The 115,343-nt window shown below is 69.7% G+C and carries 93 protein-coding genes (2 of these 93 only partly in view); 46 read left to right on the forward strand and 47 right to left on the reverse strand.

Annotated features, from left to right (window positions below; genetic code table 11):
• A protein-coding gene (locus bpln_RS31595; protein WP_055141015.1) for a hydrolase crosses the window boundary here: on the forward strand, positions 1-266 show its final stretch. It extends 421 nt beyond the left edge of the window; only the last 266 of its 687 coding nucleotides appear in the window; the start codon falls outside the window, past its left edge; it ends in the stop codon at positions 264-266.
• A gap of 52 nt (positions 267-318) precedes the next feature.
• Here bpln_RS31595 and bpln_RS31600 read toward each other — a convergent pair whose 3' ends face one another.
• Positions 319-1,242: a LysR family transcriptional regulator gene (locus tag bpln_RS31600; RefSeq protein ID WP_042629021.1), complete on the reverse strand. Its 924-nt coding sequence runs from the start codon at positions 1,240-1,242 to the stop codon at positions 319-321.
• A 142-nt stretch (positions 1,243-1,384) separates the two neighbouring features.
• Between bpln_RS31600 and bpln_RS31605 the strand changes: the two genes are divergently transcribed.
• Positions 1,385-1,552: a DUF1427 family protein gene (locus bpln_RS31605; protein ID WP_042629022.1), complete on the forward strand. Its 168-nt coding sequence runs from the start codon at positions 1,385-1,387 to the stop codon at positions 1,550-1,552.
• A 135-nt stretch (positions 1,553-1,687) separates the two neighbouring features.
• Here bpln_RS31605 and argJ read toward each other — a convergent pair whose 3' ends face one another.
• The 7 genes from argJ to bpln_RS31640 all read right to left on the reverse strand — a co-directional run bounded on the left by argJ (position 1,688) and on the right by bpln_RS31640 (position 8,768).
• A complete protein-coding gene (argJ, locus tag bpln_RS31610) occupies positions 1,688-2,854 on the reverse strand; it encodes a bifunctional glutamate N-acetyltransferase/amino-acid acetyltransferase ArgJ (protein ID WP_055141016.1) in 1,167 nt (388 codons plus the stop codon).
• A gap of 68 nt (positions 2,855-2,922) precedes the next feature.
• Positions 2,923-3,846, reverse strand: a complete 924-nt coding sequence (locus bpln_RS31615; protein WP_158336138.1) for a DMT family transporter — start codon at positions 3,844-3,846, stop codon at positions 2,923-2,925.
• 64 nt (positions 3,847-3,910) lie between these two features.
• Positions 3,911-4,780, reverse strand: coding sequence for a TauD/TfdA dioxygenase family protein (locus tag bpln_RS31620; protein WP_042629025.1), 870 nt, complete (start codon positions 4,778-4,780; stop codon positions 3,911-3,913).
• A gap of 91 nt (positions 4,781-4,871) precedes the next feature.
• Positions 4,872-5,660 carry an enoyl-CoA hydratase/isomerase family protein gene (locus tag bpln_RS31625; RefSeq protein WP_055141017.1) on the reverse strand — a complete coding sequence of 263 codons (789 nt, stop codon included), beginning with the start codon at positions 5,658-5,660 and terminating at the stop codon, positions 4,872-4,874.
• A complete protein-coding gene (locus bpln_RS31630; protein WP_055141018.1) occupies positions 5,657-7,147 on the reverse strand; it encodes an asparagine synthase family protein in 1,491 nt (496 codons plus the stop codon). Before bpln_RS31630 ends, bpln_RS31625 begins: the two co-directional genes overlap by 4 nt.
• Positions 7,144-7,980 carry an amino acid kinase family protein gene (locus bpln_RS31635; RefSeq protein ID WP_055141019.1) on the reverse strand — a complete coding sequence of 279 codons (837 nt, stop codon included), beginning with the start codon at positions 7,978-7,980 and terminating at the stop codon, positions 7,144-7,146. Before bpln_RS31635 ends, bpln_RS31630 begins: the two co-directional genes overlap by 4 nt.
• A gap of 26 nt (positions 7,981-8,006) precedes the next feature.
• Positions 8,007-8,768: a LuxR family transcriptional regulator gene (locus bpln_RS31640; protein ID WP_209444935.1), complete on the reverse strand. Its 762-nt coding sequence runs from the start codon at positions 8,766-8,768 to the stop codon at positions 8,007-8,009.
• A 145-nt stretch (positions 8,769-8,913) separates the two neighbouring features.
• Here bpln_RS31640 and bpln_RS37535 point away from each other — a divergent pair, with 145 nt between their 5' ends.
• On the forward strand, positions 8,914-9,096 hold the full coding sequence (locus bpln_RS37535; RefSeq protein ID WP_148654247.1) for a hypothetical protein: 183 nt from the start codon (positions 8,914-8,916) through the stop codon (positions 9,094-9,096).
• 351 nt (positions 9,097-9,447) lie between these two features.
• Here bpln_RS37535 and bpln_RS31645 read toward each other — a convergent pair whose 3' ends face one another.
• The 3 genes from bpln_RS31645 to bpln_RS31655 all read right to left on the reverse strand — a co-directional run bounded on the left by bpln_RS31645 (position 9,448) and on the right by bpln_RS31655 (position 11,795).
• Positions 9,448-9,762: a hypothetical protein gene (locus bpln_RS31645; protein ID WP_042629030.1), complete on the reverse strand. Its 315-nt coding sequence runs from the start codon at positions 9,760-9,762 to the stop codon at positions 9,448-9,450.
• A 79-nt stretch (positions 9,763-9,841) separates the two neighbouring features.
• On the reverse strand, positions 9,842-11,053 hold the full coding sequence (locus bpln_RS31650) for a cytochrome P450 (RefSeq protein WP_055141020.1): 1,212 nt from the start codon (positions 11,051-11,053) through the stop codon (positions 9,842-9,844).
• 166 nt (positions 11,054-11,219) lie between these two features.
• Positions 11,220-11,795: a TetR/AcrR family transcriptional regulator gene (locus bpln_RS31655; protein ID WP_055141021.1), complete on the reverse strand. Its 576-nt coding sequence runs from the start codon at positions 11,793-11,795 to the stop codon at positions 11,220-11,222.
• A 220-nt stretch (positions 11,796-12,015) separates the two neighbouring features.
• Here bpln_RS31655 and bpln_RS31660 point away from each other — a divergent pair, with 220 nt between their 5' ends.
• Entirely contained in the window at positions 12,016-13,104 is a 1,089-nt protein-coding gene (locus bpln_RS31660) for a catalase family peroxidase (protein ID WP_055141022.1), read from the forward strand.
• Positions 13,105-13,134: 30 nt separating this feature from the next.
• Here bpln_RS31660 and dld read toward each other — a convergent pair whose 3' ends face one another.
• On the reverse strand, positions 13,135-14,892 hold the full coding sequence (gene dld / locus bpln_RS31665) for a D-lactate dehydrogenase (RefSeq protein ID WP_055141023.1): 1,758 nt from the start codon (positions 14,890-14,892) through the stop codon (positions 13,135-13,137).
• A 161-nt stretch (positions 14,893-15,053) separates the two neighbouring features.
• On the opposite strand from dld, the gene bpln_RS31670 reads away from it, so the two are divergent.
• On the forward strand, positions 15,054-15,962 hold the full coding sequence (locus bpln_RS31670) for a LysR family transcriptional regulator (protein WP_055141024.1): 909 nt from the start codon (positions 15,054-15,056) through the stop codon (positions 15,960-15,962).
• A 2-nt stretch (positions 15,963-15,964) separates the two neighbouring features.
• Here the strand turns inward: bpln_RS31670 and bpln_RS31675 are convergent, their stop codons facing one another.
• Both bpln_RS31675 and bpln_RS31680 read right to left on the reverse strand, forming a co-directional pair.
• Positions 15,965-16,474 (reverse strand): aconitase X swivel domain-containing protein, encoded by a 510-nt coding sequence (locus bpln_RS31675; protein ID WP_055141025.1) that lies wholly within the window; start codon positions 16,472-16,474, stop codon positions 15,965-15,967.
• Positions 16,467-17,714, reverse strand: a complete 1,248-nt coding sequence (locus bpln_RS31680; RefSeq protein ID WP_055141026.1) for an aconitase X — start codon at positions 17,712-17,714, stop codon at positions 16,467-16,469. The genes bpln_RS31675 and bpln_RS31680 overlap by 8 nt, the downstream gene beginning before the upstream one ends.
• Before the next feature lie 227 nt (positions 17,715-17,941).
• Here bpln_RS31680 and bpln_RS38230 point away from each other — a divergent pair, with 227 nt between their 5' ends.
• Positions 17,942-18,076, forward strand: coding sequence for a hypothetical protein (locus bpln_RS38230; RefSeq protein ID WP_275472438.1), 135 nt, complete (start codon positions 17,942-17,944; stop codon positions 18,074-18,076).
• A 7-nt stretch (positions 18,077-18,083) separates the two neighbouring features.
• On the opposite strand, the gene bpln_RS31685 is transcribed toward bpln_RS38230, so the two are convergent.
• A complete protein-coding gene (locus bpln_RS31685; protein ID WP_055141027.1) occupies positions 18,084-19,001 on the reverse strand; it encodes a DMT family transporter in 918 nt (305 codons plus the stop codon).
• A gap of 98 nt (positions 19,002-19,099) precedes the next feature.
• Between bpln_RS31685 and bpln_RS31690 the strand changes: the two genes are divergently transcribed.
• The gene (locus bpln_RS31690) at positions 19,100-19,891 is read left to right on the forward strand and encodes an AraC family transcriptional regulator (RefSeq protein ID WP_063891352.1); all 792 of its coding nucleotides are present in this window, start codon (positions 19,100-19,102) and stop codon (positions 19,889-19,891) included.
• Between the two features lie 22 nt (positions 19,892-19,913).
• Here the strand turns inward: bpln_RS31690 and bpln_RS31695 are convergent, their stop codons facing one another.
• Positions 19,914-20,726: an EAL domain-containing protein gene (locus bpln_RS31695; protein WP_055141028.1), complete on the reverse strand. Its 813-nt coding sequence runs from the start codon at positions 20,724-20,726 to the stop codon at positions 19,914-19,916.
• Between the two features lie 350 nt (positions 20,727-21,076).
• Between bpln_RS31695 and bpln_RS37540 the strand changes: the two genes are divergently transcribed.
• The 3 genes from bpln_RS37540 to bpln_RS31710 all read left to right on the forward strand — a co-directional run bounded on the left by bpln_RS37540 (position 21,077) and on the right by bpln_RS31710 (position 26,591).
• On the forward strand, positions 21,077-21,652 hold the full coding sequence (locus bpln_RS37540; protein ID WP_175937956.1) for a c-type cytochrome: 576 nt from the start codon (positions 21,077-21,079) through the stop codon (positions 21,650-21,652).
• 426 nt (positions 21,653-22,078) lie between these two features.
• Complete coding sequence (locus bpln_RS31705; RefSeq protein ID WP_055141030.1) at positions 22,079-23,701, forward strand: methyl-accepting chemotaxis protein; 1,623 nt, start codon at positions 22,079-22,081, stop codon at positions 23,699-23,701.
• A 235-nt stretch (positions 23,702-23,936) separates the two neighbouring features.
• Complete coding sequence (locus bpln_RS31710) at positions 23,937-26,591, forward strand: 2-oxoglutarate dehydrogenase E1 component (protein ID WP_042629040.1); 2,655 nt, start codon at positions 23,937-23,939, stop codon at positions 26,589-26,591.
• Between the two features lie 88 nt (positions 26,592-26,679).
• On the opposite strand, the gene bpln_RS31715 is transcribed toward bpln_RS31710, so the two are convergent.
• Positions 26,680-27,474 (reverse strand): SDR family oxidoreductase, encoded by a 795-nt coding sequence (locus tag bpln_RS31715; protein ID WP_055141031.1) that lies wholly within the window; start codon positions 27,472-27,474, stop codon positions 26,680-26,682.
• A gap of 44 nt (positions 27,475-27,518) precedes the next feature.
• On the opposite strand from bpln_RS31715, the gene bpln_RS31720 reads away from it, so the two are divergent.
• Positions 27,519-28,259 carry an AraC family transcriptional regulator gene (locus bpln_RS31720; protein ID WP_055141032.1) on the forward strand — a complete coding sequence of 247 codons (741 nt, stop codon included), beginning with the start codon at positions 27,519-27,521 and terminating at the stop codon, positions 28,257-28,259.
• A 39-nt stretch (positions 28,260-28,298) separates the two neighbouring features.
• On the opposite strand, the gene bpln_RS31725 is transcribed toward bpln_RS31720, so the two are convergent.
• Complete coding sequence (locus bpln_RS31725; RefSeq protein WP_042629652.1) at positions 28,299-29,252, reverse strand: chemotaxis protein; 954 nt, start codon at positions 29,250-29,252, stop codon at positions 28,299-28,301.
• 406 nt (positions 29,253-29,658) lie between these two features.
• On the opposite strand from bpln_RS31725, the gene bpln_RS31730 reads away from it, so the two are divergent.
• On the forward strand, positions 29,659-30,327 hold the full coding sequence (locus tag bpln_RS31730; protein WP_055141033.1) for a flavin reductase family protein: 669 nt from the start codon (positions 29,659-29,661) through the stop codon (positions 30,325-30,327).
• A 107-nt stretch (positions 30,328-30,434) separates the two neighbouring features.
• Entirely contained in the window at positions 30,435-30,701 is a 267-nt protein-coding gene (locus tag bpln_RS31735; RefSeq protein WP_055141292.1) for a DUF4148 domain-containing protein, read from the forward strand.
• A gap of 98 nt (positions 30,702-30,799) precedes the next feature.
• Here the strand turns inward: bpln_RS31735 and bpln_RS31740 are convergent, their stop codons facing one another.
• Positions 30,800-32,353 carry a methyl-accepting chemotaxis protein gene (locus tag bpln_RS31740; RefSeq protein WP_055141034.1) on the reverse strand — a complete coding sequence of 518 codons (1,554 nt, stop codon included), beginning with the start codon at positions 32,351-32,353 and terminating at the stop codon, positions 30,800-30,802.
• 49 nt (positions 32,354-32,402) lie between these two features.
• Positions 32,403-33,509 (reverse strand): porin, encoded by a 1,107-nt coding sequence (locus bpln_RS31745; protein ID WP_055141035.1) that lies wholly within the window; start codon positions 33,507-33,509, stop codon positions 32,403-32,405.
• Positions 33,510-34,216: 707 nt separating this feature from the next.
• Here bpln_RS31745 and bpln_RS31750 point away from each other — a divergent pair.
• From bpln_RS31750 to bpln_RS31760, 3 genes are read left to right on the forward strand one after another with little or no spacing between them, the layout of a single operon-like run.
• Entirely contained in the window at positions 34,217-35,449 is a 1,233-nt protein-coding gene (locus bpln_RS31750) for a DUF6361 family protein (RefSeq protein ID WP_055141036.1), read from the forward strand.
• A complete protein-coding gene (locus bpln_RS31755; RefSeq protein WP_055141037.1) occupies positions 35,446-37,308 on the forward strand; it encodes a phospholipase D family protein in 1,863 nt (620 codons plus the stop codon). Before bpln_RS31750 ends, bpln_RS31755 begins: the two co-directional genes overlap by 4 nt.
• Positions 37,305-40,562 carry a C-terminal helicase domain-containing protein gene (locus bpln_RS31760; RefSeq protein WP_055141038.1) on the forward strand — a complete coding sequence of 1,086 codons (3,258 nt, stop codon included), beginning with the start codon at positions 37,305-37,307 and terminating at the stop codon, positions 40,560-40,562. The genes bpln_RS31755 and bpln_RS31760 overlap by 4 nt, the downstream gene beginning before the upstream one ends.
• 91 nt (positions 40,563-40,653) lie before the next feature.
• On the opposite strand, the gene bpln_RS31765 is transcribed toward bpln_RS31760, so the two are convergent.
• The 4 genes from bpln_RS31765 to bpln_RS31780 all read right to left on the reverse strand — a co-directional run bounded on the left by bpln_RS31765 (position 40,654) and on the right by bpln_RS31780 (position 47,298).
• A complete protein-coding gene (locus bpln_RS31765; protein ID WP_055141039.1) occupies positions 40,654-41,586 on the reverse strand; it encodes a LysR family transcriptional regulator in 933 nt (310 codons plus the stop codon).
• Between the two features lie 85 nt (positions 41,587-41,671).
• Positions 41,672-42,622, reverse strand: a complete 951-nt coding sequence (locus bpln_RS31770; protein ID WP_055141040.1) for a DUF979 domain-containing protein — start codon at positions 42,620-42,622, stop codon at positions 41,672-41,674.
• Positions 42,619-43,380 (reverse strand): DUF969 domain-containing protein, encoded by a 762-nt coding sequence (locus tag bpln_RS31775; RefSeq protein WP_042629049.1) that lies wholly within the window; start codon positions 43,378-43,380, stop codon positions 42,619-42,621. Before bpln_RS31775 ends, bpln_RS31770 begins: the two co-directional genes overlap by 4 nt.
• Positions 43,381-43,614: 234 nt before the next feature.
• Positions 43,615-47,298: a hydantoinase B/oxoprolinase family protein gene (locus bpln_RS31780; protein ID WP_055141041.1), complete on the reverse strand. Its 3,684-nt coding sequence runs from the start codon at positions 47,296-47,298 to the stop codon at positions 43,615-43,617.
• Positions 47,299-48,438: 1,140 nt separating this feature from the next.
• Between bpln_RS31780 and bcsD the strand changes: the two genes are divergently transcribed.
• The 7 genes from bcsD (at position 48,439) to bpln_RS31815 (ending at position 61,804) form a co-directional block, all read left to right on the forward strand.
• Positions 48,439-48,894 carry a cellulose biosynthesis protein BcsD gene (bcsD, locus tag bpln_RS31785; protein ID WP_042629051.1) on the forward strand — a complete coding sequence of 152 codons (456 nt, stop codon included), beginning with the start codon at positions 48,439-48,441 and terminating at the stop codon, positions 48,892-48,894.
• 65 nt (positions 48,895-48,959) lie between these two features.
• Entirely contained in the window at positions 48,960-50,045 is a 1,086-nt protein-coding gene (gene bcsP, locus bpln_RS31790; RefSeq protein ID WP_244132016.1) for a cellulose biosynthesis protein BcsP, read from the forward strand.
• Positions 50,042-50,833, forward strand: a complete 792-nt coding sequence (bcsQ, locus tag bpln_RS31795; RefSeq protein WP_055141043.1) for a cellulose biosynthesis protein BcsQ — start codon at positions 50,042-50,044, stop codon at positions 50,831-50,833. Before bcsP ends, bcsQ begins: the two co-directional genes overlap by 4 nt.
• Complete coding sequence (gene bcsA / locus bpln_RS31800) at positions 50,830-53,037, forward strand: UDP-forming cellulose synthase catalytic subunit (protein ID WP_055141044.1); 2,208 nt, start codon at positions 50,830-50,832, stop codon at positions 53,035-53,037. Before bcsQ ends, bcsA begins: the two co-directional genes overlap by 4 nt.
• Positions 53,038-53,062: 25 nt before the next feature.
• Positions 53,063-55,708: a cellulose biosynthesis cyclic di-GMP-binding regulatory protein BcsB gene (bcsB, locus tag bpln_RS31805; protein ID WP_244132015.1), complete on the forward strand. Its 2,646-nt coding sequence runs from the start codon at positions 53,063-53,065 to the stop codon at positions 55,706-55,708.
• 4 nt (positions 55,709-55,712) lie between these two features.
• Positions 55,713-56,960 carry a cellulose synthase complex periplasmic endoglucanase BcsZ gene (gene bcsZ, locus bpln_RS31810; RefSeq protein WP_080937523.1) on the forward strand — a complete coding sequence of 416 codons (1,248 nt, stop codon included), beginning with the start codon at positions 55,713-55,715 and terminating at the stop codon, positions 56,958-56,960.
• A complete protein-coding gene (locus bpln_RS31815; protein ID WP_055141045.1) occupies positions 56,951-61,804 on the forward strand; it encodes a cellulose synthase subunit BcsC-related outer membrane protein in 4,854 nt (1,617 codons plus the stop codon). The genes bcsZ and bpln_RS31815 overlap by 10 nt, the downstream gene beginning before the upstream one ends.
• A gap of 249 nt (positions 61,805-62,053) precedes the next feature.
• Here bpln_RS31815 and bpln_RS31820 read toward each other — a convergent pair whose 3' ends face one another.
• The gene (locus bpln_RS31820; protein ID WP_055141046.1) at positions 62,054-63,004 is read right to left on the reverse strand and encodes a LysR family transcriptional regulator; all 951 of its coding nucleotides are present in this window, start codon (positions 63,002-63,004) and stop codon (positions 62,054-62,056) included.
• 228 nt (positions 63,005-63,232) lie between these two features.
• Here bpln_RS31820 and bpln_RS31825 point away from each other — a divergent pair, with 228 nt between their 5' ends.
• From bpln_RS31825 to bpln_RS31835, 3 genes are all read left to right on the forward strand, one after another.
• Positions 63,233-64,429 carry an L-dopachrome tautomerase-related protein gene (locus bpln_RS31825; protein ID WP_063891380.1) on the forward strand — a complete coding sequence of 399 codons (1,197 nt, stop codon included), beginning with the start codon at positions 63,233-63,235 and terminating at the stop codon, positions 64,427-64,429.
• A 282-nt stretch (positions 64,430-64,711) separates the two neighbouring features.
• Positions 64,712-65,752: an aldo/keto reductase gene (locus bpln_RS31830; protein ID WP_055141047.1), complete on the forward strand. Its 1,041-nt coding sequence runs from the start codon at positions 64,712-64,714 to the stop codon at positions 65,750-65,752.
• Between the two features lie 207 nt (positions 65,753-65,959).
• Positions 65,960-66,511, forward strand: a complete 552-nt coding sequence (locus bpln_RS31835; RefSeq protein ID WP_055141048.1) for an ureidoglycolate lyase — start codon at positions 65,960-65,962, stop codon at positions 66,509-66,511.
• Between the two features lie 115 nt (positions 66,512-66,626).
• Here bpln_RS31835 and bpln_RS31840 read toward each other — a convergent pair whose 3' ends face one another.
• Complete coding sequence (locus bpln_RS31840) at positions 66,627-67,079, reverse strand: hypothetical protein (RefSeq protein WP_042629062.1); 453 nt, start codon at positions 67,077-67,079, stop codon at positions 66,627-66,629.
• A 68-nt stretch (positions 67,080-67,147) separates the two neighbouring features.
• Complete coding sequence (locus bpln_RS31845) at positions 67,148-68,167, reverse strand: aldo/keto reductase (RefSeq protein ID WP_055141049.1); 1,020 nt, start codon at positions 68,165-68,167, stop codon at positions 67,148-67,150.
• Between the two features lie 459 nt (positions 68,168-68,626).
• On the opposite strand from bpln_RS31845, the gene bpln_RS31850 reads away from it, so the two are divergent.
• Positions 68,627-69,544 (forward strand): LysR family transcriptional regulator, encoded by a 918-nt coding sequence (locus bpln_RS31850; protein ID WP_052498526.1) that lies wholly within the window; start codon positions 68,627-68,629, stop codon positions 69,542-69,544.
• 96 nt (positions 69,545-69,640) lie between these two features.
• Here the strand turns inward: bpln_RS31850 and bpln_RS31855 are convergent, their stop codons facing one another.
• Positions 69,641-70,615 (reverse strand): LysR family transcriptional regulator, encoded by a 975-nt coding sequence (locus tag bpln_RS31855; RefSeq protein WP_055141050.1) that lies wholly within the window; start codon positions 70,613-70,615, stop codon positions 69,641-69,643.
• A gap of 99 nt (positions 70,616-70,714) precedes the next feature.
• Here bpln_RS31855 and bpln_RS31860 point away from each other — a divergent pair, with 99 nt between their 5' ends.
• A complete protein-coding gene (locus bpln_RS31860) occupies positions 70,715-71,923 on the forward strand; it encodes an MFS transporter (RefSeq protein WP_055141051.1) in 1,209 nt (402 codons plus the stop codon).
• Between the two features lie 48 nt (positions 71,924-71,971).
• Here bpln_RS31860 and bpln_RS31865 read toward each other — a convergent pair whose 3' ends face one another.
• Positions 71,972-73,624: an NRAMP family divalent metal transporter gene (locus bpln_RS31865; RefSeq protein ID WP_055141052.1), complete on the reverse strand. Its 1,653-nt coding sequence runs from the start codon at positions 73,622-73,624 to the stop codon at positions 71,972-71,974.
• A 1,105-nt stretch (positions 73,625-74,729) separates the two neighbouring features.
• On the opposite strand from bpln_RS31865, the gene bpln_RS36445 reads away from it, so the two are divergent.
• Together bpln_RS36445 and bpln_RS31870 are read left to right on the forward strand one after the other, a co-directional pair.
• The gene (locus tag bpln_RS36445) at positions 74,730-74,954 is read left to right on the forward strand and encodes a hypothetical protein (protein ID WP_148654248.1); all 225 of its coding nucleotides are present in this window, start codon (positions 74,730-74,732) and stop codon (positions 74,952-74,954) included.
• Positions 74,955-75,063: 109 nt separating this feature from the next.
• Positions 75,064-76,542, forward strand: coding sequence for a carbohydrate porin (locus tag bpln_RS31870; protein ID WP_055141053.1), 1,479 nt, complete (start codon positions 75,064-75,066; stop codon positions 76,540-76,542).
• A gap of 21 nt (positions 76,543-76,563) precedes the next feature.
• Here the strand turns inward: bpln_RS31870 and bpln_RS31875 are convergent, their stop codons facing one another.
• Entirely contained in the window at positions 76,564-77,760 is a 1,197-nt protein-coding gene (locus tag bpln_RS31875; RefSeq protein ID WP_055141054.1) for a GDSL-type esterase/lipase family protein, read from the reverse strand.
• A 107-nt stretch (positions 77,761-77,867) separates the two neighbouring features.
• The gene (katG, locus tag bpln_RS31880) at positions 77,868-80,051 is read right to left on the reverse strand and encodes a catalase/peroxidase HPI (RefSeq protein WP_055141055.1); all 2,184 of its coding nucleotides are present in this window, start codon (positions 80,049-80,051) and stop codon (positions 77,868-77,870) included.
• Positions 80,052-80,528: 477 nt separating this feature from the next.
• On the opposite strand from katG, the gene bpln_RS31885 reads away from it, so the two are divergent.
• A complete protein-coding gene (locus bpln_RS31885) occupies positions 80,529-81,452 on the forward strand; it encodes a LysR family transcriptional regulator (protein ID WP_055141056.1) in 924 nt (307 codons plus the stop codon).
• A gap of 235 nt (positions 81,453-81,687) precedes the next feature.
• On the forward strand, positions 81,688-83,148 hold the full coding sequence (locus tag bpln_RS31890; RefSeq protein ID WP_055141057.1) for an ATP-binding protein: 1,461 nt from the start codon (positions 81,688-81,690) through the stop codon (positions 83,146-83,148).
• Between the two features lie 77 nt (positions 83,149-83,225).
• Here bpln_RS31890 and bpln_RS36450 read toward each other — a convergent pair whose 3' ends face one another.
• Positions 83,226-83,471 carry a hypothetical protein gene (locus tag bpln_RS36450; RefSeq protein WP_148654249.1) on the reverse strand — a complete coding sequence of 82 codons (246 nt, stop codon included), beginning with the start codon at positions 83,469-83,471 and terminating at the stop codon, positions 83,226-83,228.
• 329 nt (positions 83,472-83,800) lie between these two features.
• Here bpln_RS36450 and bpln_RS31895 point away from each other — a divergent pair, with 329 nt between their 5' ends.
• On the forward strand, positions 83,801-84,583 hold the full coding sequence (locus bpln_RS31895) for an ABC transporter substrate-binding protein (protein WP_042629072.1): 783 nt from the start codon (positions 83,801-83,803) through the stop codon (positions 84,581-84,583).
• Between the two features lie 240 nt (positions 84,584-84,823).
• Positions 84,824-85,939, forward strand: coding sequence for a succinylglutamate desuccinylase/aspartoacylase family protein (locus bpln_RS31900; protein ID WP_042629073.1), 1,116 nt, complete (start codon positions 84,824-84,826; stop codon positions 85,937-85,939).
• Positions 85,940-86,056: 117 nt separating this feature from the next.
• Here the strand turns inward: bpln_RS31900 and bpln_RS31905 are convergent, their stop codons facing one another.
• The gene (locus bpln_RS31905; protein WP_055141058.1) at positions 86,057-86,884 is read right to left on the reverse strand and encodes a MetQ/NlpA family ABC transporter substrate-binding protein; all 828 of its coding nucleotides are present in this window, start codon (positions 86,882-86,884) and stop codon (positions 86,057-86,059) included.
• Between the two features lie 292 nt (positions 86,885-87,176).
• On the opposite strand from bpln_RS31905, the gene bpln_RS31910 reads away from it, so the two are divergent.
• From bpln_RS31910 to bpln_RS31935, 5 genes are all read left to right on the forward strand, one after another.
• Complete coding sequence (locus tag bpln_RS31910; protein WP_055141059.1) at positions 87,177-88,334, forward strand: porin; 1,158 nt, start codon at positions 87,177-87,179, stop codon at positions 88,332-88,334.
• A 202-nt stretch (positions 88,335-88,536) separates the two neighbouring features.
• Complete coding sequence (locus bpln_RS31915) at positions 88,537-88,797, forward strand: DUF2866 domain-containing protein (protein WP_042629076.1); 261 nt, start codon at positions 88,537-88,539, stop codon at positions 88,795-88,797.
• Between the two features lie 134 nt (positions 88,798-88,931).
• Positions 88,932-89,348 carry a DUF6232 family protein gene (locus tag bpln_RS31920; RefSeq protein ID WP_055141060.1) on the forward strand — a complete coding sequence of 139 codons (417 nt, stop codon included), beginning with the start codon at positions 88,932-88,934 and terminating at the stop codon, positions 89,346-89,348.
• Positions 89,349-89,967: 619 nt separating this feature from the next.
• A complete protein-coding gene (locus bpln_RS31930; protein ID WP_148654250.1) occupies positions 89,968-91,074 on the forward strand; it encodes a FecCD family ABC transporter permease in 1,107 nt (368 codons plus the stop codon).
• Between the two features lie 22 nt (positions 91,075-91,096).
• Positions 91,097-91,924, forward strand: coding sequence for a heme ABC transporter ATP-binding protein (locus bpln_RS31935; RefSeq protein WP_055141062.1), 828 nt, complete (start codon positions 91,097-91,099; stop codon positions 91,922-91,924).
• 242 nt (positions 91,925-92,166) lie between these two features.
• Here bpln_RS31935 and ltaE read toward each other — a convergent pair whose 3' ends face one another.
• The 4 genes from ltaE to bpln_RS31955 form a co-directional block, all read right to left on the reverse strand.
• On the reverse strand, positions 92,167-93,186 hold the full coding sequence (gene ltaE, locus bpln_RS31940) for a low-specificity L-threonine aldolase (RefSeq protein ID WP_055141063.1): 1,020 nt from the start codon (positions 93,184-93,186) through the stop codon (positions 92,167-92,169).
• A 176-nt stretch (positions 93,187-93,362) separates the two neighbouring features.
• Positions 93,363-93,821: a MarR family winged helix-turn-helix transcriptional regulator gene (locus bpln_RS31945; RefSeq protein WP_226993728.1), complete on the reverse strand. Its 459-nt coding sequence runs from the start codon at positions 93,819-93,821 to the stop codon at positions 93,363-93,365.
• 840 nt (positions 93,822-94,661) lie between these two features.
• Entirely contained in the window at positions 94,662-95,261 is a 600-nt protein-coding gene (locus bpln_RS31950) for a YMGG-like glycine zipper-containing protein (RefSeq protein WP_055141064.1), read from the reverse strand.
• 17 nt (positions 95,262-95,278) lie between these two features.
• Positions 95,279-95,635, reverse strand: a complete 357-nt coding sequence (locus tag bpln_RS31955; RefSeq protein WP_042629083.1) for a hypothetical protein — start codon at positions 95,633-95,635, stop codon at positions 95,279-95,281.
• Between the two features lie 626 nt (positions 95,636-96,261).
• On the opposite strand from bpln_RS31955, the gene bpln_RS31960 reads away from it, so the two are divergent.
• Genes bpln_RS31960 through bpln_RS31970 form a run of 3 tightly spaced genes read left to right on the forward strand, consistent with a single transcriptional unit; the run spans position 96,262 to position 98,908 of the window.
• On the forward strand, positions 96,262-97,692 hold the full coding sequence (locus bpln_RS31960) for a cytochrome ubiquinol oxidase subunit I (RefSeq protein ID WP_055141065.1): 1,431 nt from the start codon (positions 96,262-96,264) through the stop codon (positions 97,690-97,692).
• Between the two features lie 45 nt (positions 97,693-97,737).
• Positions 97,738-98,745, forward strand: a complete 1,008-nt coding sequence (gene cydB / locus bpln_RS31965) for a cytochrome d ubiquinol oxidase subunit II (RefSeq protein ID WP_042629085.1) — start codon at positions 97,738-97,740, stop codon at positions 98,743-98,745.
• Positions 98,717-98,908, forward strand: coding sequence for a hypothetical protein (locus tag bpln_RS31970; RefSeq protein ID WP_042629086.1), 192 nt, complete (start codon positions 98,717-98,719; stop codon positions 98,906-98,908). Before cydB ends, bpln_RS31970 begins: the two co-directional genes overlap by 29 nt.
• A 34-nt stretch (positions 98,909-98,942) precedes the next feature.
• Here the strand turns inward: bpln_RS31970 and bpln_RS31975 are convergent, their stop codons facing one another.
• From bpln_RS31975 to bpln_RS31995, 5 genes are all read right to left on the reverse strand, one after another.
• On the reverse strand, positions 98,943-99,866 hold the full coding sequence (locus bpln_RS31975) for a LysR family transcriptional regulator (protein WP_055141066.1): 924 nt from the start codon (positions 99,864-99,866) through the stop codon (positions 98,943-98,945).
• A 219-nt stretch (positions 99,867-100,085) separates the two neighbouring features.
• Complete coding sequence (locus bpln_RS31980) at positions 100,086-100,673, reverse strand: ester cyclase (RefSeq protein WP_420807374.1); 588 nt, start codon at positions 100,671-100,673, stop codon at positions 100,086-100,088.
• A gap of 42 nt (positions 100,674-100,715) precedes the next feature.
• Entirely contained in the window at positions 100,716-101,840 is a 1,125-nt protein-coding gene (locus tag bpln_RS31985; protein ID WP_055141297.1) for an alkene reductase, read from the reverse strand.
• Positions 101,841-101,909: 69 nt separating this feature from the next.
• Positions 101,910-102,296: a VOC family protein gene (locus bpln_RS31990; RefSeq protein WP_042629088.1), complete on the reverse strand. Its 387-nt coding sequence runs from the start codon at positions 102,294-102,296 to the stop codon at positions 101,910-101,912.
• A 261-nt stretch (positions 102,297-102,557) separates the two neighbouring features.
• Positions 102,558-103,628, reverse strand: a complete 1,071-nt coding sequence (locus tag bpln_RS31995) for a phytoene/squalene synthase family protein (protein ID WP_055141067.1) — start codon at positions 103,626-103,628, stop codon at positions 102,558-102,560.
• 221 nt (positions 103,629-103,849) lie between these two features.
• Here bpln_RS31995 and bpln_RS32000 point away from each other — a divergent pair, with 221 nt between their 5' ends.
• Positions 103,850-104,137: a hypothetical protein gene (locus bpln_RS32000; protein ID WP_042629090.1), complete on the forward strand. Its 288-nt coding sequence runs from the start codon at positions 103,850-103,852 to the stop codon at positions 104,135-104,137.
• A 113-nt stretch (positions 104,138-104,250) separates the two neighbouring features.
• On the opposite strand, the gene bpln_RS32005 is transcribed toward bpln_RS32000, so the two are convergent.
• The 3 genes from bpln_RS32005 to bpln_RS32015 all read right to left on the reverse strand — a co-directional run bounded on the left by bpln_RS32005 (position 104,251) and on the right by bpln_RS32015 (position 106,853).
• Positions 104,251-104,787 carry a carboxymuconolactone decarboxylase family protein gene (locus bpln_RS32005; protein ID WP_055141298.1) on the reverse strand — a complete coding sequence of 179 codons (537 nt, stop codon included), beginning with the start codon at positions 104,785-104,787 and terminating at the stop codon, positions 104,251-104,253.
• A gap of 374 nt (positions 104,788-105,161) precedes the next feature.
• Positions 105,162-105,716 (reverse strand): carboxymuconolactone decarboxylase family protein, encoded by a 555-nt coding sequence (locus bpln_RS32010; protein WP_055141068.1) that lies wholly within the window; start codon positions 105,714-105,716, stop codon positions 105,162-105,164.
• A gap of 207 nt (positions 105,717-105,923) precedes the next feature.
• Positions 105,924-106,853, reverse strand: coding sequence for a LysR substrate-binding domain-containing protein (locus tag bpln_RS32015; RefSeq protein WP_055141299.1), 930 nt, complete (start codon positions 106,851-106,853; stop codon positions 105,924-105,926).
• Between the two features lie 197 nt (positions 106,854-107,050).
• On the opposite strand from bpln_RS32015, the gene bpln_RS32020 reads away from it, so the two are divergent.
• The 3 genes from bpln_RS32020 to bpln_RS32030 all read left to right on the forward strand — a co-directional run bounded on the left by bpln_RS32020 (position 107,051) and on the right by bpln_RS32030 (position 110,029).
• Positions 107,051-108,277 (forward strand): YbfB/YjiJ family MFS transporter, encoded by a 1,227-nt coding sequence (locus tag bpln_RS32020; protein WP_055141069.1) that lies wholly within the window; start codon positions 107,051-107,053, stop codon positions 108,275-108,277.
• A gap of 59 nt (positions 108,278-108,336) precedes the next feature.
• A complete protein-coding gene (locus tag bpln_RS32025) occupies positions 108,337-109,641 on the forward strand; it encodes an MFS transporter (RefSeq protein ID WP_082465506.1) in 1,305 nt (434 codons plus the stop codon).
• Between the two features lie 157 nt (positions 109,642-109,798).
• Positions 109,799-110,029, forward strand: coding sequence for a hypothetical protein (locus tag bpln_RS32030; RefSeq protein ID WP_042629094.1), 231 nt, complete (start codon positions 109,799-109,801; stop codon positions 110,027-110,029).
• A gap of 275 nt (positions 110,030-110,304) precedes the next feature.
• On the opposite strand, the gene bpln_RS32035 is transcribed toward bpln_RS32030, so the two are convergent.
• Together bpln_RS32035 and bpln_RS32040 are read right to left on the reverse strand one after the other, a co-directional pair.
• On the reverse strand, positions 110,305-114,219 hold the full coding sequence (locus bpln_RS32035; protein ID WP_055141070.1) for a DUF748 domain-containing protein: 3,915 nt from the start codon (positions 114,217-114,219) through the stop codon (positions 110,305-110,307).
• A gap of 394 nt (positions 114,220-114,613) precedes the next feature.
• Positions 114,614-115,343: the 3' portion of a DUF1254 domain-containing protein gene (locus tag bpln_RS32040; RefSeq protein ID WP_055141071.1), read on the reverse strand. Its footprint extends 686 nt past the window's final position; only the last 730 of its 1,416 coding nucleotides appear in the window; its start codon lies off the right edge, out of view; the stop codon is at positions 114,614-114,616.

The following is a 115,343-nucleotide window of genomic DNA, read 5'->3' on the forward strand; positions in this document are numbered from 1 at the left end:
CGGGCGGCACCTCGCAGGCCGCGCACGACTACGCGATGCAGCGCATGATCCAGGCCGGCGTGATCCCCGTGACCTGGCAGCAGGTGATGCTGGAATGGCAGCGCGACTGGGCGCGCCGCGAGACCTACGATGCCGTGATGGCGATCGCGAAGGAGCACTCGGGCGCCTACGGGCTCGGCATCGACTACGCCTACACGATGGTCCACAAGGCGCCGCAGCGCACCGCCGCGCCGCACGAGATGCTGGCGCCGGTGCCGGCGCGGTAGGCGCGACGAACCCGGCGGGCGAACGCCGCCGGCGCGGCCGCCGGGTTCACGCTCACTCGCCGCCCAGCGCCCACGGCGCGTGCGCGAGATGCTCCACGAGGAAGTCGAGCAGCACGGTCACGCGCGCGGCGCGCAGCATGCCGGGCGGCGTCACCAGGTTCACGTTGATGTCGGCGATGCGCCAGTCGCACATCACGCGTTCGAGCGCGCCGCTCTTCAGCGCATCCCAGACCAGGAACTCCGGTTGCAGCGCGAGGCCCTGGCCCGACAGCAGCGCCGGCAGCAGCACGTCGGCGTTGTTGGCGCGCATCCGCCCGCGCACCGGCACGGCGAATTCCTCGTCGAGCGTGGCATGGCGAAAGCGCCAGTAGTCGGGCGACGGCAGGTTCGTGTAGATCATGCTCACGTGCCGTTCCAGCTCGCGCGGATGGCTCGGCCGGCCGTGCCGCTCGAGATACGCGGGCGAGGCCACCAGCGGACGGCGCACCACGCAGAGCCGTCGCGCGCGCAGCGACGAATCGCCGAGGTCGGCGATCCGGATCGCCACGTCGAAGCCGCCCGAGACGATGTCGACGAGATGATCGGTCAGCACCAGATCGACGTCGACGCCCGGATAGCGTTCGAGGAAGGCCGGCAGCAGCGGCGCGAGATGGCGCTGGCCGAACGACATCGGCGCATTGAGGCGCACGATGCCGTGCGGCTCCAGCGCCTGCGCGGACGCTTCGCTCTCGATCGTCTCGGCGTCGGCGAGCAGGCGGATCGCGCGATCGCGCAGCAGCTCGCCGGTGGGCGTGAGCGAGAGCTTGCGCGAGGTGCGGTACAGCAGCATCGTGCCGAGCCGCTGCTCCAGGCGCGCGATCGCCTTCGAGACGGTGGGCTGCGAGATGCCGAGCAGGCTGGCGGTTTTCGCGAACGAGCCGGTCTCCACGACGCGCGCGAAGATGGCCCAGGCTTCAAGGTCGGGAAGCGATTGCATGGGGCAGACAGGCCGATGAAGGTCCGCGCGCCGGAGTCGACGTTCAGGACAGTTGAATGATGTTTCGCGCAACACACATCGGCAACGGCACCGGCGGCGCACGCGGTGCCATGGATTCTAAATGGATCGGGAGGCGCCACGCATGAAATCTTATTGGATATCGCTGGCCGCCGGCGCGCTGATCGGCGTGATCTACAGCGTGCCGAAAGTGCGCTCGCCCGCGCCGCCGCTCGTCGCGCTGGCGGGCCTGCCCGGCAGGCTGATCGGCGCGTGGCCGGTTCCCGCGCTCGGGCCGTTGACGGGGCGTTGATTCAGCGCGGATGGCACCGCCGACGCGCCGCCGCTGGCGTGCGGATCGTGAGGGGAAGGGGATGCGGGCCGCCCGCGCGGCGGCCGTCATGCGCCACCCCGGGGCCGCCCCCGGGGCGTCGCGGCCGACGACGGATCAGGTCGAGTAGTCGGCGTTGATGCTGACGTATTCGGCCGACAGATCGCAGCCCCATACGGTCGCCCGGCCCGCGCCGCAGCCGAGCTCGACGGCCACCCGCACCTGCTCGGCGCGCATCACGGCCGAGAGCCGATCGAGGTCGGCGGCATCGAGCCGCCGCGGATAGACCTCGATGTCGCCGAACGCGATGCGCACGCGCTCGGGCACGATCGAGGTGTCCTGCTCGCACTTGCCGATCGCCATCGCCACGCGCCCCCAGTTCGGGTCCGCGCCGTGGATCGCCGTCTTGACGAGCGGCGAGTTGACGATGGCCTTGGCCACGCGCTTGGCCTGCGCGTCGTCGAGCCCGCCCGCCACGTCCACCTCGAGCAGCTTGGTCGCGCCCTCGCCGTCGCGCGCGATCTTCTTGACGAGCCCGAGCGCCAGCTCGTGCAGGCGCGCCTCGAATTCGGCCTCGTCGACGGCGCCGGCCAGGCCGTTCGCGAAGATCACGGCGGTATCGCTGGTCGAGGTGTCGGTGTCGATGCTCAGGCAGTTGAAGGTGGCGTTCACGACCTTGCGGAAGATCCGGTCCAGCGTGGCCTGCGGCACGGCCGCGTCGGTGAAGAAGAAGGTCAGCATGGTCGCCATGTTCGGCTCGATCATGCCCACGCCCTTCGCGACGCCGACCAGCGTGGCCTCGCCGATCCTGGCATGCACGTACTTCGACACGGTGTCGGTGGTCATCATCGCGCCGGCGATCCCGGCGAAGTCGCAGCCCGCCGCGGCCGGCTCCAGCGCCTCGACGAAGCCGCGCACCTTCTCCATCGGATAGGCGCGCCCGATGATGCCGGTCGACGCGACCAGCACGTCACGCGCACCGAGTTCGAGCCTGGCGGCCACGCGCTCGGTCAACTCGACGGCATTGGCCATGCCCTGCTCGCCGGTGGCCACGTTGGCGTTCTTCGACACCACCACCACCGCGCGCGGCCGGCCCTCGGCCAGGTAGCGCCGGCTCAGCTTGACGCTCGGCCCCGCGAACAGGTTCTGGCTGAACATGCCCGACACCGTGCAGGGCGCGCTCGAGAACACGCAGGCGAAATCGTTCGTCGCGTCCTTGATGCCGATGTTGCCGACCAGCGTCTTGAATCCCGCCGGCTGCGGGACACCGCTTTCTGATTCCATCGTGGGAGCTCCCAGGTTCCGTTTTTTTGGAGCGCAACGATAGCACAGCCGAACCGCCGTGCCGGCGGTCAGCCGCCGGCACGGCGCGCCTCGCGCGCCTTCCCCAGCAGCACCACGTTGAGCCCGACCACCACCGCGGCCAGCCCGGCCAGTTGCCGGCCCGTGAGCGGCTCGCCGAGACACAGCGCGGCCAGCGCGCTCGCGAACGCGGGGATCAGGCAGTTGAACTGGGCGCCGACCACGCGGCCCATCCGCTCGATGCCGTGGTCGTAGAGCAGGTAGGCCGCGACCGATGCCGGGATCCCCAGGTACAGCAGCTGCAGGCCGAGCCGCAGGTCCGGCACGCGCATGCCGTGCGCGGCGACGTCGTAGGCGAAGCCGGGCAGCAGCATCAGCGTGGAGACGAGCGACATGACGAACAGCGTGGTGACCGTCGCCATGCCCTCGCAGCGCGTCACGCGCATCGAGTACCACGACCAGCACAGCATCGCCAGCGCGGCGCAGCCGAGGCCGGCCCACGACGCGGCGCCGGCCGCCGCGACGCGGCAGACCAGCGCGACGCCGGCCAGCCCGAGCGCGATGCCGAGCATGATGGCCGGCGCGGGCCACGCGCGCCGCCGCCACGCCTCCATCACGGTGACCGTCAGCGGTGTCATGCCGATGATCACCGACACCTCGCTCGCCGGCAGCATCGCCAGCGCGTAGTACTGCAGCAGGTGATAACCGGCCATCCCGCAGGCGCCGCCGACCCACAGCCGGCCCAGGTTGGGCCGCACCCGCGGCCACTCCAGCCGGATCAGCCGGTGGCCGGCCAGGTAGAAGCCGAGCGTCGCCACGCTCCAGCGGAAGAAGGTGAGCTGGAGCGGGTCGTAGGCGTCGCGCAGGCCGCGGCCCACCACGGCGTTGCCGGCCCACGCGAGCGTCGCGAGCACGAGCCCGGCGCAGGGCAGCAGCCAGTGGATCGGCGCCGGCGTGAACGCGGCGGAAGTCATGCGCTGGTCGGACATGGCGGACCCGGTGAGAGCGGAAAGGGAGGGGGCGGCGGGCGCGGCGCGCTCAGCCGAGCATGCGTTCGTCGTCGGCGAAGATCACCGGCGACTCCGAGGTCTGGCCGCGCCACAGCACGCGTCGCGACGCTTCCTCGCGGAACGGCTCGCGCTCGTGCAGCGTGCGGCGGTTGTCGCTGATCAGCAGGTCGCCGGTGCTCCAGTAGTGCGCGTAGGTATAGGTGTCGCGCCGCAGGAACTTGCCCAGCTCGTCGAAGAACTTGCGCGTCTCGAACGCGCTGAAGCCGGTGATGCGCGTTTCCCAGCTCGGCGCGTCGCCGTTGTCGAACGGAAAGTAGATCATCAGCGCGCGGACCCAGCCGTAGTCGCGGAACGTGTCCACCTTGAACCAGCCCTCGGGCGAGGCGCCCGAGTAGTAGCCGGCCTCGGCCGCGCGCACCTCGAAGGTGTCGTGCTCGAGCACGGCACGCAGGTGGCGCGGCATGTCCCGCAGCGCCGCCACGTGGTCGGTCACGAGCGTGGCGCCGCTGAAGCGCAGGTTCTCGATCTCGGCGCCGTACAGGAAGATCTGGTCGACGTTGCTGCGCAGGATGCCGCCATCGGTATGGAACGGCAGCCGGCCGCGCCCGGTGACGATCTTGTCGCGATCGCCGTTGAGCTCGAGCATGTCGCCGTAGCCGTAGCCGACCTTGGCGCGCTGGCCGCTGTACTCGACCGGGTGGCCGTAGCGGCGATAGAGTTCGGCGAACTCGGGCTTGCCGAGCCGCAGGCCGCGCACCACGGCGAAGCCCTCGACCTTGAGCAGGTCGCGCAGGACCTGCGGTTCCATGGCGAGGAATTCACCGGCCTGCAACGCGATGCCGATGCCCGATGGTGTGAGCCGGCCGGACGGGAGCGACGGGAATGCGGATTGATTCATGATGGGTCTCGGTAAAGGTTCCGGCGCCGACGCGCGGCGCGCGGAACGCGAACGGAAAATCGCGGCGGCGGGCGCGGCCCGCCGCGCGCGCTCATTGCGCGGCGGCCGCGCCCTGGTACTTCGCCCCGAGCACGCGGGCGAAATGCTGTTGCGCGCTGCGGTCGGTGAACGCCACGCGATGCACCGCCTTCGAGCGGTCGGCCGTCTCGTGGAGCAGGTCGAGCAGCCCCTGTCCCACCGCGACCTTGGTGGCGCGCCACGAGGCGCGCGGATAGCCGGCCAGCTGGCGCGCCACCGCCTTCGCGCGCGCCAGCAGCAGCGGCGGCTCCACCAGCTCGTTGACGAAGCCGAAGTCCCTGGCGCGCGCGGCCGGGATGCCGTCGCACTCGTAGATGATCTTCTGCATCGTGCTGAAGCCCACCACGTAGTTGAGGATCGTGCCGCCCATCGAGCAGCCGATGCCGTGGCGCAGCTCCGGCATGCGGAATTCGGCGCGCGTGGCGACCACGCGCCAGTCGAACATCAGCGCGAACTGGAAGCCCATGCCGATCGCGTAGTGATCCACGGCGGCCACGGTCGGCTTCGAGACGCGCAGCACCGCCGCGTAGAGTTCGGTCACGCGGTCGATCCAGCGGTCCACGTCGTCGCCGCCCGTCAGGTTCTTGACCTCGTTGAAGTCGCCACCCGCGCTGAACGAGCGGCCCTCGCCGCCCGTCACGACGATCGCGCCCACCGTGTCGTCCTGGTCCGCCTCGCGCAGCGCGCGGCGGATGCTGTCCTCCATGGCCGCGCTGAACGGGTTGTTGCGGCTCTCGTGATCGAGCGTGATGACGCGAATGCCGTCCTCGTCCGCGATCTTCACCAGCGTGGTCTCGCTCATTTCGGGTCGCCTCCCGGTTCGCCTTCGCCGTTCAGGTAGCGCATGTACTTCTCGTAGCTGTAGCGCGTCTTCTGTTTGTAATCCTTAATTTCCGAGCCAATATGATCGGCGAAGATGGCGTTGACCGACGAACCCTCGTGGATGCCGATCTTCTTGCGCCAGACGATGCTGGCCGGCAGCAGCTCGCATTCCTCGGCGCATTCGCGCAGCGCGATCTTGACGTCGCGCGGCGAGAGCTTCAGCTCGGGCGCGAGGCTCGCGGCGAAGCCGATCACCTCGGGCCGCCAGAACGGATGCTGGACGTCGAGCCCGTAGGCGGCCGCGCCGAACGGCGAGAACTCGCCGGTCCAGCGGGTCCGGTAGATCTGCGCCCAGAGCCGGCCGTTGATGCCGTCGAGCGCGTCGTCATGGCCCAGCACGCCGCCGAACAGCAGGTCCGAGCCGTAGCCCGTCACCACGCGCGCGCGCGGCGTACCCACGCTGCGGTAGAAGCACATCAGCGTCGCCTGGATCTCGGCGGACAGGCCGTCGAAGATCTCGTTGTGATAGATCGCCTGGTCGATGCCGTCGAGGATGTCCTGCGTCGAGAAATCGATCTCGCGATGCCGTGTGCCGAGATGGTCGGCCACGATGCGCGCGAACGGAAATTCGTTGCTGCGTCCGGTGCCGAGCGCGAAGGTCTCGATGTCGCCGCGCCGGCGCGAGGCCAGCGAGGTCACCATGCTCGAATCGAGCCCGCCCGACAGCGGCACGAAAATCCGGCTGTCGGTATCGACCGCGCCCTGCACCGTGCGCGTCAGCAGTTCGGCCATCCAGCGCTTCGCGGCGGGCGCGGCCAGTTGCTGCGCGCCGGCCAGGCGCGGCACGTGATAGCTGGCGAGGTCCGCGCTCGCGTGGCCGGCGCCGTCCACGAACAGGCGCATGCACGAGCCCGGCTTCAGGCGCCGCGCGTTGTCGATCGGCAGGTAGTCGTCCGGGCGCTCGTCGGTGGCGACCACCGCCCCGGCCGGATGGAAACGGAACACGCCGGGCTCCAGGCGGCCGACCTGCTTGAGCTCCGAGCTGAGCCAGACGCGCCGGCCATGCACCACGTGCAGCGGCTGCATGCCGAGCGCGTCGTTGGCCGCGAACACGGCGTCCTCGGTGAACTCGAGGTAATTGAACGGACCGTCGACGAGCGCGAACGCGGACCTGCCGAGCGCCGTGTGCAGGATCCGGAACACGTGCGCGACCGACGCCGTGACCGCGTTGCCGTCGTACACGGCCGCGATCGAGCGCAGCGCCGCGAGATTGGTGGGCGAGCCGAGCACGATGCACACGCGCCGGTCGATCGTCTCGATGCGTCCTTCGGACGACGCACCAGGCAGGCTGCGCACGACAATGTCCCAGCCGCGGGCATCGACGGCCTGCCAGGTGCCGGGCTCGAATCGCTCGAGCGCGCTCGCATGGCCGGCCGCCTGCCGGCATGCAATCAGTGAGTAGGTCATGGTCGAGATTCCTCTTCAAGTTCGACGTTGGGGTTCGAGGGGATGAAACGGTGCGGCGGGGGCGGCACGATCCAGGTACCGAGACGTTCGCCGGCGACGATGCGGCCGAGCGCGCCGGGCTCGTAGCGCGTGATGACGGTGGTCGCGCCGCCGTTCGCGGCCGCGCGCGCGGCGTCGATCTTCGATTTCATGCCGCCGGTGCCGGTGGCCGTCGGCGCCGGCGAGGCCGCCGCGTGCAGCCGCGCGTCGTCGGCCGCCACCGTGCCGAACAGCGGCGCGTCGGGGTTCACGCGCGGGTCGGCGTGATAGACGCCGGGCCGGTCCGTGAAGATGATCAGCTTCGACGCGCGCAGCAGCCCGGCCAGCGCCGCGCTCAGTTCGTCGTTGCTCGGGAAGCCGGCCACCGCGGCGGTCGCGTCGTTCTCGTTGACGAGCACGATCGCGTCGCTCGCCGACAGCGCGCCGATCGCCTCGGCCAGGTGCGTGCGGGTCGGCCCGCAGCGCAGGTCGTCGGCCTTCAGCAGCATCTGCGCGGCCCGGTGGCCGTGCGGCGCGAGGCATTGCGCGAACGCGGCCATCAGGTGGAGTTGGCCGATCGCGGCCAGTCCGGCGCGCGGCAGCGCCGCCTCGCCCGGCGCCCCGCCGCCGCGCGCCACGCCCAGTTGCACGGCCCCGGACGTCGTCACCACCGGACGCAGCCCGCGCGCGCGCAGCGAGCGCAATTCCGCGCACAACGCGGCGATCAGGCCGAGGTTGGGCCGGTTCGCCTGCGTGAGCGTGCTGGTCCCGAGTTTGATGACGACGCTCGACGCGTCATGGTCTGTCTGCTTCATTTGGCGGCCCCGTTTCGCTCGGCTGGCTAGCACTGGATGATGCCGATGGCATTGGCGCGCGCAATCGCATGCGCGCGGGTCTTGACCTTCAATTTGCGCAGGACGTTCTCGATGTGGAAATTGACGGTGCGCTCCGTCACCATGAGCGTGCGGGCGATTTCCACCGAGGTCTGCCCCTCGCTGGCCTGGATCAGCACCTGCCGTTCGCGGCTGGTCAGCTTGGCGGTGGAACACAGCGGCGCGGCCAGCGCGATCTGCGCGACGAAGGCGTCGTGCGCCACCGCCAGAATCGGAAACAGCGTCATGGCGAGCGTAATCACCTCGCCGTCGCTGATCGAACCGCGCCGCCGCGCCACCGAAAACAGGCTGAGCGTGCCATTCGGCCCGCGAAACGGAAAGGTGATGCCGTGGCACAGTCCGGCGCGGAATGCGGCGCGATACAAGACCCGGCGTTTTCGATAATGCAGACGCGACCATTTAACCGGCATGCAGGCGTGAATGGCTTCGCGAAAAATCGGATCGGCATTATTTTCTATCGAATCGAGATAATCACGGATCCAGGTGTTTGAAAAGGTATCGAGCGCGGTGGTGCGCCACTCTCCGTCCGCCGATTTGCCGCGCACCCAGTAGCTGCAGAAATCGAAATCGAGCTGGCCGATGCTGGCCGCGAGAATATCGAATATCGCCGGCATGCTTTTCGCCTGTCGCAATCCGACAAAATTGCCCAGCAGCGAAGATAAAGAAGGCGCCGGCGCATTCCCGCGTGCATATTCGCTAAAATTAGACATTTTATGAGATCGCTTCTGGTTGGCCGCTCGTTTTTCTTGCCGCGAATAGTGGCATAGGCAAAGCCGTTTCATACCTGTCAAAATTCACAGGTCAATTAAAAGCAAAATCGTTGTATTGGCCTCGATGATTAAAAGAGTTAGAAAAATGAAAATCGGCGACACATCACGTCGCGCTGTCGCGGCTGGCCCGCGCGCCACCCCCGAGGCGGGCTGGACGCGCCGCGGCGAAGTGCGCGGGGCCGGTGACGGCGCAACGGAATGGAAGCTCGGCGACCTCGAATCGACTCATTCGAATCGATTCGAAAATCACAAAATCGGGAAGAGATAATGCGTGGCGCGTGGCGCGGATATCCAATCGCGCAGCCATAGTCTCAATCTCGCGACACTGGATGGCATCGATGCCGGAAATTCGCGGAACGCGGGCCGGGAGCGTGGAGGTGGGGCGTGGAGGTGGAGAGGTGCCGGGGCGCGGATCGGGGCCGCGCCGCGATCAGGCATGCGAAACGATCGGCGGGGGTGCCGGGTACGCCCGAGCGCGGGAACACGGCAGCGGGCGCGCAACCGCGTGGCGGCGGCCCCGGCCGCCGGCATGCGGGGCTTCGATCGCGGCTTTGATCAGCGTCACGATCGGTCGTGGACGCGCCGGCAAGCGGCTCGCGCCGTCGCGACGGCGCGCGGGCTAATCCGCCTGGGGCGCCGCCGCGCCCAACTTGCCGAAGTGCCACGCAAGATAGAGCCCCAGCGTGAGCGCGCCGAGCGCCAGCACCAGGCAGTCGAGGTTCGCGCCGAGCGTGACGGGATGGCTCGCGAGCCGCGCGAGCCCGAGCACGAGATTGGCCGCGCCCCACAGGAAGTTGACGGGCGCGGACGAATGGCCGACGCCGCGCGGCCTGGCGAACGGCGTCGGGAACGTCTTGCCCTGCAGCCCCGCGACGAGATGCGGGACGCTGTTGCAAAGCAAGGCGCCGGCGAGAAACAGCGTGAAGAGTGGCATCGTCGATTGCACGGAATCCGTGTCCAAGGGGAAGGAAAAGGGCGAGCCACCGGCGCGTCGGTGCGCCGGCACGCATTGCTCACACCAGCCGCACCGGCAGGCTGCGCAGCCCGCGGAACGACAGGCTCTCGGTGCGCCGCGCCTGTTGCGCGTCCACCTCGATGCCGGGATACAGCGCGGCCAGCGAGGTGAACACGATCTGCGCCTCGATGCGCGCGAGCAGCGCGCCGAGGCAGGTATGCATGCCGTGCCCGAACGACAGCACGCGCGACACGGGCCGCCGCACGTCGAGCGTGTCGGGCGCCGCGAAATGGCGCTCGTCGCGGTTCGCCGCGCCGAGCAGCGTGTAGACATAGGCGCCCTTCGGCAGCCGCTGCCCGCCGAGTTCGACGTCCTCAAGCACGGCACGCCCGGTCAGCTGCACTGGCGCGTCGAAGCGCAACAGCTCGTTGACGGCGGCCGGCGCGATGGCGGGGTCGTCGGCCAGCAGCCGCCATTGCTCGCGCTCGCGCGACAGCGCGAGCAGGCCGTTGCCGAGCAGGTGGGTGGTGGTGGCGTGCCCCGCCGCGAGCAGCAGGATCAGGTTCGCGATCAGCTCGGACTCGTCCAGGCGGTCGCCGGCTTCCTCGGCCGCGAGCAGGTCGCTGAGCATGTCGTCGCCCGGCTCGCGCCGGCGCTCGCGAATCAGCTCCGCGAAATACGCGCCGAACGCGGCGATGCCGGCCTCCGCGCGCGCCGTCTCCGCGTCCGACAGCACCCGGCCGCTGATCACGCTGCCGAACGCGAGCGACCAGTCGTGCAGCTGCGCATGCGCGTCCATCGGCACGCCGAGCACCAGCGCGATCACCATCACCGGCAGCGGCACCGCGAACTCGCTGACGAAGTCGATCGTGCGCCCCGCCTGGGCCGCCAGCATCCGGTGCGCGAGCGCCTCGATGCGCGGCCGGAAGGTGTCGAGCCGGCGCGGCGTGAAGGCCTTCGCGAACAGCTTGCGCAGCCGCGTGTGATCGGCGCCGTCGAGGAACAGCATCTGCTTCGACAGCGTGCGGCGGATCGCCTGCTCGGTGCGGCTCTCGTCGTCGATGCCGCCCAGCCGCGCCGCCGAGAAACGCGCGTCGTCGAGCACCGCCACCACGTCGGCGTGACGCGAAACGATCCAGCCGTTGCCGTTCGGGTCCGCGTGGACCGGGCTCTCGTCGCGCAGGCGGCGGTACAGCGGATAGGGATCGGCACGCCAGCGCGGCTGGAACAGATCGTAGAGGGAAACCTGCTGAATCTCGGGATCGGACATGGGGGGCTCCGGACTGCCGAAAGAGGAGGGTAAGCGAATCGTCGGGCGGTACTTCACCAGCGTTGACGATCCTACGCGAGCGGCACGGCGGTGTCTCGCGCCGCGTGTTTCAACCTATTTCACATTGCCATTTTCCTAATTTAGTTAGGCAAACGGCGAAGTCCGTCTACCGCCCGGCGGGTTGTCCCGCCTCGAACGGCGCCAGCATGCGCAGGAAGCCTTCCACCAGCCAGGCGAAGCTGGCGTCGCGGCTGACCGGATGGTTCAGCGCGCCCGAGGCTTCCAGCGAGACGAAGCCGTGGACCAGGCTGCGCATGCCGCGCAGCGCATGCACGCCGTCCGGCCCGGACAGGTCGTAGCCCTGCAGCGATGCGATCAGCGTCTGCTTCAGGCGCTCCATCGCGTCGCGCCAGCCGGCATCGGACTTCGGCGGCGTCGGCACCATCGCGGCGTACAGGCCCGGGTTCTTGCGCGCGAAGCCGCGATAGCCGTTCATCAGGGCCCGCACCGCGTCCGGCCCCGCCTTGCCCGCCGTGAGCCGCGCCACGCCCTGTTCGAGCTCGCGCAGGGCGTGCAGCGCCAGCAGGCGCCGCACCGCGGCGATGCCGTCGACGTGCGCGTAGAGCGAGGGCGGACGAATCCCGAGCGCGGCGGCCAGCTCGTTCATCGAGAGCCCGTCGATCCCGTTGCGGTTCGCGAGCGCCGTGGCCTCGGTGCGGATGCGTTCGATATCGACCTTCATGGTGCCGCCTGCCTGCTCGTAAAATGACGTTCGGATATTACCTAATCGAATTAGGATTTGGCAACACCGCGCGCGGTGGCGGACATCCCCGGGCCGCTCACCTTTCCAATACATTCCATTACAAAACTCCCGCGCGAAACGGCCCGCCGGCGCGGAATAAGCGCGGCCAAACCTTGTTCACCCGGCTGCAGTCCCCTTCCCTCGATCAAGGACCGTCAACATGACCCGGCCCGCCGACACGCATCGCCGTTCGTTTCTTTGCGCCGCCACGCGGCTGACCGTGGCCGGCGCCGTGGCGCCGATGGTCGGCCTGCCGGCCGCCGCCACCGCCGCCGACATGGCCGTGCCCGACACGAATGCCGCCCGCGACGCCGCGGGCAACGAATACGGCGAAGCCACCGCGCGACGCTCGCTCGACGCGCTCGAAAGCGCCTATGGCGCGCATCCGGGGCAGCGCCGCAACCATACGAAGGGAGTGGGCGTGACGGGCCGCTTCGTCGGCAACCCGGCGGCGGCGTGGTCGCGTTCGCTGCTGTTCAGCGGGGAGACGATCGAGGTGGTGGGCCGCTTCTCGCTCGCGGGCGGCGACCCCGGGGCGGCCGACACGGAGCGCAGCACGCGCGGCGTGGGCCTGCAGTTCCGCCTGCCCGGCGGCGCGCTGCAGCACATGGCGATGCTGCACACGCCGATGTTCTTCGCGACGATGCCGAAGACCTTCATCGACAAGTTCTTCGCGCTGACGCCCGAGCCCGCCACCGGCAAGCCGGACCCGGCCGTGTTCAAGGCGTTCCTCGCCTCGCACCCCGATCACGCCGCGCAGGCCCACTTCCTCGGCACCGTCAATCCACCCTGGAGCCATGCGAGCTGCGCGTTCTACGGCATCCACACGTTCCGCTTCGTGGACGGCCGGGGCAAGGTGACGATGGTGCGCTGGCGCTTCGTGCCGCGCGACGGCGAACGCGCGCTCGGCGACGACGAAATGCGGGCCGCGCCGCACGATTTCCTCGAGGCGCGGCTGACGGAGCGGCTCGCGCGCGGCCCCGCGCAGTGGGACATGATCGTCTCGATCGGCGAACCGGGCGACCCCGTCACGAATCCCACGCTGCCCTGGCCGAAGGAGCGCCGCGAGATCCATGCCGGCACGCTGACGCTCACGCACGCGATGGCGCAGGAGCACGCGCCGAGCCACGGCATCAACTTCGATCCGCTGGTGATGGCCGACGGCATCGAGCCGAGCGACGATCCGATCCTGCTGTTCCGCTCGCCGTCATACGGGCTGTCGTACTCGCGGCGCCTGCGCAGGGTCTGAGCCGCGCGCGCAACGCGCATCACGTCACGATCACGCCGGGGTCTCCCGATAGTTCGCGAGCTTCGACATCTGGCCGATGCCGGGATTGAAGCAGTTGCACGGATCGAGCGCGCGATAGAAGCCGGCCAGCGCGGGCTTGGCCGGGTAGAGATGGCCGACGTTGTGCTCGGCCGGATACTCGGCGCCGCGGCGGTCGAGCAGCGTCCACATGCGGTGCTCGACGTCGAGGCAGTCATGGCCCTTCCTGACGATGTAGTCCTGGTGGAACACGTGGCAGAGGAAGTGGCCGTAGTAGAGCTTGATCGCGATGGTGTCCTCGATCTCGCGCGGCAGCGTCTCGACCCAGTCGCGATCGTTGCGGCGCAGCGCGATGTCGAGCGCGACGATGTCCTCCACGGTGTCGGCGTGGATGGCGCGGTAGCGCACCGCCGCGCCGGCCGCCGCGAAGCGGTGCAGGAACGCCTTGGCGCCTTCCCCGGCGGTACATTCGAACCAGTCGCCGGACGCATTGGCGAAGAACGCGGCGAGCCGCGTGCGCGCTTGCCCGGCGCCGTCGGCCGACACCTTCAGCATCAGGTGATGCTCGAAGCGGTCGCGAAACGCGTTCATGCGCGGCGGCAGATGGCTCGGGAACAGCCGGCTCGCGGCCTGCAGCACGCGGTCGCTCAGGTGCCGCGGCAGGAAGCCGAAGCGGCCGGCCAGCGCGTCGAAGCGGCTCTTCAGCGCGAACAGCGCCGGCAGCCGCGCGGTGCCGAGATGGTGGATCGCGAGGAAGGTGTCCTTGCCGTAGCGCTCGGCCACGTCGTAGGCGTCGCGATGCATGTACTCGCCCGAGATCGGCAGGTGCGCGAACTCGCCGAGCGCGATCCTGCGCAGCTCGGTCAGCTCGGCCGGATCATTGGTGCCGACGTAGAACACCCGGGTATCGCGCTCGGCCGCGAACGTGTCGAGCCGCACCGCGAACACCATCAGCTTGCCGGCCGAGCCCGACGCCTCGTGCAGGCGTCGCGGATCGGCGTTGTAGCGGGCCGGCGTGGCGGCATCGATGCGGCGCACCTCGTCGGCATAGCGATGGTCGGACGCGGCGCCCGCGTCGTGGCGCACGTCGGCGTCGGAGAACGCGCGGCGCCCGAGGCGTTCGAGCATCTCCTCCGGCGCGTCGCCGAGCTCGATGCCGAGATGGTTGACGAGCGCGAGCCGGCCCTGCTCGTCCACGCGCGCGAACACGGCCATCTCGGTGTAGGCCGGCCCGCGCCGTACCAGCGCGCCGCCCGAGTTGTTGCAGACGCCGCCGAACACCGAGGCGCCGATGCAGCTCGACCCGATCACCGAATGCGGCTCGCGGCCGAGCGGCTTGAGCACTTTCTCGAGCTGGTCGAGCGTGGCGCCGGGCAGGCACACCACCTGGCGGCCCTCGTCGATCACATGCACCGTCTTCATGCGCGTGGTGCTGACGATCACGATGTCGCGATCGTAGCCGTCGCCGTCCGGCGTCGAGCCACCGGTCAGGCCCGTGTTCGAGGCCTGCGTGATGACGGCCGCGCCGGCCGCGACGCAGGCTTCCAGCACGCGCCATTGCTCGACCAGCGTGCCCGGCCGCGCCACCGCCAGCGCGCGGCCGGTGCCGAAGCGGAAACCCGTGCGATAGCGGCGCGTGGCCGCCTCGCCCGTCAGCAGGTGGCGTGCGCCGACGATATCGCGCAACGCCGCCAGCAGCGCCGCGCCGCCGCGCCCGCCGGCGCCGTTCGCCGGGTTCGTCTGGTTCGTACCGTCCTTGCCTGCCGCCATCGTGCTCTCCGTCTGATCAAGGGCCGCGACGGGCGCCCTGCCGCCGGCCGGCCCATTCGCCGGTGCCGCGCATCGGTTCGCCCGTCGCATGAACGGCAGCTTAGAATTGCGCCGGCCATGAGTCCAATATCTTGACAACACGATTCGGAGACGAAAACGATATGGAATTTCGTCAGCTGCGTTATTTCCTGGCCGTTGCCGAGCATCTGCACTTCACCGAGGCGGCTGCCGCGCTCGGCATCGCGCAGCCGCCGCTGAGCCAGCAGATCCTCAAGCTCGAACGCGAGATCGGCACGCCGCTGTTCATCCGGCATCCGCGCCGCGTGGAGCTGACCGAAGCGGGCAGGCTGCTGCGCGAGCGCGCGCGGCGCCTCGTGGACGACGCGCAGCAGGCGCTGCTGGCCACGCGTGACGCGGGGCGCGGCGAGACCGGGCGGCTCTCGCTCGGCTTCGCCGGCTCGACGGTGTTCCATCCGGCGATCGCCCAGACCATGCAGCGCTTCCGGCATGCCTACCCGCGCGTGGCGGTGGGCTGCGAGGAGAGCAACAGCGTGGCGCTGCTGGAGAAGGTGGGCGCGGGCCGCATCGACGCCGCGCTGGTGCGCATGCCGCTGCAATGCGGCGAGCTGGTGGTGGAGCCGCTGGCGGACGAGGAGATGATCGCGGTGCTGCCGAACGGGCACCGGCTCGGCCGGCGCAAGCAGATCGACCTGGCCGACCTGGCCGGCGAACCGTTCATCGTGTTCCCGCGCGGCATCGGGCCGAACCTCTACGACTCGATCATCGGGGCCTGCCACGCGGCCGGCTTCGCGCCGTCGATCGGCATGGAATCGCCGCAGATCTCGTCGGCCGGCAATCTCGTGTCGGCCGGCTTCGGCGTGGCGATCGTGCCGGCCTCGATGCGGCAGGTGCAGGTGGCCGGCGTGTCGTTCCATGCGCTGCGGGGCCGCCCGCTCGCGACCGGCATCGCGCTGGTCCACCGGCCGCGCGAGCGCGCGCAGACGGTACGCAACTTCGTGCGGATCCTGCGGCAGCATCGGAGCGGCACCGGCAATACGGGCGCCGCCTGAGGTCAGCGCGGCGCCGTTTCCTCCAGATACACCATGGCGCCGCCCGTCCCTTCCGCCCCTTCCGCCGCCTCGATGCGAACCGCCCCGCGCGCGCCGGCCACGCGCTCGAAGTCGGCGGCGCTCAGGCACACCACCGGCACCGCCAGCGCATACAACTCCGCGGCGACGATCGCGCCGATCGAGATGATGAGGTCGCGCTCGCGCAGGATGATGCCGACCGGGCCGGTGCCGTTGCGGATCGCTTCGGCCAGCACGCTGCTGCTCGAACTCGAGCCTTTCGCGTGCGCCATCACCATGATCTTCCCGGCCAGCGTCGCGCCGTGCTGCGGATGCGTGCGGTCGATGATGCGTCCGGGCCCGGCGTCGTAGCCGCCCCAGAAGCTCAAGGGCTGTTCCAGCAGGATGGTTTGCGCGCGGACGCTGCCGTGGACGAGGACGTCGCCGGACAGGGCCACGGCGAATGCCGCGGTGCCGGCCGGTGCGGCGCGGACGATTTTCCGGACCTCATCCATGGAACCGCACCTTCCCTTCGTAGGCCGACTGCACGCACTCGCTCATGCTGCCGTAGGCGACGCTCACGCCGATGTTGGCCGGCGCATACGCGGCCCACTTCCCTGAATTCGTCATGACCAGCCCGCTCAGCTTTTTCATGACCGGCGTGATGTAGGTGCAGGTATCGACGACGATCTGGATACCGCGCGCCGCGAGTTGCTGCGCCAGGCCGATCTGCTCCAGCTCCCACAGGATGAAGCGGCTGGTGTTCACGTAGAAATCGGCGCGCGGCTTACCTTCGTGCGCTGCGAGCAGGCTCGCGAGCCGCCGGAATTCCGCCAGCGAGAAATGCGGCGTGCCGAGCGACACCGCCACGAGGTCATCGCCGTCGCGGCCGTTGTTCAGCGTGCCGCGGATCGCGTCGAGATCGGCCAGCGAGACGCTCAACTCCCGGAGCGGCGCCTGGTGTTGCAAGGCCGCGTCGAGCGTGGGCGCCTCGGGCGTCACGCCCACGGCATGGAACAGCGCCACTGCGCCGCTCGAGGCCGCGGCGGCGCCGAGCGCCTTCAGCTCGTCCTCGCTCGTGTCGTCGGGCAGGCCGACGATGACCGGCACCACGGCGCCGGCGATCCTGCCCACCAGCAGGCCGAGCGCCGCGAAATGGATGTCGCGCGACGGCAGACGGGAAAAATCCGCCACGCGAAACACGATCCGGCCGGCGCGGTTCGCGGTGACGTGCAGCCCCGCATGGGGCGCCCGCCCGGTGATCGCCGCGGCCAGATCGAGGAAATCGCCGTAGCGGCTGGTCCTCGCGCCCAACACCGAATTGGCGAAGACGATCGCGTTCGATTCGGCCCAGGCGATCTGATCGCCCTGGCGGGGACGGTGCTTCAGCTGGTACGGCGCGCAGGTGAAGCTGGACTCGCATCCGAGCAGCAGATGCGCGTCCATCAGGCGTCGCGCGTCACGCTGGATGGCGCGGTCGCCGTGATACAGCTCGGGATGGATCAGGTCCAGCGAGCCGACGTTCAAGGTCGTCGGCACCGCCACCCTCGCGCCGGCCGAGACGAACCGCTCGACGAAGTCGAGGCTGGTCTGGCCGTGATAGAGGCAGCCGTCGATATGCGCGGACGTGATGTCGATCAGGTCCGGCGCCGACATCACGTCCGCGGTTCGGGCGACGATACGCATCGCCCGGGCCGGGCCGTCACCCAGTTCGCCGCCCAGCATGGCCTTGTCGCGCTCGCTCAACCGCAGCATCCGTGCTCTCCCCCGTGTCGGTACGGGCAAGGCCCGTGTTCGATGTAGCGGGAATGTACAACTGGAACGGATTTCTGTCCATGCTGGTTTTTCACCGTCCACTTCTTGCACGGTCCGTCGAATTTTCCTGAACGAGAGGCGGCCGGCCTGGCTCAAGTGGATTGAAACGAAACCAGACTCGTTCGCCGTCGGCCTGCGTCTCCAGCGTCTTGCCGCCCCGTTCCGCCATGGCGAACATGACGGGGCGCGGCGCCCGGCCCGTGGCCGTCACGCGGTATCCCGGCGCGGTGGTCGGCATGGCCCACGAGATCACGCCCGGCCGGCGCGCCGTGCCGCCCCCCTGGATCCACGGGATCCCGTGAATTCACCTCACGCCCGCTCGCGCCATTGAGCGATCCACGCCTCGCCGTTCACGACCACCAGCCCCACGCACACGAACACCGCCCCCACCATGAACGCGGCGCTCAGTTGCTCGTTCAGCAGCACGACGCCCCACACCACGCCGAACAGCGGCGTCATGAACGACAGCACGCCGAGGCGCGCGGCCAGGTACCGGCGCAGCATCGTGAACCAGACCAGGAAACTCACGAAGCAGACGAACACGGTCTGAAAAATCAGACTGGTCCACAGCATCGGCGAGGCGTGAAAGCGCGTCTGGCCGAGCAGCATGGCGGCCGGCAGCAGGATCACGAACGCGCCGGCCAGCTGGTAGAACAGCGTCTGCGTGGCGGGGGCCTCGCTGATGCGGCTGGTGCGCACCGCCACCGTCGTCATGCCCCAGGCGGCGGCGCCGCCCAGGCCGAGCAGGTCGCCCAGCATCCAGGTGGTTCGCGCCGGCCCGTGGTCGAGCCACGCCGGCATCAGAAACGCGATCGCCACGCCGAGGAAGGCAAGCCCCATCCCGCTCCATTGCAGCCGGCTCATCCGCTCGTCGGGCAGGCGCAGATGCAGGCCGAGCGCCGCGAACAGCGGCGCCGTGTAGAGGAACACGACCATGTGCGATGCGCTGGTCCAGATCAGGCCCTGCGCCACGAACAGGAATTCGAGCGCGAACAGCAAGCCGACCACCACCGCCGACGGCAGCATCCGCCCCGTCAGCCAGCGGTCGCGCGCCACCACGCGCGCGTAAAGGAACACCAGCGCGGCGGCCGCGCCGGAACGCAGCGCGAGCTGGAAGATCGGCGCCGCGTCGGCCGCCGACGCCTTGACCGCCACCTGCTGCAGGCTCCACGTCATGCACAGCGCGACCATGACGAGTACCGCCCGACCGTCCACTGCCTTCCTCATCTGTGGCTATCCCGAACGAAACGGAGCACAGTATCGACCGAATCATTTAGCACGATATAGTGCGAAACCGACATTCGATCGAGCGAGGAAGCCAGCGCATGAAACGCGGCATACCGGCCCCCACCGCCCACCTGCGGCTGCCGCCGTTCACCGACGCGCTGCCGGCCCCGGTCTTCTTCCGGACCGAGCGCATGCCCGCGCACGCGACCTATCCGGTCCTGCGCCACACCTGGGGGGAGTTCGTCTATTCGTTCAGCGGGGTGACCGAGGTGAAGGCCGGCTCCGCGCACTTCATCGCGCCGCCGCATCTGGGTTTGTGGATCGCGCCGGAGGTCGAACACACGGGCTTCAATCATCACGAGGCCGTGCATTGCTCGGTCTACATCCGTCGCGACCTGTGCCACGGCATGCCCGACGATTCCTGCGCGGTGATGGTGAGCCCGCTGGTCCGCGCGATGCTCGAGCACCTGCGCGACCTGGCCGACACGCCGGAGCGGCGCGCCGCCCGCGCGCGGCTGCTGCGCGTGCTGGTCGATCAGCTCTCGACCTGCCGGACCACCGGCAGCTTCGTGCCCCACAGCGACGACGAGGAACTGAACCGGATCCTGCAGCTGCTGCGCGACGACCCGGCCGACAATCGCACCATCGCCGAACTGGCGGCCGTGGTGAAGCTGGGCGAACGCACGCTGATGCGCCGCTGCCAGGCCGAACTGGGGATGTCGCTGACGGAATGGCGCCAGCGCCTGCGCTTCGTGGCCGCGCTGCCGATGCTCAGGAGCGGGCGCAGCGTCGAATCGGTCGCCTTCGATCTCGGCTACGCGTCGTCGTCGGCCTTCATCGCGATGTTCCGGCGCCTGACGGGATCGAGCCCGAAGCGCTTCGTTGCGTGACGGGCGTGGCGCCCGGCACCCGTCACGCGCATGGCGCCGGCGCGGCCCCGGCCTGCCACTCGGCGCCGGGCGCGGACACCGAGTCGAACGCGGGCTTCGCGAACAGATAGCCCTGCATCAGCGAGACCCCATGCGCCGCGAAGAAATCGCGCTCGCCATTCGTCTCGACACCTTCGGCAATGATGCGCACGCCCATCTCGCGGCACATCGAGATCACGCCCCGCACGATGCTTTGCCTCGCGGCATTGGTGTCGATGCCGCGCACCAGATCCATGTCCAGCTTGACGAGGTCCGGCTGGAAGTCGGCCAGCAGCGTCAGCCCGGAAAATCCCGCGCCGAAGTCGTCGATCGCGGTCTGGAATCCGAAGCTGCGATACGACCGGAAAATGTTCACCAGATGCGAGCGGCCGAGGATGTTCTCGCCCTCGACCGTTTCGAAGATGATGCGATCGCTCGGGAACCGGAATTTCTCGGCGGCTTCGAGCGTGCTGCGGATGCAGGCCTCCGGCCGATAGACGGCGTTCGGCATGAAATTGATCGAGAGATGCCCGTCGATGTTCAGCGCCGCGGCCTGTTCGATGGCCGAGGTCCGGCAGAGCTGGTCGAAGTGATAGCGATTGGCCTCGTCGACCTTTTCGAGCACCGACGCGGCCGGCTCGCCGTTGGGGCCGCGAACCAGCGCCTCGTGCGCGTAGGCGGTGCCGGTGCCGGTGTCGACGATCGGCTGGAACGCGAACCTCAGTTTTCCGAACTGACCGGACGGCGTCCGGCAGCCGGTGCATTGGGCCGGCGCGGCGCTGTCCCCCGGCTGGATGAGGATGGGTTTGTCATTCATGCAATCTCCGATGACGCGCAGGACTGGCGTGCTGATCTACGTCTTATCGGCCGGAAACGCGGCAAGCTTGACCGTACCGGCATCGGCGGCCGGGCGCGGGCGCCCGCGCCGGCGGCGCTCGTCGGGCAGGGCGCCTGTCTCGCGCGGGCCGGCGACTGCATGGCCCGTCACGGCGTCACGGGCCGCCAGCCCTGCACGGGCGGCCTGCCGATCGCGAGCGGCATCGGCACGATCGACTCGATCAACATCAGCCGGACCGGCGGGCGGGGATCGGCCACTACACCGAGCCGCAGTTCGCGGCCGCGCCGCGCCGCGGGATCCGGGCCGACGGCTCGCGCCTGTATCCGGCGATGCCGTATCCGTTCCGCGCGACGATCCCGGACAGCGACATCCACGCGCCCTACACGGACTTCATGCGCGGCGCCGCGCCGAGGCGCATGAACGCCGCCGATCCGCCGGGCCTGGTCGCGGTGATCCTGCGCGGCGCGCCCCCGCCGTCCACCGCCGCCGCGCCCCCGTCGCTGCCGATGCCGGACTTCGCCGGCCGCCTGAACGACGACGAGCTCGCGCAGCTGGCGACGTTCGTGCGCGGCAGCTGGACCAACCACGCGGCGCCGGTGAGCGCCGGCCAGGTCGCGAAGCCACGCGAGGCGCGGGCCGGCAAGCCGTGGCCGGCGGCCCGCGCCTCGCCGATCTCGCCATCGCCCCGTACCGCCGCGGGGCGATGGCCAGGGTTCACGCGCCCGTTGCGGCGCATCACGCGGCGAGCCCCGGGCCCGTCGCGCCCCCCCAGCCCGACGCCACCCCGGAACATGCCGGCGGCTTCACGCGCTTGGGCGAAATCGATCGAAATCCCTTACCGCCCGGAAGATTCGGCGGTTTCACTCGAACCTTCGTTCGGCCTCCGACGCAATCCCCCCACATAGGTTTCTTTCGAATGCATGCGGCAATTTGCCACATAAAAAATAGCTCTCCGTATTCATGGATAAATCGAGTCGCGATCGAATTCTTATTCACGATAAAGGTGAACGAACGACCAGACCGGCATGAACAAAGGCCGCCGTCGTTATTGCGCCGCATTGCGACAAAAATCGGGCGCGCCGCGTCATTGGCTTGGCCAAAAAAAATTTAAAGATTTTCTTCCCCTGCCGTAAACACGCCTGAGAGATAGTGCTCGGGGCCTGCAGTTTCTTCAGCCGCTCGATCGCGTGTCCGTGCCGGGACATCTGTGATCGCGCATCGAGCCGAATTCGCCATCGACGGCTGATAAGGACAGGTCGCCATCGGCATGGGTTCGGTCCCTGGAGAAAGGAATGCACTAGTAACAAGCATCCTTGACAAGGAAATGCACCATGAAAATTTCCGACCTGAAAATCGGGGTTCGTCTAAGCGCGGCGTTCGGAATCGTCGTCGTGCTGCTGATCGGCACCACGCTGCTCGGCATCGGCCATATCGAATCGAGCGTGGACCGGATGAACGGCATCGTCGGCCAGCGTTATTCGCTGATCGCCACGAGCACCCAGATCAAGAACAACGGCTACAAGGCCAATGCCATTCTCAGCAACCTGCTGCTGGCCACCAATGCGGATCAGGCGAAAAAGTACATGGATGACTATGCCGTCATCCGCAAATTGAACGCCGACACCTACGCGAAATTCGAAAAGCAGCTGACCGACGAGCCAAGCCGCGCGCTGTTCAAGAGCCAGTTCGAGGCGCGCAGCGCCTATGGCCAGAGCGTCAAGAAATTCTTCGAGCTGGTGGCCGCCAACGACCACGACGGCGCGCGCGATCTCTACCAGGGCGACATGGCGCGCCTGCAGGACGATTACTACACGCTGGTCGACAAGATGGTGGACTTCCAGGCCGGCGAGATGAACAACGACGTCGCCAATGCCACCGCCGACGGCCGTCGGGCCAAGCTGCAGATGGGCGTGATCGCGCTCTGCGCGCTGCTGGTGTCGGTGCTGACCGGCTGGTTCATCACGCGCAGCATCACGCGGCCGATCAACGGCGCGGTGGCGCTGGCCGAGGCCGTGGCGAGCGGCGACCTCACGCACCGGCTCGACGTGACCGGCCGCGACGAGGTCTCGCGCCTGCTGGCCGCGCTCGGCAGGATGACCGAGAGCCTCAACACCATCGTCGGCAACGTGCGCGGCGGCACCCACGCCATCACGCTGGCCTCGCAGGAAGTCGCGAGCGGCAACATGGATCTGTCCACGCGCACCGAGCAGCAGGCGAGCGCGCTGGAACAAACCGCCGCCGCGATGGAACAGCTCACCTCCACCGTCAAGCACAACGCCAGCAACGCGCAGCAGGCCAACCAGATCGCCGGCGACGCCTCGGCGGTGGCCGTGAAGGGCGGCGAGGCGGTGGACCGCGTGGTGCAGACCATGAACGCGATCGATGCATCGTCGCGCAAGGTGGTGGAGATCATCAGCGTGATCGAGGGCATCGCGTTCCAGACCAACATCCTCGCGCTGAACGCGGCCGTGGAAGCGGCGCGCGCCGGCGAGAACGGGCGCGGCTTCGCGGTGGTGGCGGGCGAGGTGCGCAGCCTCGCGCAGCGCAGCGCGGTGGCGGCCAAGGAAATCAAGACGCTGATCGACGATTCGGTGAGCCACGTCGGCTTGGGCACCGGCATCGTCGAGCAGGCCGGCGAGACGATCCGGCAGGTCGTCAAGAGCATCACGGCGGTGTCGTCGATCGTCAACGAGATGAGCGCGTCGAGCCGGGAGCAGAGCGACGGCATCGAGCAGATCAACCACGCCATCACGCAGATGGACCAGGTCACGCAGGAAAACGCGGCACTGGTCGAGGAAAGCGCGGCCGCCGCCCAGGCGCTGCGCAACCAGGCCGACGCGCTGACCGGCACCGTGGCCGCGTTCCGGCTCGACGGCGACGCGCGCCGCCCCGGCGCCGCGATGGCCCGCCCTTCACAACAGGCAGCCCTCATGCCGCTGCTCTCTCCGACCTGAGAGCCGGTTGATCAATCAGAGGTGACCGGCATCAGAGACGGAGACACGGCCCGCGCACGGGCCGATGACGTATGACGGAGCGTCGTGGCAAAGCAAGGCAGGCGCTCCGGCCGGATCGCCATCCGTTGGTACGCCCATTTCTGTCGAATTGGTTCGGGAATGGTCAGGGAAGGCGCGTGCCGGAGTCCGGATGACGAGATTCGATTAACCGATTCTGTCCATACAGGCACTCGTCATGTTCAGCCGATATCCCGAATACGCGACACCCGCCGGTTTTGTCCACACCGAGGTGCGAGACGCTTCGCAAAGCGCGAAGCCCTTGCTGATCGGCCGTTTCGTCGATGCGCACCGCCACGCCGGCTACCGCGTGGCCGACATCGATCCGCTCAGGCTCGCCCCGCCGCCCCACGTCCCCGAACTCGATCCGGGCTTTCACGGGCTCACGCCCGACGAGCCGCTCGACACGCCGCTGGTCGGCTTCGAGACGGCGCGCACCGTCGGCGAGCTGGAGCGGCAACTCAAGCATCGCTATTGCGGCGCGCTCGCGCTCGATTGCAGCGGCGTGCGCGATGAAACGCGACGACGCTGGCTGTTCGGCCGGCTCGAGTCCGGCGAGGCGAACCGCGCGCCGGCGCCCGAGCGGCGGCACGCCGTGCTGGCCCAGCTGCTCGCGGCCGAAACCTGGGAGCGCACCGTGGCCGGGCGCTTCGCCGGCGCGAAGCGCTTCTCGCTCGAAGGCTGCGAGAGCCTGATCCCGCTGCTCGGCGCCGTGATCGACACCGCCGGCCGCCATGGCGTCAGCCGGCTGTTCCTCGGCCTGCCGCATCGCGGCAGGCTCAACGCGCTCGTCAACGTGATGGGCGTGAGCGCGACGGAGATCCTGGCCCGGCTCGACCCCGACTCGACGCTCGCCGCGACGCAGGCCGACCTGCCCTACCACCTCGGCGGCGTCGCCCGCCGGCCCACGCCGCACGGCGAGATCACGGTGCAGCTGGCGCACAACCCGTCGCATCTGCAAAGCGTCTACCCGGTGGTGGTCGGCATGGCGCGCGCCCATCAGGACGCGCACGGCGAGGCCGCCTGCCTGCCGGTGGTGGTGCATGGCGATGCCGCGTTCGCCGGCCAGGGCGTCGTGAGCGAGACGCTCAACCTGGCGCGCAACGCCGGTTATTCGCCGGCCGGCACCCTGCATGTGATCGTCAACAACCAGATCGGCTTCACCACGCCGAACCGCATGGACGCCGAGGCGCACGCCTATTGCACCGACGTGGCGCGCGGCGTCGACGCGCCGGTGGTGCGCGTCAACGCCGACCGGCCGGACGAGGTGCTGCACGCCGTGGCGATCGCGTTCGACTACCGGATGACCTTCCACGCCGACATCGTGATCGACCTGATCGGCTATCGCCGCCTCGGCCATTCCGAGCACGACATCCCCGCGCTCACGCAGCCGGTGCTGCAGGCCGCGATCGGCGCGCATCCGGGCGTGGTCGAGCTGTATCACGCCTCGCTCGACGGCGTGGCGCCGCTCGACGCGCTGCGCGAGGCGGCCGCGCAGGCGCTGCTGCGCGAAGGCGACGACGAGGCACCGCCTTCGGCCGATCCCGCCGCCCACGCCGCCGCGCGGCCGCTGCACGCGCTGTCGCCCGCGCGGCTGCGCGCGCTGACCGATGCGCTCACGCGCGTGCCGCCCGGCGCGCGCATCCACGAGTTCGTCGCCCGGCTGATCGGGCGCTGGCGCGAGACGGCCGCCGGCGACGCAAACCAGGTGGACTGGAGCTTCGCCGAGAACCTGGCCTACGCGTCGCTGCTCGACGACGGCTTCGGGGTCCGGCTCTCGGGCATGGACGTCGGGCGCGGTACCTTCATGCACCGGCAGGCCGTGTGGCATCTGCAGGACGGCGGCGCCAACGCCGGCGAACTGCACACGCCGCTCACCGCGATCGCCGCGCATCAGGGCAGGTTCGACATCGTCAATTCGCCGCTGACCGAGGAAGCCGTGCTCGGCTTCGAGTACGGCTACAGCGTCGCGGCGCGCGACGCGCTGACGATCTGGGAAGCGCAGTTCGGCGATTTCGTGAACGGCGCGCAGGTGTTCGTCGATCAGTACATCGCGGCCGGCGAGCAGAAGTGGGGCTACCGATCGCGGCTGACGGTGCTGCTGCCGCACGGACACGAGGGCGTCGGTCCCGAGCATTCGAACGGCTATCTCGGCCGCTTCCTGCAACTGTGCGCGGACGACAACCTGCGCGTGGTGTGCCCGTCCACCTCGGCGCAGTGGTTCCACCTGCTGCGCGGGCAGGCGGCGGCGCGGCAGCCGAAGCCGCTCGTCGTGATGTCGCCGAAATCGCAGCTGTACGGCAACGCGCGTTCGCACTCGACCGTGGCCGATCTGCTCGACGGCACGTTCGCCACCGTGATTCCGGACGCGTCGGTGGTCGATCCGGCATGCGTGAGGAAGGTCGTGCTGTCGAGCGGCAAGTTGCATTACGCGCTGCGGGAAGCCCGTGACGCGGCCGGCGATGCCGGCGTCGCGCTGGTGCGTGTCGAACAGCTCTATCCGTTCCCGCAGCTGGAGCTGGCCTGCGCGCTCGCCGCGTTCGGCAACCTGGAGACGGTCGTCTGGGCGCAGGAGGAGGACGTGAACCAGGGAGCGTGGCGGTTCGTGCGCGACGAGCTGGAAGCGGTGCTGCCGGCGGGCTGCCGCCTGAGCGCGGTGTGCCGGACGCTGACGGCGGCGGGCGCGCACTCCTCCGTGCGTGCGCATCAGGCCGAGCAGCAGCGGCTGGTGGCGCAGGCGCTCGGGCCTCGCGAGGCCGTGATCGGGACCGACGCGGCGCCGACCGTTGCCGGAGCCGCCGAGCCTGCCGTGGAAGCCGCCGTCCACGATTGACGCGCGCCACGCGCGTGGTCTGAAGGCTGCCCCGTGACGCGTCATGAGCCGTCACGGGGCGTCACGCTACCGGCGCCGGCGTCCGCCCTCACTCGTATCCCGCCGCGTTGTCACGGTGCATCAGCGCGACCGAGCGGCTCGTCTGCTTCAGCAGCAAGCGCGGCGCGAGCCGGCTGCCGAGCTTCAGCACGTTCGCGAGGCCGGGCCGGATCTCCAGCACGTCGCGGCGCAGCCCCGCGAGCGCGCGGTCGGCCAGCGTCGCCACCGGCATCGGCTTGACGCCGGCGGTTTCCTCGGTCGAGAAGTCGCCATGGAACAGCGGCGTGTCGGTGCCCGGCGGCGCCAGTTCGAACACCCGGATCGCCGTGTTCGACAGTTGCGCGCGCAACGACAGCGTGAACGCGTGGACCGCCGCCTTGCTCGCGCTGTAGACGGGCGAGATCGGCATCGGCACGAACGCGAGTCCCGACGAAACGTTGACGATCGCCGCGTTCGGCCGCCGCTTCAGGTGCGCGATGAACTGCAGCGACATCCAGATCGTGCCGTTCAGGTTGGTCTGCACCTCGCGCGTCACGTCGGCCAGGTCGAAGCCGGGCCGCTGCAGGTCGAGCTTGCGCATGATGCCGGCGCAGTTGATCAGCTGGTTGGTGGCGGGAAATGCCTGCAGCACCTGCTCGTGCAGCCGTCGCACCTGGTCGGGGTCGCCGACGTCGGCGCGCAGCGCCGCAAGCCCCGGCAGCCGCTCGCGCAGCGCCGCGAGCGCGGCCTCGTCGCGCCCCGCCACGATCACGCGGTTGTCGAGCGCATGCAGGCGCTCGGCCAGCGCGAGGCCGATGCCCGAGGTGCCGCCGGTGATCAGGATCGTGTTGCCGGAAAGCTTCATGATGGGGTTCCGTCGGGAAGGTCGCGCGTCCGGCTCACAGGTACATGCAGGGCGAGAAGCAGGTCACGCTCGGCGAGCGGACGTTTAGGTATGCCGAGCAACACGCGCTGGTAGTGAGCCTGGAGCTGCCGCTGCTGGGCGGTGTCACGCGCGCGAGCCGCAGCGCGCCGTATCTCGGCTTCATCCTCGAGTTCGACCTGCGCATCATGCGCCATGTGATCGACACGCTGCGGCTGCCGGTGCCGCGCGGCGGCGAGGCGTCGCTCGGGTTGTTCGTGGACGAGATGGACGACGCGCTGATCGGCTGCCTCACGCGCCTGATCGAGGCGCTGCCGGTGCCGCACGCGGCGCAGCTACTTTATCCCGGCATCATGACCGAGATCTGCTTCCGGCTGCTCACCGGCCGCAACGCCGAGTCGGTCGGCCGTTTCGCGCTGCCGCACGGCCACACGCAGCGCATCGCCGATGCGATCGCCGCGCTGCGCACCAATTTCTCGAGCCCGGTGCGCATCGAGCAGCTGGCCTCGGTGGCCGGCATGAGCGCGTCGTCGTTCCATCAGCACTTCAAGGCGCTGACCTCGATGACGCCGCTGCAATACCAGAAGCAGCTGCGCCTGCTCGAAGCGCGCAACCTGATGACGGCCGAGGCGCTCAACGTGACCGACGCCGCGCTGCAGGTCGGCTACGAAAGCACCTCGCAGTTCAGCCGCGAATACAAGCGCATGTTCGGCACCACGCCGAAGCGCGACGCGCTGGAGGCACGCCAGCCGGCCGGCGTGCGCTGAGCACGACGGCCGGCGTACCCGACGCGGGTCGGGGCGCGCTCAGGCGGCCAGCGCCTTGCGGATCGCGGCCGACAGTTCGGCCGGCGCGAACTTCGTGATGTAGCCGTTGGCGCCGGCATTGCGCGCGTGCGCCTCGTTGGCGTTGCCGGTCAGCGACGAGTGGATGATGACGGGAATGTGGCGCAGGCGCTCGTCGGCCTTGATCTTGCGCGTCAGCATGAAGCCGTCCATCTCGGGCATTTCCAGATCGGTGATGACGAGCGAGACCTTGTCGCGCACCGGCACGTTTTCCTGCGTGGCTTCGTCGGCGAACTTCTGCAGCATGTTCCAGGCCATTTCGCCGTTCGAGGCGATCACGTGCGGCGCCTCCAGCGCCGTGAGCGCCTGGTCGATCAGCGCGCGCGCGAAGCCGGAATCGTCGGCCGCCAGGATGCAGCCGCCGGCGGTGCGCACCGCGTCGCCCACGTCCTCGCGCTTGACGTCCTCGTGCTGTTCGGGGAACACGTCGCGCATCACCTGCTCGACGTCGAGCAGCTGGGCCAGCTGGGTCTTGCCGTTGCCGGCGTCGATCCGCGCGATGCCGGTGACGTAGCCGGCCGTGCCGCTGGTTTCCGCGCTCAGCACTTCCTTCCATTCGAGCCGGATGATGTCCTCGACTTCCTCGACGGCGAACGCCTGCGTGCCGCGCGAGAACTCGGTGACCAGCAGGATCGCCGGCACCTTGTCGGAGGTCGAGCCGATCAGCGAGGCGAGGTCGATCACGGGAATGATCTGGCCGCGAATGTCCACCGCGCCCACGAAATGCGCCGGCGAGCCCGCGATCGGCGTGACTTCGGGCATGGAAACGATTTCACGAATCTTGAACACGTTGATGCCGTACAGCGCGCGCGCGGTGCCAGGCCGGGGCTGTCCCAGACGAAACAAAAGGAGCTCCAGACGGTTGTTGCTGGTCAGCGTGGTTCGTTCGTCAACGCTTCGTTCCATCGTCTTCATCATATGCATTCTCGAAAGAAACTCGGCTGCCCGGCGGCCGGGCGGCCCGATTCGCGCCGCCCCCTGGTCCGCACGCGATGGCCAGGCCCCGCGCCCCACCCCGGCCTCGACGGCGGAGTGGGTCATTCGGGTACCTTATGAAAGGGATATCGGCAGTGACGCCGGGAAGCTTGAATCCGGGTCGACACGGAGGCGCGGATGCGGCAGTTTTTTCCGGCTTTCGTCACAGGAATGCGGGTGCGCGATCCGCGAGCGCGGGGAACCGGCTGCCGGGCCGCCCGTGGGACCAGCAGTCCGGCCGCCACGACGCGACATGGCGCGCCGAATGCGACGGCAAGAACCGGAGCGCCCGCCGGCGCCGTGCCCGGCATGCTGGGCGACATCCACCACCCACCGGGAGTCAACCATGCATGTCGCCGCCCATCCGTCGATCCTCTACTTCGGCACGCCCGTCGCGCTGCTGTCCACCGTCAACGAGGACGGCTCCGCCAACCTCGCGCCGATGTCGTCGGTGTTCTGGCTCGGCTGGCGCTGCTATCTCGGCCTGCAGGGCATGTCGAAGACCACCGGGAATCTGCGTCGCACCGGGCAGCTCGTCATCAATCTGCCATCCTCGGCGCAGGTCGCGGCCGTGGACCGGCTCGCGCGCGTCACCGGCACCGAGCCGGTGCCCGACGACAAGCTCACGCGCGGCTACCGCTTCGTGAAGGACAAGTTCGGGCTGGCGGGCCTCACGCCCGTCGCCGCCGACACCGTGCAGGCGCCGCGCGCCGCCGAATGCCCGATCCAGCTGGAGGCCGTGCTCGAGCACGAACACGGCTACGACGCGCACGGCCCGCTGGCCGGCTACATCGCCGTGCTGGAAGCGCGCATCACGCGCGTCCACGTGGACGACTCGCTGCTAATGGACGGCCACCCGAACCGCATCGATCCGGACAAGTGGCGCCCGCTGATCATGAGCTTCCAGCAGTTCTACGGCCTCGGTGAAAAGGTTCACGCCTCGCGGCTCGGCGAGATCGAGGAGGCGCTGTACCGCACGCCCGATTTCGAGCGCGCGATGGCGCAGGCGTCGTGATGCGGCGGATAACATTTCGGTAATCCGCGCGTCATCGCGGCGTGGCCGCGGCGCGAGCAGAATGGGGCTCGCGCCGTCGGCACGAAGCGGCGAACGAGGAACCGACGATGACCCCACTGAACCGGACGGCGCGCGCCGCCGTCCTGCTGATGCCCCTGCTGCTGCATGCGCCGGCCGGCCATGCCGCGACCACGCGCGCCGCCGTGCGCGCCGAGCTGGCCCGGCTCGAACAGGCCGGCTACGAGCCGGCGCTGCGCGAGCCGCTCGATTTTCCGGCCGACATCATGGCGGCGCAGGCGCGGCTCGCGGCCTCGGCGGCGCCCGCGCCGGCACCGGCTGCCGTCGGGCTGGCCGGCAGTGCGGGCAAGCCGTAGGCCGGTCTGCGGCCCCGGATGGACGCATCGGCAACCCACGCATCGCCATGACGCGCACGGACACGCCAACTGTCCGCGCGCCGCCGCCTCGACCGGCTTCATCCCACGACACGAAACGCCGACACCGCCCGCCTCAGGTGCCGCCCCTGCTCGTCAAGCGCCTTCGAGGCGGCCGCCGCCTGTTCGACGAGCGCCGCGTTGTGCTGGGTAACGTCGTCCACCTGCGCGAGCGCGAGGCCGATCTGCCCGATGCCGCGGCTCTGCTCGGCCGACGACGCGGCGATCTCGCCGACGATGCCGCTCACCCGCGCGATCCCCCGCGTGACCTCGTCCATCGCCTGCCCGGCCGCATCGGCCAGCCGCGCGCCGTCGCCGACGCGCCGCGTCGATTCGGCGATCAGCGCGTTGATCGCCTTGGCCGCCTGCGCGCTGCGCTGCGCGAGCGCGCGCACTTCACCCGCCACCACCGCGAAGCCACGCCCCTGCTCGCCGGCGCGCGCGGCCTCCACCGCCGCGTTCAGCGCGAGGATGTTGGTCTGGAACGCGATGCCCTCGATGATGCCGGTGATGTCGGCGATCCGGCGCGAACTCTCGCGGATCTCGCCGATGGTGCGCACCACCTGTCCCACCGTGTCGTTGCCGCGCCGCGCGATGCCCGAGGCGTCGAGAGACAGCGCGCTGGCCTCGCTCGCGTGCCCGGCGTTGTGGCGCACCGCGGCGCTGACCTGCTCCATGCTGGCCACCGTTTCCTGCAGCGAGGCGGCCTGCCGCTCGGTGCGCGCCGACAGGTCGGCGTTGCCGGCCGCGATCTGCCGCGCGCCGCTGGCGATGCCCTCGGCCGAGGCGCGCACGCTGCCGATCAGCGCGAGCAGCGCCGCGCGCATCGCGGCCATCGAGGCCAGCACGCTGCCGTCGGGCGCGCGCGCCGCGCCGGCCACCTCGCCGAGATCGCCGGCCGCGATCCGCGAAATCGCGGCCGACAGTGCCGCCGGCTCGGCGCCGAGCGTGCGCACGATGCTGCGCGAGGTGGCCAGCGTGAGCAGCGTGACCACCGCGCCGAGCGCGAGCAGCGCGGCCAGCGAGCGGCCGAGCAGGCGGTGATAGGCGGCCCGGACGTCGTCCTGATAGGCGCCCGCGATCAGATCCCAGCCCCACGGGCCGAAGCGCTGCACGTAGCCGAGCTTCGGGCTCGGCCCGCTCTCGCCCGGCTTCGGCCACCAGTATTCGAGGAAGCCGCCGCCCGCGGGCGAGGCGCCCGCCGCCGCGATCGCGCGGTACAGCGCGAAGCCGCGCGCGTCGCGCCACCCCGACATGTCCCGGCCGTCCAAGGCCGGCGAGGTCGGATGCATCACCATCACCGAGTTCGCGCCCACGATCGTCACGTAGCCGTCGCCGCCGTAGCGCAGGTCCGCGATGCGCGCGATCGCCTCGCGGCGCGCCGCGTCGGCATCGAGCCGGCCGGCCCGCGCCTCGCGTTCGAGCCCCTGCGCGATCGAGGCCGCCATCAGCACCACGTTGCGCAGGTCGGCGCGGCGCTCGCCCAGTTGCAGCTCGCGCGCCTGCCACGCGCTCCAGGCCGCCAGCGCCAGCAGGCCCAGCCACGCGAGCGCGAGCGGCAGCCACAGCCGGCCGCGAAGCGTCATCTTGTCCATCGGAAACCCCGCAAGGTGATCGGTCGAGGATGCGAGCCGGGCCGGCCGGTCAGAACACCGTGCGCAGGCTCAGGCTCGCGCCGAAGTTGTTGGCCTTTCCGCCGAACGTCAGCGGCCCGTTCGGATCGTTGACCGAGGCGCCCGCCAGATGGCTGTGATCGACTTCGACATAGACGTCCGTGCGCTTGCTGAGCAGGTAGTCGACGATCCCGTAGGCGGTCTGGATCGTGCCGCTGCGGCCCGGCGCGACGTTGTTGGCGTGGTCGTAGGCATACGAGCCGATCAGGCGCCACTGGGGCGCGAGCTGCCAGGTCGCGCCCACCCGCACGAACACGTCGTCGCGCGCGCTGGTCTGGGCGCCGAACGCGGTGGTGACGTTGCTGATCAGGCTGGTGTTGGCCAGCGCGCCGCCGCTGTTGTTCGCCGCCACGCTGAAGCCGGCGTCGCGGCGCGCGTCGATGCCGTACAGGTAGAGCCCGAGCGGCCCCCACGCGTAGGTGCCGCCGAGCGAGCCGGCCACCAGCTTGTGGCCGCCGCCGTCCTTCGATTCGGCGCCGGCGATGCCGAGCTTGCCGCCGCCGAAGCGGTAGAACAGCGACGCGCTGGTGGTGCTGCCCGACACGGCGCTGCCCGGCTGGCCGCCGAACGCATGCTGCACGCGCAGCGTGAGCGGGCCGAGGCTGTTCTCGTACTGCAGCGTGTTGTCGAAGCGGATGCCGACCAGGAACAGCGACCAGTCGGTCGCGTTGATGTTGCCGCCGCCGATCGGATCGAAGTTGAACGCGTAGAAATCGTAGAGCCCGCCGTACTGGCGCCCGAGCTTCACGGTGCCGAGCCGGTCGTCCTGCAGCCCGACCCAGGCGAAGCGGCCGAACAGTTGCTGTTGCTGGTCCGACTTGCCGTTGGCGATGTTGAAGCCCGCTTCCAGCTGGAAGATCGCGCGCGTGCCGCCGCCCAGCTCCTCCGTGCCCTTGAAGCCGAAGCGGTTGCCGTTCACGGCCCCTTCGTTGACGCCCACCGTGTTGCCGGTGGCCGAGGTCTGGAAGCGGATCGCCTCGTCGATCAGGCCGTACATCGTCACGCTCGACTGCGCATGCGCCACGCCGCAGCCGAGCACCAGTCCCGCCACCCCCATCCTGCCGATGAATTTTTTCATTCGTATTCCTGATTGAACCATTCAGGCCGCGCCGTCGCGTCGATGTTCCGCCGAGTCGTGCGGCTCTCGCCCGCCGGCCCCGCGAACGCGCATGCGTCCACGCCGGCGACCCCTGCCCCGCGCCGCGGGCGGGCCCGGTCGCCCGGCCCGCCCGCGATGCACCCCGAGCACGACGGATTTTGTTGCAGCACCCGGAGCAGGTCGAACTCGAAAATTAAATCGGGCGTATAAGGATTTTGAATACCGGGGGCGGGGGAACAGCTTGGTCAATGCGAGGCGGGTTCGCCACCGCCTTCGTGAGGGCGCAAACCGGCGCCTGACCGCCCCCGATCGGTGCGTTCACGACAACGAGAATTTTCGTCAACGACGCGAGCGATCTGATGCAAATGGCCCGGCTCGTCGTCCTGTCAGTCGGTCGTCATGAACCTCCTGGTCGATTCGAGAGTTTTGTTCGCCTTTTCGCTCCCGCATTCGAATATTTGACCGAAAAGACGAATTTTTCTTCTCGCTTCAACTGCCCCCAAATCACATGATGCCAATACCAATTCATCGTCGGCATGTTTGTCGACGACATGGCGCGAACGCATCCGGGATCTAATCGCGGCGGCCCGGAACGATTTCCTGATGGCTGGCATTACGGCGATCGAATATCCTGGCGGCCGTCTTGGTAAAGTTCTTAAATAACAACCAAACTGTGACGGGAATTCATGGCCTCCCAACTTTCGTGGCTCGATCACGACGCCGCTGCGACGCAACGCAGCCTGCAAATTCTGTCGATCTTCAACGAACCGGACGCGCGCGACGAACTCGGCATCGGTGGCATCCGGGATGCAATCGCCGATCAGCTTTTTCCCGGCACGTCGACCATCCAGACGCGCCTTCGCTATGTGTTCTTCATACCGTGGCTGATGGAACGGCTCGAAGCGCGCAACACCCGATCCTCGGCGTTCAAGGCGGCCACGCGCGACGCCGAACTCGAACTACTCGAAGCTCTGGTCGCCAATACCAGGCAGGACGAACCCGGCGTGATCGGCAGGGAAAAACGCGAGGCGCTCAAGCGCTTCCCGAGTTCCGTCTATTGGGCCGCGCTCGGCAGTTGGGGCTTGCGCCGCGTCAGCGGCTCGCAGCAACAGTACTATGCACAGGCCGACCGTCGGCACACGCAGCGCAATACGCGACGTACCCGCGACGATCACGAAACGCACGACGGCGACAACAGCGGCCTCGCATGGGATCGCCAACTCATCAAATTGCGCCCGGAAGGCTTCCCCGCCGGCGCCGATCTTCGCCTGACTCGCGGTGAGGCGGAACTGCTGCTCGATCGCTGGACCTTGCGTCACGGTCGATCGCTGCTGACCTGGATCGCCAAAAACCTTGCAGCCGGCAGCGCGGCACCCGTCGACGTCGACCAGATCTGGGCACATCCGCAAAAGGACGCATTTCCGGACGAGATTCGCCTGCTGGTCGACGATGCACAGCGGTTGAACGTATTGATTCGTGGCGCTGCCTTGCTCTACAACCTCGAACTCGCCCGCCTTTCTCCGTCGTCGGCGACGATCGCCTCCGATCGTGCGAAAGACCTCGCCGAATGGGCCAAACGGGATCTGTCGATCTGCAGCGGCTGGGATCTCGGCGAGTTCTGGAAGCGCGTGCTCGATCAAGGCCATACCATCACGCTGGCGACGCAGACTTTTCTCGCCACGTGGCTCGCACTAGCCTTGCGAGATCGCGATGATATCGGCGCATCTATGGATTGCCGCCAGCTTATTCGTGATCGCGAGATTAGCCTGAAGCGCAAGGGCAACCGTTCCCGTTTCGAAAATCGCGCGGCCCGCGATCAATGGAGCGGCAACGCGGGGCTCATGCCGCTCAGTTATCGATGGCCCGTCGCGTCCGATTTTCTTCGCGAATGGTATGCGGGATGGAGCAACGCGCAATGATCAACCCTGAACAACGCAGCCTGTTGACCGATGCGCTCACCCCTCCCGATAATTATCGGTTCGACTGCGGCGTGGCAACCACCTATTCGCTCGATTTGGTCACGCTGCTGACCTTGCCGCTGCATCTCGCACGACGCGATGTCGAAGCCGCGTCGCCGGAGCAGTTCGACCCGCTGCCAGTGCTCGATGCAGTGCGCCGCATGGGCGATCGATTGACGATCTTCTGCCAACGCGGCCGCCTGCACATTCCGCGCAAGGCCAATGCCCTGTTCGGGCTACTCGAGAACATGGTGCAGGAAACGCAGGCGCCGCACGAGCGCGGCGTATTCCATCCAAAGGTGTGGCTGCTACGCTTCGAGCCCATCGACGCCGCGGCCCGGGGCGGCCCGATGCTGCGCCTGCTCGTGCTCACACGCAACCTGACCGACGACCGCTCGTGGGATCTCTCGCTCTGGCTCGAAGGCGAACCAGGCCGGAAGCGCGTCGATGCGAGCCGGCCGCTCGTGTCGTTTCTCGAGTGGTTGACACAGAGCAACGAGGCGAGTATCGGCACGGCGCGTACTGCCCAGATCAGGCAGTTGCAAGACGATGCCGGCCGCACGATTTGGACGCCGCCCGGCAAGTTCGAAGCCGTGCGGTTTCATCCTCTCGGCATTGGCAAAAAGACGGCGACCTGGCTCCCCAAGGCCGGCAACGGTGCACTCTGGGACGAGTTCGGTGTGATCTCGCCATTCGTTTCTACGGAAGCCTTGGCACGGCTGGTGTCACTCACCAAGTCATCGCTGTTTCTCGTGTCGCGTGCCGAGGAATTGGACAAATGTGCGTCGCAGGACAACTTCGGGACGGTGCACGTGCTGAGCGACCAGGCACTCTCAAGCGATAGCGAAGACGACATCGCCCATCGGCAGCGTGGCCTGCATGCGAAGGCCTATATCGGCAAACGCGCCTGGAACACACATCTGTTCGTGGGCTCGGCCAATGCCACCGATGCGGCGCTCGTGGATGGCCGCAACGTTGAGTTCGTGGTCGAGTTGATCGGCCGCGGGAGCAAGGTCGGCGGTCCTGCCGACTGGATCGGCGAGGAAGGGCTCGGGCCGTTGCTCGCCGACTACGAGCGCTCGGAACCGGAGGACGCTGATGCCCTCAAGGATCAACGCGCGCTGGAGTCGCTGCGCGATGCGCTAACGCGCGCGCCTCTGGCGTTGCACTGCAGGAAGGCCGAGTCGGGCTGGCGCGTCGACTTGCACGGCCTCGACCGTATCCATTGGGCTGGCGCGTCGGCGCAGGCATGGCTCGTGTCGCAGGACGAGAAGGCATGGGCACGGCCGATCGATGCGGCCCGGCGGGATGCCGCCACTGAATCGTGCCCCGGTGTCCAGCTCGGGGAGTTAGCATCGCATCAGGTGACCGCGTTCACGGGATTCACGCTCGTGATCGGCCAGGCGACGCTGAGTTTCGTACTCAAGCTGCCTCTGCACGGCGGTCCGGAAGAACGCGACCTGGAAATCCTGCACGCGGCGATCCGCAATCGCGAAGGTCTGATCCGCTATCTGTTGCTGCTGCTGGGGGACTGGAACGACAGCAACAGCAGCGGCGATGGCGACGCAACCAAGGTCGGCCGCGATTACGGCGCCCTCTTCGATACGCCGCTATTCGAAATGCTCGCGCGAGCTTATGCGCACGAGCCCGAGCGCCTAGTGCGGGTCCGTGATCTCGTCGAACGGCTACGCCGGAAATCCGCATCGGAACAGGAACACGGCGTCGAGCCGGCCAGTGCGGAAGACCCGATTCTCACCGAGGATTTCCTTGAGGTCTGGTCGGTATTTGAAGCAGCGTTGAACAACGAGAACCGCCAATGACACGCAAGATCGAGACAGGCACGTCCATTACCGGCCTAAAGGATTTTCAGAAGCTGACGGTCGACTACGTCTTCGAGCGCATGTTCGACGCTACGGAACCGGCCATGCGTTTTCTCGTCGCCGACGAAGTCGGTCTCGGCAAGACGATGATCGCGAAGGGTTTGATTGCACGCACCATCGAGCAGCAAGTGCAAATACATCAGCGTATCGATATCGTCTACGTCTGCTCGAATGCGGAAATCGCCGCGCAGAATATCAAACGGCTGGCACTGCCGGGCGTATCGAACGTATCGAAAGCCAACCGGCTCACGCTGTTGCCGAAGCATACGCAGGATCTTTGCGACCATGCCGTGAACCTGATCAGCTTCACACCGACCGTGGCCTTCGGTGCGAAGAGCGGGGGCGGCATGCGTACCGGACGCAAGGAAGAACGGCATCTCATCTATCAGATGCTGCTCGATCTGCCAGGCGTGCGCGTGCGTGGCCTGCGTCGCGCGCTACGCGCGACGGCGGGCGACTCTTGGGATCTCGATGCGCAACAGCCCGTCGAAGGCGGCTACGACGAAGCCATCGCGGCCGCGTTTCGCGACGCCATCCTGCGCGACGAGGCTCTCTACCGGGAACTGTGCGATATCGCGGAACATCGTGCCGATCGGCGCAGGAAGATCGTCGGGGAAGATCGCGAACGGAGCAACGCGCTGATCGGCAACCTGCGCAGACTGCTGGCACAGACCTGCCTCGTCGCGTTGCAGCCCGCGCTCGTCATTCTCGACGAGTTTCAGCGCTTCAACGATCTCTTCGACGATCCCGACGAAACCGACAATCCCGCGGCCGAACTCGCGCACCAGCTGTTCAACTACAAAGGCCGCGCGCGCGTGCTGCTTCTGTCCGCGACGCCCTACAAGATGTACGCGCGCGACGACGAGAGCGAGGATCATTACGCGGATTTCCTGCGCACACTGCAATTCCTGTATCCCGGCCAGCCGGGAAAGATCGAGGCCTTGAAGCACGATATTAGTGCGTTACGCGTCGGGCTTCTGGGCGCGACGGCTCCCGACGATCTTGCCAGGCTGACGCCGGTGAAGGCGCGCATCGAACAGACCTTGCGCCACGTGATGTGCCGGACAGAGCGCGTCGAAGCCACGCGGCGCGCCGACGCGATGGTCGGGGACCGGTTGCTCGTGCCACGCCTGCATCCCGGCGATCTCGCCGACTTTCGCATGCTGGAGGCGCTGGCCCGCACGCTCGATGAGCCGGACACCATCGAATACTGGAAGTCGAGTCCGTACCTGCTCAATTTCATGCGCGACTATCGATTCAAGACGTCGCTGCAGGACCGGATCGCGTCGCAGCGCACGCTTTCGCCGATCCTCGATGTGTTGGCGAAGCATCGACCCACCACCTTCGACGCGCACGACGTGGAGTGCTATCGCAGGATTGATCCGGGCAACGCCCGCCTGCGCACCCTCATCGAGCAAATCGATCAGGACAATCTGTGGAAGCTGCTCTGGATGCCCCCGTCGCTCGGCTACTGGCGGGCCGGCGGTGACTACGAAGAGGTCGGCTCGATCAGCAAGCGGCTGGTGTTCTCGGCCTGGAACGTGGTGCCGGATGCGGTTGCCGCGATGCTGTCCTTCGAGGTCGAACGCCGGCTCACGGAACACGTCGAGCGCCGGCCCTCCTACGTCAAGATGACCGAGCGCTTCAGCGCGAGCTTGGTATTCAAGCGCAGCGGTGGTGAGCCGGCCGGTATGGCAACCCTGCTGCTGGCGTTTCCGTCGCAGGCGCTGGCATCACTCGTAGACCCGCTCGCCTGGTCCACCGAGACCGATTCCACACCGTGCTACGCCGATCTGCACCAATCCGCGATAGCGTCGATCGAAACGGCCATCACCCCGCTCGTCGAGCATCGCGTCAACGAGGGGCCATTCGACCGGCGCTGGTACTGGGCGACGCTCGCGCGTCTCGAAGCGCGCCGCCATCCCGAAGCGCGGGCATGGTGCGAATCCGGCTGGGCGGCTTCGCGCAACACGAGCGACGGCACGGAGGAGGATTCGGCCAGCGCGTTCGGTGATCACGTCGCTCGCTGGTTGCTCGCGTGGGACGGCAAGTTCGACGACCTGGGCCGCGTGCCCGACGATCTGGCGGCAGTGCTCGCGCATGTCGCACTCAATGCCTCCGCAACCTGTGCGCTGCGAACACTGATGCGTCGCTGGCCGCACGCGCAGGCGCCCGAGGCCATGCTCAGCGCCGCCGCGCGAATCGCGGAAGGCATGCGGAGCCAGTTCAACTCGCCGCATGCGGTGGCCCTGCTGAAATCCTTCGAGAAAGACGAGGATTCGTACTGGCAACGTGTGTTGCAATATGGCGCCGACGGCAACCTGCAGGCGCTGCTGGATGAATATGCGCACATCCTCTTCGATGCCAACGGGCTTGCCGATGATGGCGTCGACGAAGGCTGTCGAAAGTTGGGCGATGCGATGTTCGAAGCGATGTCGATGCGCAGCGCGACCCAGCATCCCGACGAACTTGACGTGCAGGACGGCGTCGTATCGATCAAGCCATTCACGACCGGCATCCGGACGCATTTCGCATTGCGCTTCGGCCAGGTGAGCCAGGAAGACGGTGCGATTGCGCGAAAGAAAACGGTCCAGGCCGCGTTCAACTCACCGTTCTGGCCGTTCGTGCTGACGTCGACATCGATCGGCCAGGAAGGCCTTGATTTCCACCACTGGTGCCACTCGGTCATTCACTGGAATCTGCCGTCAAATCCGGTCGACATGGAACAGCGCGAAGGGCGCGTGCATCGCTACAAGGGTTACGCGGTGCGCAAGAACGTGGCGCTCAGGCATGGGCACGTCGCGCTACGGCGTGCGCACGGCATGCACGGCGACGTCTGGAGCACGCTGTTCGCGTTGGCCATCGAGAGCCGGCCGGCCAACGCCAACGACCTGATTCCGTTCTGGATCTACGAAGTCGAAAACGGCGCGCAGATCGAACGCACCGTGATGGCGCTGCCGCTCAGCCGTGACGAATCTCGCTATCGACGGCTCAAGCGCAGTCTCGCGCTGTATCGGCTGGTGTTCGCGCAGCCGCGCCAGGAGGATCTCCTCTCGTGCCTTGAGCAGGCGTTCGATCCGAATAGCGCCGCGCAGGCCGTTGGACAGTGGCGCATCTCGCTGAGTCCCCGACCGCGCGAACCGCGGAACGTCGACGTCTCGCAGTCATCAGCGGCCGATCTCGCGGAATCGTGACCTAACCTGTAGAGGCGCCGAAAGGGCCGGCGTGGGTCGCATTCGTAGCGGCCTCGTTCGGGTTCGCCCCCGCGATCACGCACCCGCGCCGCTACACGATCACGCGCGCCGCACCCTCCCCCAGCCGCGCCGCATACCCACGCACCGTCTCGACGGCGATCTCGACCAGCCGCTCGGTCCATTCGGAGCCGGTGCGCCACGCGATCGTGAACGGCAGCGGCGGCGGCACCTCCAGCCCTTCGAGACGGCGCAGCGTGCCCTTCTCCAGCAGGTCCTGCACCAGCGCGGGCGGCAGCGCGGCCACGCCGAAACCGGCCTGGGTGAGCCGGATCATCGCCGCCAGCGAGTTCACGCAGCTCACGCGCGCCTCGTTGATGCCGTAGGACTGCATCAGCCGCAGCACGTCCTGGTGCGGGCGCGAATGGCGCGAATAGGTGATCAGCCGCTCACTGCCGAGCCGGCGCAGCGCGGCGGTGGCGGTGTCCTCGGGCAGCCGGCCGCTGACGGGCGAGCCGGCCGCCGCGATCCACACCACGGCCAGTTCCAGCACCCCGATGCTGCGGATCGACTCGTCGCGCAGCATGTCGGTCTGGATCACCATGTCGAGCATGCCGCGCCGCAGCTGCTCGTTCAGGTTCAGCGCCGTATCGGACGTCACCTCGATGTCGAGGTTCGGGTAGTGCTCCATCACGTCGGTGACGAAATCGACGAACCACGAGTGGATCGCGCTGTCCATCGCGCCGATGCGGATCGTGCCGTAGGCGAAGGTCTCGCCCTGCAGCGACTCGTAGAGCTGCGTCATCGAGCGGCTGACCTGCTCGGCGTGGCGCAGCACGCGCTCGCCCTCGCGCGTGAGCGTCACGCCCTTCGGCTCGCGCTTGAACAGCCGGGCGCCAAGCTCCTGCTCGAGCACCGAGATCCGGCTCGAGATGGCGGCCTGCGTGGAATGCAGCTTTTCGGCGGCAAGGCTGAAGCTGCGCAGCTTCGCCACCCAGATGAAGGTTTCCAGGAACTTCAGGTTCACGCCAGGGTTTCCTCCGATGCAACGCGCGGGGCCGGCGTCTCCCCGATGCCGGCCCTCGCGCCTTTTCGCCGGCCGTGCCGGCGCGCTACATCAGCGTATACAGCAGGACAATATTGACGGCCAGCATCACGAGCGCGGTGGGCGCCTGCGCGCGGATCACGCCGTATTTGTCGGGCAATTCGAGCAGCGCCGCCGGCACGATGTTGTAGTTGGCGGCCATCGGCGTGAGCAGCGTGCCGCAATAGCCCGAGAACATGCCGATCGCCACCATCGGCGCGGGGTTCGCATGGAACACGCCGACCAGCACCGGCACGCCGATGCCGCCCGTCATCACCGGGAAAGCCGCGAAGCCGTTGCCCATGATCACCGTGAAGAGCGCCATGCCGACGCAGTAGACGGCCACCGCCACGAAGCGCAGGTCGAGGTTCACGTAGGCGGTGGTGAGGTGCGCCACCGCCTTGCCCACGCCGGCGTCGGCGAACACCAGGCCGAGCATGCCGAGCATCTGCGGCAGCACCACCGCCCACGACAGCGCGTCCACCAGCCGCCGCGCCTCATGCACGCCCTGCCGCGCCGAGTCATGCGTGAGCCGGCAGGCGAAGCCGAACGCGATCACGCAGCCGATGCCGAACGCCACCAGCGTGACGTTCTTCGGATCGAGCAGCGCCACGCCGCCGACCACCAGATGCGGCGCGAGCAGCGTGCCGAGCACGGTGACGAACGGGATCGTCAGCGCGGGCAGGAACAGGCGGTTGCCGAGGCGCGCGGCGCTGGCGCGGCGCGCCGGCTCGGCCGGCACGTCGGGTTTGGCCCCCACCACGCCGCCGAACCCGGCCACCAGCGCCATCGCCACCACCAGCGCGCCGACCAGCGCGGGCGGCAGGCGGTCGCCGGCCAGGAACACGATGCCGTAGACGGTCCAGAAGCCGCCGGCGAGGAAGCGCTTCGGATGCCGGCGGTCGGCCACGATGATCGCGCCGATCGTGACGAGCAGCAGCCCGAGCAGCCAGAAGAACAGGGTGAGCGAGACGGTCATGCCTGGTCTCCTTGCGCGTGGCCCGCCGCGGGCGAGGATGCGGATGCGGACGCCGATGACGCCGCGGCGCCCGGCACGGCCTGCCGCGCGAGCCAGCCGTCGAGCCGCCAGAGCCGGAAGCCGTGGACGAGGAACGCCGCCAGCGCGGTGGGCAGGCCATACAGCGCGACCTGCATCGGCTCGACGACGATGCCGGCCTCGCGCAGGAACGTGACCATCAGCACGATCGCGCCGAACGCCACGAACACGTCCTCGCCGAAGAACAGCCCGACGTTGTCGGCCGACGCCGCGAACGCGCGCAGCCGCTGGCGCACCGCGTCGCCGAGCTGGCCGAAGCGCGTCTCGGCGGCGCCCTCGGCCATCGGCGCGACCAGCGGGCGGACCATCTGCGGATGGCCGCCCAGGCCGGTCAGCCCGAGCGCGGCGGTCAGCTCGCGCACCAGCAGGTAGGCCAGCAGCAGCCGGCCCGGGGTGGCCGCGCGGATCCCGCCGATCCAGATCTGCGCGCGCTCGCGCAGCCCGTGCCGTTCGAGCAGGCCGATCACCGCGAGCGGCAGCAGGATGATGAGCGGAATGGTGCGCGTCTTCAGGAAGCCGGCGCCGATCGCGGCCAGCACGGACAGCGGCGGGAAATGCGCGGCCAGGCCGGTGGCGATCGCCGCGAGCGTGACGATCAGCATCGGATTGAAGCGCAACGCGAAACCGGCGACGATCAGCGCCACGCCGATCAGCGGAGTCAGGTTTACGGCGGACTGCATCGGTGGTTCTCCTGGTGGGTCATGAGCGCCCCGCCGGGTCGGCGGAACGGCCTTCGTCGCGCGCGGCGCGTCCCGACTTCGGACGCGTGCCGCGCGCTGCGTTGCTGCTTGATGCGGGCTGCTGGATACGTCGCCGCCTGCCGCATGCACGGCGTCGGCCGCGGCGCGCCCCGCATCCGACGCACGGATCGTGCCGGCCGCGCACGGCGGCCGGCACGCGTTCTTCAGTCCACCTCAGTCCGCCGCGCCATACCCGCCGCCGCCCGGCGTCTCGATCACGAACACGTCGCCGGGCGCCATGGTGGTGGTGTGGGTCGCGCCGAAATGGTCGATCGTGCCATCGGCGCGCTCGATCCAGTTGCGCCCCACCGCGCCGGCGGCGCCGCCGGCGAGCCCGAACGGCGGCACGCGGCGGCGATTCGCCAGAATATTCGCGGTCATCGCGCGGGTGAAGCGAATCCGCCGCACCGCGCCGTCGCCGCCGGCCTGGCGCCCCGCGCCGCCGCTGCCGGCGCGGATCGCGTGCTGCTCGACCAGCACCGGGAAGCGCCACTCGATCACCTCGGGATCGGTCATCCGCGAGTTGGTCATGTGGGTCTGCACCGCGTCGGTGCCCGGATGCACGCGGCCCGCGCCGGAGCCGCCGGCGATGGTTTCGTAGTACTGCTGGGCCGCGTCGCCGAACGTGAAGTTGTTCATGGTGCCCTGCGAGCCGGCCATCACGTCGAGCGCGCCGTACAGCGCGTCGGTGATCGACTGCGAGACCTCGACGTTGCCGGCCACCACCGCGGCCGGATAGGCCGGGTTCAGCATCGAGCCGTGCGGGATCACGATCTCGATCGGCCGCAGCACGCCCTCGTTCATCGGGATGTCGGCGCTCAGCAGCGTGCGGAACACGTAGAGCACGGCGGCCTTGCAGACCGAGCGCGGCGCGTTGAAGTTGCTGCCGCGCTGCTCGCTGGTGCCGGTGAAGTCCACGCGCGCCACGCGCCGCGCGCGGTCGATCGATACCGCCACGCGGATCACGGCGCCGTCGTCCATCTCGTAGGCGAACTCGCCGTCGGCGAGCGTGGCGATCGCCTCGCGTACCGCCTCCTCGGCGTTGGCCTGCACGTGGCCCATGTAGGCCAGCACCACCTCGGCACCGTAGCGCGCGGTCACGCGCAGCAGCTCGGCGGCGCCGCATTCGCAGGCGGCGATCTGCGCGGTCAGGTCGGCGATGTTCTGGTCGATGTTGCGGCTCGGCCAGGGGCCGGCGGCGAACAGCGCGCGCACCTCGGGTTCGAGGAAGCGGCCGGCCGCGACGATCCGCACGTTGTCGAGCAGCACGCCCTCTTCCTCGATGGTGGTGCTGTCGGGCGGCATCGAGCCCGGCGTGATGCCGCCCACGTCGCCGTGGTGGCCGCGCGCGGCCACGTAGAACAGCAGCTCGCCGGTCTCGCCATGCACGGGCATCACCACCGTGATGTCGGGCAGGTGGGTGCCGCCGTTGTACGGCACGTTCAGCATGAACACGTCGCCACGCCGCATCGCGGCGCCATGGTCGCGGATCACGCTCTGCACGCTGTCGCTCATCGAGCCGAGATGGACCGGGATGTGCGGCGCGTTGGCGATCAGGCCGCCCTCGCGGTCGAAGATCGCGCAGGAGAAGTCGAGCCGCTCCTTCATGTTGACCGAGTACGAGGTCTTCTCGAGCGTCACGCCCATCTGCTGCGCGATCGACATGAACAGGTTGTTGAAGATCTCCAGGTGCACCGGGTGGCGCGCGGTGGTGATGGCCTGCGCGGCGCCGTCGCCGCCGTCGACACCGGCGCGGCGGTCCAGGCGCAGCGTGCCGTCGGCCAGCACGCTCGCCTGCCAGCCGGCCTGCAGCACGATGGTGGAGATTTCCTCGGTGATCAGCGCCGGGCCGTCGAGCCGCGCGCCCACCGCGAGGTCGCGGCGCGCGTGCAGCGGCACCGTGGCCGCGCGCCCGCCGGTGTAGAGCGTGGCGCGCGCGTCGGGCGCGGCGGCGGCGTTGGCCACGCGCGGCGCGGCGCCCTGCAGCAGCGGCGGCTCGGTCAGGCCGATCGCCTCCACCACCACCGATTCGACCACCAGCGGCTTGTCGGCCATCGCGAAGCCGTAGCGCTTGCGGTGCAGCGTCTCGAACGCGCCCTGCATCGCGGCGGCGCCGGCGTACGGCACTTCCAGCGTGGAATCGGTGTTGCGGTATTTCAGGCGCACCGCGCGCGCGGCCTCCACGCGCTCGCGCGGCACGTGCTGCGCGAGGATCGCCGCGACCGCCTCGGCCTCCAGCTCCTCGAAGCGCGCGCGCAGCGAAGCGGCCACGGCCGCGTCGAGTTCGGCCTCCACAGCGCGCTCGCGCAGCACGCGCAGGTCGGCCAGGCCCATCCCGTAAGCCGACAGCACGCCCGCGAACGGGTGCAGCACGATGCGGCGCATGCCGAGCGCGTCGGCCACCGCGCAGGCATGCTGGCCGCCCGCGCCGCCGAACGCGCAGAGCGCGTAGTCGGTCACGTCGTGGCCGCGCTCGACCGAAATCGTCTTGATGGCCTGCGCCATGCTGTCGACGGCCACCGCCAGGAAGCCTTCGGCCACCGCCTCGGCGCGCATCGCGCGGCCGGTTTCGCGCTCGACCTGCGCGGCGAGTTCGGCGAACCGGCGGCGCACCACCTCGACGTCGAGCGGCAGGTCGCCGTTCGGCCCGAACACGTGCGGGAAGTGGTCGGCCTGCACGCGGCCCAGCATCACGTTGCAGTCGGTCACGGTGAGCGGGCCGCCGTTGCGATAGCTGGCCGGGCCCGGATACGCGCCGGCCGATTCGGGGCCGACCTTGAAGCGGCCGTTCTCGAACGAGCAGATCGAGCCGCCGCCGGCCGCCACGGTGTGGATGTCCATCATCGGCGCGCGCACGCGCACGCCGGCCACCCGGGTTTCGAACACGCGCTCGTAGGCGCCGTCGTAATGCGCCACGTCGGTGGAGGTGCCGCCCATGTCGAAGCCGATCACGCGGCGCTCGCCGGCCGCCTCGCTGGTGCGCACCGCGCCGACGATGCCGCCGGCCGGCCCGGACAGGATCGCGTCCTTGCCCTGGAAGCGCCCGGCGTCCACCAGCCCGCCGCTCGACTGCATGAACATCAGCCGCACCGCGCCGGTGTGCTCGGTCACGCGGCTCACGTAGTCGCGCAGCACCGGCGAGAGATAGGCGTCCACCACCGCCGTGTCGCCGCGCCCGACCAGCTTCATCAGCGGGCTAACCTGGTGGCTCACCGACACCTGCGTGAAGCCGCATTCGCGCGCCAGTTCGGCCACCCGCAGCTCGTGGGCGGGGAACCGGTAGCCGTGCATCAGCACGATCGCGATCGAGTCGATGCCGGCCGCGCGGGCGGCGGCCAGCGCCGCGCGCGCGGCCGCCTCGTCGAGCGCGCGCAGCAGGTTGCCGTGCGCGTCGAGGCGCTCGTCGATCTCGACCACGCGCTCGTACATCTGCGCCGGCAGCTCGATATGGCGCGCGAAGATGTCGGGGCGCTCCTGGTAGCCGATCCGCAACTGGTCGGCGAAGCCGCGCGTGATCGCCAGCAGCGTGCGCGCGCCCTTGCGTTCGAGCAGCGCGTTGGTGGCCACCGTGGTGCCCATCTTCACCACCTCGATGCGCTGCTGCGGCAGCGGCTCGCCGGCGCCCACCCCGATCAGGTCGCGGATGCCCTGCACCACCGCGTCACGGTAGCGCTCGGGGTTCTCCGAGAGCAGCTTGTGGGTAACGAGGCGGCCGTCGGGCCGGCGCGCGACGATGTCGGTGAAGGTGCCGCCGCGATCGACCCAGAACTGCCAGCGGGCGTCGTCCGCGGCGATGTCGGGGGCGGCGGCGCGGCGTGGCTCCCGCGCGTCGGGCTCGTGTTGCTGCGTGACTTCCATTCCATCATCTCCATGTGCCGCCCCGCCGGCCGGCGCCGCCGGGGCGCCGCCAGCGGCACGGCGGGTGTTGTGCTGGGGCGGATTGTCGGCGGGTGGATGGAATCGCGTCGATGCAGAAAAATAAATCCGGCGCATAACGAAATGCTATCCGGAGGCGAGGCGGCGCGTGGGCGGCCCCGGGCCGGGGCCGGGCCGCATTGGTCACGGCCGGCTGCGGGTGAAGCGCGGCGGGATCGGGAGCAGCCGCGCCCGGATCAAGGCCGGCATTGGCACCCGATTCGGGCCCGCCTCGATCCGGTTTCGACTCCCGATTTAAGCGCGGATCAGGACCTCGTTGCGATCGGCATTGGATTGGAATGGGGTCGTTATTGGCGCCGGATTGGCCTTCGATTTTCGGTTGGCAGCGCATTACTCCCGGTTTGACTTCGAATTAGCGACGGATTGATTGCGGGCCGGACCCGATTGGCCGAAATCGCCACGGGATTGCCGCCACGGGATTGCCGCGATGGGATCGGTGCCGGCTTTGCCGCGAGCGGCGCCCTTGTCTCGTCCTCCGCCCGTCCTCACCCGGCCTGCCACGGCTCGAACAAGCGGCGGAACCGTTCGTTTCGCCGGCCCGACGTCATGGCGGCGATCGCGCCGGACCGGCCGCCGCCGGGCCGGCAAGCCGCGCCGGAGGTGACGTTTTTTTGGCCCCAGGGCCGAAAAATATGGCGTGCGACCCGCACCACACCCACGCCGGGCGTGGGTTTTCGGGCTAAATTTTACGAATTTCCATTTATGTAACAAACTCCGTCGGTTCTTGCGGCAGCATAGGAGACATTGGGCCAGGTGCCGACGCGAGACGGGCGTGACGCGTGTCGACCGGCGCGAGAAAACGGGGTCGCGCCCATCGATCCGGAATCGCATGAACGATCGGACGAATTTCGTAAGTGTTCTGTTATTTAAAATCGGCGCAAACGCTGTCATGCGAAAAAATTACCGGGTCGCCGTGAGGGATCGGTAAATTCAGTCGATGAAGTTTGCTAATGAATTCGTTGGACGTCATACTCAAAAAATTTGTCGTTTACGCCTGCTAATTTTTGGAACCGGACCCCGACGCCCGGATTTCTTCAGATTGATCGAGTGAGCCAGTTTTCCATGCCGACCGCCGTTGATTTCCTGCTCGAACAGAATCTCTCGTCCCAATGGCGTGGTTTCCTGCTCGCCCTGGCCAAGGAGTTCGAGTCCCAGCTCAGCCCCGACGAATTGCGCCACTTAATGTTTCGCGTGGGATGCCGTTATGCCGGGGAGCAGCCGCTGCCGCCCTGCGACTCCACCGCCGAGCTGGCGGCGGCGCTGAACGCGCACTGGGCGTCGACGCGCTGGGGCTACGTCGAGCTGTCCGACGAGGGCGATCACCTGCGCATCGTCCACAGCGGCGCGCCGATGTCGGCGTTCGGCAGCGGCGCGCGGGCCTGGATGCCGGCGTTCCTGCAGGGCAGCTACCAGACCTGGCTCGACGCGATGGGCGCGACGCAACTGAGCGTGGTGCAGACCGATACGGAGGAGCACGGCTTCGCCGTCGAGTTCCGCCTGTCGCCCGAAGCCGTCTGACGCGCGCCGCCTCTCCCATTCGACACGACCGGGCGCAATCGGCCCTAGCGACTTTCTCGAAACGTATGAATACCTCCCGCGATGTCAAAGCACTCTTCGATCGGTTCGGAGGAGATGCCAGCAGCTACCAGGAAATCCGCATGGAAAACGAGGCGCTCGACGCCCGTCGGCGGTGGCCCCTGCTCGGCATGATCGATCCGCGCCAGACCGAGGTGGCCGCCGCCGCGGGTTCGCCGGCCCCGGCCGCCGAGGCCGACGCGGGGAACCCGGCCCGGCCCGCCCCGGCGGGCACGCGCGGCCAGGACGCCTCGCGCAACCGCACGCACGCCGTGCTGCGCAGCACGGCGCCGCTCTTCACGCGCTCGCCGCGCCGCGACGTGCCGCCGGTGATCGTCAAGGAAGCGGCGCCCGCCGCGCCGGAAGGCTCGACCTATCGCTTCTCGCCGCCGCCCGGCTCGCCCGCCGGGGACGTCACGAGCCCGGCGGACGAGCCGCTGGCGGCACCGGCCGCGGCGGCCACCGGCACCGACCTCGCACCGGCGGCCGCCGGGCCGATACTGGCGGCGATTGCGCAGCCTGCGATCGCACCGCGCTTCGCGCAACCCGCGCGCGTGACCGACGTCCCCGACCTCTCGGCGGCCGACGCCGCGGCGCTGGCCGCGCCGCGCGAGCCGGCCGTGCTCGAGACCGTGCCGGTCCAGGCCGTGGTGCCCGAAGCCGCGCCGCGGATCACGCCGGCGAGCACCGCCCACACCTCGTCGGCATTCGCCCGCCTCGTCTCGCCGGGCCGCGCGCGCGCCGCCTCGACGGGCATCTTCCCGGCGCCGCTCGGCAACGCGCAGCGGCTGCCCGCGCGCCAGCCGCTCGGCGCGGCGCCGATGGCGGCGCCGGCTGCCCCGGCAGCCAAGGCGCGCCCCGCGCAGTCGTCCGTGCCGTCGCTGAAGAAGCTGGCCGGCGCGCCGGCCGCCCCGGCGCGACCGAGCGAGGCGGCCGGCGCCGCGCACGGCGAGGAACGCCTCGATTCGCTGTTCTCGCGCCTGCGCCGTGGCGGCGCGGCGCCCTCGCCGCAGATCACCGTGACGCAGCCGGCCGCCGCGCCGAAGGCCGCCGCGCGCCGGCCGTGGTTCCTGCGCGGGGCGAGCCAGTCATGAAGGTAGTCAGCGTCGTATCGGCGAAGGGCGGCGTCGGCAAGACCACGGTCGCCGCGAACCTCGCGTCGGTACTGGCCGCGCAGGGCCGCCACGTGGTCGCCATCGATCTCGACCCGCAGAACTCGCTGCGCCTGTATTTCGGCGTGCCGCTCGACAGCGTCGACGGCCTGTCGCGCGCCGCGCTGGCGGGCTCGCTCTGGCAGAGCGCGATCGTGGACGGCGCCGACGGCGTCACGGTGCTCGCGTTCGGCGCGCTCGTCGAGGAAGAGCAGCACCTGTTCGAGCGCCGCCTCGACCACGATCCGACCTGGCTCGCGCGCGGCATCCGCGACCTGCATCTCGGCGAGGACGACATCGTCATCATCGACACCCCGCCCGGCTCGTCGGCCTACACGCGCGCGGCGCTGTCGGCCGCGCATTTCACGGTCAACGTGGTGCTGGCCGACGCCGCGTCGTATGCCGCGATCCCGCAGATGCAGCGGATGATCGACGCCTACGCGGCGCCGCGCCCCGAATTCGTCGGCGAGGGCTACGTGGTGAACCAGATCGATCAATCACGCCAGCTGAACAAGGACGTGCTGCGGGTGCTGCGCGAGATGCTCGGCGCCCACATGTTCCCCGGCGTGATCCACGACGACGAGGGCGTGAGCGAATCGCTCGCCTGCAACACCACCGTCGTCAACTACGACCCGCTCAGCCAGGTCTCGGCCGACCTGCGCGCCTGCGCCGCCTGGCTGCTCGACGCGCTCGGCGCGCAGCGACCGGTGGTGCGCGGGAGCGCCGCATGAAGGCCGCCCGCGCGCCGCGCGACGGCAAGACCGAAGCAGCCGGCCAGCACCTCGACGGCACGGCCGCCACGCGCCTGCAGCGCTTCGCCGACGCGCCGTTCTGGGGCAGCCTGCCGATCGTCCTGCCGCTCGCGCTGCTGGCCGTCGTCACGCTGTTCTTCGTCTGCACCGTGCCGCTCACCAACACCCAGCAGCTCACGTTCGCGACCTGCTGCTTCGTGGTGGCGCTGCTGTTCCGCCGCATCGAGGGGCACTACGTCACGCTCGTGATGATCATGCTGTCGCTGATCACCACCGGCCGCTACATGGTCTGGCGCCTGGGCGACACCACCTACTGGTCGCATCCGCTCGACATGGCCTGGGGCGTGCTGCTGGTGTGCGCCGAGGTCTACGCCGCGCTGATCCTGATGCTCGGCTACTTCCAGACCGCCTGGCCGTTGAAGCGCAAGCCGATCCCGCTGCCGGCCTCGCGCGCCGACTGGCCGACCGTCGACGTGTTCATCCCCACCTACAACGAGCCGCTGTCGGTGGTGAAGCCGACCATCTACGCGGCGCTCGCGCTCGACTATCCGCCCGACAAGCTGACCATCCACGTGCTCGACGACGGCCGCCGCGCCGACTTCAAGGCGTTCTGCGAGGAAGTGGGCGTGAACTGGACGATCCGCGCCCACAACCGCCACGCCAAGGCCGGCAACATCAACGAGGCGCTCAAGATCACCTACGGCGAATTCTTCGCCGTGTTCGACTGCGACCACATCCCGACCCGCTCGTTCCTGCAGATGACGCTCGGCTGGTTCCTGCACGACACGCGGCTGTCGATGCTGCAGACCCCGCACCACTTCTTCTCGGCCGATCCGTTCGAGCGCAACCTCGGCACGTTCCGCAAGGTGCCCAACGAGAACGAGCTGTTCTACGGGCTGGTGCAGGACGGCAACGACCTCTGGAACGCGACGTTCTTCTGCGGCTCGTGCGCGGTGCTGCGCCGCTCGATGGTGGAGGAGATCGGCGGCATCGCGGTGGAGACCGTGACCGAGGACGCCCACACGGCGCTCAAGCTGCACCGCCTCGGCTACACCACCGCCTACCTGGCGATCCCGCAGGCCGCCGGCCTCGCCACCGAGAGCCTGTCGGGCCACATCGGCCAGCGCATCCGCTGGGCGCGCGGCATGACGCAGATCTTCCGGATCGACAACCCGCTGATGGGCGGCGGCCTCACGATCGGCCAGCGCCTCTGCTACCTGAACGGGATGCTGCACTTCTTCTACGGCATCCCGCGCCTGGTGTTCCTGACCGCGCCGCTGTCGTACCTGTTCTTCGGCGCGCAGGTGATCCACGCCTCGGCCGTGACGATCGCGCTGTTCGCGCTACCGCACATGCTGCACGCGAACGCCACCAACTCGCGCATGCAGCGCCAGTTCCGACATTCGTTCTGGGCCGAGGTGTACGAGTCGGTGCTCGCCTCGTACATCACGCCGCCCACGCTGCTCGCGCTGATCAACCCGAAGCTCGGCAAGTTCAACGTGACGGCCAAGGGCGGCATGATCGAGGAGAAGTACTTCGACTGGGCGGTGTCGCGTCCGTACCTGATCCTGCTGGTGCTGAACCTGCTCGGCTTCGTGATCGGGCTCTGGCACATCCACACGCACTGGGCGATCCGGAGCGAGGTCTACACGATCATCCTCAACATCGGCTGGACCACCTACAACATGCTGATCCTCGGCGCGAGCGTGGCCGCGGCCACCGAGCAAAAGCAGGTGCGCGCCGTGCATCGCGTGGCGATGACGATGCCCGTGATGCTGCGCTTCGGCACCGGGCGCACGCTCGCCTGCGAGACCATCGACTACTCGGAGGGCGGCGTGGGCGTCGCGCTGCCGCAGAAGATCTCGGTGCCGCTGCACGAACGGATCACCGTCTCGCTGTTCCGCGGCGACGAGGAATACGCGTTCCGCGCGGTGGTCGCCTCGTCCACGCCGGGCCGCGCCGGCCTGCAGTTCGTCGAGATGACGAAGGACCAGGAATTCGATTTCGTGAAAACGACCTTCGCGCGCGCCGACGCCTGGACCGGCTGGGCCGAGGGCCGCAAGCCCGACGCGCCGCTGCGCGCGCTCGCCACCGTGCTGTCGGCCGGTGCCCGCGGGATCTTCAATCTCTTCGAACACCTGTATGCCGACGCGCGCGCCTGGGGAAAGCGCGCGGGCCGGTAGACCGCACCACGGACAGCGACGGCAGATGAACCAAGGAAGCACCCTGTCACGCCCCTGCCAAGGCAAGGGCGATGCGGACCACGCCGGCGACGAGACCGGCCACCACGCGCCGCGCGCGCAGCGGGCCACGCATCCGGACACGCGTCCGGGCACGAACTCGGCCGGGAAGCGGACCGGCCAGCCGGTCGCCTCGCGCGCGGCGAGCCTGCCGCGCGCGGCGCGCGCGCTCGTCTACGGGCTCGCGCTGCAGTTCGCCATCGCGCCGTTCGCGGCGCTGGCCGCCACCGCCGCGAAGCCGGGCGAGGCCGCCGACAATCCGTCCGCCGCGGTGCCGGGCCTCTCGGCCCAGTCCGGCGACGGCGCGAAGTCGGTCGGTGCCGTGCCGGCGCCGTCGGCCGCGCGCCCGTTCGATGCGCAGGCCGGCGCGCAGCCGGCCGTCGCGCTGGTCGTGCCGCCGCTGCCGCCCGAGCAGCAGAAGCTGCTCGGCATGCGCCCGCCGACCACCGCCAACCCCGGCGTGCTGGTGCCGGGCGGGCGCCGCCAGACGCTGACCTTCGCCGATCTCGGCGCGCTCGATCCGCTGCAGCTGCGCGGCACCGAAGGCCAGAACGGCGTGCCGTTCTCGGTGCGCAACGACGAGGTGGTGACCGCCGCCACGCTGCACCTGATCTACAGCTATTCTCCGGCGCTGCTGCCCGACCTGTCGCAGCTGAAGGTGCTGATCAACGGCGAGGTGGCCGCCACGCTGCCGGTGCCGCCATCGCAGGCCGGCACCACGGTGGCGCGCGACGTGCCGCTCGATCCGCGCTTCATCACCGAATTCAACCACCTGAACGTCGAGCTGGTCGGCCATTACACGCGCCGCTGCGAGGACCCGGCGAACTCCACGCTGTGGGCCACCGTCAGCAACGCCAGCTCGCTCGATCTCAGCTATGCCTCGCTGCCGGCGAAGGCCGATCTCGGCACGCTACCCGCGCCGTTCTTCGACCGCCGCGACGTGCGCCGGCTCGAACTGCCGGTGGTGTTCGCCGAGAAGCCGGACCCGGCCACGCTCGAGGCCGCCGGCACGCTCACCTCGTGGTTCGGCGCGCTGGCCGGCTACCGCGGCGCGCTGTTCCCGGCCCAGGTCGGCAGCCTGCCGCTGGCCGGCAACGCGGTGGTGTTCGCGCAGGCCGATGCGCACCTGGCCGGCGTGACGCTGCCGGCCGTGACCGGCCCGACCCTCGCGGTGGTGCCGCGCGACGGCAGCGCGCGCGGCTCGCTGCTGCTCGTGATGGGCCGCAACGGCGACGAGCTGAAGACCGCCGCCAGCGCGCTCGCGCTGGGCCAGAGCACGCTGAACGGCAGCCTCGCCACCATCAACCAGCTGGTCACGCTCAAGCCGCGCGTGCCCTACGACGCGCCGAACTGGCTGCCCGCCAACCGCGCCGTCCACTTCGGCGAACTGGCCGATACGCGCGCGCTGTCGGTGCAGGGCTACAGCGCCGGCCCGATTTCGCTCACGCTGCGCGTGCCGCCCGACCTGTTCATGTGGAACACCCAGGGCGCGCCGCTCGACCTGCGCTACCACTACTCGGTGCGGCCGAAGCCGGACCGCTCGTCGCTGAACGTCAGCGTGAACGGCCGCTTCGTGCAGGCGCTGCAGATCCCGGCCGTCGACCCGTCGCGCTTCAGCATCGCGCGCTTCCTGGGCCGCTTCGGCGCGCAGGCCGGCGACACCGGCAGCGCGCGGCACATTGTGCGGATCCCGCCGCTGATGCTCACGCCGCATTCACAGCTGGACCTCGCCTACTACTACGACATCCCGGACACCGGCGAATGCTCGGGCGCGCTGCTGCCGAACGTGGCGGGCACCATCGACCCGGATTCGACCATCGACCTGTCGGGCTTCCCGCACTACATGGCGCTGCCCGACCTGGCCGCGTTCGCCAACAGCGGCTTCCCGTTCACGCGGCTGGCCGACCTCTCGGAGACCGCCGCGATCCTGCCCGACGATCCCACGCCCGGCGACTACAGCCTGTTCCTGCTGACGATGGGCCGGATGGGCGAATCGACCGGCTATCCGGTGACCGGCGTGACGGTGGGCGGCCCCGGCGACGTCGAGCGCCTCGCCGACAAGGACCTGCTGGTGCTCGGCGGCCCCGGCCGCCAGCCGCTCTTGCAGCGCTGGGCCAAGCAGATGCCGTTCTCGAGCGACGGCGACACCACCACCTTCACGCTGTCCGACATCGGCCCGCGCATCGCCGACTGGTGGCTCGGCCCGCACGGCGTCGAGCGCGCCCCGGCGCGCGCCGACCTCTCGCTCGTCAGCAACGGCGACAGCGCGCTGATCGCGGGCTTCGAATCGCCGCTGCACGCGGGGCGCAGCGTGGTCGCGCTGATCAGCTCGCCGGGCGAGTCGGAGGCCGACATCACCTCGGCGCTGATCGACGCCGACGTGCTGCCGCAGGTGCAGGGCGCGATGGACGTGATCCACGGCCGCTCGGTGACCGTCGCCTCGAACGGCAGCACCTACTATCTCGGCACGCTCCCGCCGTTCGAGTACGCACGCTGGGCGCTGTCGTCGCATCCGCTGCTGCTCGTGTTCAGCGGTGTCCTCGCGGCGATCGTGATCGCCGCGCTGTTCTATCGCGCGCTGCGCCGCATCGCCGCGCGCCGACTCCAGGATTGACGCGATGCGTTCCCTTCGTTCCCTCTTCCGGCGCGGCGCCGGCCGCCCGGCTCCCGCGCGGCGCCCGCTCGCCGCGCTGGCCGCCGGCGTGGCCGGCCTCGGCGCCTGCCTCGGCCTCGCCGCCGGCCGCGCCGACGCCGCCACGGCGGCTCCGGCCCCGTCCCAACCGCAACCGGCCGCCGCACGCTGCGGCGACTGGAGCGCCTACCGCACCTTCATCGCGCGCACCGTGCAGGCCGACGGCCGCGTGTTCGACGCGTCCACCGCGGCCCAGCAGTCGACCTCGGAAGGCCAGTCGTATGGCCTGTTCTTCGCGCTGGTGGCCAACGATCGCGACAACTTCGAGCGCATCCTCGGCTGGACCCGCGAGAACCTGGCCGGCGGCCACTTCAGCGCGCGCGATCTGCGCCTGCCCGCCTGGCTGTGGGGCCGCAAGGGCGACGTGTGGGGCGTGCTCGACCCGAACTCGGCGTCCGACTCGGACCTCTGGATCGCCTACGACCTGCTCGAGGCCGGGCGCCTCTGGCACGTGCCCGACTACACCGCGCTCGGCACCGCGCTCGCCGCGCAGGTCGCGCGCCGCGAGGTGGTCGATCTCGCCGGGCTCGGCCCGATGCTGCTGCCCGGCCCGCAGGGTTTCGTGAACGGCGACGTCACGCGCCTGAACCCGAGCTACCTGCCGCTGCCGGTGCTGCGCGGGCTCGCCACCCAGCTCGACGGCGGCCCGTGGAGCGCGCTCGCGAGGAACGGCCTGAAGCTGGTGGCCGGCGCCTCGCCGCGCGGCTTCGCGCCCGACTGGGCGGCGTGGCGCGCGGGCCAGGTGGTGGTCGATCCGCAGACCGGCGACCTCGGCAGCTACGACGCGATCCGCGTCTACCTGTGGGCCGGCCTCGCGAATCCGGCCGACCCGCTCGCCAAGCCGTGGCTCGACGCCGTGCGCGGGATGGCCGCGCGCGTCGCGCAGACCGGCGTGCCGCCCGAGAAGGTCGCGGTCGCCAGCGGCACCGGCAGCGGCGAAGGCCCGCTCAGCTACTGGGGCGCGCTCGCGCCGTACTTCGCCGCGCTCGGCGACACGCGCGGCCTCGCGCTGGCGCGCTCGCGCCTGACCGCGCTGGACGGCGAGGTGCCGGGCCAGGCGCCCGTCTACTACGACCGCGTGCTCGGCCTGTTCGGCTCGGGCGCCGTGGAAGGCCGCTACCGCTTCGATCCGAGCGGCCGGCTGGTGCCGGCCTGGAGCCGCGCATGCCGATGAAGCGCGTTCCGCCCGCCCGGCGCGCGCCGTCGCGCGCCCCCGCCCTGCTGCTGGCGCTCGCGCTGGCCGCCGGCGCCTTCTCTCACGCGCCGCGCGCGGCGGCCGCCGATCCAGCGCTGCAGGCGCTGATCGACCAGGGCCGCTACTGGCAGGCGCACGGCCGCGGCGATCTGGCCGAGCAGGCCTGGAAGAAGGTGCTCGGGATCGACGCGAGGCAGCCCGACGCGCTGCTCGGCATGGGCATGGTGATGGCCGACCGCAAGGACGGCGCGCAGGCCGAGTCCTATCTCGAACGGCTGCGCCAGATCGCGCCGAACACGCCCGGCATCGACGAGCTGGGGCGGCGCCTCGGCCAGTCCACGCCGCGCGACCAGACCGTCAACGACGCGCGCCGCCTCGCGCAGTCGGGGCAGAGCGCCTCGGCCGTGCAGCAGTACCAGAAGGCGATGAACGGCGCGCCCGCCACGCCCGAGCTGCGGCTCGAGTATTACCAGGCGCTCTCGGCCACGCCGAACGGCTGGGACGAGGCGCGCAAGGGGCTCGAGGCGCTCGCGCGCGAGAACACCGATGACCCGCGCTACGCGCTCGCCTACGCGCAGCACCTGACCTATCGCGACGTCACGCGCCGCGACGGCATCGCGCGGCTGCAGCAGCTGGCCGGCGACGCCAAGGTCGGCCAGCAGGCGCGCCAGAGCTGGCGCCAGGCGCTGCTGTGGCTGGCCGCGCGGCCGTCCGACCAGCCGATGTTCGACGCCTACCTGAAGCTCGCGCCGAACGATCCGGCCGTGAAGGCGCGCTACGACAGCATGGTCACGCAGGAGAAGGCCGCCAGCGAGCGCAGCGCGCAGGACCTGGCCAACGACGCGCGCGGGCGCGCCGTGGCCGAGGGCTTCGCCGCGCTCGACCGCAACGACCTAGCCACCGCGCGCGCGCGCTTCACCGCGATCCTCGGCAGCGCGCCGAACGACGGCGACGCGCTCGGCGGGCTCGGCATCGTCGAGCTGAAGCAGGAACATTTCCGCGAGGCCCGCGACGATCTCGAACGCGCCTCGCGCACCGGCGACCCGGCGCGCTGGCGCGACGCGCTCAAGAGCGCGACCTACTGGACCTACACGAGCGAGGCGCTCGGCGCGCAGAGCAACGGCGACCCCGCGAAGGCGAAGTCGCTGTTCGAGCGCGCGATCGCGCTCGACCCGTCGGAAGTCAGCGGCGAGCTGATGCTCGGCGAACTGCTGCTCGGCAACCACGACCCGCGCGGCGCCGAGCAGGCCTACCGGATGGCGCTGCGCCGCCAGGCCGACAACCCCGACGCGATCCGCGGCCTGGTCGGCGCGCTCGCGGCGCAGGGGCGCGGCGACGAGGCGCTGCAGTTCGCCAACCAGCTCACCGCCGAGCAGCAGGCGCGCGCGGGCGGCCTCGACAGGCTGCGCGGCACGGCGCTCGCCGCGCAGGCCCGCGCGGCCGAGGCGCAGGGCGACCTGGGCCGCGCGCGCAGCCTGTTCGAGGAAGCGCTGGTCGGCGACGCCGACGATCCGTGGCTGCGGCTCGACCTCGCGCGCATCTACGTGCGTCAGGGCGCGGTGACGTCGGCGCGCAGCATGATGGACGGCCTGCTCGCCGCGCATCCCGACATGGTCGATGCGCAGTACGCGGGCGCGCTGCTCGCCGAGCAGACCCACGACTACGGCAACGGCCTGCGCCTGCTCGAACGGGTGCCGGCCGACAAGCGCACCGCCGCGATGGGCGAGTTGCAGCACCGGCTCTGGCTCGGCCAGCAGGCCGAGCTCGCGATGCAGATGATCAGGCACGGCCAGACCGGCCAGGCGATGGCGATGCTGCGCGCGGCCGAGCCGGTCGCGCAGGGCAACCCGGCGATGCTGGGCCAGCTCGCGGGCGCCTATCTGGCCGCCGGCGACGCGGGCCGCGCGATGGGGCTGGTGCAGGGCGCGATGGCGTCCGCGCCGGCCGACGTCGGGCTGCGCCTGCAGTACGCGAACCTGCTGTTCGCGAGCCATCAGGACGCGCTGCTCGGCGAGGAAATGCAGCGCCTGCACGCCACCCGGCTGAGCGCCGAGCAGCATGCCGAGCTCGACCGCATCGATCTCGCGATCGTGGTGCGCCGCGCCGACCTGGTCCGCACCAGCGGCGATCTGGCGAGCGCCTACGCGGTGATCGCGCCGTGGCTCGCCGCGATGCCCGACAACCCCGACCTGCAGGCCGCGCTCGGCCGGCTCTACACCTCGGCCGGCGACCCCGCCAACGCGCTGACCTGCTACAAGGTCGCGCTGGCGCGCCGCGCCGACGATCACGGCCTGCAACTGGCCACGCTCTACGCGGCCTCGGGCGCCAAGCAGTGGCGCTATGCCGAGCAGGTCGCGAAGCTCGCGCTGGCCGGCGCGCCCGACGATCCCGGCACGCTGGCCGCGGTGGGCCGCATGTATCGCGCCGAGGGCAACCTGACGCTGGCCGCGCGCTACCTGAAGCAGTCGCTGGTGGCGGGCTCGACGCCGCCCGCCGGGCGCACCGTCGCCGGCCCCGTCGCGCAGGTGCCGCGCGGCTGGGAGGCGCTGAGCCGCCCGCTCGGCGCGAACCCGCTGCCCGGCACCAATCCGTTCGAGGGCCGCACCGCCGTCGACGCCACCGACGATCCGGGTTCGGCCGGCGCGACCGCCGCCGCCAATGCCTACGCACCCGCCGTTCCCTCGTCGTTCACTCCTTCGTCATCCGTACCGATCGTGCCCGCCTATCTGCCCGCCGCGCACCCCGCGCCCTACGTCGCGCCTTACCAGGCTCCAGCCGGCGTCTCCCCGGGCAACCGGGTGCCGGCCGCGTCCGTCGGCGCCGCCGGTCCGGTGGACAGCACCGGCTACGGGCCGGACAGCGCCGCCGGCGGCGAATCGGGCGGCCCGGCCGCGCGGCCGCTGCAGCCTTATTCGCAGTACGCGCCCGGCGCGCCGGCGCAGCCCTACGCGCAAGGCTATCCGCAGCAGGGGTATCCGCAGCAGGGCTATCCGCAGCAGGGGTATGCGCAGCAGGGCTACCCGCAGCAGGCTTATCAGCAGCCGGCCTATCAGCAGCCGGCTTACGCGCCGCAGGGCTACCCGCAGCAGCAGGGCTACCCGCAGCAGGGTTACGCCCCGCAGGGCTATCCGCCGCCCGGCTACGCGCAGCAGCCCTACGCGGCGGCGCCGTGGCCGATGTCGCCGGCCGCGCAGGCGGCCCAGCAGGATGCCTACCGCCAACCCGCCGCGAAGCGCGCCACCACGCGCAAGCCGGCCCGGACGAATCGCGCCGCGCAGCAGCCGGCCTACCCGCAGCAGCCGGCTTACGCGCAGGGCTACCCGCAGCAGGGCTATCCGCAGCAGGGCTATGCGCCGTACCCGCAGCAGGGCTACGCGCCGCCGTACCAGCAGGGCGGCTATCCGCAGCAGCAGGGCTATGCGCAAAACGGCTACGCGCCGCAGCCGTACCCGGCGTACAACCCGCAGCCGCCGTATCCGCAGCAGGCCCAGGGGCCGGACTACATTCCGCCGCCGCCCGCCGGCTATGCGCAGCCCTACGCACCGGCCGCGGTCGCCGCGGCGGGCGTGGCCGGCGCGCCGCCGCAGCCGTCGGCGAACCCGCAGACGGTGGGCGTGGCCGACGAACTCGCCGCGATCAACCGCGAGCAGTCGAGCTCGGTGTCGGCCGGCCTGGTGTTCCGCAACCGCGCGGGCGAGGACGGGCTCTCGACGCTCAACGACATCGAGGCGCCGATCGAAGGCCGCATCAAGGCCGGCAACGGCCACCTCGTGATCACCGCCACCCCGGTCACGCTCGATTCGGGCACCGGCGTCGACGACATCCCGACCCACGCGCGGTTCGGCTCGGGCCTTTCGCAGACCGCCTCGCCCGCCGGCGGCTACGGCTCGCAGACGGCCATGGGGGTGGGCGTGTCGCTCGGCTACGAGACCAAGTCGATCAAGGCCGACGTGGGCTCGACGCCCGTGGGCTTCCGCTACCAGACCGCGGTGGGCGGCCTCGAATACAACGGCGGCTTCAACGACAAGGTGTCGTACTCGCTCGCGGTCACGCGCCGAGCCGTGACCGACAGCCTGCTGTCCTACGCCGGCGCGCGCGACGCGGCCACCGGCGAGGAATGGGGCGGCGTGACCAAGTCGGGCGGGCGCGCCGCGCTCGGCTGGGACGACGGCACCAACGGCCTCTACGTGAACGGCGAGCTGATGTACTACGCCGGCCATCACGTCGCGAACAACATCGGCGGCAAGGCGGGCGGCGGCTTCTACACGCGCCTCTACAAGGACGCGCAGCAGACGCTGACGGCCGGCGTGAACGCCACCTGGATGAGCTTCGACAAGAACCAGTCGTACTTCACCTACGGCCAGGGCGGCTACTTCAGCCCGCAGCAGTACGTGATCCTGAACATTCCGCTCGAATACGCGGGCCGCAGCGGGCCGTTCACCTACGACCTCAAGGGCTCGGCCGGCCTGCAGCACTATCGCCAGAACGCGGCGCGCTACTTCCCGCTCGACCCGGGCCTGGACGGCAGCGCGGCCGCCAACCGCGACACCGCGATCGCCGCCAATTCGACGCTGGTGCTCGATTCGAACGCCACCTACCCGGGGCAGAGCAAGACCAGCTTCTCGTACTCGCTGTACGCGAGCGGCGAGTACCAGCTCGCGCCGCAGGTGGCGGTGGGCGCGATGGCCTCGTTCGGCAACGCGTACCAGTACCGCGAGTGGCTCGCGGCCGTCTACCTGCGCTACAGCTTCACGCCGCAGTCGGGTACGCCGCTGTTCCCGCCGCGCAAGTTCAGCTCGCCGTATCTGGCCGATTCGGATTGACGAGGGCGCGGGCGGCCGCGTGATCTGCACGGCGGGCGCGACGCGGCGGGGCTGACGCAGGCACCGGCCGCGTGCTCGCCACGGATCGGCGGCCGGGCCGGCGCCCGGTCGGTCGCCTGTCGAAACCTCGCACGATCGGGCCGGCTTTCCCGCTTCGCGTGCCCGCCACGATCGAGCCGCTCGTCGGCCCGCTCCCGCTCCCGCTCCCGTTCCCGCTCCCGTTCCCGCATTCCCGCCATCCCCTCCCGCTCACGCCGGCCCGCGCCGTGCCGGTTCCTCGTAGCCGACATGCCGCCACATCCGCCCGGCCATCGGCGCGATCCGTTCGCCGAGCGCCGCGTGCAGGTAGCGCACCGCCGGCGAGAACTGCCGCCGGTGCGGACAGATCAGGTTCAGCGGCGCGCTCTCGCCGGGCTGCGCCGGCAGCAGCACCTCCAGGCGCCCGCTCGTCACGTCGTCGTGGACGTCGAGCCACGACTTGTAGGCGATGCCGTGCCCGTCCACGGCCCAGCGGCGCGCGACGTCGGCATCGTTGCAGAGCAGCGCGCCGTCCACCGGCACGAGCCGGCGCGCGTCGCCGGCCGGAAACACCCAGCGGTCGTACACGCGGCCCCCCATCACGTAGAGCAGGCACTGGTGCGACGCGAGTGCGTCGAGCGTGCGCGGCCGGCCGTTGCGCGCCAGATAGGCCGGCGCGGCCACCAGCACGCGCCGGTTGTGCGGCGCCAGCGGCAGCGCGACGTAGCTGGCGTTGTCGGCCAGCCCGTAGCGGATCGCCACGTCCACCGGGTCGCGGAACACGTCGGCCACCTCGTCGGACAGCGACAGCTTCAGCACCAGCCCGGGATGCGCGTCGCGAAACGCGGTCAGCCAGCCCGGCAGCGCGTTGCGCCCGAGATCGGACGGCGCCGAGATCCGCAGCGTGCCCTGCAGGTCCTGCCGCTCGCCGTGCAGCCGGTCGCGGCCCGCGCTGAGCGCGGCCAGCACCTCGTGCGCATAGGGCAGGTACTGCTCGCCCTCGGCCGTCAGCTTGAGGCTGCGCGTCGAGCGCGCGAACAGGCGGATGTCGAGTTCGCGTTCGAGCCGCTGGATCGCCGCGCTGACCTGCCCCGGCAGCAGGCCCGCCTCGCGCGCCGCGTTCGAGAAACTGCCGAGCGCGGCCGTCCGCACAAAAAGGCCAAGGTCGTCGATCCGGATCATTTTCATCGCCACAGTGAAAGTGCTGCCCGATTTTCCCTGTTTTCGACAAGGATTGCGCGACGGACAATCGGTCCGGCGTTCATGACAGGCGCGCCGGTTGCGCACTGGTTACGCACTGATCGCACCCACAACCGATTTCGATCGACAAGGAGAATCACCGTGTTTCACTCGCATTCGACGACGGCGGGACAGGGCGCCGGGCGCACCGCCCGGCACGGCCTGCGGGCCTTGACACTGGCCGGCGCGCTGGCGGCCGGCCTGCTCGCGGCGCCGGCCGCCGGCATCGCGGCCACGGCGGCGGCCGTTGCCTCCACCGCCTCCGGCGCGTCCACCGAGCCGGCGCTGGCCGTCGAGCGCCGCTTCGGCACGCTCGAGACCGTGGCCACCTTCGACGGCGCGATGCCCACCGGCGTGACCGTCAGCGAAACCGGCCGGATCTTCGTCAACTTCCCGCGCTGGGGCGACGACGTGCCGTTCACGGTCGGCGAGCTGCGCGACGGCCGCGTCGTGCCGTATCCCGACGCCGAGGTCAATCGCGCCGACGCGCATCGCCCGGCCGAACGCTTCCTCAGCGTGCAGAGCGTGGTGGCCGACGGGCGCGGGCGCCTCTGGGTGCTCGACACCGCCGCGCCGAACTTCTCGAACCCGCTCGCGGGCGGCGCCAAGCTGGTGGCGATCGACCTGCGGACCAACCGGATCGTGAAGACCATCGTGTTTCCCGCCGCCGTGATGCGCGAGCGGACCTACGTGAACGACATGCGCTTCGATTTCCGCGTCGGCCGCGCCGGCGTGGCCTACGTGACGGATTCGTCGCTGTCGGGCGTGGGCGGCATCATCGTGGTCGATCTCGACAGCGGCAGCGCGATCCGCCGGCTCACCGGCGACGCCTCGACCTCGGCCGATCCGGCGTTCTCGCCCGTGTTCGACGGCGAGACGCTGATGGCGCGCGACGCGAGCGGCCACGCCACGCCGCTCACGATCGCCTCCGACGGCATCGCGCTCTCGCCCGACGGCAAGACGCTCTACTACTGCCCGCTGTCGAGCCGGCGCCTCTACGCGGTGCCGACCGCGCTGCTGCGCGACCCCGCCGTCAGCGAGGCGGAACTGTCGAAGGCGGTGCGCGACCTCGGCGAGAAAGGCGCCTCCGACGGGCTGGCCGCCGACGCGAACGGCACGGTCTACGCCGGCGACTACGAACACGATTCGATCCGCAAGCTCGCGCCGGGCGGCCAGTGGACCACCATCGTCCACGATCCGCGCGTGCTGTGGCCCGACACGCTGTCGGTGGGCGGCGACGGCTACCTGTACTTCACCGCGAACCAGCTCGCGCGGCAGGCCGGCTTCCACGGCGGCCAGGACCTGCGCCGCAAGCCCTACGTGCTGTTCCGCACACCGGTCGGCGCGGGGCCGGCGCCCACCCACTGAGGCCCGGGCGGCGCGAGGGCGCGGCAGGCACGCGGGCACGAGGTCTTCCCTCGCCCGATCACGGGGGGACGCCGCGGCGTCCCCCTGTTCACGCCGGCCGCGCCGCCGACGCCGAGCGAATCAGGCAAGAGTTGGAGAGAAACGGGCTAACGGGCCATCCGGCCGGCGGCGCACCATGCGTGCATCGAACCCGTGCGAACGCGTCGTTTCGCGCGGGCGCCGCCCACCCCGGCCGGCACGCCGCCGCATCGGCGCGCCGGCCCGAACCCCGGAGCACTCAGCATGAAATACAACCGTCTCGGCACCTCGGGCCTGTTCGTGTCGGAACTCAGCCTCGGCGCGATGACGTTCGGCGTCAACGAGAGTTACCCCACGCTCGGCGGCCTCGACCAGCCGCAGGCCACCGAACTCGTCGCGCGCGCGCTCGATGCCGGCGTCAACCTGTTCGACACCGCCGACATCTACGCGCTCGGCCAGTCCGAGCGCCTGCTCGGCGAGGCGCTGCGCGGCCTCGGCGTGCCGCGCGAACGCTATCTGATCGCCTCGAAGGCGTTCGGCCCGATGGGCGCGGGGCCGAACGAGGCCGGCGCCTCGCGCGCGCACGTCCACGACGCGGTGCGGCAGAGCCTGCGCCGGCTCGGCGTCGATCACATCGACCTCTACCAGATCCACGGCTTCGATCCGGCCACGCCGGTCGAGGAAACGCTGCGCGCGCTCGACGACCTGGTGCGCCAGGGCCACGTGCGCTACGTCGGCGTGTCGAACTGGGCCGCCTGGCAGATCGCGAAGGCGCTCGGCGTCTCGGCGCGGCTCGGCCTCGCGCGCTTCGATTCGCTGCAGGCCTATTACTCGGTGGCCGGGCGCGATCTCGAACGCGAACTCGTGCCGCTGCTCGAAAGCGAGGGCGTGGGGCTGCTGGTGTGGAGCCCGCTCGCGGGCGGCCTGCTGAGCGGCAAGCAGCCGCGCGGCGGCGAGGCGCCGGCCGGCAGCCGCCGTTCGACGCTGTCGATTCCGCCCGTGGACGAGGCACGCGCCCACGACGCGATCGACGTGATGCGCGGCATCGCCGAGGCGCACGGCGCCTCGGTCGCGCAGATCGCGCTCGCGTGGCTGCTGCACCAGAAGGCCGTGTCGAGCGTGATCGTCGGCGCGAAACGGATGGACCAGCTCGACGACAACCTCGGCGCCGTGGACGTGGCGCTCGACGCCGGCGAGCTCGACGCGATCGACGCGGTGAGCCGGCTGCCGACCGAATATCCAGGCTGGATGTTCGATCTGTGGAGCGAGCGGCGGCGCCAGCAGCTGGCGGGTTCGAAGCGTTGAGTTGAGTTGAGTTGAGTTGAGTTGGGTTGAGTTGAGTTGGGTTGGGTTGGGTTGGGTCGAGCGCCGGGTTGATCACCCCAGGCCGGACGGCGTCACGGCGATCCAGCCGAGCCGGGCCGCGCGAGGTAAAGTACCCGTCGCGGCCGGCACTCCCACGTGGGCGCCGGCCGCCATTCGTCACTCCTGCCCAACCCCGCGAACCCCACCATGACATCGTCCGCCCCGCCCACGCGCACCGTCGCGATCGAACCGCTCGACGCGGCCCGCTTCGAACCCTACGGCTGGAAGCTCGGCAAGCCGGTGCAGGCCGGCGGCGCGACGCCGGCCTTCGTCAGCCCCGCCTCCGATTTCTGGCGCGAGCATCTGTTCGAGACCGGCGCGGGCGGCGAGCCCGAGGTGCTGTGGGTGGTCTACCGCAATCGCGAGCGGCGCGTGAGCTCGCTCGAACTGCATCGCGTGACGCAGCAGGCGATCGTGCCGCTGACCGGCCCGGTCGTGCATCTGGTGGCGCGCAGCGACGCGAGCGGCGCGCCCGACCTCGCCACGCTGCGCGCGTTCGCGCTGCCGGTGGGCGAAGGCATCTGCATGCGGCCCGGCATCTGGCACGCGACGCGCGTGAGCGAGCGCGAGGCCACCTGCCTGATGCTGACGCGCGCCTCGACCACGCTCGATCTCGTCGCGCATCTGACGCAAGGCGCGCCGGCCGTGGAGAGCGAGCTTCGGGGGATCGAGGCGGTGTGGGTCGGCGAGCCGGCGTGACGGCACGCGAGGCACGCGCCCAGGCCATCCGCGGCCGCCACGCGCGAGCAAGCGACGCAATACGACCCGCGTGCGCCAGCTGCATCACGGCGTCCGGCGCGCCGCCGCGCCGCCCTCAACGCCCCTTGTTCTCCCGCTCGCCGAGCCCGATCGCCTTGTAGTCATAAGTCGGATAGAACTCGGTGCGATACGCGCCCCATGCGGTGTCCTCCAGCACGCGATTCACCTCGCGCACGCGCGAGGCCGGCAGGCGCAGCGTCACCACCTGGCCGATGCCCATCATCACGTACCAGCTCACCACCTCGACGCCGGGCGGCGGAAACGCCTTGTAGAAGCCCTGCTTCGCCAGCTGCGCGTTCAGCTCGCTCAACGGCCGCGACTGGTCGTGCTTGAGGAACACCGTCAGCAGCACCGCGTTGTCGGGCGTCGCGCTTGCACTGCCGACGGACGGCGTGCCCGCGCCCTGCGCGTGAGCCATGCCCGGCACCGACACTGCGGCTGCCGCGACCACCACCGTGCTCACGGCGAAGCGCCCGATGCGGCGGCGAAAACCTGCGATTGACACCATGTCTCGCTCCCTGGAAAAAGCGGGCCGCGCGGCATGCACGGCCCGTTGCGTTCGAACGCCGGGCGAGATTACACCCGATCCTTGTCATGGAACTGCTGCATCCATTGCGGATACGGCACGCGCGACGCCGACACGCGATCGAGCCGCTCGCGATGCGCCGCCGCGAGGCGCAGTTCGCCCGCGCCGAGGTTCGCCTCGAGTTGCGCCTCCGAGCTGGCGCCGACGATCACGCTACTCACGTAATCGCGCGCGAGCAGCCAGGCCAGCGCGACCTGTGCCGGCGTGGCGCCGAGTTCGTCGGCCACGGCACGCAGTTCGTGGACGACCGGATCGACGAGCGCCGGATCGACCGGCGGAAAGTTCAGCGTCGCGCGTCGTCCCTGCGCCGGGCTGCCGTTCAGCGCCGTGTACTTGCCCGTCAGGTAGCCGCCCGATAGCGGGCTCCACACCATCAGCGCGACGCGATGCTCCCGCGCGACCGGCACGATCTCGTGCTCGACGTCGCGCATGGCGAGCGAATAGTGGACCTGGTTGCTCGTCACCGGCACCCAGTGCGCGCGCGAGGTGATCGCGCGGGCGCGTTCGAGTTCGGCCGCGCTGAAGTTGCAGACGCCCACGTGCCGGACCTTGCCCTGCGTGACGAGATCGTCGAGCGCGCGCAGCGTCTCGTCGAGCGGCGTGAGCACGTCGCGATCGTGCAGCTGCAGCAGGTCGATGTGATCGCGGCCGAGCCGCGCGAGGCTGGTCTCGACGCTGCGCAGGATGTGCGAGCGGCCGAGCCCGACCTGGTTCGGTCCCGGCCCGGTGCGCAGGCGCACCTTGGTCGCCACCAGCATGCGGCTCTCGTCGAGCCCGAGATCGGCCAGCACCTGGCCGACCACCTGCTCGGAGCGGCCTTGTGAATACGCGTCGGCGGTGTCGATCAGGTTCACGCCGCGCTCGGCGGCGAGGCCGACCAGCCGCCCGGCCTGCTGCCGGTCCAGCCCCGCGATCGACGCCCAGATCCCCTCGCCCGCGCCGAACGTCATCGCGCCCAGCGTGAGGCGCGACACGCGCAGCCCGGAACGTCCGAAAACCGTGTAATCCATCCCTGCTCTCCTGATTCGTCGTTGATCCGAACCGAACGATAAGCAAGGCGGCATCGCTCGCCTAGACCGCAGAATCCGAATACTTTTTTCGGTTGGAGCGAATAGCATGCGCAGCCGCAGGCGGCCGCCTGTCGGTTCCGGGCGCGCTCGCCCAAGCTGGAATGGCCCAGGGGCATGCCCATCGGAACCGGACAATCGACATGGACGACCAAACCGCCGACGTGCCGCCCGCCTGCGAGCGACTCGCGACGCCCGATTCGCTACACGAGCCCGACATTCGCCACGGCACGTTTTCACGGCCCGCTCCCGGCGGCGGATCCGGGCCGCCGACGGCCGCCGCGCACGTGGCCGCCGTCGCGGCGCTCGCGCTCGACGCGCGGGTGCCCGAGCGACTGCGCATCCACTTCGAAACCGCCCGTACAATCCCGTTTATTTTTCGCCCGAACCGAATTCCGCCCGATGAGAGTCGACCAACTGGCCGCGATGCGCCTCTATGTCCGGATCGTCGAGACCGGCTCGTTCGGCAAGGCCGCGCGCGCGCTCGGCATGTCGGCCTCGAACGCGACCGAGCGCATCGCGCGGCTCGAGGCGACGCTCGGCGTGCGCCTGCTCGCGCGCACCACGCGCGCGCTGGCGCCGACCGAGGCCGGCGCGCGCTACTTCGAGGTGTGCCGCCGCGTGATCGACGAGCTCGACGAGGTGGAGGCGTCGCTGTCGGGCTCGCGCGACGCGCTGGCGGGCCGCGTGCGCGTCGACGCGAACGTGTCGATCGCGCGCGCGATCCTGGTGCCGCGCCTGCCGCCATGGTTCGAGCAGTATCCGGGCATCCGCCTCGAACTGAGGATGAGCGACCAGCGCGGCGACTTCGTGCGCGACGGCATCGATTTCGCGATCCGCATCGGCGGCCTGGAGGATCAGGATCTGGTCCACCGGCCGCTCGGCCGGCCGCGCCGCGTGACGGTGGCCTCGCCCGCCTACCTGGCGCGCATGGGCCGCCCCGCCACGCCCGACGACCTGGCGAAACACCGCCTGATCGACTTCCTGCTGCCGCGCCCCGGCGAGTCGCTCGAATGGGAGTTCGACGCCGACGGGCAGCCGGCCGAACACGCGCTGCCGTCGGTGGCCGGCGTCGCCGACGCCGACGCGCGGCTGCAACTCGCGGTGGCCGGCGCCGGCATCGTGCAGAGCCTCGACTTCATCGCGGCGCCCGAACTGCGCGCCGGACGCCTCGAACGGCTGCTGACGCGCTGGGAAACGCCGGCGCCCGAGATCGCGATCCTCTATCCGCGCGACCGCCATATGCCGGCGCGCACGCTCGCGACGATGGATGCGTTTGCCGCGTGGATTCGTGCTTCGCTTGAGGAGTCCGAACGATAGGCGGCCGGGAAGCGCGGGACGCGGCGCACCGCATCACGGCTTCGCCCGGCGGCATACGGCAAGCGCCGGTCTCGACGCAAAAACCAGCCGATTCGCCTACCGGCTCACCCGACGGCCGGACCGCTTCGTCGCCGTGCCCGCAGCCGGGCTATCGACCCGCTCCCGCTCAACCGCCTTCACGAGTTCGACGAAGCGCGCGACGCAACCGGACGCACAGGGTTCGCGCCACGTCACCGTCTGTTCGATCACATGCGGCGCCGCGAGCGGCACGTAGGCGACGCCGGGGCGCCGCAGCGCGGCGGCGAAGCTCGGCACGATCGCGATGCCGCGCCCGGCGGCCACCAGCGACACCAGCGTGGTGATCTGCGAGGCGGTGGGAACACCGCGCGGCGTGAAGCCGGCGCGCTCGGCCAGCGTATCGAGCGCCGCGTTCAGCGCGGAGCCGTATTCCGCCACGAACGTGACGAAGGTTTCATCCGCCAGCGTCTCGAACGCGAGCGCGTCCTGGCGAGCATGCGTGCCGTGCGCCGGCACCGCGGCCACCAGCGGCTCGCGCGACACCACCCGCGAACGAATCGGCTCGTCGGCCGGATCAGCCAGCCAGCCCCGCCCCGTCGCCATGGCCCACCCAAAAGCGAAGTCCAGCGTCCCGTCCGCAATCTGCTGCCGTTGATGCGTGGTCGGCACCTCGCGAAACACCAGTTCGATCTCGGGCATCGCGTCGCCGGCGTCGCGCACCAGGTTCGAGAACGCATCCGACATCGGAATCGAACTCGCGTAGCCGATCACGATGCGCCCGATCATGCCCTGCGCGAGCTTGCGCGCGGCGGCCTCGGCCTCGCTCGCCGCCTCGACCACGGCGCGCGCGCGCTCGAGGAACAGCGCGCCCTCGCGCGTGAGCTGTACCGCGCGCGTCGAGCGTTCGAACAGGCGAATCCCGAGCTCGCTTTCGAGCGCCGCGATATGGCGCGTGAGCGGCGGCTGCGCGATGCGCAGGCGCAGCGCCGCGCGGCCGAAATGCAGCTCGTCGGCGACGGTGACGAAGTAACGGAGTCGGCGCAGGTCGAGCATTGTTGTGGTTCCGGTATCAACGGCGACGAAAACGGTATTGGCGCGCGCCGCGCGCCGTCATCAGACTGTCGGCTGGACCTGACGAGACGTTCCGTTTCCATGAGCGACAAGCGCGACAAGACGACGATTCGCGCCGCGTTTTTCCTGTGCGGCTTCGCGGCCTTCCTGAATCTCTATTCGACGCAGGGCATCCTGCGCGAGCTGGCGGCGGCCTTCGCCGTGAGCGCCGAACGGGCCGGCCAGGGCGTGAGCGCGACCACGCTGGCCGTCGCCATTATCGCTCCGTTCGCCGGCACGCTGAGCGCGCGCTTCGCGCGCCGCCGCGTGATCGCCTGGGCCGCGATCGCGGTCGCGCTGCCGGCGCTCGGCTGCGCGCACGCGGGCGGCTTCGGCGCGTTCCTGGCCGCGCGCTTCGCGGCCGGCGCGCTGGTGCCGTTCATCTTCGCGATCTCGATCGCCTACCTCGGCGAGCTGTTCAGCGCCGCCACGGCCACCGAGATCGGCGCGCTGTTCGTGGCCGGCACCACGCTCGGCGGCTTCGCCGGCCGCTTCGTCACGAATTCGCTGACCGGGCTGCTGGGCTGGCGCCACGCGCTCGACGTGGTCGCGCCGCTGTGCCTCGCCGCCGGCCTCGCGATCCACGCCTGGCTGCCCGCCGCCACGCCGCCGCGCGCGCCCGGCGCCGCCGCGTCGCGCCCATGGCGGCACGTCACGCGGCCCCCGCTGCTCGCGTCGTTCGCGCTCGGCGCCTGCGTGCTGGCCTCGCAGGTCGCCACCTTCACGTTCGTCGGGCTGCGCCTCGCCGGCTCGCCGTTCCGCTTCACGACCCTCGGGATCGGCGCGATCTACGCGGTGTTCCTGGTGGCGGTGGTGGTCACGCCGCTCGCGGGACGCATGGCGGGCCGCCGCGGGCCGCGCGAACTCGCGCTCGGCGCCGCCGGGCTCGCCGTCATCGGCGCGCTGCTGACGCTGTCAGACCAGATCGTCGTGATCCTGATCGGGCTCGCGCTCGGCTCCACCGCCGTGTTCGTCGAGCAGGCCTGCGCCAACGCGTTCATCTCGCAGGCCGCGCCGGCCGCCCGCTCCACCGCGATCGGCCTCTACCTGTCGTGCTACTACCTCGGCGGCAGCCTCGGCTCGCTGCTGCCGATACCGGGCTGGCACCGCTGGGGCTGGGCCGGCTGCGTCGCGTTCGTGGTCGCGACGCAGCTGCTCGTGGCCGCGCTGGCGGCGCGGTTCTGGCGCGTGCCGCGAACCGCTGATGCCGGCGCGCCGGCGGCCATCGCGCCTGCCGGCAAGGCGCGATGAACGCGACGCGCCATGGCGTTCGCAAAACGCGAGCGGCGGCGCGCCGGATCAGGCCAGCGCCGAGCGCACGATCTCGTAGCCGATCATCGCCACGGCGATCACCAGGTAGCCGCGCAGCACGCCCATCCAGAGCCGGCTTTGCGCCGACAGCGACGGCGCCGGCAGCCGATGCAGCGGCGGCATCCGCCACTGGCGCCGCTCGGCATCGCTCCAGCGGTCCGCATCGGCAAACGGCAGCGGCACGCGACGGCGCCCGAACAGACGCAGCGCGGCGAAGCCGATCACACCGAGCCCGCTGCCGCCGACCAGAATCGCCACGATCGTCGTGCCTTCGATGTCGGGGAACACCGTGGCCGCGGTCAGCACGATCGACAGCATTACGAGCACCCAGACGATCGCGCCGGTGCACAGGTTCAGCACGCGCCCGTTGCACCACGGCCCGAGCACGGCGCGATCGTTGCAGAGCAGCAGCAGGAACACCGTCGCGCTCGGCAGCAGCACGCCCGCCAGTGCCTGCACGGCGTTGGTGAGAAAGCCGAGGAACGCATCGCTCGACACCAGCGTGACGGCCGCCGCGAGCGCGATCAGCCCCGCGTAGGCGAGGTAGAACCACTTCGCCTGCGCCACCGGACGATGCAGCGAATGGCGCACGCCGAGCACGTCGCCGACCGCGTAGGCGGTGGCGAGCGAGACCGCCGCCGCGCCGATCACGCAGGCGTCGAGCAGCGCGATCGCGAACACCGTGGCCGGATAGCTGCCGACGTAGCGGTCGAGCGCCGCCAGCACCGCGCCCGCGTCGGTGAAGTTGCCGAACTCGGGCTTGCCCGCGTACATCGCCGCGCTGAAGCCGATCATCGCCACCGCGCCGATCATCACGAGGCCGATGCCGAGCCAGAGATCGAGCTTCTCGTAGCGGCTGAAGGCCGGCGTGATTCGCTTGTCCACCACGTAGCTCTGCTGGAAGAACAGCTGCCACGGCGCCACCGTGGTGCCGACGATGCCGATCACGAGCAGCATCACGTCGGCCAGCTTCGCGTGCCGCGGCCAGCCCGGAACCAGGAAATCGTGGAGGAGCTGCGAGGCGGGCGGATGCACGGCGTGCAGCACCGGGATCAGCAGCAGGCTGCCCGCCACCAGCACCAGCGCGAAGCGCTCGAAACGCCGGAAGCTGCCGGTGCAGACCGCCGCGATGGTGATGACGGCCGCGCCGATCACGCCCGGCACCTTTGGCAATCCGAAATAGTGCAGCGCAAAGGTGACGCCGATGAATTCGGTGACGATCGTCAGCGCGTTGAGCACGAACAGGTCGATCGCGCTGAAGGCGCCCCAGAACCGCCCGAAGCGCGCGAAGATCAGCCGCGCATGGCCCACGCCCGTGACGGCGCCGAGCCGCGCCACCATCTCCTGGTTCACGTAGAGCACCGGGATCAGCAGCAGCAGCGTCCAGAGCAGCGTGGTGCCGTAGTTCTGCCCGGCCTGCGTGTAGGTGCCGAACGCGCCGGCATCGTTGTCGCCGACCATCACGATCAGGCCCGGCCCGAGAATCGCGAGCAGCGTGCGCAGGCGCGCCGCCCAGGTCTTGCGCGGTGCCGTGTCATGCACGTCGATCGTGCCGAGCGCGCCGCGGATGTCGCCGATGTGGGCGTCGTCGAGCACGGCCGGGCCGGACGACGACGGTGGAAGTTGGGTGGAAGTCGACATGGTGGTTCCTGTTGGGCAGGGTGCGCGCGGCACACCGGTGTGTCTGCCTCGCGGGCAGGCCGGCGCGCCGGCGCGGCGGATGTTTTTTATGGGCGCGACGGGGCCGGCGCCGGAGCGAAACCAATCGCCGCCGTCGCGAGACGCATCACGCACGGTCGAGTGGCGCGGCGCGCGGGCGCCGTCGCCGCCGCCGGCATCACGCTCGCGTGACGCGACGGCCGCCGGATCGCGAGGATCCGCGTCGATGAGGCAGGCTGGCTGGGTGGCGAGGCAGCGGCGCCGGCGGGCGCGCGATGCCCGGATCTCCTTTCGTTGCGGTCCGGACCGAAAGCACCGGGACGTGTTGAACCATGCGGCCCGCGCGGCGGCCGGCGCGCAACACGACGCCGGGCGGGCAGCCCGGACGCGGACGCGCGTCGGCCACGGCGCGAGGCCGCAACCATTGCGATGCACGGGAAGGAATGGAAACTTCGGCGCGCACCGTCATGCCGACTGGCGGGACGGTGGCGAGAGGGAAATCAGCGCGCGGCGTCGAGCCGGTCAGGCGAAAAGGGAGATCGAAGATCGACTACTGCTACTGTCCAAGGTGAGTGACCTTTAGTCGGGAATCGGAGCGCATTTTGCTGGGTCGATCCGGCGGCGTCAACCGTCTCCTGCATCATTTTTCATTACGCCGCTCTTACGCGGCCGCCGCGTATCGCGGGCCGGCCGGCAGCCTGCGGCATGCATCCGACAACCGAAGCACTGCAAAGCATTTTCCTGTTGCGCGCGGCGTGGATCGGAGCATAGAATCCGCCGTGCCCGACCGCCACGCAGTACGCAAGCGCCGCCGCGGGCACCTCGTTCAACCCTCCGATCTCACGGACACCATGCCTAGCAGCGACAGTTGTACGCCGGCCCCGACCGGCGACCTGAACCACCGCACGCGCTAGCGACCACAGTCTTCTGTCGCCGCTGCCCGCGTGATTCGAGCAGCGCGCTTCTTCCGGACTCGCCCAGGGTCCGTTTCGCAGCCCGCTTCCATCCTGATGTCCGTCGCGCCCGTCATGCGACGGCAGGATCGCGTTCGTTCGCGATCGCCCGCGCCAGCCGGCCGGAGGATTCGATGTATGTGAAGAATTTCCTGTTTGTTTCGCATTCCTATTTGAGCCAGCGCGACGACGTGCTGTGCGGCTGGCCGCCGGCCGAACCACCCGCGCCGCCAGCACCATCCGCGCTGTCCGAATCGCCCGCCGCCGCCGGGTTCGCGGCGGGCGGGCCAGCCTGCATCGGCAAATCCTGTCATGATCGACAGACCGAGATGCCGGAACGCGACGCTGGCCCGGGCTGAACCCGGCCACGCCGTCCCGAATCCGTCACGACAGGCACCGACACTAGCCGGTGCCTTGCCGCGACGGCCGTCATTCGTCAAACAAAAAAATGCGTTTCCCCCGCAAGACATGAAAACACTCGCCCGTCATTTTCAGTCCGCGCTCCCGCCATGCCGGTTCTCGGCATCACCGGCCGCGCTGCGCCGCATGGCCGTATCGGCCGCGCTCGCGTCGGCCTGCGCCGGCATGCAGGCCACCGCCTGCGCGCAGAACGCCGCCGGCGCCGCCACCACCCCGCCCCCGGCCGACGGCAGCCCGCCCGCCGACGGGCTGTGGCAGCGCGCGACGCTGTTCGGCGACCTCGGCGGCCTGCGCGGCGCGCTCGACAAGCACGGCATCACGTTCACGCTGCAGGAGACCAGCGAGTACCTGACCAACTTCAGCGGCGGCACACGCCGGATCGGCGCCTACGACGGCATGACCCAGGCCACGCTCGCCGTCGACACCAGCAAGCTGTTCGGGCTGGCCGGCGGCACCCTCAACGTCAGCGCGCTGCAGATCCACGGCACCAGCCTGACCTCGCGCGCGCTGTCGGCGCTGCAGAACGCGAGCGGCACCGAGGCGGAAGCGGGCACGCGGCTGTGGGAGCTCTGGTACGGGCAGTCGATCGCCGGCGGCGCGGCCGACATCCGCGTCGGGCAGCAGAGCGTCGACCAGGAGTTCATGGTCAGCCAGACCGCCAGCACCTTCGTCAACGCGACGTTCGGCTGGCCGGTCCTGCCGTCGGTCGACCTGCCGGGCGGCGGCCCGGCCTATCCGCTGTCGGCGCTCGGCGTGCGCGTGAAGGCGCAGCCGACCAACGCGCTGACGCTGCTGGCCGGCGTGTTCGACGGCTATCCCGGCGGCGTCGGGCAGGCCGACATGCAACGCGCCAACCCGCATGGCACGAACTTCAACCTGCACGACGGCGCGCTCTGGATCGGCGAGCTGCAATACGCGCTCAATGCCCCGCAGCCGGGCACGCCCGACGCGCAGCCCGGCGGCCTGCCGGGCACCTACAAGCTCGGCGTCTGGTACCTGTCGGGCGCATTCGCCGATCCGCACACCGACACCAGCGGCGCCTCGCTCGCGGCGCCGGACTCGAACGGCATCGCCCGCACGCATCGCGGCAACTACGGCGCCTACGCGATCGCCGACCAGATGGTGTGGCGCTCCGCGGCCAACCCGTCGCGCTCGCTCGGCGTGTTCGCGCGCGTGATGGGCGCGCCCGACGACCGCAACCCGATCAACTTCTCCGCGCAGGCCGGCGTCTCGCTGAAGGCGCCGTTCGCGGGACGCGACAACGACACGGCCGGCATCGCGCTCGGCTACACCAACGCGACGCTGAACGTGGACGGCGCGACGAGCGATCTCGCGCGGCCGCGCCGCGTCAACGAAACCGTCATCGAGGCGACCTACCAGTATCAGGTGGCGCCGTGGTGGACGCTGCAGGGCGACCTGCAGTACATCGTGCGGCCGGGCGGCGGCTACGACGCGCCGGCCGGCGGCACGGTCAGGCCGATCGGCAACGAGTTCGTGGCCGGCCTGCGCACCGTGGTGAACTTCTGAACGCGCGGCGCGGCCGCGTGCTCACGCGCTGAACACGCCGCCGCGGCCGAACACGCGCGCGGCGAAGCGCTCGGCGATCCGGCGATGCGCGGCGGCGTCGGGATGCAGCTGATCGGGCAGCGGCAGTTCGGCGAAGTCGTCGCGGCCGTACAGGTCGAGGCCGTCGAGATGGAACAGCCGCGCGTCGCCGGCCGCGCGCTGCTGCACGACCTGGCGCAGCACCTCGCGTATCACGCGCAGCGTCAGCTTGCCGGCGGCGCGTTCGGCCGGGTCGCCGGTCGCGCGAAACGAGACCTTGCCGGCCGCCAGCGCCGTCAGGTCGAAAGCGCCCGGCCCCGGCGTGTCCTCGTGGATCGCGCAATAGATCGGCGACACCACCAGCAGCGGCGTATCCGGATGGCCGTCGCGAATCGTGTCGAGAAAGCCATGCACGGCCGGCGCGAGCGCGCGCAGCCGCATCAGGTCGGCGTTGACGAGGTTGATGCCGAGCTTCAGGCTGATCAGGTCGGCGCGCGCGTCGCGGATCGTGCGCGCGACGAACGGGTCGAGCAGCGCGCTGCCGCCGAGGCCGAGATTGACGAGCTCGACGCCGCCCGCCGCCGCGGCCAGCGCCGGCCAGATGCCGGTGGGGCTCGCCGCGTTCGAGCCCTGGCTGATCGAGCTGCCGTGATGGAGCCAGACGCGGCGCGCGCCGTCGTCGTGCGCGCCGGTCGCGTCGATTGCCTCGATCCCCGCGTCGGCGCGCAGTGCGACGAGCCGCGTCGCCTCGTTGTGCGGCAGCCAGATCTCGACGCGCTTGTCATGCGCGGGCAGGCCCGCGAAGCGCAGCGTGGCGGGCGCCCCCGCCTCGCGCGTGGCCGCCCCGCTGCCGAGGTCGATCACCACGCGCTCGCCGCCGTCGGCGCTCGCCTGCGCGAAAAGCTTGCCGTCGACGAGCAGGTCGTAGACGCCGAGCGGCCGCGCGGGCGCGCCGGCATAGCGGTAGCGCGTGGGCAGCGTGTCGAGTTCCAGGCGCGTGGCGCGCGTGCGGAACACGAGCCGCACGCCCGAAGGCTGCGCCTCGACCATCGTCAGTTGCGGATCGGCGCACTGCGCGCGTGCCCAGGCGGGCAGGCGGTGCAGCACGACACCGCGTTCGGTCGGCTCGAGCTCGAACGCGCCGCGCACGAGCGCGTCGCGGATCGGCGCTTCGATCCAGGCGGGCATGGCATTCGTCATGTCGGAGTTCCGCCGCGCGGGCGGTCGAAATAAAAAAACGGCCGATCCGGAGATCGGCCGCCGTGTGGTGCGCGGCCGGGCCAGCCGGCCCGGCGCATCTTACACCCTCACTTCTTCACGTCGTAGCGATCGAGGTTCATCACCTTGGTCCAGGCCGCCACGAAGTCGCGCACGAACTTCTGCTGCGAATCCTCGCTCGCGTAGACCTCGGCGATCGCACGCAGCTGCGCGTGCGAGCCGAACACCAGGTCGACGCGCGTGCCGGTCCAGCGCACGGCGCCCGTCTCGCGGTCGCGGCCTTCGTACTCGTCGTTCGCGTCCGACACCGGCTTCCATTCCGTGCCCATGTCGAGCAGGTTGTGGAAGAAGTCGTTGGTCAGCGCTTCGGGACGATCGGTCAGCACGCCGTGCTTCGCGCCGCCCACGTTCGCGCCGATCACGCGCAGCCCGCCCAGCAGCACCGTCATTTCCGGCGCCGTCAGCGTCAGCAGCTGGGCCTTGTCGACCAGCAGCTTCTCGGCCGGGATCGTGAACTTGCCCTTCAGGTAGTTGCGGAAGCCGTCGGCCACCGGCTCCAGCACCGCGAACGATTCCACGTCGGTCTGCTCGGCCGTCGCATCGACGCGGCCTGCCGTGAACGGCACCGTGATGACGAAGCCGGCCGTCTTCGCCGCCTGCTCGACGCCCGCGTTGCCGGCGATCACGATCAGGTCGGCCAGCGACACCTGCTTGCCGCCCGCGGCCGCGCCGTTGAAGTCGCCCTGGATCCTCGCGAGCACGTCGAGCACCTTGGCGAGCTGCGCCGGCTGGTTCGCTTCCCAGTCCTTCTGCGGCGCGAGGCGGATGCGCGCGCCATTGGCGCCGCCGCGCTTGTCCGAGCCGCGGAACGTGGAGGCCGAGGCCCAGGCGGTGGACACCAGCTCCGACACCGACAGGCCCGAGGCCAGCACCTTCGCCTTCAGCGCGGTCACGTCCTCGTCGTCGACGAGCGCATGCTCGCGCGCGGGCAGCGGGTCCTGCCACAGCAGCTGCTCGCCCGGCACTTCCGGCCCGAGATAGCGCGACACCGGCCCCATGTCGCGGTGGGTCAGCTTGAACCAGGCGCGTGCGAACGCGTCGGCGAACTCGTCCGGGTTCTCGAAGAAGCGGCGCGAGATCTTTTCATAGGCCGGGTCGGCACGCAGCGCGATGTCGGAAGTCAGCATCGACGGCGCGCGGCGCTTCTCCTTGTCGAACGGGTCCGGCACGCTGTTCGCGCCAGCGCCGCCCTTCGGCTGCCACTGGTGGGCGCCGGCCGGGCTCTTGGTCAGCTCCCAGTCGTAGCCGAACAGGTTCCAGAAGAAGTTGTTGCTCCACTTGGTCGGCGTGGACGTCCAGATCACTTCCAGGCCGCTCGAGATCGCATCGGCGCCCGCGCCGCTGCCGTAGCTGCTCTTCCAGCCGAGGCCCATCTGTTCGAGCGGCGCGGCTTCCGGCTCCGGCCCGACGTGCGAGGCGTCGCCCGCGCCGTGGGTCTTGCCGAAGGTGTGGCCGCCCGCGATCAGCGCGACCGTTTCCTCGTCGTTCATCGCCATGCGCGCGAAGGTCTCGCGGATGTCGCGCGCCGAGGCGAGCGGATCCGGGTTGCCGTTCGGGCCTTCGGGGTTCACGTAGATGAGGCCCATCTGCACGGCCGCGAGCGGATTCTCGAGATCGCGGTCGCCGGTATAGCGCTTGTCGCCGAGCCAGGTCGTCTCGTTGCCCCAGTAGATATCCTCGTCCGGTTCCCAGGTGTCTTCACGGCCGCCCGCGAAGCCGAAGGTCTTGAAGCCCATCGATTCGAGCGCGACGTTGCCGGTCAGCACGATCAGGTCGGCCCACGAGATCTTGCGGCCGTACTTTTGCTTGACCGGCCAGATCAGCCGGCGTGCCTTGTCGAGGCTCACGTTGTCGGGCCAGCTGTTGAGCGGGGCGAAACGCTGCTGGCCGCCGCCCGCGCCGCCGCGACCGTCGGCGGTGCGGTAGGTGCCGGCGCTGTGCCAGGCCATGCGGATGAAGAACGGGCCGTAATGGCCGAAATCGGCCGGCCACCAGCTCTGCGACACGGTCATCAGCGCGCGCAGGTCCTGTTTCACGGCGTTGAGGTCGAGGCTGTTGAAGGCGTCGGCATAGTTGAAGCCCTCGTCCATCGGATCGGACAGGGAGGAATGCTGATGCAGGATCTTCAGGTTGATCTGGTTTGGCCACCAGTCGCGGTTCGACGTGCCGCCACCGGCCGTGTGGTTGAACGGGCACTTCGTCTCAGTCGACATCTGTATTCTCCTTTGATCGCAAACGCTTAACGGCCCGTGGGGGTAGAGAGGCCGGATTGCCCGTGAATACTAATGGCTGCGCTCGCCGAGCGGAAATAGGATTAATTGATTGCCGGACCTCGGAAGAACTAATGCGCGCGGCCGCGCGGCGTGCGCGGCACGCGGCCCCGACGGCGCCGTTGCCGGGCATTCGCGGCGGGTTCCGGACCGGTTCCAGGCCGCTTCCTGACCGATTGCCGATCGGCTCACGGCCGCTCGCGCGCGGCAAGCCCGTTCAGCGTAGCGATCGCGCGTGTCGAAACGGTGGGGCCCGAATGCGGGCTTCTTGCGTCGCGTCAAACCAGGCCCGGCGCGCGCCGCGCCGGCATGAACCTGATAACGTGGCGGTCTGGTCGCGCCCGCCGGGCGTGCCTCGCCCGTTCGCGCCCGTTCTCGTCCATGCGCGCTCGCGCCGCAACACACCTCCGGACCGTTTCGATGACCCGCATTCGCAATCCCCTGAACCTCGCGCAGCTGCAGGCCTTCGTGGCCGCCGCGCGTCACCGCAGCCTGCGCGCCGCCGCGCGCGAACTCGGCGTCACGCAGCCGGCCATCACGCACACGATCCGCGAGATCGAGCATGCGCTGAACGCCGAGCTGCTGGTGCGCACCGTGCGCGGCGTCGAGCTGACCGCCTGCGGCCAGGCGCTGCTGCCGCGCGCCGAGCAGCTGCTCGGCGACATGCGGCGCGCGGTGGAGGCGGTGGAGCAGGTGAAGGGCGAGCTGTCGGGACGCGTCGCGGTGGGCGCGATGCCGTCCATCGCGCTGACCGCGCTGCCGCGCGCGGTGCAGAAGTTCCGCGCGACGATGCCCGACGTGCAACTGCATCTGGCCGAGGTGACGACGCCCGACGCGCTCGCGCAGCTGAGCAACGGCGCGCTCGACATCGCCGCGATCCACCATCTGCCCGCGCTCGACCGCGAGTTCACGCAGACGCCGCTGCTGTCCACCGAGTTCGTGATCGTGATGCGCGCCGGGCACCCGCTCGCGAAGGCGCGCGGCCTCGCCGAGCTGCTGGACGCCGAATGGATCGTGACGGTGGATGCCGACGATTTCCCGCACAGCGTGATGATGTCGATGTTCACCGGCCACGGGCTGCCGCTGCCGCGCCGGCTGGTACGCGCGCCCTCGTCGTTCTCGGTCACGCTCGGGCTGGTGTCGCGCTCGGACGTGATCGGCTGCTTCACCAAGCCGCTCGCCGACATGGTCGCGCCGCTCGGCATCCGCATCGCCGCGATCGAGGAGACGCTGCCGGCCTACGAGCTGTCGATCATCTCGCGGCGCGATTTGCTGCCGACGCCGGCCGTGACGCAGTTCGTGGCGTGTTTGAAGCAGGCGGCGGCCGAGGTAGACCTTCTTTGACATCAGCAGCTTGCTCGATTCGCAATTCGCGAGAACCAGGTGATGCCGCGACAAACAGGACTGTTGGAACAGCCCAAGCGGCCGATGCCCAACCGGTACAGTCCAAGTTGGCCGAGCCTGGCAATCTTTGATTGGAAAAGCGAGGCGGAATGCGGAAATTTAGGTCATGCGGTGACTTACAATCGCTGCTTGATGCTCATCGTAATCCGACACCACAATCCACACGTCATCTGACATGAATCTCGAGCGTGATATTGCCCTTGTCGACGAGCTGCGTTCACATACCAGCGAGTGTCAGTGGCTCGAATTCAAGAAAAACAACACCGATCACGAGATGATCGGCAAACGGTGCTCGGCGTTGTCCAACGCTGCGCGCATCGAGGGCAAAGATACGGCGTACATGTTGTGGGGCATCGAGGACGAAACTCACAAGGTGGTGGGTACATCCTTCGATCCGGACTCGCAAAAAGTGGGCGGAATGGTGCTCCAGTTATGGCTGGCAAACGCGTTGCAGCCGAGCATTGCTTTTAGTTTCCGAACGGTCGCGCACCCTGCTGGGCGGGTAGTTTTGCTGGAAATTCCAGCGGCCACGGGAACACCCGTCAGCTACCACAGCGTCCCCTACGTGCGCATCGGCAGTGCAACACCCAAGCTCACCGAATATCCTGAGCGCTACCAAAAGCTCCTTGAGCGAATGCAGCCTTACCGTTGGGAGCATGGCGTCGCAGCGCAATACGTGGAAGCCGACGATGTCTTGAAGTTGCTCGACTACAGTCACTACTTTCGGCTGACGAAGCAACCACTTCCCGACAACCGTGCTGGAATCTTCGAAAAGCTGGCGGCGGATCGGTTGATAGTTCCCGATGTCGGCGGCCGATGGAACATAACGAATCTCGGTGCAATTTTGTTCGCCTATCGGCTTAAAGATTTTGATGCGAGTCTGGCTCGAAAGGCAGTTCGCTGCGTGGCGTACGGAGGCAAGAACCGCGCTGCAAAGGTCACGCACCGTCTGGGCGAAGAGAAAGAACAAAAAGGCTACGCCGTGGGGTTTGAAGACCTCGTCAGCTATCTGAACGAGTTGTCGCCGAAGAACGAGCATATTGGAGCGCTCCGGGAAGCAGCCATCTCGTTCCCCGAGCTGGCCATACGTGAGCTGGTCGCGAATGCTTTGATTCATCAGAACATGACGCTCACTGGTGCAGGGCCGCTGATCGAGCTGTTTGAGGACCGCCTGGAAATCAGCAACCCTGGAGAACCGCTGGTAAAGCCCGAGCGCATGATTGATCTGCCCCCGCGTTCGCGAAATGAAACACTCGCCTCACTCATGCGCCGGATGGGGATGTGCGAGGAACAGGGCAGTGGTCTCGACAAGGTGTTGCAGGTCGTCGAAGTATCGCAGTTGCCGCCGCCGCTGTTTCGCGCGGAACAAAACACGACCTTGGTTACGCTTTACGCCCCGCGGAGCTTCGCCGAGATGACGCCCGACGAGCGTGTCCGTGCTTGTTATTTCCATGCAGTGCTCCGCTTCTTGAGCGGAGACAAGATGAAAAATTCGACGCTGTGTGAGCGCCTTGGAATCGCGTCGAAAAATGCGGCGCAGGCATCAATGGTCATTTCCAGGACGTTGGAGGCAGGCCTCATCAGGGTTGCGGACCGGGAACACCCGCGAGCGGGCTATGTTCCTCACTGGGCATGAAGTACACCGATTTCTTGATCGGGTTTTGATTACATCCGCAGTCCGAGCCCGTCTCGCCTAGGCGAATGCCGAAACGTTCATATAAAAATCAATGACTTACCGACTCCCTCGGGAACCGGATTTTCTTGATCGTGCTTTGAGTCTGCCACCAAGAAAAAAGGGGCAAGGCACAAACAGCGCTTCCTCATTGACATTATTACAAATTTATGGTATCCGCCAGCATCTGGCGCTTCGGCAAACTGCCGAAGCGCCAGATGCTGGATACTTCGTTTCGCTACGATGCTCATTGCCCGCGCAAATCCTGGATTAGCGGCAATACTCATGCCCCATCGCGCTTTCGAGTAGGCATGCCAGCTCGCTCGCACCACGCATTGAACACCGCCCCGAATCGACGCTCCCCACACCATTTCCTTCCACCGCATCATTTCCAAATCCGCAACAAAATGCACGCCGACCCACCCGGCAACGCGCCATCCGGGCCCGTCGGGCTATCCGGGCTTGTACTAGGAACCCGCACGGCTTTTTGTCTTGATAATCTTCCGCGCACGCTCGTCCACATCGGGCGAGGGTCCGAGTCAGCCCGGCCGCCACGGCGCCGGGCGAAGCGCAACGCGGCACGACCGCGCGCAAACCACGTACAAGAGGAGTCATAGTGAAAAAAGTTCTGGCGGCCCTGACGGTTGCCCTGCTTGCCGTGTCGGCAGGCGGCGCCTACGCAAAAGACTGGTCGACGGTCCGCTTCGGCGTCGACGCGAGCTACCCCCCGTTCGAGTCGAAGGGCTCGGATGGCAAGCTGGTCGGCTTCGACATCGACCTGGGCAATGAAATCTGCCGCCGCATCGCCGCGAAGTGCGTCTGGGTCGAGAACGACTTCGACGGGCTGATCCCGGCGCTGAAGGCCCGTAAGTTCGACGGCGTGCTGTCGTCGATGTCGATGACGCCGCAACGCGCCGAACAGATCGCCTTCTCGAACAAGCTGTTCAACACGCCGACCCGCCTCGTCGCCAAGAAGGGCTCGAACATCCTGCCGACGGCCGCCTCGCTGAAGGGCAAGACGGTGGGCGTGGAACAGGGCACGATCCAGGAAACCTACGCGAAGGCCTACTGGGCACCGAAGGGCGTCAACGTCCAGCCGTACCAGAACCAGGACCAGGTCTACGCCGACCTGATCTCGGGCCGCCTCGACGCCACGCTGCAGGACGCGGTGCAGGCCGAGATCGGCTTCCTGAAGACGCCGCGCGGCGCCGGCTACTCGTTCGCCGGCGGCGACATCGACGATCCGAAGACGCTCGGCGAAGGCGCCGGCGTGGGCCTGCGCAAGGAAGACACCGACCTGAAGGCGAAGATCGACGGCGCGATCGTCGCGATGCGCAAGGACGGCACCTACGACAAGCTCGCCAAGAAGTACTTCGATTTCGACGTCTACGGCAAGTAAGCACCGCCTCGACGCGTGATTCGACGGGCCCTGCGGGGCCCGTTGCCTTTGGCGCGGGCGCCGTGCCCAAGCCACCGCCGGCCGCCACCGACCGCCGCCGCGCCTCGTGCCCGGGCCGGCCGCGCCGGGCGCATGCCCGCGGGCCGGCGCCCGAAATCCACCCGGCGCGCCCGCGCAACGTACAATCGTCGTTCCCTCGTCTCGAACGAACCGCGCGGCGCCGCCGCCCGCTCCCCGATCATGCAAACGCAGACCCATCCGCTGATTTCCCCCGCGCTCGGCACCGAACGCCATCTCACCAGCTTCCATTACGGTCCGCGCAGCGGGAAGAAGATCTACATCCAGTCGTCGCTGCATGCCGACGAACTGCCCGGCATGCTGGTGGCCACGCTGCTGCGCCGCCAGTTCGCCGCGCTCGAGGCGGCCGGCAAGCTGCGCGACGAGATCGTCGTGGTGCCGGTGCCGAACCCGATCGGCCTCGCGCAACACGTGTTCGGCGACCATCTCGGCCGCTTCGAACTCGGCTCGATGCAGAACTTCAACCGCAACTTCCACGATCTGGCCGCGCTCGTGATGCCGCGCGTCGAGGGCCGGCTGACGAAGGATCCCGCGCGCAACCTGCTGGCCGTGCGCGAGGCGATGCGCGAGGCGCTCGACGAGCAGAAGCCGCGCACCGAACTCGAATCGCAGCGCCTCGCGCTGCAACGCCTGTCGTATGACGCCGACGTGGTGCTCGACCTGCATTGCGACAACGACGCGGTCATGCACCTGTATACGAATCCGGACCTGTGGCAGGACGTCGAGCCGCTCGCGCGCTACCTCGAAGCGCAGGCCTCGCTGCTGGCGCTGAACTCGGTCGGCAACCCGTTCGACGAGGTCCACAGCTTCTGCTGGTCGGAGCTGCGCGAGCGCTTCGGCAGCCGCTTCCCGATCCCGAACGGCGCGATCTCGGTCACCGTGGAGTTGCGCAGCGAACGCGACGTGAGCTACGAGCTGGCGCAGCACGACGCGCAGGCGATCGTCGATTTCCTGACGCTGCGCGGTTCGATCGAAGGCACCGCGGCGCCGCTGCCGCCGCTCGCGCATCCCGCCACGCCGCTGGCCGGCACCGAGCCGCTGGTCGCGCCGGTGTCGGGCGTGCTGGTGTTCCGCACGCCGGTGGGCATCGTGGTCGAGCCGGGTCAGGAGATCGCCGACATCGTCGATCCGCTGACCGATCGCGTCGTCACGCTGAAGGCCAGCGTGCGCGGCGTGCTCTACGCGCGCCAGGTGGTGCGCTTCGCCACCGCCGGCATGGAAGTGGCGCGCATCGCCGGCAGCACGCCGTTCCGCAGCGGCTCGCTGCTGTCGGCCTGACGCCGGCTGTTGTCACCATCGCCACCGTTGAGCGGTGGCGCAAAGTGAATCCGGCCGGCCGCGCGCACCAGGCGCGGGCCGGCCGTCTCGCCGTCCGGTTGCGCGGCCGGCCGCGCCTCAGAACGCCGGCACGATCGCGCCGTTGAACTTCGCGTCGATGAACTTGCGCACGTCGTCCGACTCGTAGGCGGCCACCAGCTTCTTCACCCACGGCTTGTCGCGATCCTGCGCGCGCACCGCGATCAGGTTCGCGTAAGGCCCCTTCAGATCCTCGATCGCGATCGCGTCCTTGACGGGCGTGAGCCCGGCCTTCACGGCGTAATCGGTATTGATCGAGGCCGCGTCGAGGTCGGGCAGCGCGCGCGGCAGCTGCGCGGCGTCCAGCTCCACCAGCCTGATCTTCTTCGGGTTCTCGGCCACGTCGAGCGGCGTGGCGTTCACGCCGTTGCTGCCCGCCCCGGCCTTCAGCTTGATCACGCCGTACTTCTGCAACAGCAGCAGCGCGCGGTTGCCGTTCGACGGATCGTTCTGGATGCCGACCTTCGCGCCCACCGGCAGGTCCTTCAGCGATTTCAGCTTCTTCGAATAGAAGCCCATCGGCGCGGTGTAGGTAAGCCCGACGCCGACGATCCGGTAGCCGCGCTGCTTGATCTGGCTGTCGAGAAACGGCTGGTGCTGGAAGCCGTTCGCGTCGAGATCGCCGGAATCGAGCGCCGCGTTCGGCTGCACGTAGTCGTTGAATTCGATCACCTTGATCGGCAGCCCGTCCTGCGCGGCCACCTTCGCCACCTCGTTCCAGATCTGCGCGTCAGGCCCGCTCATGGTGCCGATCTTCAGCGGCGGCGCGCCGTCCGCCCGCGCACCGGAGACGACCGCGAACGCCAGCGCGCCGCCGATCGCAACCCGCCCGAAACACCCCCACAACCCGCTGAAAAAGCGCGCCATTGCAACCTCTCACGTTTTGGAATGCGGCGCATCGTCGCATATCGACGGCAAACGCCCAACCAAGCGATCGTCATCAGCATCGATGCGTGAACGCGAAAAGCAAACGCGGAAAAGTCATATTCGTTGCGGATACAACCGCTGACCGGCGGCTGTGGCGTGGGCGCGACAGGTCCGAACTATGACAGTGGCTGTCATATTCATTTCCCCCTGTCCCGATAAAGTTCGCCCCGTTCCCTCCAAGACGCCTTCAAGAGCGCGGAACCGCACACCTTTATTTCGCTCGGAGATTGCTTTGAACAAGAAACTGTTGACCACCGCCATCCTGGCCGCGACGGCAAGCGCCGCGCACGCACAAAGCAGCGTCACGCTGTACGGCGTCATCGACGCGGGTATCAGCTACGTTAACCACAGCAAGAACGCCGCTGGCGGTACGGACAAGCTGTTCAAGTACGACGACGGCGTCGCGCAAGGCAGCCGCTGGGGCATCCGCGGCACGGAAGACCTGGGCGGCGGCCTGAAGGCGATCTTCGTGCTCGAAAACGGCTTCAACAGCGGCAACGGCACGCTGGGCCAGGGCGGTGCGATGTTCGGCCGTCAGGCATTCGTCGGCCTGTCGAAGAACGACGTGGGCACGGTCTCGTTCGGCCGCCAGTACTCGTTCTCGACCGACATCCTCGGTTCGAACTACTCGACGGGTGGCAACACGGTCGTCGGTAACTACGCCTACCACGTCAACGACATCGACCAGTTGACCTCGAGCCGCATCAACAACTCGGTCAAGTTCCAGAGCGCGAATTACTACGGCTTCACGTTCGGCGCGTTGTACGGCTTCTCGAACCAGGCGGGCGCGTTCGCCGGCGCGAACTCGACGACGGTCGGCACGACCACGACGGCAGGCTCGTCGCGCGCGTACAGCTTCGGCCTGAACTACGCGAACGGCCCGGCATCGATCGGCGCGGCCTACACGGACATCCGCTTCCCGGCGCAAGCCACGCCGGCTTTCTCGACCGCGATCGCGAATATCGGCACGGGCACGGTGCGTGACCTGCGCACGCTCGGCGTCGGCGGCCGCTATGTCTGGGGCCCGGCAACGGCATGGCTGCTGTGGACGAACACGCAGTTCGACGCGCTCAACACGTTCGGCACGAAGTACAACGCCTACGAAGCCGGCGTGAAGTACGCACTGACGCCGGCTCTGTCGGGCGCAGTGGGCTACACGTACTCGAACGCGACGCAGAACAACCAGTCGTACCACTGGAACCAGGTGAACGGCACGGTCGACTACGCACTGAGCAAGCGCACCGACGTCTACGGCCTGGTGGTTTACCAACAGGCTTCGGGCAAGGGCGTGCAAGCGCAGATCGGCTCGAGCACCAGCTACTTCAGCACGTCGGGCTCGGGTTCGAAGAACCAGATCGCCGCCCGCGTCGGTATCCGCCACAAGTTCTAAGCACTCGCTTCACTCGCGGCAAACTACGGCAGAACGTCCCGCCTCCTGGCGGGACGTTTTTTTTGCGCTTTAAGTTTCATTTAATTCTGGATTGAGAGGATTCTCTCACCCCCCCTGTTGGCCGCCTGAGCATCGGCGGCGTTTTTTTTGCCCGCGCGCCGGACGGCCATCGCCACCGGGCGGTACAGGACTGGAGGAAACAATGATCGAAGATATCGTGTTCAACCACCTCCCGACGATACTGACGCGCGAGCATGCGTATCCGGTCCAGAGTTGCCGCGTGTCGGTGGCGATGCAGCGGCCGTGGGGCCGCCCTTATCGTCTCGTCGAATGGACCATGCATCTCGACGCCCCCGCGCGGCGCCGCATCGTGCCGGCCGAAAGCACCGACGTCCAGATCGCAGAAGCCGTCGCCTCGCATGTGCCGGGCCGGCTCTACGAGGACGGCGCCTCGCTGCTCTGACCAGCACCTGACCACCACACCGGACAAGCGCGGCGAACAGTTTCCCTGATCGCCGTCATTCCGCCGCGCCGCGTTTTCGGGCAGATCCGGCGGGAATTCTGCTACGCTCCCCGTTTTCCACCTGGCGTCTCATCATGGAAAACACATTCAACGAACATGGCGTCTCGGTCACTCGCAACGGGCTGTCCTGCGCGGGCGCCGTGTTCGCGCTGCGCGACATTCGCGGCGTCGAGGTCGTGACCGTCGACAAGGACTGGATCGTGCCGGTCGCGATTTCGCTGCTCGGCGTGGCCGGCCTCGTCTTCGGGCTGCTCCAGGCGTCGAGCGCCGCGATCGTGGTGGGCGTGATGCTGATCGTGGTCGGCTGGCTGACCTGGTCCTCGCAGGACATCATGCACCGGCTGATGGTCGATACGCCCGACGGCAAGCGCGAGGCCGTGGTCAGCGCGGATCCGGAATTCCTCGGCCGCGTCGCGCAGGTGGTGCGCAACGCGCAGGCCGCGCAAACCGCGCAGGCTTCGGCGGCTTCGCCGGCACCGGCCAAGGTGTGAGCGCGCACGGCGGCGCGCCATGCGCCGCCGTGGACCCCGTGGATTGACTCCGCTGCCCGCCGTTTCATGCGCCGGCGCCCCCTTCCGTCTTCATCACTCCCACCCCGTCCACGCTCCCGTCCCGACAAGGGCCAGCCGCTCGCGGCATGCCTTGGCGAAAGCGATCGTCGGGCAACCGACCCGCCGTTGTCGCGGAATTCGGTTGGTCAGACCGTTAGTTGCCGGCAAGACCGCGGCCGCGTGCATCATGTCCATCGGGTCACGTCGCATTGAAACGATAATCATTCTCACTTAAGATCATCGCTTTCCGATCGCCTTGTTTTCGCCGGCCAGCCGGCCATGGCGACGCAATGCCAGCCAGGTGGACATCTCTCACCGAGCCAGCCGCAAGCTCGACGTTCCAACGGGAGATTCACATGCTTCGACATCCGCTCATGCGCCGGCTGCGCCGCGTCGCCCCCACCGGTGCTTTCGACGTCCGGGCCGCCACGCCGGCCCCGGACGCCGCCGTCGCGTCCACTCCCCACGTCTCGTCCACTCCGCCCGCGCGCGATCGTCAGGACTTCGATGCATCGCCCGCATGCGCCGGCGCGGACGAGCCGACCGCGCCGGCGGCCTGATGCCGACCGGCTCGATGATCGCCGCCGGCCCGCGTACCCATCGACCCGAGCCGGCCACGCCGGGCGGGCGCGCCGTGGCACGGCGGCGCCGGATCGCGCGCGCGATGCTGGCCGCGCTCGCGGTCGCGCTGCTGCTCGCGATGCTCGCCGCATGCAGCATCGGCGCCTACCGGCTGACGCCCGCGCAAATGCTGGCCGCGCTGCTCTCGCCCGACGACGCCGCGCAACGGCAGGCGCGCGCGGTACTGATCGGGATTCGCGCGCCGCGCGTGGTGCTCGCGGCCCTGGTCGGGCTCGGCTTCGGCAGCGCCGGCGCCGCGATGCAGGCGCTGTTCCGCAATCCGCTCGCGGACCCGGGGCTGGTTGGCGTGTCGAGCGGCGCGGCGCTCGGCGCAAGCGCGCTGATCGTGCTAGGCCCGCTGGTCGCGGCCGGTCCGGTGCCGGCCCTGTCGCTGCCGGTGGCGGCGTTCCTCGGCGCGCTGGTCGTGACCGCGCTCGTCTACCGGCTCGCGGCCACGCGCGGCCGGCTCGCGGTCCCGCTGCTGCTGCTCGCCGGCATCGCCATCAACGCGCTCGCGGGCGCGGCGATCGGCCTGCTCACCTATATCGCCAGCGACGCGCAACTGCGCTCGCTGACGTTCTGGAGCCTCGGCAGCGTCGGCGGTGCGCAGTGGTCGACGCTCGCGGCCGTCGCGCCGTTCGCGCTGGCCGCCACCGCCTGGCTCGCGCGCGAACGCCATGCGCTGAACGCGCTGCAGCTCGGCGAAACCGAGGCGCTGCACCTCGGCGTGCCGGTGCAGCGCGTGAAGCGCGGCGTACTGCTCGCCACCGCGCTCGGTATCGGCTCGCTGGTCTCGTGTACCGGCGTGATCGGCTTCATCGGGCTGGTCGCGCCGCATTGCGTGCGGCTCGTGTGCGGCCCGGACCAGCGTGTGGTGATGCCGGGTGCGGCGCTGCTCGGCGCGCTGCTGGTGGTGGTCGCCGATCTCGCCGCGCGCACCGTGGCCGCGCCGGTCGAGATTCCGCTCGGCATCCTGACCGCGCTGATCGGCGCGCCGTTTTTCCTCGCGCTGCTGCGCAAGAGCCGCGAGGCGTTCGGCGGCTGATGCGCCCGTTCCGGTTTCCACCATGCTGATCGCCCAACATCTGTCCATCGCCCGCGGCCACCACGCGGTGCTGCACGGGCTCTCGCTGCAACTCGCGCCGGGGAGCGTGACCGCCTTGCTGGGCCGTAACGGCGCCGGCAAGAGCACCTTGCTGAAAGCGCTCGCCGGCGAGTTCCACGGCGTCGGCGCGCCGCGCCGCGTGCGGGTGGGCGGCAGCGTGACGCTGAACGGCACGCCGCTCGACAAGCTCCGCGCCGCGACGCTCGCGCGGCTGCGAGCGGTGCTGCCGCAGGCGGCCCAGCCGGCGTTTCCGTTCGTCGCCGACGAACTCGTGCTGCTCGGCCGTTATCCGCACGCCCGGCCGGGCGGCGCCCTGGCCGCGCGCGACCACGAGGTCGCGCAGCGCGCGCTCACGCTGGCAGGCGCCGCGACGCTGGCCGGCCGCGACGTGACCACGCTGTCGGGCGGCGAACTCGCGCGCGTGCAGTTCGCACGCGCGCTCGCGCAGATCTGGCCCGACGACGACCTGCGCCATCCCGAGGACGCTCCGCGCTATCTGCTGCTCGACGAACCGACCGCCGCGCTCGATCTCGCGCACCAGCACCATCTGCTCGCGACGGTGCGCGAGCTTGCGCGCGACTGGCGGCTCGGCGTGCTGACCATCGTCCACGATCCGAACCTAGCCGCGCGCCACGCCGACCGCGTCGCGCTGCTCGCCGACGGCGGCCTGCTGGCCGAGGGCGCGCCCGCCGACGTGATGCAGCCCGCGCTGATCGAGCGCTGCTTCGGCTTCACGGTGAAGATGATCGATGTCGGCGGCGGTGCGCCGCCGGTGATGGTGCCGGCCTGAACGGCCGGCACGACGAAGGAGGGAGCGAGGGTGGGCGGCGTGGCCGGCGGCGCGTACCTGAATCGCGAACCTCGGAACCCGGAGACGGCGCGCCGCTCCAGCCGAACCGGCCGGCCGTAGCGCTGGCAGATGTCGTCCGACGGCATCGCGCGAAATCGAGTCGCGTGGCGCGCCACATCCGCACGGGCTCGAGCGACCCGCGCGCGGGCCGCGCCCGCCGCCCGCTCAAACCATCAAGCCACTCAAGCCGCACGCGGCTTCTGCGCGAAATACGCGCGCACAGCCTCGACGAACGTATCGATCCCGTCGGCCGACACGTCGCGATGCGTGACGAAGCGCGAGGCATACAGCATCTGCGTCAGGATCCCGCGCGCCTTCAGCCAGGCTTCGAGCGGCGCGCAGTCGGCGTCGGGGAACTGCGCGAACACCATGTTCGTCGCCTGCGACAGCACCTTCACCTCGTCGATCCGCGCGAGGCCGGCGGCGAGCCGCTCGGCGTTGGCGTGATCGTCGACGAGCCGCTCGACGTGATGGTCGAACGCATAGAGGCACGCCGCCGCGAGCACGCCGGCCTGGCGCATGCCGCCGCCGAGCACCTTGCGCCAACGGTTTGCCACCTCGATCAACTCGCGGCTGCCGACCAGCACCGAGCCGACCGGCGCGGCGAGCCCCTTCGAAAAGCAGATCGACACCGAATCGAACGGCGCGCAGAGCTCGGCGAGCGGCTTGCCGGTGGCGGCGGCGGCATTGCAGACGCGCGCGCCGTCGAGATGGGTGGCGAGGCCGCGGCTGCGCGCGAGCGCGGTCGCCTCGCTGACGTAGCCGGCCGGCAGCACCTTGCCGCCGATCGTGTTCTCGAGCGCGAGCAGGCGCGTGCGGGCGAAGTGATTGTCGATCGGCTTGATCGCGGCGGCGATGCGATCGAGTGGCAGCGAACCGTCGGCGGCGTTGTCGATCGGCTGCGGCTGGATGCTGCCGAGCACGGCCGCGCCGCCGCCTTCGAACTTGTAGGTGTGCGCCTGCTGGCCGACGATGTATTCGTCGCCGCGCGCGCAATGCGCCATCAGCGCGGCGAGGTTGCTCTGCGTGCCGCTCGGGAAGAACAGGCCAGCCTCCTTGCCGGCCCGTTCGGCGACCGCAGCCTGCAGTCGCGCGACGGTCGGATCGTCGCCCCAGACGTCGTCGCCGACTTCGGCGGCGCTCATCGCGGCCAGCATCGGCTGACTCGGGCGAGTCACGGTATCGCTACGTAGATCGATCATGGAATGCGTCCTCGGGTGTCGCCGCAGGCCGGCAGGCCGGCGCGGCTGACGTTGTGGCGGGAAAAAAACGAGTGTACGCAATCCGGCGCGTCGCCGCGCCCTTTCCAATTTAAATCGGGCACGGACGCGCCGACGGGATGGCCGCCGGCACCAGCAGGCCCTCACCGTCCGGTCGGTCAGACGTGCGTTTCTTCCACACAGCAGATGCCGAGGTCGAGGCCGTCGGCCTGGATCACGCGGTCGAGGTTCGTGTTCACGCGCGCGAGCAATCCGGCCAGCTGCCGGCGCTCGTCGTCGCTGAATCCGTCGAGCGCGATGCGGCTCGCTTCGTCCAGCACCGCCTTGCCCTCGGGCAGCTTGCGGTCGGCGTCCTCGGTCAGGGAGATCAGCCGGCTGCGCTTGTCGCCCGGATCGGCCACGCGGCAGACCAGCCCGTCGCGCTCCATCCGGTTCAGCAGTTGCGCCATGCTCGGCTGCTCGACCTGCATGCGGCGCGCCAGCTCCGCCTGCGACAGCGCCCCCGCCGCCTTGAGCAGACTCAGCACCGGCACCTGGCTCATCGCGAAACCGAGTTCGCGCAGCGGCCTGTCGACGACACGTGTATAGAGTCGCGTGGTGAGGCCGACCAGCTTCAATGGATGTATCGATGAATCTTCCATCTCGCGAAGGTTCTCTCGGAAATTGGGATTATCAAAACGGGAATCGTGCGGCTGCCGTCTCCCTTTGCGCGGCGAACCAGCGGCCGCATCAGGGCACGTCTCACGGCGGCGACACGATCGCCTTTCATTCCCCGAGGCACGCTTCGGCCTGGCAGCGGGCGGCGCGATACATCGGGAAAATCACCTCGGATCGGCGGACCTGACGGCTTGCGATTCCTCCGTCGAATCGCTCCGGACTTCGACGGCGCCGCCTTCCCCACGCGATTCATTACCAACGCGACGCACGGTGCGTACCCGTGAATCGCCAAACGAGATAACGACACAGCTTCGCCACGCTATAGCGCCCAATCAGCAAGGAATTTGAGCAGGATCAAAGTTTGTGAATGACGCCGGCTGGAATCGACCAAACGCATCGCGTGCGTGCCGATTCTTCATCGTGCTTTCGTGACGGATACGGAGCGATATTCGCGCACGGCGCGGGACGCGGTGCGAACGCGGAAGGAAAGGGAAACGAGACGCGTGGAAATACGCGGACGGAGGCGAAAAAAAAGCGCCGATAACGACGTCATCCAGCCGACGAATACGCAATGCGTTGCGACGGATATATCGATTGTTCGCGGAGGCGGTGATCGTGAGCGATACGGGTTCGGATCGTCATCATCGCCCAAGGCATCGCGTGTGCAACCGCGCGGAATATTCACGGCACGGATCGCCCGGCGCGATGCATGACGCCGACCCCCATGCACGACGCGCGGCATGGCACCGCGCATCATGCATGGCCGGCGCGTCGGCATGCCCGCGCCGGCCCGCAACCGCTCAATCCGGCGGCGGCATGTCGGGAGGCGGCGGCGGCGTGTAGCCGCGATTGCCGCCGTAGCCGCCCGGCGCCGGGCCGCCGCCATAACCGTCGCCATACCCGCCGCCACCGTAGCCGCCACCGCCGTAGCCGGCATCGTCGCGGCTGCGCACGCGGCCCGGCACCGGCACGCGATCGCCGGCCGCATACATGCATTGCATGTAGGCATAGTCGTAGCGACGCTGCACGTCGTAGGCCGAGCCCTGGGCGTTGCCCATCCCGACCACGCTGCCGGCCAGCAGCCCGGCGCCCGCGCCGACCGCCGCGCCGCGGCCGCCGTTGAAGGCCGCGCCGGCCGCCGCGCCGAGCGCGGTGCCCACCGCCGCGCTGCCGAGCGCGCTCGCGGTGGCGGCCTGGTTCGACGACACGCCACCCACCTGGTTGGTGGCGAACTGGCGGCAGTTGCCGTCGTCGGCCTGGAACTGGTCGAACGTCTTGCCCGTGCCGGGCAGCGCCATCACGCTGGGGCCGGGCGGCATCACCGCGCAGGCGCTGAGCAGGCCGGCGCCCGCGGCGGCGGCGAGCGCCCAGCGCCCGCCGGTGCGGATTTCGAATTTCATCGGTGATCTCGTCATGGTCATTGCGGGCGGGCCGGCACTTCGCGCCAGCCTGACGAACAGGTCTTCACGTAGGGGTAGTAACGCTTCGACGCGTTGCAGTAGTACCAGGAGCCGGGTTCGAGCGGCGGCGCGCCGGCCTCCTCGGGCGGCGGCGGCCCGGGCGGCTGGCCGCCCTGCTCGACGTATTCGGGCGGCGGCCCCGGATCGACCGGCACCGCGACCAGCGGCGGCGGCGCGTAATAGACGGGCGGCGGATACCAGTAGCCGCCCCAGCCGGGGCCGATGTACACCCCCACCCGCGCCGCATGGGCGGCGCTCGTGGCGGTCACGGCGGCAACCGCCGCGACGCCGAGCACGATCTTCAGTTTGTTCACTTCACGCTCCGGGATACACGGGACCGCGCCCCGCGTTTTGTCGATACCCGAGACGCTACCCGCCGGCCGCGTGCCGTCAGTTACGAGTCTGCGCAGTGATTTTGCGGACCGTTACATTCGTGACCGTGCCGTGGCAAAACCACGCGGATTGGTCCGCGTCGAATTACCTCGTAATACGCGGAAACAATCGACGAGACGCGCGGTGCGTCGCCCTGGAACCGGCGGCGGCCCCGCTGTCGGCGTACCGGAAGCAAGGCGACAGGCAATCGAAACTTCGTCGGCCTCGCACGCAATCGTCCGGAATCCGCAGGGCGCCGCGCGGCCTCGCGTGGTAACGCCGCCGTCGCCCGTCCTACGCAGCGGTCGATTGCCGCAGGTGCGGCAGACAACCGCATTTCAGCGTGCGCGCTCGATCTCGAACTTTTTTGATGCTTATCAATGTGTTATCTCGATATTGATTAAGAACAGGAAAATCATCGGAGCAAAGTGCGACGAGTTGGCACATTTCGGGCGTCGATCGTGCCCGCAATACTGCGCTCATCCCCGCTGCCGCGGCGCATCGCGCGGCGCCGGGAGGGCCGCCCGGCAACCGCCCGCGGCCGTCACACGCTTCCGGTCACACGCTCATGGATACCGCTCTTTCGGCCCTGGATCTGGCCCGCCTGCAGTTCGCCTTCACCGTCTCGTTCCACATCGTGTTTCCCGCGCTCAGCATCGGCCTTGCGAGCTTCATCGCGGTGCTCGAATACCGCTGGCTGAAAACGGGCCTTCCCCATTACAAAACCCTCTGCCTCTACTGGTCGAAGATCTTCGCGGTCGCGTTCGGCATGGGCGTGGTCTCCGGCGTGGTGATGAGCTACGAGTTCGGCACCAACTGGGGCGGCTTCTCGAGCTTCGCCGGCGCCGTCACCGGCCCGCTGCTGATGTACGAGGTCATGACCGCGTTCTTCCTCGAGGCCGGCTTCCTCGGCATCATGCTGTTCGGCTGGAACCGGATGAGCCCGCGCGCGCACTTCGGCGCCACGCTGATGGTGGCGATCGGCACGCTGATTTCGACGTTCTGGATCCTCGCCTCGAACAGCTGGATGCAGACGCCGCAGGGCTTCGAGATCGTCGGCGGCCGCGTGGTGCCGACCGACTGGTTCAAGATCGTTTTCAACCCGTCGTTCCCGTACCGGCTCGCCCACATGGCGATCGCGGCGTTCATCGTCGCCGCGCTGGTGGTGGCCGCCACCGGCGCCTGGCATCTGCTGAAGGGCCGCCGCGACAAGAGCGTCACCACCATGTTCTCGATGGCGCTCGGCCTGCTGCTGATCCTCGCGCCGATCCAGGCCGTGGTCGGCGACCAGCACGGCATCAACACGCTCAAGTACCAGCCGGCCAAGATCGCCGCGATCGAGGGGCTGTGGGACACCGAGCAGGGCGGCACCGCGCTGAACCTGTTCGGCATCCCGGACATGCAGGCCGAAACCACGCGCTACGCGCTGAAAGTGCCGCACCTCGGCAGCCTGATCCTCACGCACAGCTGGAACGGCGAGATCCGCGGCCTCAAGAGCTTCGCGCCCGAGGATCGTCCGAACTCGACGCTGGTGTTCTGGACCTTCCGTGTGATGGTGGCACTCGGCTTCGCGATGATCGGCCTCGCACTGGCGGGCTGGCTGCTGCGCCGGCGCGGCCGCCTGTACGACGCGCGCTGGTTCCACCAGCTCGCGCTGGTGATGGGGCCGACCGGCTTCATCACGCTGCTGGCCGGCTGGATCACGACCGAGGCCGGACGCCAGCCGTGGGTGGTGTACGGCGTGATGCGCACCGCCAACGCGGCCTCGCCGCTCACCACGCAGCAGGTCGGGCTGTCGCTGATGACGTTCGTGTTCGTCTATTTCCTGGTGTTCGGCACCGGCATCTACTACCTGCTCAAGCTGATCAACGCGGGGCCGGCGCTGCTCGACGCGCCGCACGGCGGCGGATCCGGCACGGACCCTCACGCCGACGGACACGGCGAGCAGTCGGGCCGCCGCCCGCTGTCGGCCCCGGACCAGCTGATCGACGCCGCCTGAGCGCCGCCACGACACGAACCGCACAAGGAAGCACAAGGAACTCTCATGGACGTCACCGTCATCTGGGCCGCGATCATCGCCCTCGGCCTTTTCATGTACGTCGTGCTCGACGGCTTCGACCTCGGCATCGGCATCGTCTTCCCCTTCTTTCCCGACGAACGCGAACGCGACCTGATGATGAACACGGTCGCGCCGGTCTGGGACGGCAACGAGACCTGGCTCGTGCTCGGCGGCGCGGGCCTGTTCGCGACCTTCCCGATCGTCTACGCGACCGTGCTGTCGGCGCTCTACCTGCCGCTGATCTTCATGCTGGTGTGCCTGATCTTCCGCGGCGTGTCGTTCGAGCTGCGCGCCAAGGCACGCCGCACCAAGCATCTGTGGGATCTCGCGTTCATCGGCGGCTCGGCCGGCGCGACGTTCTTCCAGGGCATCGCGCTCGGCGCCTACCTGCAGGGCATCCCGGTGGCCGACGGCCATTTCGCCGGCGACCCGTTCGGTTGGCTCACGCCGTTCTCGCTGCTCACGGGCCTCGGCCTCGTCGCCACCTACGCGCTGCTCGGCTGCTGCTGGCTGGTGGCGAAGACCGAGGGCGACCTGCAGCGCCGCCTGCACCGCGTGGTGTGGCCACTCACCGTGGTGCTGCTCGCGCTGATCGGCATCGTCAGCATCTGGACGCCGCTGCAGGAGCCGGCCGTCGCGCAACGCTGGTTCGGCTCGGGCCTGTTCGTCTACCTGATGCCGGTGCCGTTCCTGGTGGTGGCCTGCGGCGCGTGGATGTACCGCGCGGTGCGCGCGCGGCGTGATACGCTGCCGTTCGTGCTCGCGCTCGCGATCGTCGCGCTCGGCTACATCGGGCTGCTGGTGAGCCTGTTCCCGTATGCGATCCCGCGCAGCGTCACGCTGTGGGAAGCGGCCGCGCCGCGTTCGAGCCAGATCTTCACGCTGGTCGGCGCCGCGGTGATCCTGCCGATCATCATCGCCTACACCACCATGGGCTACTGGGTATTCCGGGGCAAGATCCGCCATGAAGACCAGCACTACTACCACCACTGAGCCGGCCGCCGGCCGTCCCTCGCGCGATGCGCGCCGCCCGGGCCGCCTGCCCGGCTGGGCCTGGTTCGTGCTGCTCTGGATCGGCGGCGTGGCCGGCGCGGTCACGCTCGGCTACGCGTTCAAGATCTTCATGAATCTCACGCTGTTCGCGGTCACGAAGTAATCACGCGCAGCGCGCGCCCCACCCCGGCGCGCGTTCAGCGCAGGAACGGCGCGATCTCGACGGCGGCCTCGGCGAAGCGCTGCTCCAGGAAATCGAGCAGCGCCCGCACGCGCGGCGCCATGTACTGATTGCGCTGGAACAGCGCATGCACGGGCAGATCCGGGCAGCGCCACTCGGGCAGCAGCAGCACGAGGCGCCCCGCGCGCAGGTCCGCACCCACGTCCCAGATCGATTTCATCACCGCCCCGCGTCCCTCGATCGCCCATTCGCGCGCGAGCGCGCCGTCGTTGGTCTGGCGCGCGCGCTCGGGCGGCACCGTCACGTGGACCGTCTCGCCGTCGCGCTCGAAGCGCCACTGGTTCGCGATGCCGGCCGACGAACCGAGCAGCACGAACGCGTGGCCGGCCAGCTCGTCGGGATGCCGCGGCGCGCCGCGCGCCGCGAGATAGGACGGCGCCGCGCACAGCACGCGGCGGTTGTCGGCAAGGCGCCTGGCGATCATCGCGCTGTCGGCCGGCACGCCGAAGCGGATCGCCAGATCGATGTCGTCGTGCAGCAGGTTCGACAGCGAATCGGCCAGCACCAGCGTGAGCGTTACCTGCGGATGCCGGTCGTTGAATTCGTCGAGCCAGCGCCGCAGCACGACGCGGCCGAAATCGGAAGTGGCCGACACGCGCAGCGCGCCGCCGATCGACGCGCGCCCCAGTTGCAGCGCCACGCGCGCGTCGTCGAGCGTCTGCAGCGCATGCCGGCAGTGCTCGAGGTAGAGCCGCCCCTCGTCGGTCAGCCGCAGCTTGCGCGTGGAGCGCTCGAACAGCTGCGTGCCGAGCGCGCGCTCGAGCTTGACGAGCCGCGCGCTGGCCGCCGCCGGCGACAGGCCGAGCTTGCGGCCTGCCGCCGACAGGCTGCCGAGGCTGGCCGCTTCCACGAAGAGTCGAATGTCGCCGAGGTTGTCCATGCGGTGCGGGTCGGGTACGGATCGAGTGCGGATCGGAAGCGCGGCGCGCCGGACTCGCGCCGGACTCGCGCCGGGCCGCGACACGCGCGGCAGACGGCATGGTAACGCGGCGCGGCGGCGGCGCGGCTCGACGGGTCGATCGGCGTCGGCCCGCCCCGTGGCGCGCGAGCGCGGCCGGACCGACGTGCCGCGCGCGCGTGACGGCACGGCGTTGCGGCGTCACGGCTTCACGACGCCCAGTTGCGTGAGGAATGTCAAGTTATCCTCAAGATGCCAGTTCTCGGCGATCCGGCCGCCGCGAATCCGGTAGATGTCGGTCGCGATGAAATCGACCGGCTGGCCACGGCCCCGCACGGCGCCGAAGCTTCCTGTGAAATGGCCGCTGAAGCGCAGATGCGCGACCACGCGATCGCCGGCCACGATCATCTGTTCCACCTCGCAATGCACGTCCGGCACCGCCGCATGAAACGCCCGCGATGCGGCGAGCGGCCCGGCCACGCCCTGCGCGCGCCCGGGCGGCAGCGTGCGATCGACGAAGTCCGGCGCGAGCGCCGCGCGCGCCTCGGCCTCGTCGCCGGTCGACCAGAACGTGTCGTAGAGCCGGGCCGCATGAAGCTGTTCGGCAAGCTGCCGGGCCGGCAGGCTGCGATCGGCGGTCAGTTGCTTCGGCTGCACCAGGGCGGCGGCCTCGGCCCGCGCCGGCACGGCCGGCGCCAGCGCGGTGGCAACCACCGCCAGCAGCGCGCCGGCGGCCCTGGTCGTAGCGGTCGCGCGCCGGGCGCGACCCATGAAAGAATCGATCAGCATGAGAATCTCCCGCCTCGCGGCGAACGGATCGGCCGCGGCGCGTCAGGCCGTGGCGGTGTCAGAGGCGTCGTGGACGAGCGCCGGGTAATCGCTGTAGCCGCGTTCGTCGCCGCCGAACAGCGTGCCGCCGTCGAAGTCGGCGAGCGGCAGATCGTGCGCGAGCCGGTACGGCAGGTCCGGGTTCGCGACGAACGGGCGGCCGAACGCGACGAAGTCGGCATGGCCGTTCGACAGCACCCAGTTCGCGCGCGCGAGGTCGTACTTGCCGGCCACGATGATCGGCCCCGTGAAGCGCTCGCGGATCTCGCGGCGGAACGTTTCGGTGAATTGCGGGGCATCGTCCCAGTCGGCCTCGACCAGATGCAGGTAGGCGATGCCGCGCGCCTGCAGCCAGGCGGCCGCGTCGAGCATGGTCGGCAGGATGTCCGGGCACGCCATGCCGCGCGCGGTCAGGAACGGTGCGACGCGGATCGCGGTGCGCGCCGCGCCGACTTCCGCCGCCACCGCATCGACCACTTCCTGCAGGAAGCGCAGGCGGTTCTCGCGCGAGCCGCCGTATTCGTCGGTGCGCTGGTTCGAGGTGGTGCGCAGGAACTGGTCGACGAGATAGCCGTTCGCGCCGTGGATCTCCACGCCGTCGAAGCCGGCCGCGATCGCGTTGCGGGCCGCCTGCGCGAAGTCGCGGACGATCTGCTTGACCTCGGCGTTCTCGAGCGCACGCGGAGTCGGGCAATCGACCATCTCGCCCACGCCGGTCGCGGCGTCGACCTTCCAGATCTGGCCGTCGAACGGCACCGCGGACGGCGCGACCGGCAGCTCGCCATGGTGGAAATCGGGATGCGACATGCGGCCGACGTGCCACAGCTGCAGGAAGATGCGGCCGCCCTGCGCATGCACGGCGTCGGTCACGAGGCGCCAGCCCGCGATCTGCGCCTCGCTGTGGATGCCGGGCGTGAACGAATAGCCCTTGCCCTGCGGCGTGATCTGGCTCGCCTCGGTGACGATCAGCGCCGCCGAGGCGCGCTGCGCGTAATAGCGCGCGTTCATCGCGTTCGGTACGTCGCCGGGCTGGGTGCTGCGGGCGCGCGTCATCGGCGCCATCACGACGCGGTGCGCGACGTCGCGGCCGGCCAGCCTGGCGGCGGTGAAGAGATTGGCGGTAGGCATGATGGGTTGCTCCTGTCGGGTGGATGCGGATTCGTTCGAATGGATCGCGTGGATCAGGGGATGGGTCATTCAGGCTGGAGCGCGATGCGACGTGGTGACGAATTCGACGGTCACGCCGGGCGCGATCGGCACGAACAGCTGCAGTTCGTTCGTCAGCGGCACCTCGCCGAGCCGGTATGCGATGCGCCGGCCAGCCAGACGGCCGAGCAGCGCCTCCCATTCGGCACGCTCGTCGACGCGCAGCGCGACGTGATCGATTCGAGGCACGCCGGGCGCCGCCGTGGCGGGCAGCGCCGCGCGTATCAGGTGAATCGCCGGGCGACCGCCGAGATAGAACCAGCGGCCCTCCACCGAGAACGGCGGACGCGGGCCGGCCTCGAGCCCGACGACGTCGGCGAAGAAGCGGCAGAGGGCGTCGAGGTCATCGGTAACGAAGGTCGCGTGATCGAGGTACATGTTTCAGCCTGGGTGCAAGGAAACCGGGATCCATTCTGAATACGTAGCTCGATATTGATAATTGGGCTGCCTGTTGAATGATTTTCAAAAAAATTGGAATGATGCGAAGAGGGAACTGCGCGGCGCGCGCACGCCGCCGCCGCGCGTGCGGCGCGGCGAGACGGGCATCAAGGGGGAAGCGGCGCCGGGCGGAAATGCCCGGCAGCCGTCATGCGCGGCGCGGGAAGGCCGGCGGAAGGCAGAAGGAAAAACGAACGCGATTCAGCGGTGCCGCGTCACCGACGATGCGTCGAGCACGCGCTCGATCTCGCCGATCATCCGGTCGAACCAGCGCCGCAGGCAGCCGTTCGACAGCGAACGCGGGATCGACCACGCGATCACCTTGTACACGTCGTTGCGGCGCACCTTCGACGCATGGCCCGGCGCGAGCCACGCGCCGTTGACCACCAGCAGCCGCAGCGTCATCAGCCCGATCGCGATCGGCCAGATGCAGGCGAGGCGCAGCCGCATCGCGGTGGGCGGGATCGCGAACGTGTAGTCGATCGCCGCGCCGAAGTGCCCGAGCGCGACCCGCACCAGTTCGAGCATCACCGGCCGCGCGAGACGCGACGCGTCGTCGCCGAGCAGGTCGGCCGGCGCGATGCGCTCGCGCGTGAGACGGTCGGCGGGCAGATAGCAGCGGCCGATCCGCAGGTCCTTGGCCGCGTCGCGCAGCACGTTCGTCAACTGCAGCGCCTTGCCGAAGCGGATGCCGAGCGCCTTCATGGTGTCGGCGTCCCGCCGCAGCACGCCCGGCTGATGCGCGAGCGTCATGGTGGTCCAGAATTCGCCGACGCAGCCGGCCACCATGTAGGTGTAGTGATCGAGCGCCGCGTCGTCGGGCAGCGCGTCGAGCCGCCCCGACGTCTCGTCCGGAAACGTCACGAGATCGAACTCCATGCCCTGCGTGAGCGTGGTCACGATACCGCGCACCGCCGCGCGGTCGGTCTCGCCGAGCTGCGCGAGGATCGCGAGCGCCGGGCCGAGCGATTCGAGCAGCACCTTCTCGTCGGATTCGGTCTGCTGGCTCGCAACCTCGGCCGCGATCGTGCGCAGCGCCGCCTCGTCGGGCGTGCCGTTGACCTGCTCGCGCAGCGACAGCAGCCATTCGAGGCGCCGGGCCGGCGGCAGTAGCGAGGTGTCGGCGATCGTGTCGGCCGCGCGCGCCAGCAGGTAGGCAAGGCCGATCGGGTCGCGCATGCCGGCGGGCAGCACGGCGAGCGTCAGGTAGAACGAGCGCGATACCCCCTTCAGCAGGGGGCCGAGCAGGAACGCGCGGGAGGCTTGGGTCATGCGGGATTCGGGTCGTCGTGAAAACGGGCAGCAAAACGGGCAGCCGCATTGTATCCGGCAACGCGGCCGCCGCCGGCCCCGGCGCGGCCGAGGCAGGGTTTATGCGCAAAAACTCTTATTTTTTAGATAGCGTGACGGAGCGATCGGCAACGCGGATTGCCCGCTGGGGTACCGCGATGCGTACAATCGCACCCATTTGATTTGGACGAAGGGTGCCGACGATGGCAATGAAGAAGACGGATCTGGAAAAGAACAAGGCCCTGAAGCTGACGCAGGCGATGAAGCAGTCGGGTTCCGCGCGCTTCGGCAAGGCCACCGCCGACGCGGCGGCGCTCGACCGGCGCGAACGCCGCCGCATCGAGCAGGCGCAGGGCCTCGTGCCGTTCGCGTGCAAGCTCAACGTCGAGCTGGTGGCGGGCCTGCAAAAGCAGGCGGCCGACCATCCGGAGGGGATGACGGGCCTGCTGACCGAGCTGCTGACGGCCGGCCTCGCGCAGCGCGCGCAGTAGGCACGACGCGGGCGACGTCCGGCGGCATCCGCGCCGCCGGCCCGCCGCCCGCCGCTCCGCGCGGCGCGGAAACCGCCGCCGCGCGCGCTTTCCGCCAGGCAATCGCCCGGCACTCACTTCACGGCCGGGAAATCCAGCGTCGTATCGTTCGCGCGGTTGATCAGGTTCGTGAACGTGATCGACGTGATCGCGAGGCTCACCTCCACCACCTGCCGCTCCGTGAAACCGGCCGCGATGAAGCGCTCGAACGCTTCGGCGGGCACCGTGCCGCGCGTCGTCACGAGCGTGCGCACGAAAGCCACCAGCGCGTCGCGCTTCGCGTCGCCGGTGGGCTCCCCGGCACGCACCTGCTGCATCGTCTCGGGCGACAGCCCGGCGAACTTGCCAGCCAGCGTATGCGCGGCGACGCAGTAGTCACAGCCGGCCGCTTCGCTGACCGCGAGCTTGATCGTCTCGATCTCCGCCTTGCCGAGCGTGCCGCCGGCGACGATCGCATCGACGCCGAGCATCGCGGCGAGCGCTTCCGGGTGATGCGTGCCGATCGTCGCGTAGGCGTTCGGCACCTTGCCGACGGCCTTGCGGATCTTCGCGAACACTTCCGCGGCGGCACCGGTGGCATCGGCGGGGGCAAGCGTGGAAAGACGGGACATGATGGGCTCCTTGGGTCGGTTGGCCGGTTTCGCCGGCTTCGTCACGGCTGTGACGGTGAAGCCAGTTTAGGCCCGCGCCGCGAGCTTATGAATGCTCGAATTTCTCTCATTCATGCTCTTTCGTCTCATCGAATCCAGCCTCGCCGTTTTTACTCGCCCGACGGCGTCGCCCGGTGAGCGCGGAGCGCAATGCCCGTCGCGCCCGTCGAACCTCGGAAAATGACCGCCTCGCCTTTCGCGAAGCGCGGCGATCGAGCACGACAGGCGCGCCGGCCCCGCGGCTCGCGATGCCGCGAGCATGGGCCGACGCGTTTCATTCGCGATCCTGATTCATTCCACGCAACACCGGCCGCCGAAAATCGAGCGGATGGACGTCAGGCCGGCGCGTGCCAGACGTAGGCGTCGAACGGTGCCGCGAGCGGCGGGCGCGCGACGCTGCCGGTGTAGTTCGTGATGGTCGAGGCGGCCACCACGGCGATCACCTCGAGCACCTGGGCCGAGTCGAAACCGGCGTCGAGGAACGCTTGCAGCGCGGCCGGCTGCAGGTGGCCGCGCGTCTCGATCAGCATGCGGGCCAGCGTCGACAGCGCATGCCGGCGCGCGTCCTCGGGCGAGCGGCCGGCGCGCAGCGCGTCGACCTCGGTGCGCGGCACGCCCTGTTGCAGCGCCAGGCCGGTATGGAACGCCACCGCCCACTCGCAGCGGTTGGTCACGGCGTTGGTCAGCAGCAGCGTCTGGATCTCGGCCTCGGACAGGCTGCCCGAATGCACGTTGGCGAACACGGCGACGAAGCCGTTGAGCAGCACCGGCGAGGCCGCGATCACCCCGGCGATCGCCGGGATCGTGCCGAACGCGGCATGCAGCTGCTCGAGCGCGGCGACCGATTTCTGCGGTGCCGAGGCGATCGAATGGATGGGGAATGACGACATGAGGCGCTCCTTGTGTTGAACGCGCGACGGAGGTGTCGCGCGATGAACCAAGGTTAGGGCCGGCCGCGCGGCCGGCCAATTACACGACAGGTAATCAAACGGCGGCGGGGCCGAGCGAGACGAAACGAAAGCGCAACGAGACCGGACACGGCGGCCCGGCAGCAAAAACAGAAAACGGCAGGCGGAAAGCGCAGCACGCGGCGCGCCTCAGGCCGGCACCGCCTGGGGCTCGACGCCGCGGCGCCCGCGCCCCGGCACCGCCTTCGACTGGCGGTAGACCTGCCGCGCCATCTCGAGGAACGCCGTCATCGCGCTCGACACGTAGGCATCCTCGCGCCGCACGAACAGCGTCTCGACGTGCGCCAGCTCCTTCGGCACGCGATGGATCGAAACGTCGCCGGCCGTCGCCGCGTCGGCCACCACGCCCTTGGGCAGCAGCGTGATGCCCACGCCGGCCGCCACGCAGTTGATGATCGCGTCGAGCGAGCCGAATTCGAGCGGCTTCGCCACCACGATGCCCATCCCGGCCAGGAACGAATCGAGCCGCTGCCGGTACGAGCAGCCGAACTGGAACACCACCGTCTTCAGGTCCGGCCTGCCGGCAAGCTCCTTCACGGAGCGGATCGCGGGGCTCGTCACCAGCACCAGTTCCTCGGTGAACATCGTCTCGACGTGCAGGGCCGGATGATGGATCGGGCCGGCCACGAACGCGCCGTCGAGCCGGTAGTCGATCACGTCCTGCATCAGGCCCGAGGTGGTGCCCGAATTGACCACCAGCCGCACCTCCGGCCAGGTGCGCGCGAAGTCGGTCAGCAGCGGCGAGAGCCGCAGCGCCATGGTGGTCTCCAGCGTGCCGAGCGTGAGCGTGCCGGTGGGCTCGCCGCGATCGGTGGCGGCGGCGCGCGCCTCGTTGACGAGCTGCGCGATGCGGCCGACGAACGGCAGCATGCGCTGCGCGGCCGGCGTGGCGGTCACGCCGCGCGCATGACGCTGGAACAGCGCCACGCCGAGTTCGTCCTCCAGCGCGCGAATCCGCGCGGTCACGTTCGACTGCACCGTGTGCAGCTCGGCCGCCGCCTTGTTCATGCTGCCATGGCGCGCTACGGCTTCGAAGGTCTTCAGGTCGGCAAGGTCCATGATCGGAAAAGCGAAACGCTTCAAGGGCTATCGACGCGACGATTGTAGCGAGCCCGCCGCCCGGCCGGGAAACGAGGAATCGGCATAGCAGCGATCTCGATTCCAGATATCCCATATCTTGATAATTCAGTTCTATGGATTAGTGATGGCGCGTAACCTCAAGCTATCGAATAAGCGAATCGAGCGAAGGAACGACGATGCAACGCGCAGCCGACTCCTCCCCCCACGCCACCCGCGACGCGCGCGGCGTGCAGATCTGGCGGGCCACCCTTTCCGGATTCAGCGCCAGCCTGGTGGGTATCGGGCTGGCGCGTTTCGCCTACACCCCGCTGTTGCCGGCGATCGTCGACGCGCACTGGTTCGCGCCGTCGCTGGCCGCCTATCTGGGCGCGGCCAATCTCGCCGGCTATCTGCTCGGCGCGCTGACGGGCCGCCAGGCCGCCGCGCGAGCCGGCGTCACGCTCACGCTGCGCGCGATGATGCTGCTCGCGACGGTGGCGTTCATCGCCTGTGCGTATCCGCTCTCGTTCACGTGGTTCCTCGCCTGGCGCCTGCTCGCCGGGCTGGCCGGCGGCGCGCTGATGGTACTGGCCGCGCCCACCGTGCTGCGGCACGTGCCCGCCTCGCGGCGCGGCCTGGTGAGCGGCGTGATCTTCATGGGCGTGGGCGTGGGCGTGGTGGCCTCCGGCACGGTCGTGCCGCTGCTGCTGCAACGCGGCCTGCCGGCCACCTGGATCGGCATCGGGCTGCTCTCGCTCGCGCTCACGGCACTCGCCTGGCACGGCTGGCCGCACGAAGCCGCACCGCCGGCCGCCCCCGCCGCCCCGGCGCGGCACCGCCACGCGCCCGCGTCGCGTCCGCTGCGCGCGCTCTACGCCGAATACGCGCTGAACGCGGCCGGCTGGGTGCCGCACATGATCTTCCTGGTCGACTACGTCACGCGCGGCCTCGGCCAGAGCCTGCAGGTGGGCGCCGAATACTGGGTGCTGTTCGGCATCGGCGCCACGCTCGGGCCGGTGTTGGCGGGCGCGCTGGCCGACCGGATCGGCTTCGGCAACGCGCTGCGGCTCGCGTTCGTGCTCGAGATCGGCGGCGTGGCGATCCCGGCGCTCGGGCTCGGCGCGTTCTGGCTGATGCTGTCGAGCGTGGTGGTGGGCGCGTTCGTCACCGGCACCGTGCCGCTCGTGCTCGGCCGGCTGCACGAACTGCTCGCGCATCATCCGGCGCGGCGCGATCCGGCCTGGCGCACGGCCACGGTCGGCTTCGCGCTGTGCCAGGCGCTGGCCGCCTACGGGCTGTCCTACGTGTTCTCGCATCACGGCGGCGACTACCGCCTGCTGTTCGCGATCGGCACCGCGTCGATGGTGCTGGCGCTGCTGATCGATCTGGCCGCCGGCCTGGCACGGCGCGGCGCGCAACCGTGACGCACGGCATGGCAGCCGCCGTGCCGCTCCCCCTTCGACGAGCGTAGATGAGGCATCCGATGTCCCACCCGGCCCCGAGCATCGCCCCCAACCCAACCCATGCACCCAACGCGCCTGCGGCGCAAGCCGCCCCGCGCAGCTACGCCGAACGCAACGCGCGCTACTGGAAGCGCAATCTCGCGATCTGCGTGTTCGGTTCGTTCACGACGCTGGTGAGCCTGAGCATGTTGCTGCCGTTCCTGCCGCTCTACGTCGAGCAGCTCGGCGTGACGAATCCGGCCGGCATCGTGCAATGGTCGGGCGTCGCGTTCGGCGCGACCTTCTTCGGCACGGCGATCACCGCGCCGCTGTGGGGGCGGCTGGCCGACCGCTACGGCCGCAAGCCGATGCTGGTGCGCGCGGCGATCGGAATGGCGGTGGTGATGTCGCTGATCGGCGTCGCACACAGCGTGACCGAGCTGGTGGTGCTGCGGCTGGCCGCCGGTCTGATCGGCGGCTACGCGTCGGCCTCGATCGTGATGGTGGGCACCCAGGCGCCGCGCGAGCGGGCCGGCTGGGCGCTCGGCGTGCTCTCCACGGGCGCGCTCGCCGGCAACCTGATCGGCCCGCTGGTGGGCGGCTTCCTGCCCGCGCTGGTCGGCATCCGCGGCACGTTCTTCGTGGGCGGCGCGGTGATCGCGGTGGCCGCCGTGGCCACCATCGCGCTGGTGCGCGAGGACTTCGAGCGCGGCGTGGACGGCCGCGCGCGCCGCGACGCCGCGCCGGGCGCCCACGCCACGCGCCCGGCCATCGAGCGCGCCGCGCTTGGCGCGCTGCTCGTCACCGCCATGATGGTGCTGCTCGCCAACATGTCGATCGAGCCGATCATCACCGTCTACATCGGCCAGCTCGGCGTGCCGCACGACCATCTCGCGCGCACCGCCGGCATCGTGATGGCCGCCTCCGCGCTCGGCAGCATGATCACGGCGCCGCGCCTGGGCGCGCTCGCCGATCGCGTCGGCGGCTGGCCGGTGATCGTCGGCTGCCTGCTCGTCACCAGCGTGATGCTGCTGCCGCAGGCGTTCGTCACGCAGTGGTGGCAGCTCGCGCTGCTGCGCGGCCTGATGGGGATGTCGATCGCCGGGCTGCTGCCGTCGATCGCCAAGCTGGTGCGGCACGCGGTGGACGAGCACCGCTCGGGCAGCGTGCTCGGCTACCTGCAATCGGCGCAGTTCTCGGGACAGGTGGTCGGGCCGCTGATCGGCGGACAGATCGGCGCGCACGTCGGGCTGCACGCGGTGTTCTTCGTCACCAGCGCGCTGCTCGTGCTGTGCGCCGTGGTGGATGGCTGGGTGCATGGGCGTCAGGCGGCGCGGCGGGCGTGATCCGCTCGTGGATCCGCGCCGTGTTCCGTCCCCTTGCGGGATGTCGCGATCGCGCGCCGATGCGGGCGCGCAACGTCGCCGCGAAACTATTTTTTCCGGGTTGGCGAGCGAGTATTGACGTGCGATAACCGGGTTTTCCCTTATCCGGAGCATGACGATGGCCACGCTCGAAGCATTCCGCTCCGTGCTCGACGACACGCGCACGCCGGAAATCATCCGCAATCACATCATCGATTCGCTGCAGTACGCGCTGCGCAACTACGGCCAGGTGTTCACCGCCAAGGAAGTGGAATGGCTGAGCGCGTGGGACGACGCGCGGATTCCGCTCGCCGCGCGCAAGGAACTGGCCAGGCGCGAACCGGCGCCAGCTGTCGCGACGGGGCGCTGAGGTATCGGTCGGACGCGGCCGATAAAACGGACGGGTTGCGCCCGGCGCCGGCTCGCCGTTGCGGGCGATGGCGTGTCGCTCGCCTGATCACGCACGCGCCGGCCGGCCGGCATCGCGTCGGGCACACGTATGCGCCCTTCCCGCCGGCATCGCGCGCGAAAGCGGGCCGGCGGCTTCCTGAACCACCGAAGCGCCTTCGGCGGCGCCATGACGATGTCGATGCCGAAGGCACTCGCAAGCCCGCGTCGCCCGACGGCGCGCGCGGGCCGCCGGCCTCACTTGAGCCCGAAATCCACGCGCGTGGTCGCGCCCTTGTCGCCGATCCCCTTCGCGTCGAGCTTCGGCGCGACGACGAACATCCGGCTCGCGTCCACCTTCCCGTCCAGATACTCGCGCACCGCCTGCGCGCGCGCCTGGGCCAGGCGGCGCAGGCTCGCCTCGTCCACCGGCGCGTGGTCCTCCAGCGCCTGCCGCATCTGCGCGTCGGGCAGCGTCTTCTGCAGGCCGATCAGGTTGCGCGGCTTCTTGAAGTCGGCCGCCTTGTAGGCGCGCGTCAGGTATGTCGTGACTTCGTCCGGCGCGACCTTCACCGTCATCGGATCGACGCTCTCGCCCTGCCCCACCACGTCCTTGAGCTTCTGCTGGCGCACCAGCCGCTCGACGTAGGCCTCGCGCAGGCCCGGCTCGTCGCGCGCGGGATCGACGCGGCCCGTCAGGTCGAGCCGGATCGAGGGCTTTTCGGCCAGCAGCTTCGCGATCGTGTCGAGCTTCTGCTTCGCGGCGTCGGACAGCGTCGCGAGCCCCGGCGCGAATTCCACGTAGCCGAGTTCCTCGCCGCCGCCGCCGAACGCGCTCGCGAGCAGCGAGAACGGCGCCGTCACGGCCTTCTTCAGCAGGTTCAGCACCGCATGCCAGATCAGCCCGCCGACGCTGAATTGCGGATTCGACAGCGAGCCCGACACCGGAATGTTCACGTCGATCTCGCCGCGCGAGTTCTTCAGCAGCGAGATCGCCAGGCGCACCGGCAGCTTCGTCGCCGTGTCGTTGTCGACGTGGTCGCCGAACGTGAGCTGGTCGATGAAGATGTGGTTGTTCGCGCTGAGCTGGTCGTCCGCGAGCTGGTAGTGCAGGTCGACGTTGAGCTTGCCCTTCGTGATCGGATAGCCCGCGTACTTGGCCGAATACGGCGTGAGATTGGTCAGCTCGATGCCGTGCGCCGAGGCCGTCAGGTCGAGCGCCGGCTTCGCGATCAGCGGGTTCACCGAGCCCTTGATCGAGATCGGGCCGTTGCCCTCGAGGCTCGCGCCGATATCGACGGGCGCGGGCGTCTGCGACTCGGTGCCGAACGCGCCGACCGTGCCCTTGATCGCGACCAGGTCGGCCGTGTAGTTCGGGCGGATGAAGTTGTCGGTGTAGGTCACGCGGCCATCGCGCAGCAGCAGTTCGCCGACGCGCATTCGCACCGGCCGGCTCGGCGCCGGCGCGGCCGTCACGAGCGCCGGTGCCGATGCCGGCACGGCCGCCGCGACAGTGGTTGCGGACGCAACGTCCAGCGGCGCCGCCGGCGTGGCGGCCGAGGCCGGCTGCGCGCTCGCGGCCGCCACCGCGGACGCGGCCGGCGAGAGCGGCACCGGCTGCGTGCCGCCCGCGCCTCGCGTCAGCGACTGCGCCGGGCCGCTCTGTTTCGCCACCACGTCGCTGAGGTTAAGCCGCCCCTGCGGGTCGAGCAGCACGCGGCCGTAGAAGTTCGCGAACGTCACGCGCGCGGCGTCCACGTCGGTGCCGCGCGCGCTGTCGTAGTTGGCCTTGAGGTTCGACAGCGCGAGCGAGCGCCAGCCCGCGAACGGATCCGACGAAGCCTTGTCGAGCAGCCGCACGTCGACCAGCGCGAGGTCGCCGCGATACGACGCCCGGGTGGCCGCGCCGGCCTGCGACACGGCGAGATCGCCGTTCGCGTCGAGCAGCGCGCTCGCGATCGTCGCGTTGAGCGCGCTGCCGAAATACGGCTCGAACGCGGCCGCGTCGAGCCGCTTGCCATCGATGCGCAGGCGCGCGTCGAGCGGCGCGGCGCGCACCTCGCCCGCGATCTCGACGCTGCCCTTGCGGTTCAGCGTGGTGCGCAGCGACAGCGGCAGCGGCTTCGACAGATCGTCGCTGATCGGGCCGAGCTTCAGCGTCAGCGGCGAGAACGCGAGCTTCACCGGGCGCGGTGTCGAGAGGTCGGTGACGTTGGCGTTCGCGGCCGTCAGGTTCAGCGCGCCGATGCGGTAGTGCCACGGCGCGGCCGGCGTCGGCGCGGCGGCTTGGGCGGCGCGATCGACACGCTCAGGTTCGGCGCGGGCGTCGTGCGTCGGCTCGACCAGCGACGCCAGATCGATCTGGCCGCCCTTCAGCCGCGCCACGTCGGCCGACAGCCCGTCCACGTCGATGCTCGCGAATTCGGCGGTGCGCGCGCCGAGGTCGATGCGCGTCACGCCGACGCTCGCCTTCGACAGCGCGATCACGGGTGCCTTCGCATACGGCGCGCCGAGCTTCAGCGCGCTCAGCGTCAGCGTGCTCGGGCCGATGTTGGCCGCGAGCGGCGCCTTCGACCAGTCGGCGAACGCATCGACGCTGGCGCCGAGCCTGCCGTCGAGCAGCTTCGCCCGGCTCGCGCTCGCCAGATACGGCGCGATCGCCGGCAGCGCCAGCGCGTCGATCGTCAGATGGCCGCCCGCCTGCTGCTGCGCGAGGCTGATCGCGCCGGCCGCGCGCAGCGCGCCGCCCTGCGCGAGCGAGGTCGAGATCCAGAACTTCGCGGGCTGGCGGCCCCGCAGCGTGAAGCCGGTCAGCGTGGTGTTCAGGTTCGCGAGCGTGAGCGCGACGGGCGGCGACACCGAGGCGTCGCTGACGTGGATCGTGCCGTCGTCGATCGCGAGGCGGGCGACCGTCAGGTCGAGCGACTGGGGGGATGCCGGCGCGGCGGTCGTCGTGGCGGTGGTCGCGCTGCCTGCGGCCGTGGAGGTGTCGACGGGCGACGACGCTGCGGCGGGTCCGCTCGCCGATGCCCCGGAGGCCGTTGCGGACGAAGCGGCCGCCACCGGCGAGGCGGTGCCCGCGCCCGATGCCCCCCGCGCCGCCGCGAGCCGCCGCACGTTCAGCTGGCCCGCCGCATCGCGCGTCAGCGTCAGGTCCGGCGCCTCGACGCGGATCTCGTCGAAATGCAGCGCGCGGCGCAGCGGTTCGAGCGACGCCGCGGCCACGTGCAGGCGGCGCGCCGCGAAGAGCGGCCGGCCCTGCGCATCGGTCACGTTCGCGTCGGCCAGATCGACGCTGCCCGACACGCGCAGCGCGCTCGTGTCGCCGTCGATCGCGAAGCTCACGGCCAGATCGCTCGACAGCCGGCCCGAATTCACCACCACGGGCAGTTCGGCCGGCGCGTAGGACAGCAGCTTCGGCACGTCGAGTCCGTCGAACTTCAGGTTGATCCGCGACTCGCGCGAGCGCGCGAACGGCTTGGTCCTGCCGTCGATCGCGATCGGGCTGCCGTCGAGCCGCAGGCGCAGCGTCGGCTGCACGAAGATGTCGGTCTTCGACGCCAGCGTCGCGACGAACGGCACGCCGAGCGTCCACTGGTCCACCGTGTGCCGCACGCCGAGCAGGCGGTCGTCGAAATCGATCCGGCCGTTGTTGATCCGGATGTTCGACACCGAGAAGCGCGCCGGCCCCGACGCGGGCTGCGGCGACGGCTTCGAGAATTTCTCGATCAGATCGGTGAAATTGAAGCGCTGCGCGTCGTAGCGGACGATGTGGAAGCGCGGCGAATCGATCCGCACCTCGTCGACGATCGGCGCGCCGCGCAGCAGCGAGGTCCACGCCGGCCGCACGATCAGCTTCGCGATGTCGATGAACGGGGCGCCGCCGGCCGGCTCGCCGACATGGATGCCGTCGGCCTCGAGCCGCAGCGTGTAGGGATTCAGCGCGATCCGCGCGATCGTGGCCGGGCGGCCGAGCTGCCGGCTCAGCTGCTGCTCGGCGAGATGGCGGATCAGCGGCGGCGCCGCGAAGAAGCCGAGCAGGCCGAACAGCACGAGGAACGCGACCACGCCGAGCGCGATGCGCCGGGTGCGGCGCGCGCGAACAAGGCCGCCCAGCCGCTGCGCGAATCGGGAACGGGGAGCGTCGGACGGCTTTTTCTGGATACTGGCCATGCGGGAGGTGCCGGTGAGGCGACGGCGGACGCCGTCGGCAAAATCGGGGCGGAAGCCTTGGAATTCCCGAAGTATAGGCGGTTGGCCGGTGCGATCGGCAGGGGAAACTTCAGGAATTGCAAGACGGGGGGCGGGGGGGCGCCAGACGCAAGTGGCTCGATGCCATTGCGCTACGCTCAAAGTAGGCGCTCACTTATTATTGGATCGATCGAAGTTTGGAGCTTGGCCCGGGAGCGACGCGCCTTCAAGATCGCACCGAGAAAGGTCCGCGGAAAGCGCTTCTCATGGCGAGATGCACGTCCCGCCCGGCGAATCTCCCGACCGAGCGCGATGTAACCGGCACCTTCGCATTTCTCATCCAGTTAGAACAATACCAAAGCAAGCACTCACTTTCTCACTGCCGCTCCACCGTCGGCGGTTGCCAGGAGCCATCGGTCGCCTCGGCCTTCGGCGCGTACAGGCGCAGCGCCAGCTGGAAATCGGCGCGCGGCGCGGGCAGCCAGTTCGCCGCGTGAGCCCGGCCCGGCGAGGCCGCCGCCACGACGATGTCCACCGAGCCGTCGCGATTGCGCTGCAGCCGGTCGAAGCCGCCGATCGAACGCCGGCCGCGGCCGACCTCGGGCAGCGCGCCGTCGGCCGTGTACGGCGTCAGCGACCAGAACGCGCGCACCGGCGGCAGCGCGCGCGGCGCGAAATGCAGCACGTAGCGGTTGGTGCCGTCGAGCGGCTTGCCGTCGCCGTCCACCGCCACCACGACGACGGTTTCATCGTCGCGCGTGCCGGCGCCGAAGTGCGTGGCCGCCGCGTAGGCGCGCAGCGCGTAATCCTGCCCGTAACGGCCGGCGTCGCCGCCGAGCCAGCGCCAGCCGTCGGCCGCGAACAGGTTTGACGGCGGCGTGGCGAGCCGCGCGCGCGCATCCTCGACGCCGCGCGTCGCGGCGGCGAGGCGCTCGTCGGTCCAGTCCACCTCGCTGCCCGCCTTCACGCCGATCTCGCCGAGCACCTGATCGACATGAGCGTCCGGCTGCACCGGCGGGTTGTCGCGCAGCGCGGCGGCGAAGCGCGAGAAGAACGCCTTCGCGTCGAGCGCCGCGACGCGCGCGGCGGCCGTCGCCGAGGTCGCG

The organism is Burkholderia plantarii (assembly GCF_001411805.1).
In the GTDB taxonomy this organism is placed as follows: Bacteria; Pseudomonadota; Gammaproteobacteria; order Burkholderiales; family Burkholderiaceae; genus Burkholderia; species Burkholderia plantarii.

Excerpts from the sequence above, each read along its gene's own strand:
- bpln_RS31600 (WP_042629021.1), bottom strand. The coding sequence starts at position 1,242 with ATGCAATCGCTTCCCGACCTTGAAGCCTGGGCCATCTTCGCGCGCGTC.
- bpln_RS31605 (WP_042629022.1), top strand. The coding sequence starts at position 1,385 with ATGAAATCTTATTGGATATCGCTGGCCGCCGGCGCGCTGATCGGCGTG.
- argJ (WP_055141016.1), bottom strand. The coding sequence starts at position 2,854 with ATGGAATCAGAAAGCGGTGTCCCGCAGCCGGCGGGATTCAAGACGCTG.
- bpln_RS31615 (WP_158336138.1), bottom strand. The coding sequence starts at position 3,846 with ATGACTTCCGCCGCGTTCACGCCGGCGCCGATCCACTGGCTGCTGCCC.
- bpln_RS31620 (WP_042629025.1), bottom strand. The coding sequence starts at position 4,780 with ATGAATCAATCCGCATTCCCGTCGCTCCCGTCCGGCCGGCTCACACCA.
- bpln_RS31625 (WP_055141017.1), bottom strand. The coding sequence starts at position 5,660 with ATGAGCGAGACCACGCTGGTGAAGATCGCGGACGAGGACGGCATTCGC.
- bpln_RS31630 (WP_055141018.1), bottom strand. The coding sequence starts at position 7,147 with ATGACCTACTCACTGATTGCATGCCGGCAGGCGGCCGGCCATGCGAGC.
- bpln_RS31635 (WP_055141019.1), bottom strand. The coding sequence starts at position 7,980 with ATGAAGCAGACAGACCATGACGCGTCGAGCGTCGTCATCAAACTCGGG.
- bpln_RS31640 (WP_209444935.1), bottom strand. The coding sequence starts at position 8,768 with ATGTCTAATTTTAGCGAATATGCACGCGGGAATGCGCCGGCGCCTTCT.
- bpln_RS37535 (WP_148654247.1), top strand. The coding sequence starts at position 8,914 with ATGAAAATCGGCGACACATCACGTCGCGCTGTCGCGGCTGGCCCGCGC.
- bpln_RS31645 (WP_042629030.1), bottom strand. The coding sequence starts at position 9,762 with ATGCCACTCTTCACGCTGTTTCTCGCCGGCGCCTTGCTTTGCAACAGC.
- bpln_RS31650 (WP_055141020.1), bottom strand. The coding sequence starts at position 11,053 with ATGTCCGATCCCGAGATTCAGCAGGTTTCCCTCTACGATCTGTTCCAG.
- bpln_RS31655 (WP_055141021.1), bottom strand. The coding sequence starts at position 11,795 with ATGAAGGTCGATATCGAACGCATCCGCACCGAGGCCACGGCGCTCGCG.
- bpln_RS31660 (WP_055141022.1), top strand. The coding sequence starts at position 12,016 with ATGACCCGGCCCGCCGACACGCATCGCCGTTCGTTTCTTTGCGCCGCC.
- dld (WP_055141023.1), bottom strand. The coding sequence starts at position 14,892 with ATGGCGGCAGGCAAGGACGGTACGAACCAGACGAACCCGGCGAACGGC.
- bpln_RS31670 (WP_055141024.1), top strand. The coding sequence starts at position 15,054 with ATGGAATTTCGTCAGCTGCGTTATTTCCTGGCCGTTGCCGAGCATCTG.
- bpln_RS31675 (WP_055141025.1), bottom strand. The coding sequence starts at position 16,474 with ATGGATGAGGTCCGGAAAATCGTCCGCGCCGCACCGGCCGGCACCGCG.
- bpln_RS31680 (WP_055141026.1), bottom strand. The coding sequence starts at position 17,714 with ATGCTGCGGTTGAGCGAGCGCGACAAGGCCATGCTGGGCGGCGAACTG.
- bpln_RS38230 (WP_275472438.1), top strand. The coding sequence starts at position 17,942 with ATGGCGAACATGACGGGGCGCGGCGCCCGGCCCGTGGCCGTCACGCGG.
- bpln_RS31685 (WP_055141027.1), bottom strand. The coding sequence starts at position 19,001 with ATGAGGAAGGCAGTGGACGGTCGGGCGGTACTCGTCATGGTCGCGCTG.
- bpln_RS31690 (WP_063891352.1), top strand. The coding sequence starts at position 19,100 with ATGAAACGCGGCATACCGGCCCCCACCGCCCACCTGCGGCTGCCGCCG.
- bpln_RS31695 (WP_055141028.1), bottom strand. The coding sequence starts at position 20,726 with ATGAATGACAAACCCATCCTCATCCAGCCGGGGGACAGCGCCGCGCCG.
- bpln_RS37540 (WP_175937956.1), top strand. The coding sequence starts at position 21,077 with ATGCCGTATCCGTTCCGCGCGACGATCCCGGACAGCGACATCCACGCG.
- bpln_RS31705 (WP_055141030.1), top strand. The coding sequence starts at position 22,079 with ATGAAAATTTCCGACCTGAAAATCGGGGTTCGTCTAAGCGCGGCGTTC.
- bpln_RS31710 (WP_042629040.1), top strand. The coding sequence starts at position 23,937 with ATGTTCAGCCGATATCCCGAATACGCGACACCCGCCGGTTTTGTCCAC.
- bpln_RS31715 (WP_055141031.1), bottom strand. The coding sequence starts at position 27,474 with ATGAAGCTTTCCGGCAACACGATCCTGATCACCGGCGGCACCTCGGGC.
- bpln_RS31720 (WP_055141032.1), top strand. The coding sequence starts at position 27,519 with ATGCAGGGCGAGAAGCAGGTCACGCTCGGCGAGCGGACGTTTAGGTAT.
- bpln_RS31725 (WP_042629652.1), bottom strand. The coding sequence starts at position 29,252 with ATGAAGACGATGGAACGAAGCGTTGACGAACGAACCACGCTGACCAGC.
- bpln_RS31730 (WP_055141033.1), top strand. The coding sequence starts at position 29,659 with ATGCATGTCGCCGCCCATCCGTCGATCCTCTACTTCGGCACGCCCGTC.
- bpln_RS31735 (WP_055141292.1), top strand. The coding sequence starts at position 30,435 with ATGACCCCACTGAACCGGACGGCGCGCGCCGCCGTCCTGCTGATGCCC.
- bpln_RS31740 (WP_055141034.1), bottom strand. The coding sequence starts at position 32,353 with ATGGACAAGATGACGCTTCGCGGCCGGCTGTGGCTGCCGCTCGCGCTC.
- bpln_RS31745 (WP_055141035.1), bottom strand. The coding sequence starts at position 33,509 with ATGAAAAAATTCATCGGCAGGATGGGGGTGGCGGGACTGGTGCTCGGC.
- bpln_RS31750 (WP_055141036.1), top strand. The coding sequence starts at position 34,217 with ATGGCCTCCCAACTTTCGTGGCTCGATCACGACGCCGCTGCGACGCAA.
- bpln_RS31755 (WP_055141037.1), top strand. The coding sequence starts at position 35,446 with ATGATCAACCCTGAACAACGCAGCCTGTTGACCGATGCGCTCACCCCT.
- bpln_RS31760 (WP_055141038.1), top strand. The coding sequence starts at position 37,305 with ATGACACGCAAGATCGAGACAGGCACGTCCATTACCGGCCTAAAGGAT.
- bpln_RS31770 (WP_055141040.1), bottom strand. The coding sequence starts at position 42,622 with ATGACCGTCTCGCTCACCCTGTTCTTCTGGCTGCTCGGGCTGCTGCTC.
- bpln_RS31775 (WP_042629049.1), bottom strand. The coding sequence starts at position 43,380 with ATGCAGTCCGCCGTAAACCTGACTCCGCTGATCGGCGTGGCGCTGATC.
- bpln_RS31780 (WP_055141041.1), bottom strand. The coding sequence starts at position 47,298 with ATGGAAGTCACGCAGCAACACGAGCCCGACGCGCGGGAGCCACGCCGC.
- bcsD (WP_042629051.1), top strand. The coding sequence starts at position 48,439 with ATGCCGACCGCCGTTGATTTCCTGCTCGAACAGAATCTCTCGTCCCAA.
- bcsP (WP_244132016.1), top strand. The coding sequence starts at position 48,960 with ATGAATACCTCCCGCGATGTCAAAGCACTCTTCGATCGGTTCGGAGGA.
- bcsQ (WP_055141043.1), top strand. The coding sequence starts at position 50,042 with ATGAAGGTAGTCAGCGTCGTATCGGCGAAGGGCGGCGTCGGCAAGACC.
- bcsA (WP_055141044.1), top strand. The coding sequence starts at position 50,830 with ATGAAGGCCGCCCGCGCGCCGCGCGACGGCAAGACCGAAGCAGCCGGC.
- bcsB (WP_244132015.1), top strand. The coding sequence starts at position 53,063 with ATGAACCAAGGAAGCACCCTGTCACGCCCCTGCCAAGGCAAGGGCGAT.
- bcsZ (WP_080937523.1), top strand. The coding sequence starts at position 55,713 with ATGCGTTCCCTTCGTTCCCTCTTCCGGCGCGGCGCCGGCCGCCCGGCT.
- bpln_RS31815 (WP_055141045.1), top strand. The coding sequence starts at position 56,951 with ATGCCGATGAAGCGCGTTCCGCCCGCCCGGCGCGCGCCGTCGCGCGCC.
- bpln_RS31820 (WP_055141046.1), bottom strand. The coding sequence starts at position 63,004 with ATGATCCGGATCGACGACCTTGGCCTTTTTGTGCGGACGGCCGCGCTC.
- bpln_RS31830 (WP_055141047.1), top strand. The coding sequence starts at position 64,712 with ATGAAATACAACCGTCTCGGCACCTCGGGCCTGTTCGTGTCGGAACTC.
- bpln_RS31835 (WP_055141048.1), top strand. The coding sequence starts at position 65,960 with ATGACATCGTCCGCCCCGCCCACGCGCACCGTCGCGATCGAACCGCTC.
- bpln_RS31840 (WP_042629062.1), bottom strand. The coding sequence starts at position 67,079 with ATGGTGTCAATCGCAGGTTTTCGCCGCCGCATCGGGCGCTTCGCCGTG.
- bpln_RS31845 (WP_055141049.1), bottom strand. The coding sequence starts at position 68,167 with ATGGATTACACGGTTTTCGGACGTTCCGGGCTGCGCGTGTCGCGCCTC.
- bpln_RS31850 (WP_052498526.1), top strand. The coding sequence starts at position 68,627 with ATGAGAGTCGACCAACTGGCCGCGATGCGCCTCTATGTCCGGATCGTC.
- bpln_RS31855 (WP_055141050.1), bottom strand. The coding sequence starts at position 70,615 with ATGCTCGACCTGCGCCGACTCCGTTACTTCGTCACCGTCGCCGACGAG.
- bpln_RS31860 (WP_055141051.1), top strand. The coding sequence starts at position 70,715 with ATGAGCGACAAGCGCGACAAGACGACGATTCGCGCCGCGTTTTTCCTG.
- bpln_RS31865 (WP_055141052.1), bottom strand. The coding sequence starts at position 73,624 with ATGTCGACTTCCACCCAACTTCCACCGTCGTCGTCCGGCCCGGCCGTG.
- bpln_RS36445 (WP_148654248.1), top strand. The coding sequence starts at position 74,730 with ATGTATGTGAAGAATTTCCTGTTTGTTTCGCATTCCTATTTGAGCCAG.
- bpln_RS31870 (WP_055141053.1), top strand. The coding sequence starts at position 75,064 with ATGAAAACACTCGCCCGTCATTTTCAGTCCGCGCTCCCGCCATGCCGG.
- bpln_RS31875 (WP_055141054.1), bottom strand. The coding sequence starts at position 77,760 with ATGACGAATGCCATGCCCGCCTGGATCGAAGCGCCGATCCGCGACGCG.
- katG (WP_055141055.1), bottom strand. The coding sequence starts at position 80,051 with ATGTCGACTGAGACGAAGTGCCCGTTCAACCACACGGCCGGTGGCGGC.
- bpln_RS31885 (WP_055141056.1), top strand. The coding sequence starts at position 80,529 with ATGACCCGCATTCGCAATCCCCTGAACCTCGCGCAGCTGCAGGCCTTC.
- bpln_RS31890 (WP_055141057.1), top strand. The coding sequence starts at position 81,688 with ATGAATCTCGAGCGTGATATTGCCCTTGTCGACGAGCTGCGTTCACAT.
- bpln_RS36450 (WP_148654249.1), bottom strand. The coding sequence starts at position 83,471 with ATGAGTATTGCCGCTAATCCAGGATTTGCGCGGGCAATGAGCATCGTA.
- bpln_RS31900 (WP_042629073.1), top strand. The coding sequence starts at position 84,824 with ATGCAAACGCAGACCCATCCGCTGATTTCCCCCGCGCTCGGCACCGAA.
- bpln_RS31905 (WP_055141058.1), bottom strand. The coding sequence starts at position 86,884 with ATGGCGCGCTTTTTCAGCGGGTTGTGGGGGTGTTTCGGGCGGGTTGCG.
- bpln_RS31915 (WP_042629076.1), top strand. The coding sequence starts at position 88,537 with ATGATCGAAGATATCGTGTTCAACCACCTCCCGACGATACTGACGCGC.
- bpln_RS31920 (WP_055141060.1), top strand. The coding sequence starts at position 88,932 with ATGGAAAACACATTCAACGAACATGGCGTCTCGGTCACTCGCAACGGG.
- bpln_RS31930 (WP_148654250.1), top strand. The coding sequence starts at position 89,968 with ATGCCGACCGGCTCGATGATCGCCGCCGGCCCGCGTACCCATCGACCC.
- bpln_RS31935 (WP_055141062.1), top strand. The coding sequence starts at position 91,097 with ATGCTGATCGCCCAACATCTGTCCATCGCCCGCGGCCACCACGCGGTG.
- ltaE (WP_055141063.1), bottom strand. The coding sequence starts at position 93,186 with ATGATCGATCTACGTAGCGATACCGTGACTCGCCCGAGTCAGCCGATG.
- bpln_RS31950 (WP_055141064.1), bottom strand. The coding sequence starts at position 95,261 with ATGAAATTCGAAATCCGCACCGGCGGGCGCTGGGCGCTCGCCGCCGCC.
- bpln_RS31960 (WP_055141065.1), top strand. The coding sequence starts at position 96,262 with ATGGATACCGCTCTTTCGGCCCTGGATCTGGCCCGCCTGCAGTTCGCC.
- cydB (WP_042629085.1), top strand. The coding sequence starts at position 97,738 with ATGGACGTCACCGTCATCTGGGCCGCGATCATCGCCCTCGGCCTTTTC.
- bpln_RS31970 (WP_042629086.1), top strand. The coding sequence starts at position 98,717 with ATGAAGACCAGCACTACTACCACCACTGAGCCGGCCGCCGGCCGTCCC.
- bpln_RS31975 (WP_055141066.1), bottom strand. The coding sequence starts at position 99,866 with ATGGACAACCTCGGCGACATTCGACTCTTCGTGGAAGCGGCCAGCCTC.
- bpln_RS31980 (WP_420807374.1), bottom strand. The coding sequence starts at position 100,673 with ATGCTGATCGATTCTTTCATGGGTCGCGCCCGGCGCGCGACCGCTACG.
- bpln_RS31985 (WP_055141297.1), bottom strand. The coding sequence starts at position 101,840 with ATGCCTACCGCCAATCTCTTCACCGCCGCCAGGCTGGCCGGCCGCGAC.
- bpln_RS31990 (WP_042629088.1), bottom strand. The coding sequence starts at position 102,296 with ATGTACCTCGATCACGCGACCTTCGTTACCGATGACCTCGACGCCCTC.
- bpln_RS31995 (WP_055141067.1), bottom strand. The coding sequence starts at position 103,628 with ATGACCCAAGCCTCCCGCGCGTTCCTGCTCGGCCCCCTGCTGAAGGGG.
- bpln_RS32000 (WP_042629090.1), top strand. The coding sequence starts at position 103,850 with ATGGCAATGAAGAAGACGGATCTGGAAAAGAACAAGGCCCTGAAGCTG.
- bpln_RS32005 (WP_055141298.1), bottom strand. The coding sequence starts at position 104,787 with ATGTCCCGTCTTTCCACGCTTGCCCCCGCCGATGCCACCGGTGCCGCC.
- bpln_RS32010 (WP_055141068.1), bottom strand. The coding sequence starts at position 105,716 with ATGTCGTCATTCCCCATCCATTCGATCGCCTCGGCACCGCAGAAATCG.
- bpln_RS32015 (WP_055141299.1), bottom strand. The coding sequence starts at position 106,853 with ATGGACCTTGCCGACCTGAAGACCTTCGAAGCCGTAGCGCGCCATGGC.
- bpln_RS32020 (WP_055141069.1), top strand. The coding sequence starts at position 107,051 with ATGCAACGCGCAGCCGACTCCTCCCCCCACGCCACCCGCGACGCGCGC.
- bpln_RS32025 (WP_082465506.1), top strand. The coding sequence starts at position 108,337 with ATGTCCCACCCGGCCCCGAGCATCGCCCCCAACCCAACCCATGCACCC.
- bpln_RS32030 (WP_042629094.1), top strand. The coding sequence starts at position 109,799 with ATGGCCACGCTCGAAGCATTCCGCTCCGTGCTCGACGACACGCGCACG.
- bpln_RS32035 (WP_055141070.1), bottom strand. The coding sequence starts at position 114,219 with ATGGCCAGTATCCAGAAAAAGCCGTCCGACGCTCCCCGTTCCCGATTC.